General features: G+C 70.2%; 97 protein-coding genes, 1 tRNA gene, 3 pseudogenes and 1 riboswitch (1 of these 102 running past the window's edge). Of the genes and pseudogenes, 48 read left to right on the top strand and 53 right to left on the bottom strand.

From position 1 onward, the window contains the following. Positions 1 to 136: 136 nt before the first annotated feature. Positions 137 to 868, top strand: coding sequence for a GNAT family N-acetyltransferase (locus ACH34W_RS39640; RefSeq protein ID WP_395966337.1), 732 nt, complete (start codon positions 137 to 139; stop codon positions 866 to 868). Between the two features lie 15 nt (positions 869 to 883). Here the strand turns inward: ACH34W_RS39640 and ACH34W_RS39645 are convergent, their stop codons facing one another. Next, positions 884 to 1,204 (bottom strand): hypothetical protein, encoded by a 321-nt coding sequence (locus tag ACH34W_RS39645; protein ID WP_395966338.1) that lies wholly within the window; start codon positions 1,202 to 1,204, stop codon positions 884 to 886. A gap of 227 nt (positions 1,205 to 1,431) precedes the next feature. Between ACH34W_RS39645 and ACH34W_RS39650 the strand changes: the two genes are divergently transcribed. Continuing rightward, positions 1,432 to 3,216 (top strand): Crp/Fnr family transcriptional regulator, encoded by a 1,785-nt coding sequence (locus tag ACH34W_RS39650; protein ID WP_395966339.1) that lies wholly within the window; start codon positions 1,432 to 1,434, stop codon positions 3,214 to 3,216. Between the two features lie 82 nt (positions 3,217 to 3,298). Then, entirely contained in the window at positions 3,299 to 3,652 is a 354-nt protein-coding gene (locus ACH34W_RS39655; protein ID WP_395966340.1) for an antibiotic biosynthesis monooxygenase family protein, read from the top strand. A 3-nt stretch (positions 3,653 to 3,655) separates the two neighbouring features. Here ACH34W_RS39655 and ACH34W_RS39660 read toward each other — a convergent pair whose 3' ends face one another. The 6 genes from ACH34W_RS39660 to ACH34W_RS39685 all read right to left on the bottom strand — a co-directional run bounded on the left by ACH34W_RS39660 (position 3,656) and on the right by ACH34W_RS39685 (position 10,936). Beyond that, a complete protein-coding gene (locus tag ACH34W_RS39660; RefSeq protein ID WP_395966341.1) occupies positions 3,656 to 3,937 on the bottom strand; it encodes a GNAT family N-acetyltransferase in 282 nt (93 codons plus the stop codon). A 39-nt stretch (positions 3,938 to 3,976) separates the two neighbouring features. Then, positions 3,977 to 5,554 (bottom strand): citramalate synthase, encoded by a 1,578-nt coding sequence (gene cimA / locus ACH34W_RS39665; RefSeq protein ID WP_395966342.1) that lies wholly within the window; start codon positions 5,552 to 5,554, stop codon positions 3,977 to 3,979. 358 nt (positions 5,555 to 5,912) lie between these two features. Continuing rightward, the gene (locus ACH34W_RS39670) at positions 5,913 to 7,016 is read right to left on the bottom strand and encodes a branched-chain amino acid aminotransferase (protein WP_395966343.1); all 1,104 of its coding nucleotides are present in this window, start codon (positions 7,014 to 7,016) and stop codon (positions 5,913 to 5,915) included. A gap of 174 nt (positions 7,017 to 7,190) precedes the next feature. Next, on the bottom strand, positions 7,191 to 8,261 hold the full coding sequence (locus ACH34W_RS39675) for a 3-isopropylmalate dehydrogenase (protein WP_395966344.1): 1,071 nt from the start codon (positions 8,259 to 8,261) through the stop codon (positions 7,191 to 7,193). 42 nt (positions 8,262 to 8,303) lie between these two features. After that, entirely contained in the window at positions 8,304 to 8,960 is a 657-nt protein-coding gene (locus ACH34W_RS39680; RefSeq protein WP_395966345.1) for a response regulator, read from the bottom strand. Further along, positions 8,957 to 10,936, bottom strand: a complete 1,980-nt coding sequence (locus ACH34W_RS39685) for a histidine kinase (protein WP_395966346.1) — start codon at positions 10,934 to 10,936, stop codon at positions 8,957 to 8,959. The genes ACH34W_RS39680 and ACH34W_RS39685 overlap by 4 nt, the downstream gene beginning before the upstream one ends. Positions 10,937 to 11,090: 154 nt before the next feature. Between ACH34W_RS39685 and ACH34W_RS39690 the strand changes: the two genes are divergently transcribed. The 3 genes from ACH34W_RS39690 to ACH34W_RS39700 all read left to right on the top strand — a co-directional run bounded on the left by ACH34W_RS39690 (position 11,091) and on the right by ACH34W_RS39700 (position 12,710). Beyond that, positions 11,091 to 11,447, top strand: coding sequence for a hypothetical protein (locus ACH34W_RS39690; protein ID WP_395966347.1), 357 nt, complete (start codon positions 11,091 to 11,093; stop codon positions 11,445 to 11,447). Between the two features lie 112 nt (positions 11,448 to 11,559). Then, positions 11,560 to 11,701, top strand: a riboswitch (cobalamin riboswitch). Between the two features lie 29 nt (positions 11,702 to 11,730). Next, a complete protein-coding gene (locus tag ACH34W_RS39695) occupies positions 11,731 to 11,955 on the top strand; it encodes a CbtB domain-containing protein (protein WP_395966348.1) in 225 nt (74 codons plus the stop codon). Further along, positions 11,955 to 12,710, top strand: coding sequence for a CbtA family protein (locus tag ACH34W_RS39700; protein WP_395966349.1), 756 nt, complete (start codon positions 11,955 to 11,957; stop codon positions 12,708 to 12,710). Before ACH34W_RS39695 ends, ACH34W_RS39700 begins: the two co-directional genes overlap by 1 nt. Here the strand turns inward: ACH34W_RS39700 and ACH34W_RS39705 are convergent. Next, positions 12,653 to 13,324, bottom strand: coding sequence for a (2Fe-2S)-binding protein (locus tag ACH34W_RS39705; RefSeq protein ID WP_395966350.1), 672 nt, complete (start codon positions 13,322 to 13,324; stop codon positions 12,653 to 12,655). The genes ACH34W_RS39700 and ACH34W_RS39705 overlap by 58 nt on opposite strands. Beyond that, on the bottom strand, positions 13,324 to 14,553 hold the full coding sequence (locus tag ACH34W_RS39710) for an ROK family protein (RefSeq protein WP_395966351.1): 1,230 nt from the start codon (positions 14,551 to 14,553) through the stop codon (positions 13,324 to 13,326). Before ACH34W_RS39710 ends, ACH34W_RS39705 begins: the two co-directional genes overlap by 1 nt. A 145-nt stretch (positions 14,554 to 14,698) precedes the next feature. On the opposite strand from ACH34W_RS39710, the gene ACH34W_RS39715 reads away from it, so the two are divergent. The 4 genes from ACH34W_RS39715 to ACH34W_RS39730 are packed head-to-tail and all read left to right on the top strand — an operon-like array spanning position 14,699 to position 18,643. After that, positions 14,699 to 15,787 carry a sugar ABC transporter substrate-binding protein gene (locus tag ACH34W_RS39715; RefSeq protein WP_395966352.1) on the top strand — a complete coding sequence of 363 codons (1,089 nt, stop codon included), beginning with the start codon at positions 14,699 to 14,701 and terminating at the stop codon, positions 15,785 to 15,787. A 44-nt stretch (positions 15,788 to 15,831) separates the two neighbouring features. Continuing rightward, entirely contained in the window at positions 15,832 to 16,557 is a 726-nt protein-coding gene (locus ACH34W_RS39720) for an ATP-binding cassette domain-containing protein (RefSeq protein ID WP_395966353.1), read from the top strand. Then, positions 16,554 to 17,753, top strand: coding sequence for a sugar ABC transporter permease (locus ACH34W_RS39725; protein WP_395966354.1), 1,200 nt, complete (start codon positions 16,554 to 16,556; stop codon positions 17,751 to 17,753). Before ACH34W_RS39720 ends, ACH34W_RS39725 begins: the two co-directional genes overlap by 4 nt. Further along, the gene (locus ACH34W_RS39730) at positions 17,750 to 18,643 is read left to right on the top strand and encodes an ROK family protein (RefSeq protein WP_395966355.1); all 894 of its coding nucleotides are present in this window, start codon (positions 17,750 to 17,752) and stop codon (positions 18,641 to 18,643) included. The genes ACH34W_RS39725 and ACH34W_RS39730 overlap by 4 nt, the downstream gene beginning before the upstream one ends. Positions 18,644 to 19,136: 493 nt before the next feature. Here the strand turns inward: ACH34W_RS39730 and serA are convergent, their stop codons facing one another. The 6 genes from serA to ACH34W_RS39760 form a co-directional block, all read right to left on the bottom strand. Next, positions 19,137 to 20,726 (bottom strand): phosphoglycerate dehydrogenase, encoded by a 1,590-nt coding sequence (gene serA / locus ACH34W_RS39735; protein ID WP_395966356.1) that lies wholly within the window; start codon positions 20,724 to 20,726, stop codon positions 19,137 to 19,139. Between the two features lie 313 nt (positions 20,727 to 21,039). Continuing rightward, a complete protein-coding gene (locus ACH34W_RS39740) occupies positions 21,040 to 21,678 on the bottom strand; it encodes a hypothetical protein (protein WP_395966357.1) in 639 nt (212 codons plus the stop codon). 322 nt (positions 21,679 to 22,000) lie between these two features. Then, complete coding sequence (locus ACH34W_RS39745; RefSeq protein WP_395966358.1) at positions 22,001 to 23,572, bottom strand: DUF2079 domain-containing protein; 1,572 nt, start codon at positions 23,570 to 23,572, stop codon at positions 22,001 to 22,003. Positions 23,573 to 23,744: 172 nt separating this feature from the next. Next, positions 23,745 to 26,429 (bottom strand): FtsX-like permease family protein, encoded by a 2,685-nt coding sequence (locus ACH34W_RS39750; RefSeq protein ID WP_395966359.1) that lies wholly within the window; start codon positions 26,427 to 26,429, stop codon positions 23,745 to 23,747. Further along, the gene (locus tag ACH34W_RS39755) at positions 26,426 to 27,196 is read right to left on the bottom strand and encodes an ABC transporter ATP-binding protein (RefSeq protein WP_395966360.1); all 771 of its coding nucleotides are present in this window, start codon (positions 27,194 to 27,196) and stop codon (positions 26,426 to 26,428) included. The genes ACH34W_RS39750 and ACH34W_RS39755 overlap by 4 nt, the downstream gene beginning before the upstream one ends. After that, on the bottom strand, positions 27,193 to 27,801 hold the full coding sequence (locus ACH34W_RS39760; RefSeq protein ID WP_395966361.1) for a PadR family transcriptional regulator: 609 nt from the start codon (positions 27,799 to 27,801) through the stop codon (positions 27,193 to 27,195). Before ACH34W_RS39760 ends, ACH34W_RS39755 begins: the two co-directional genes overlap by 4 nt. 146 nt (positions 27,802 to 27,947) lie before the next feature. Between ACH34W_RS39760 and ACH34W_RS39765 the strand changes: the two genes are divergently transcribed. Beyond that, entirely contained in the window at positions 27,948 to 28,778 is an 831-nt protein-coding gene (locus ACH34W_RS39765; protein ID WP_395966362.1) for a hypothetical protein, read from the top strand. 139 nt (positions 28,779 to 28,917) lie between these two features. Here the strand turns inward: ACH34W_RS39765 and ilvC are convergent, their stop codons facing one another. The 4 genes and pseudogenes from ilvC to ACH34W_RS39785 form a co-directional block, all read right to left on the bottom strand. After that, a complete protein-coding gene (gene ilvC, locus ACH34W_RS39770; protein ID WP_395966363.1) occupies positions 28,918 to 29,901 on the bottom strand; it encodes a ketol-acid reductoisomerase in 984 nt (327 codons plus the stop codon). Between the two features lie 60 nt (positions 29,902 to 29,961). After that, complete coding sequence (gene ilvN, locus ACH34W_RS39775; protein WP_395966364.1) at positions 29,962 to 30,486, bottom strand: acetolactate synthase small subunit; 525 nt, start codon at positions 30,484 to 30,486, stop codon at positions 29,962 to 29,964. Positions 30,487 to 30,491: 5 nt separating this feature from the next. Next, positions 30,492 to 32,258: pseudogene (locus tag ACH34W_RS39780) on the bottom strand (acetolactate synthase large subunit); the annotation flags it as partial. A gap of 271 nt (positions 32,259 to 32,529) precedes the next feature. After that, complete coding sequence (locus ACH34W_RS39785) at positions 32,530 to 35,580, bottom strand: putative bifunctional diguanylate cyclase/phosphodiesterase (RefSeq protein WP_395966365.1); 3,051 nt, start codon at positions 35,578 to 35,580, stop codon at positions 32,530 to 32,532. Between the two features lie 588 nt (positions 35,581 to 36,168). Between ACH34W_RS39785 and ACH34W_RS39790 the strand changes: the two genes are divergently transcribed. Both ACH34W_RS39790 and ACH34W_RS39795 read left to right on the top strand, forming a co-directional pair. Beyond that, positions 36,169 to 37,146, top strand: a complete 978-nt coding sequence (locus ACH34W_RS39790; protein ID WP_395966366.1) for a PQQ-dependent sugar dehydrogenase — start codon at positions 36,169 to 36,171, stop codon at positions 37,144 to 37,146. A 53-nt stretch (positions 37,147 to 37,199) separates the two neighbouring features. Then, positions 37,200 to 38,273, top strand: coding sequence for a PQQ-dependent sugar dehydrogenase (locus tag ACH34W_RS39795; protein WP_395966367.1), 1,074 nt, complete (start codon positions 37,200 to 37,202; stop codon positions 38,271 to 38,273). A gap of 148 nt (positions 38,274 to 38,421) precedes the next feature. Here the strand turns inward: ACH34W_RS39795 and gatB are convergent, their stop codons facing one another. Genes gatB through gatC form a run of 3 tightly spaced genes read right to left on the bottom strand, consistent with a single transcriptional unit; the run spans position 38,422 to position 41,725 of the window. Beyond that, on the bottom strand, positions 38,422 to 39,924 hold the full coding sequence (gatB, locus tag ACH34W_RS39800) for an Asp-tRNA(Asn)/Glu-tRNA(Gln) amidotransferase subunit GatB (protein WP_395966368.1): 1,503 nt from the start codon (positions 39,922 to 39,924) through the stop codon (positions 38,422 to 38,424). Next, positions 39,921 to 41,426, bottom strand: coding sequence for an Asp-tRNA(Asn)/Glu-tRNA(Gln) amidotransferase subunit GatA (gene gatA / locus ACH34W_RS39805; protein WP_395966369.1), 1,506 nt, complete (start codon positions 41,424 to 41,426; stop codon positions 39,921 to 39,923). The genes gatB and gatA overlap by 4 nt, the downstream gene beginning before the upstream one ends. Beyond that, on the bottom strand, positions 41,426 to 41,725 hold the full coding sequence (gatC, locus tag ACH34W_RS39810; protein ID WP_395966370.1) for an Asp-tRNA(Asn)/Glu-tRNA(Gln) amidotransferase subunit GatC: 300 nt from the start codon (positions 41,723 to 41,725) through the stop codon (positions 41,426 to 41,428). Before gatC ends, gatA begins: the two co-directional genes overlap by 1 nt. A gap of 158 nt (positions 41,726 to 41,883) precedes the next feature. Here gatC and ACH34W_RS39815 point away from each other — a divergent pair, with 158 nt between their 5' ends. After that, positions 41,884 to 42,144, top strand: coding sequence for a DUF6458 family protein (locus ACH34W_RS39815; RefSeq protein ID WP_395966371.1), 261 nt, complete (start codon positions 41,884 to 41,886; stop codon positions 42,142 to 42,144). A 164-nt stretch (positions 42,145 to 42,308) separates the two neighbouring features. Here the strand turns inward: ACH34W_RS39815 and ACH34W_RS39820 are convergent, their stop codons facing one another. The 4 genes from ACH34W_RS39820 to mnmA form a co-directional block, all read right to left on the bottom strand. Then, complete coding sequence (locus ACH34W_RS39820) at positions 42,309 to 44,498, bottom strand: putative bifunctional diguanylate cyclase/phosphodiesterase (RefSeq protein WP_395966372.1); 2,190 nt, start codon at positions 44,496 to 44,498, stop codon at positions 42,309 to 42,311. Positions 44,499 to 44,987: 489 nt separating this feature from the next. Next, positions 44,988 to 47,159, bottom strand: coding sequence for an NAD-dependent DNA ligase LigA (ligA, locus tag ACH34W_RS39825; RefSeq protein WP_395966373.1), 2,172 nt, complete (start codon positions 47,157 to 47,159; stop codon positions 44,988 to 44,990). An 83-nt stretch (positions 47,160 to 47,242) separates the two neighbouring features. Then, positions 47,243 to 48,244 (bottom strand): methionine synthase, encoded by a 1,002-nt coding sequence (locus ACH34W_RS39830; protein WP_395966374.1) that lies wholly within the window; start codon positions 48,242 to 48,244, stop codon positions 47,243 to 47,245. Positions 48,245 to 48,286: 42 nt separating this feature from the next. After that, on the bottom strand, positions 48,287 to 49,363 hold the full coding sequence (mnmA, locus tag ACH34W_RS39835) for a tRNA 2-thiouridine(34) synthase MnmA (RefSeq protein ID WP_395966375.1): 1,077 nt from the start codon (positions 49,361 to 49,363) through the stop codon (positions 48,287 to 48,289). Between the two features lie 63 nt (positions 49,364 to 49,426). Between mnmA and ACH34W_RS39840 the strand changes: the two genes are divergently transcribed. After that, a complete protein-coding gene (locus tag ACH34W_RS39840; protein ID WP_395966376.1) occupies positions 49,427 to 50,461 on the top strand; it encodes a DUF695 domain-containing protein in 1,035 nt (344 codons plus the stop codon). A 60-nt stretch (positions 50,462 to 50,521) separates the two neighbouring features. On the opposite strand, the gene ACH34W_RS39845 is transcribed toward ACH34W_RS39840, so the two are convergent. Then, complete coding sequence (locus ACH34W_RS39845; RefSeq protein WP_395966377.1) at positions 50,522 to 50,803, bottom strand: ATP-binding protein; 282 nt, start codon at positions 50,801 to 50,803, stop codon at positions 50,522 to 50,524. 72 nt (positions 50,804 to 50,875) lie between these two features. Here ACH34W_RS39845 and ACH34W_RS39850 point away from each other — a divergent pair, with 72 nt between their 5' ends. Then, entirely contained in the window at positions 50,876 to 52,318 is a 1,443-nt protein-coding gene (locus ACH34W_RS39850) for an RNA-guided endonuclease InsQ/TnpB family protein (RefSeq protein ID WP_395966378.1), read from the top strand. Positions 52,319 to 52,558: 240 nt separating this feature from the next. On the opposite strand, the gene ACH34W_RS39855 is transcribed toward ACH34W_RS39850, so the two are convergent. Further along, positions 52,559 to 53,722, bottom strand: a complete 1,164-nt coding sequence (locus tag ACH34W_RS39855; protein ID WP_395966515.1) for a cysteine desulfurase family protein — start codon at positions 53,720 to 53,722, stop codon at positions 52,559 to 52,561. Between the two features lie 109 nt (positions 53,723 to 53,831). Here ACH34W_RS39855 and ACH34W_RS39860 point away from each other — a divergent pair, with 109 nt between their 5' ends. From ACH34W_RS39860 to ACH34W_RS39870, 3 genes are all read left to right on the top strand, one after another. Continuing rightward, positions 53,832 to 54,353, top strand: coding sequence for a TetR/AcrR family transcriptional regulator (locus ACH34W_RS39860; protein WP_395966379.1), 522 nt, complete (start codon positions 53,832 to 53,834; stop codon positions 54,351 to 54,353). Between the two features lie 195 nt (positions 54,354 to 54,548). Continuing rightward, positions 54,549 to 55,793: an MFS transporter gene (locus ACH34W_RS39865; protein ID WP_395966380.1), complete on the top strand. Its 1,245-nt coding sequence runs from the start codon at positions 54,549 to 54,551 to the stop codon at positions 55,791 to 55,793. Between the two features lie 59 nt (positions 55,794 to 55,852). Next, entirely contained in the window at positions 55,853 to 57,667 is a 1,815-nt protein-coding gene (locus ACH34W_RS39870; RefSeq protein ID WP_395966381.1) for a serine/threonine-protein kinase, read from the top strand. A 78-nt stretch (positions 57,668 to 57,745) separates the two neighbouring features. Here the strand turns inward: ACH34W_RS39870 and ACH34W_RS39875 are convergent, their stop codons facing one another. The 7 genes from ACH34W_RS39875 to ACH34W_RS39905 all read right to left on the bottom strand — a co-directional run bounded on the left by ACH34W_RS39875 (position 57,746) and on the right by ACH34W_RS39905 (position 65,893). Next, on the bottom strand, positions 57,746 to 58,696 hold the full coding sequence (locus ACH34W_RS39875; protein WP_395966382.1) for an electron transfer flavoprotein subunit alpha/FixB family protein: 951 nt from the start codon (positions 58,694 to 58,696) through the stop codon (positions 57,746 to 57,748). Between the two features lie 23 nt (positions 58,697 to 58,719). Beyond that, on the bottom strand, positions 58,720 to 59,499 hold the full coding sequence (locus ACH34W_RS39880) for an electron transfer flavoprotein subunit beta/FixA family protein (RefSeq protein ID WP_395966383.1): 780 nt from the start codon (positions 59,497 to 59,499) through the stop codon (positions 58,720 to 58,722). Positions 59,500 to 59,717: 218 nt separating this feature from the next. Continuing rightward, positions 59,718 to 61,040 (bottom strand): protein kinase, encoded by a 1,323-nt coding sequence (locus tag ACH34W_RS39885; protein ID WP_395966384.1) that lies wholly within the window; start codon positions 61,038 to 61,040, stop codon positions 59,718 to 59,720. Positions 61,041 to 61,061: 21 nt separating this feature from the next. Then, positions 61,062 to 62,939, bottom strand: coding sequence for a serine/threonine-protein kinase (locus tag ACH34W_RS39890; protein ID WP_395966385.1), 1,878 nt, complete (start codon positions 62,937 to 62,939; stop codon positions 61,062 to 61,064). Positions 62,940 to 62,990: 51 nt separating this feature from the next. Next, complete coding sequence (locus tag ACH34W_RS39895) at positions 62,991 to 63,833, bottom strand: serine/threonine-protein kinase (protein WP_395966386.1); 843 nt, start codon at positions 63,831 to 63,833, stop codon at positions 62,991 to 62,993. Between the two features lie 86 nt (positions 63,834 to 63,919). Continuing rightward, positions 63,920 to 64,879 carry an acyl-ACP desaturase gene (locus ACH34W_RS39900; RefSeq protein ID WP_395966387.1) on the bottom strand — a complete coding sequence of 320 codons (960 nt, stop codon included), beginning with the start codon at positions 64,877 to 64,879 and terminating at the stop codon, positions 63,920 to 63,922. Between the two features lie 246 nt (positions 64,880 to 65,125). Beyond that, the gene (locus tag ACH34W_RS39905) at positions 65,126 to 65,893 is read right to left on the bottom strand and encodes an SDR family NAD(P)-dependent oxidoreductase (protein ID WP_395966388.1); all 768 of its coding nucleotides are present in this window, start codon (positions 65,891 to 65,893) and stop codon (positions 65,126 to 65,128) included. 92 nt (positions 65,894 to 65,985) lie between these two features. Here ACH34W_RS39905 and ACH34W_RS39910 point away from each other — a divergent pair, with 92 nt between their 5' ends. After that, positions 65,986 to 67,380: a sugar porter family MFS transporter gene (locus tag ACH34W_RS39910; protein WP_395966389.1), complete on the top strand. Its 1,395-nt coding sequence runs from the start codon at positions 65,986 to 65,988 to the stop codon at positions 67,378 to 67,380. On the opposite strand, the gene ACH34W_RS39915 is transcribed toward ACH34W_RS39910, so the two are convergent. Continuing rightward, positions 67,377 to 68,024, bottom strand: a complete 648-nt coding sequence (locus ACH34W_RS39915; protein WP_395966390.1) for an NADPH-dependent F420 reductase — start codon at positions 68,022 to 68,024, stop codon at positions 67,377 to 67,379. The two genes, ACH34W_RS39910 and ACH34W_RS39915, sit on opposite strands and share 4 nt — an antisense overlap. 77 nt (positions 68,025 to 68,101) lie before the next feature. On the opposite strand from ACH34W_RS39915, the gene ACH34W_RS39920 reads away from it, so the two are divergent. Further along, complete coding sequence (locus ACH34W_RS39920) at positions 68,102 to 68,494, top strand: winged helix-turn-helix transcriptional regulator (RefSeq protein WP_395966391.1); 393 nt, start codon at positions 68,102 to 68,104, stop codon at positions 68,492 to 68,494. A gap of 4 nt (positions 68,495 to 68,498) precedes the next feature. On the opposite strand, the gene ACH34W_RS39925 is transcribed toward ACH34W_RS39920, so the two are convergent. Beyond that, entirely contained in the window at positions 68,499 to 69,281 is a 783-nt protein-coding gene (locus tag ACH34W_RS39925; protein ID WP_395966516.1) for an enoyl-CoA hydratase/isomerase family protein, read from the bottom strand. Positions 69,282 to 69,895: 614 nt separating this feature from the next. On the opposite strand from ACH34W_RS39925, the pseudogene ACH34W_RS39930 reads away from it, so the two are divergent. From ACH34W_RS39930 to ACH34W_RS39940, 3 genes and pseudogenes are all read left to right on the top strand, one after another. Further along, positions 69,896 to 70,852: pseudogene (locus ACH34W_RS39930) on the top strand (SNF2 helicase-associated domain-containing protein); the annotation flags it as partial. A 165-nt stretch (positions 70,853 to 71,017) separates the two neighbouring features. Next, positions 71,018 to 73,819: pseudogene (locus tag ACH34W_RS39935) on the top strand (SNF2-related protein); the annotation flags it as partial. Next, positions 73,819 to 74,631, top strand: a complete 813-nt coding sequence (locus ACH34W_RS39940; protein ID WP_395966392.1) for an SWIM zinc finger family protein — start codon at positions 73,819 to 73,821, stop codon at positions 74,629 to 74,631. The pseudogene ACH34W_RS39935 and the gene ACH34W_RS39940, both read left to right, overlap by 1 nt. Here the strand turns inward: ACH34W_RS39940 and ACH34W_RS39945 are convergent. From ACH34W_RS39945 to ACH34W_RS39970, 6 genes are all read right to left on the bottom strand, one after another. Further along, positions 74,622 to 75,464 carry a M55 family metallopeptidase gene (locus ACH34W_RS39945; RefSeq protein WP_395966393.1) on the bottom strand — a complete coding sequence of 281 codons (843 nt, stop codon included), beginning with the start codon at positions 75,462 to 75,464 and terminating at the stop codon, positions 74,622 to 74,624. The genes ACH34W_RS39940 and ACH34W_RS39945 overlap by 10 nt on opposite strands. Beyond that, positions 75,461 to 75,952 carry a signal peptidase I gene (lepB, locus tag ACH34W_RS39950; protein WP_395966394.1) on the bottom strand — a complete coding sequence of 164 codons (492 nt, stop codon included), beginning with the start codon at positions 75,950 to 75,952 and terminating at the stop codon, positions 75,461 to 75,463. Before lepB ends, ACH34W_RS39945 begins: the two co-directional genes overlap by 4 nt. A gap of 19 nt (positions 75,953 to 75,971) precedes the next feature. Then, positions 75,972 to 76,502: a TlpA family protein disulfide reductase gene (locus ACH34W_RS39955; protein WP_395966395.1), complete on the bottom strand. Its 531-nt coding sequence runs from the start codon at positions 76,500 to 76,502 to the stop codon at positions 75,972 to 75,974. 93 nt (positions 76,503 to 76,595) lie between these two features. After that, positions 76,596 to 76,769, bottom strand: a complete 174-nt coding sequence (locus ACH34W_RS39960; protein ID WP_395966396.1) for a hypothetical protein — start codon at positions 76,767 to 76,769, stop codon at positions 76,596 to 76,598. 123 nt (positions 76,770 to 76,892) lie between these two features. Next, positions 76,893 to 77,117 carry a DUF5957 family protein gene (locus tag ACH34W_RS39965; RefSeq protein ID WP_395966397.1) on the bottom strand — a complete coding sequence of 75 codons (225 nt, stop codon included), beginning with the start codon at positions 77,115 to 77,117 and terminating at the stop codon, positions 76,893 to 76,895. Positions 77,118 to 77,267: 150 nt separating this feature from the next. Continuing rightward, on the bottom strand, positions 77,268 to 78,416 hold the full coding sequence (locus ACH34W_RS39970) for a sensor histidine kinase (protein ID WP_395966398.1): 1,149 nt from the start codon (positions 78,414 to 78,416) through the stop codon (positions 77,268 to 77,270). 139 nt (positions 78,417 to 78,555) lie between these two features. On the opposite strand from ACH34W_RS39970, the gene ACH34W_RS39975 reads away from it, so the two are divergent. Beyond that, entirely contained in the window at positions 78,556 to 78,804 is a 249-nt protein-coding gene (locus tag ACH34W_RS39975; protein ID WP_395966399.1) for a helix-turn-helix transcriptional regulator, read from the top strand. Further along, on the top strand, positions 78,801 to 79,418 hold the full coding sequence (locus tag ACH34W_RS39980) for a hypothetical protein (protein ID WP_395966400.1): 618 nt from the start codon (positions 78,801 to 78,803) through the stop codon (positions 79,416 to 79,418). Before ACH34W_RS39975 ends, ACH34W_RS39980 begins: the two co-directional genes overlap by 4 nt. Before the next feature lie 19 nt (positions 79,419 to 79,437). On the opposite strand, the gene glgP is transcribed toward ACH34W_RS39980, so the two are convergent. Together glgP and ACH34W_RS39990 are read right to left on the bottom strand one after the other, a co-directional pair. After that, complete coding sequence (glgP, locus tag ACH34W_RS39985; RefSeq protein ID WP_395966401.1) at positions 79,438 to 82,032, bottom strand: alpha-glucan family phosphorylase; 2,595 nt, start codon at positions 82,030 to 82,032, stop codon at positions 79,438 to 79,440. Between the two features lie 69 nt (positions 82,033 to 82,101). Next, on the bottom strand, positions 82,102 to 82,740 hold the full coding sequence (locus tag ACH34W_RS39990) for a VanZ family protein (protein ID WP_395966402.1): 639 nt from the start codon (positions 82,738 to 82,740) through the stop codon (positions 82,102 to 82,104). Between the two features lie 91 nt (positions 82,741 to 82,831). Here ACH34W_RS39990 and ACH34W_RS39995 point away from each other — a divergent pair, with 91 nt between their 5' ends. The 10 genes from ACH34W_RS39995 to ACH34W_RS40040 all read left to right on the top strand — a co-directional run bounded on the left by ACH34W_RS39995 (position 82,832) and on the right by ACH34W_RS40040 (position 96,392). Beyond that, on the top strand, positions 82,832 to 84,856 hold the full coding sequence (locus tag ACH34W_RS39995; protein ID WP_395966403.1) for an alpha-1,4-glucan--maltose-1-phosphate maltosyltransferase: 2,025 nt from the start codon (positions 82,832 to 82,834) through the stop codon (positions 84,854 to 84,856). A 74-nt stretch (positions 84,857 to 84,930) separates the two neighbouring features. Continuing rightward, a complete protein-coding gene (gene treS / locus ACH34W_RS40000; RefSeq protein ID WP_395966404.1) occupies positions 84,931 to 86,670 on the top strand; it encodes a maltose alpha-D-glucosyltransferase in 1,740 nt (579 codons plus the stop codon). Positions 86,671 to 86,684: 14 nt separating this feature from the next. Beyond that, complete coding sequence (locus tag ACH34W_RS40005; protein WP_395966405.1) at positions 86,685 to 88,088, top strand: phosphotransferase; 1,404 nt, start codon at positions 86,685 to 86,687, stop codon at positions 88,086 to 88,088. A gap of 479 nt (positions 88,089 to 88,567) precedes the next feature. Beyond that, positions 88,568 to 89,452, top strand: coding sequence for a glycosyltransferase family 2 protein (locus ACH34W_RS40010; protein ID WP_395966406.1), 885 nt, complete (start codon positions 88,568 to 88,570; stop codon positions 89,450 to 89,452). Positions 89,453 to 89,466: 14 nt separating this feature from the next. Next, entirely contained in the window at positions 89,467 to 90,549 is a 1,083-nt protein-coding gene (locus tag ACH34W_RS40015; protein ID WP_395966407.1) for a GNAT family N-acetyltransferase, read from the top strand. After that, entirely contained in the window at positions 90,546 to 91,646 is a 1,101-nt protein-coding gene (locus ACH34W_RS40020) for a glycosyltransferase family 2 protein (protein WP_395966408.1), read from the top strand. Before ACH34W_RS40015 ends, ACH34W_RS40020 begins: the two co-directional genes overlap by 4 nt. Then, the gene (locus tag ACH34W_RS40025; protein ID WP_395966409.1) at positions 91,646 to 92,467 is read left to right on the top strand and encodes a polysaccharide deacetylase family protein; all 822 of its coding nucleotides are present in this window, start codon (positions 91,646 to 91,648) and stop codon (positions 92,465 to 92,467) included. Before ACH34W_RS40020 ends, ACH34W_RS40025 begins: the two co-directional genes overlap by 1 nt. Continuing rightward, a complete protein-coding gene (locus ACH34W_RS40030) occupies positions 92,460 to 93,818 on the top strand; it encodes a lipopolysaccharide biosynthesis protein (protein ID WP_395966410.1) in 1,359 nt (452 codons plus the stop codon). The genes ACH34W_RS40025 and ACH34W_RS40030 overlap by 8 nt, the downstream gene beginning before the upstream one ends. Before the next feature lie 7 nt (positions 93,819 to 93,825). Beyond that, positions 93,826 to 96,024: a hypothetical protein gene (locus ACH34W_RS40035; RefSeq protein ID WP_395966411.1), complete on the top strand. Its 2,199-nt coding sequence runs from the start codon at positions 93,826 to 93,828 to the stop codon at positions 96,022 to 96,024. Next, positions 96,021 to 96,392: a hypothetical protein gene (locus ACH34W_RS40040; RefSeq protein WP_395966412.1), complete on the top strand. Its 372-nt coding sequence runs from the start codon at positions 96,021 to 96,023 to the stop codon at positions 96,390 to 96,392. Before ACH34W_RS40035 ends, ACH34W_RS40040 begins: the two co-directional genes overlap by 4 nt. A 9-nt stretch (positions 96,393 to 96,401) precedes the next feature. On the opposite strand, the gene ACH34W_RS40045 is transcribed toward ACH34W_RS40040, so the two are convergent. After that, entirely contained in the window at positions 96,402 to 97,160 is a 759-nt protein-coding gene (locus ACH34W_RS40045; protein ID WP_395966413.1) for a GntR family transcriptional regulator, read from the bottom strand. A gap of 148 nt (positions 97,161 to 97,308) precedes the next feature. On the opposite strand from ACH34W_RS40045, the gene ACH34W_RS40050 reads away from it, so the two are divergent. The 4 genes from ACH34W_RS40050 (at position 97,309) to ACH34W_RS40065 (ending at position 101,926) form a co-directional block, all read left to right on the top strand. After that, entirely contained in the window at positions 97,309 to 97,527 is a 219-nt protein-coding gene (locus tag ACH34W_RS40050) for a hypothetical protein (RefSeq protein WP_395966414.1), read from the top strand. 498 nt (positions 97,528 to 98,025) lie between these two features. Beyond that, the gene (locus tag ACH34W_RS40055) at positions 98,026 to 99,453 is read left to right on the top strand and encodes a xylan 1,4-beta-xylosidase (protein WP_395966415.1); all 1,428 of its coding nucleotides are present in this window, start codon (positions 98,026 to 98,028) and stop codon (positions 99,451 to 99,453) included. Then, a complete protein-coding gene (locus ACH34W_RS40060; RefSeq protein ID WP_395966416.1) occupies positions 99,450 to 100,730 on the top strand; it encodes a cytochrome P450 in 1,281 nt (426 codons plus the stop codon). The genes ACH34W_RS40055 and ACH34W_RS40060 overlap by 4 nt, the downstream gene beginning before the upstream one ends. Positions 100,731 to 100,762: 32 nt before the next feature. Further along, positions 100,763 to 101,926, top strand: a complete 1,164-nt coding sequence (locus ACH34W_RS40065; protein ID WP_395966417.1) for a GNAT family N-acetyltransferase — start codon at positions 100,763 to 100,765, stop codon at positions 101,924 to 101,926. On the opposite strand, the gene ACH34W_RS40070 is transcribed toward ACH34W_RS40065, so the two are convergent. Next, on the bottom strand, positions 101,923 to 103,089 hold the full coding sequence (locus tag ACH34W_RS40070) for a hypothetical protein (protein ID WP_395966418.1): 1,167 nt from the start codon (positions 103,087 to 103,089) through the stop codon (positions 101,923 to 101,925). The genes ACH34W_RS40065 and ACH34W_RS40070 overlap by 4 nt on opposite strands. Next, the gene (locus ACH34W_RS40075) at positions 103,086 to 103,568 is read right to left on the bottom strand and encodes a SigE family RNA polymerase sigma factor (RefSeq protein WP_395966419.1); all 483 of its coding nucleotides are present in this window, start codon (positions 103,566 to 103,568) and stop codon (positions 103,086 to 103,088) included. The genes ACH34W_RS40070 and ACH34W_RS40075 overlap by 4 nt, the downstream gene beginning before the upstream one ends. Positions 103,569 to 103,734: 166 nt before the next feature. Here ACH34W_RS40075 and glgB point away from each other — a divergent pair, with 166 nt between their 5' ends. Together glgB and ACH34W_RS40085 are read left to right on the top strand one after the other, a co-directional pair. Beyond that, positions 103,735 to 106,260: a 1,4-alpha-glucan branching protein GlgB gene (gene glgB / locus ACH34W_RS40080; RefSeq protein ID WP_395966420.1), complete on the top strand. Its 2,526-nt coding sequence runs from the start codon at positions 103,735 to 103,737 to the stop codon at positions 106,258 to 106,260. Then, positions 106,257 to 106,637 (top strand): ACT domain-containing protein, encoded by a 381-nt coding sequence (locus ACH34W_RS40085; protein ID WP_395966421.1) that lies wholly within the window; start codon positions 106,257 to 106,259, stop codon positions 106,635 to 106,637. The genes glgB and ACH34W_RS40085 overlap by 4 nt, the downstream gene beginning before the upstream one ends. Here ACH34W_RS40085 and ACH34W_RS40090 read toward each other — a convergent pair. Further along, positions 106,618 to 107,493 carry an NUDIX domain-containing protein gene (locus tag ACH34W_RS40090; protein WP_395966422.1) on the bottom strand — a complete coding sequence of 292 codons (876 nt, stop codon included), beginning with the start codon at positions 107,491 to 107,493 and terminating at the stop codon, positions 106,618 to 106,620. The genes ACH34W_RS40085 and ACH34W_RS40090 overlap by 20 nt on opposite strands. An 86-nt stretch (positions 107,494 to 107,579) precedes the next feature. Between ACH34W_RS40090 and ACH34W_RS40095 the strand changes: the two genes are divergently transcribed. Genes ACH34W_RS40095 through ACH34W_RS40110 form a run of 4 tightly spaced genes read left to right on the top strand, consistent with a single transcriptional unit; the run spans position 107,580 to position 111,815 of the window. After that, positions 107,580 to 109,082, top strand: a complete 1,503-nt coding sequence (locus tag ACH34W_RS40095) for a serine/threonine protein kinase (RefSeq protein WP_395966423.1) — start codon at positions 107,580 to 107,582, stop codon at positions 109,080 to 109,082. 47 nt (positions 109,083 to 109,129) lie between these two features. Continuing rightward, positions 109,130 to 109,600, top strand: a complete 471-nt coding sequence (locus tag ACH34W_RS40100) for a PaaI family thioesterase (RefSeq protein ID WP_395966424.1) — start codon at positions 109,130 to 109,132, stop codon at positions 109,598 to 109,600. 17 nt (positions 109,601 to 109,617) lie between these two features. After that, on the top strand, positions 109,618 to 111,321 hold the full coding sequence (gene sppA, locus ACH34W_RS40105; RefSeq protein ID WP_395966425.1) for a signal peptide peptidase SppA: 1,704 nt from the start codon (positions 109,618 to 109,620) through the stop codon (positions 111,319 to 111,321). Positions 111,322 to 111,329: 8 nt separating this feature from the next. Then, complete coding sequence (locus tag ACH34W_RS40110; protein ID WP_395966517.1) at positions 111,330 to 111,815, top strand: flavin reductase family protein; 486 nt, start codon at positions 111,330 to 111,332, stop codon at positions 111,813 to 111,815. Here the strand turns inward: ACH34W_RS40110 and ACH34W_RS40115 are convergent. Together ACH34W_RS40115 and hutI are read right to left on the bottom strand one after the other, a co-directional pair. Beyond that, positions 111,797 to 112,357 (bottom strand): hypothetical protein, encoded by a 561-nt coding sequence (locus ACH34W_RS40115; RefSeq protein ID WP_395966426.1) that lies wholly within the window; start codon positions 112,355 to 112,357, stop codon positions 111,797 to 111,799. The two genes, ACH34W_RS40110 and ACH34W_RS40115, sit on opposite strands and share 19 nt — an antisense overlap. Positions 112,358 to 112,360: 3 nt before the next feature. Continuing rightward, the gene (gene hutI / locus ACH34W_RS40120; RefSeq protein WP_395966427.1) at positions 112,361 to 113,524 is read right to left on the bottom strand and encodes an imidazolonepropionase; all 1,164 of its coding nucleotides are present in this window, start codon (positions 113,522 to 113,524) and stop codon (positions 112,361 to 112,363) included. Between the two features lie 97 nt (positions 113,525 to 113,621). Here hutI and ACH34W_RS40125 point away from each other — a divergent pair. Both ACH34W_RS40125 and ACH34W_RS40130 read left to right on the top strand, forming a co-directional pair. Further along, positions 113,622 to 113,717, top strand: a tRNA-Sec gene (locus ACH34W_RS40125). Positions 113,718 to 113,738: 21 nt separating this feature from the next. Continuing rightward, on the top strand, positions 113,739 to 114,134 hold the full coding sequence (locus ACH34W_RS40130) for a DUF6247 family protein (protein ID WP_395966428.1): 396 nt from the start codon (positions 113,739 to 113,741) through the stop codon (positions 114,132 to 114,134). Here ACH34W_RS40130 and aztD read toward each other — a convergent pair. Both aztD and aztC read right to left on the bottom strand, forming a co-directional pair. Beyond that, positions 114,121 to 115,269, bottom strand: coding sequence for a zinc metallochaperone AztD (gene aztD, locus ACH34W_RS40135; RefSeq protein WP_395966429.1), 1,149 nt, complete (start codon positions 115,267 to 115,269; stop codon positions 114,121 to 114,123). The two genes, ACH34W_RS40130 and aztD, sit on opposite strands and share 14 nt — an antisense overlap. Next, on the bottom strand, positions 115,266 to 115,343 hold the 3' portion of the coding sequence (gene aztC, locus ACH34W_RS40140; RefSeq protein ID WP_395966430.1) for a zinc ABC transporter substrate-binding protein AztC. Its footprint extends 840 nt past the window's final position; only the last 78 of its 918 coding nucleotides appear in the window; the start codon falls outside the window, past its right edge; it ends in the stop codon at positions 115,266 to 115,268. The genes aztD and aztC overlap by 4 nt, the downstream gene beginning before the upstream one ends.

Genomic DNA, 115,343 nt, shown 5'->3' on the forward strand with positions numbered 1-115,343 from the left:
CTCCGCCCCCTGCACCCCCGGGAACGCCGATCCGGAGACACAGTCCCCGGGACGGGCCGCACAACACATGTCAGGTAACCCCCGCTTCTCCGGCCGGAGAGGTGGGGGATCTCACTTTCGGAGCACAGGAATCCACGTGAACGTCAACGCCGGGGTCCGCTGGTTTCGGATCCGCCAACGGGGGCCGCGCTTTGAGATCCGCCTCGCCGAGCTCGAGCACGTCCCGGTCGTCATCGGCCTTATCGAGCAGGCCGCCGACTGGCTGCGCGAGGAGAAGGACACCGAGCAGTGGAACAGGCCCTGGCCTGACCGGGAGGGGCGGGACAAGCGGGTCTACGAGGGGGTCGTCAACCGGCTGACGTGGATCCTGTGGGACGGCGACACACCGGCTGCCTCGGTCACGATCAACCCGTTCGGCAACGACCTCTGGACCGAGGACGAGCAGCGGGCGGAGGCGGTCTACATCCACCGGCTCGTGATCGACCGTGCGTACGCGGGCACCGGGCTCGGCGCCGAGCTGATCCGCTGGGCGGGCCGGCAGGGACGCCGCCGTACCCCCGGGGCGAAGCTGATCCGCATCGACGTCTGGACCGACAACAAGGAACTGCACGCCTACTACCGCCGCCAGGGATTCCGCGACGTGGATGTCCGTACCGTCGGGGACGACTGCCCGTCGGGTGCCCTCTTCCAGAGACGGATACGCCGTACACCGTGGTCCGGGACACCGCGAATCGGCCTCGCACCGTCACCGCGCGGAGCGAGGTGGCTGGGCGGGCGCGGGCCGGCCCAGTCCGCGCTCGGCGGTGTCGGGGTCACGGTGGGCACGCTGGCCACCATGATGATCTTTTTCGTGCTCAAGGTGCACTGATGCTCAAGGGTCGGTTCAGACGATCTTCCATTTCATGAGGTCGCCGTCGGGGCTCTCGCGGCAGTAGATCGACCCGCCGTTGCCGGCCATGCGCTCGATCTCGGCGTACACGACCAGGGCTCGGCTGATGCTGTCGGTCTTGTTGATGCCGGTGAGGGCCATGATCTCCTCGAGGGCATCGCGCGCCTTCAGGCTGAGGTTGACGGTGACCCGTTCCCCCACCGGTCCTGCGGGGGCGGCGTCCCGGTCGTCGACGTCACGCCGGCCGGGCGGGCGCGCGCTGTGCGTCTCGGAGGCTGCTCCGGAGTTCTTCATGAGCGGGTTCGCCTCCAACATCGAACGTCTGTTGTTCGCATGCTCTCAACTCAGGTGGTTCCCGCACTCTATGTCAGAGAAACCTGCCTGAACATCACATGTCGATCTCGAAACATCATGCTTCTGTGCAAGTTGCAACAGAATTTTATGCGCGGATTGCATGTACTTCGTATGCGCGACGTCATACGCTGGCCATATCCGAGCCCGAGCCAGGCCCCGGGCTCCCTCCCCCGGGGAAGGGAGGCGGAGTGAACAGAGTGCGAGACAGACGGCGGTGGAGCAAGGCCGGTGCCCTCAGGGTTCCGGGCACGCCGCCACGCCAGCCGATCAAGCCGAGCCTTTCGATGGCTCTCATCGGTCTCTCGATGCTGGTCATCGCAGGGGCAGTGCTGGTCGGCGGAGTACGGGGGATCATCGCGGCGCTGCTGGCGCTCGTCGCCGTGCCCATCGCGGGGTTCACCTACGACCAGATCGCCCTGACCAGGAAGGGCCGCTCGCTGGCCACCACGGTCGAGGAGATCCAGGCCCTCAAGTCGAGCGACCAGCTCGCGTTCACGCGACCGCTGACGGCCATCTTCCGCCCGGCGCGCGGGTCCTCCACCCGCGAGACGGCGCTGGAACCTACCAGGAACGCCCGTAACGAGACGGCTGCGGACGTGCAGCGCTGGACCGTGCTCACGTCCGCTCCGGGCATGTCCGGGACCAGCGTGTCCACTAGCGGCCCGTCCGGGCCCACGTCCACCGACGACCGCCCCACGGCGGAAAGGGGTGAGCCGAGCAGGAGCGGAGCACACTCGCCCGCCCGTCCCACCGTCCCTGCCGGACGGCCCGCCGGTGGCGACGGCACCACCGGCACCCCGGGCCCCGATGGGCGGCTGCCCATGGCCGGGCCCCGGCCGAACTTCTGGCAGGCGCTCACCATCGAGGAACGGCAGGCCCTGCGGGCACGGGCCCACGAGGCGACCTACCGGCCGGGCGACGTCCTGTGCCGCGAGGGGCGCCCCGCCGAACACGTCATCGTCATCATGTCCGGCTGGGCGAAGGTCTGGGTCCACGAGCCCGACGGGATCCGGGACATCGCCGTCCGGGGCCCCGGCGACCTGGTGGGCGAGCGGGCGGCGCTGCTCGTCCGGGCCCGGTCGGCGATGGTCACGGCCGAGACCGAGGTCGGCGCGTTCCAGATGCGCACCGAGAGCTTCCTGGACTTCATCGCCGAGTACCCGCGTGTGCAGGCGGTCCTGGAGCGGCAGGTGTACGACCGGCTCACCGAGGTGCCGCCACGGCAGGCGGCCTCCGAGCGTACGGACGTTCCCGTCTGGGCGGGTTCGCCGATCTGGGAAGGCACCCCGTTGTGGGCGGGCCCGCAGGGTTGGCCCGGCGAGCACAGATGGCCGGGCTCATTCGGCTGGCCGGGCCGGGTGGCGCAGCCGCAGGCACCCGCCTGGTCGGGCGGCAACTGCTCGATCCTGCTCACCGACATCGCCGGGTTCGGAGGGCACAGCCGCGACGACGACGACCGGATGATCGTCCGGGAGTCGATGTACGTGATGCTCCAGGACGCCTTCGCCGGTTCGGGCCTCGGGCAACCCGACTACTACCAGGAGGACCGCGGCGACGGGGCCCTCATCGTCGTCCCACCCGACACGCCGACCCGGTCGGTCGTCGACCCGACGCTGGCCCGGCTCGCGGCACTGCTCCGGCGCCACAACCGGCGGGCCAGCGAGGCGACCCGGCTCCAGCTCCGGGTCGCCCTGCACGTCGGCCCGGTGACCTGGGACCCGCGCGGGGTGTCGGGCACCGCCATCATCCAGACCGCCCGGCTCCTGGAGGCGCCCATCCTGAAGAGCAGGCTCGCCGAGACGGGTGCCGACCTGGGCTTCATCGCCTCGACCTTCGTGTACGAGACGGTCATCCAGCAGGGGCCCGGGTTCGTCGACCCGGCCTGCTACCTGCCGGTCGAGATCCAAGTGAAAGAGTCCGCGCTCACGGGCTGGATGTACCTCGCGGGCGGCTCCTCGCTGCGCGCGGTGTGATCCCCCGTCGATCATCCCTCCGGCGGTGCGCGTAACGTTTCTGCTGAACGCCGGGCACATGCCGATCCGAGGGAGACCCGTCTTGTCCGTCATCAAGATCAACGCGCTGACCGTTCCGGAGGAGATGCGCGAGGAGCTGGAACGGCGCTTCGCGGGCCGGGCGGGGCTGGTGGAGTCCGCCGAGGGCTTCGAGAGCTTCCGGCTCCTCCGCCCCGTCGAGGGCATCGACCGCTATCTGGTCGTCACGCAGTGGCGCAGCGAGGAGGACTTCCAGCGCTGGACGGAGAGCCAGGCGTTCAAGCAGGGCCACGCGCAGGCCGCCAAGGACGCCGAGGCCCGGGGACAAGGGCACGGGCACGGCCACGGCGGCCCAGCGGCCGCCGGTGCCGAGCTGTGGTCGTTCGAGGTGATCCAGAGCGCCGAGCCCAAGGGCTGACGTTCAGGCGACCAGGTCCTGGTAGTCAGGGTGCTTGCTGATCCAGCCCTTGATGAACGGGCAGTTCGGGACGACGGACAGACCGCCCTCGGCCCGGACATGGTCCAGTGCGCCGCGGGCCAGGGCGCTGCCGATGCCCTGGCCCTCGTAGGCGGAATCGACCTCGGTGTGCGTGAAGACGATCTGCCCCGGCTTGCGCTCGTACTCCGCGAAGCCCGCGAGGATCCCGTCCTCGTGCAGCTCGAAGCGGCCCTGCTGGGCGTTGTCGGAGATCTCTCTGCTCATGCCCTGGGTAATGCCCGCTCTGCGGCGGACATTCCCGGATCAGCCCGCCTCGTAGCCGGCGTGGAGCAGCGAGTACGTCACGGCCTCCTCAAGCGCCTGCCAGGACGCGGCGATCACGTTGTCCTCAACGCCGACCGTGCCCCACTCGCGGGTGCCGTCGCTGGACTCGATGAGCACGCGGGTCCGCGCGTTGGTGCCGTGCGACCCCTCCAGGATCCGGACCTTGTAGTCGATCAGCTCCAGCCGGGCCAGTTCGGGATAGAGCCGGCCCAGCGCGATCCGCAGCGCGTTGTCGAGCGCGTTGACCGGGCCGTTGCCCTCGCCGGTGGCGACGATCCGCTCACCCTTGGCGTGCAGCTTCACCGTGGCCTCGCTGACCATGGAGCCGTCGGGACGGCGCTCGACGATGGCGCGCCACGACTCGACCTCGAAGTGCCGCTGCCGGACGCCTGTCAACTCCTCGCGGAGCAGCAGCTCGAACGAGGCGTCAGCGGCCTCGAACGTGTAGCCGGTGGACTCCAGCTCCTTGACCCGGTCCACGACGAGCTTGGCCTTCTCGCCGGACAGGTCATACCCCAGCTCCCGGCCCTTGAGCTCCACCGACGCGCGACCGGCCATGCTGGAGACGAGCATCCGCATGTCGTTGCCGACCGCGGCCGGGTCGATGTGCTGGTACAGATTGGGGTCGACCTTCACGGCCGAGGCGTGCAGGCCCGCCTTGTGCGCGAACGCCGACAGCCCCACGTACGGCTGCTGCGAGCTCGGCGTGACGTTGGTGACCTCCGAGACCGCGTGGGCGATCCGGGTCATCTCGGCGAGCTGCTCATCGCTGACCAGCTGCATACCCCGCTTGAGCTGGAGGTTGCCGATGACCGTGAAGAGGTTGGCGTTGCCGCTGCGCTCGCCGTAGCCGTTGGCGCAGCCCTGGACGTGCGTCGCCCCGGCGCGTACGGCCGCGAGCGAGTTGGCCACCGCGCAGCCGGAGTCGTCGTGGCAGTGGATGCCCACACGAGCACCCACCGAGACCACCTCGTGGACGACGTCGGCGAGCTCATCGGGCAACATCCCGCCGTTGGTGTCGCAGAGCGCGATGACGTCGGCCCCCGCCTCAGCAGCGGTCCGTACGACCTCCAGCGCATAGGCGCGGTTGGCGTTGTAGCCGTCGAAGAAGTGCTCGGCGTCAAGAAAAACTCGTTGGCCCCCCGCACGCAGGTGGGAGACGGTATCGCGGATCATCGCGAGGTTCTCTTCCAGCGTCGTGCGGAGGGCCAGCTCGACGTGCCTGTCATGACTCTTGGCGACAAGGGTCACGACAGGAGCGCCGGAGTCGCGCAGGGCGGCCACCTGGGGGTCGTCGGCGGCCCGCACACCGGCCCGGCGGGTCGCGCCGAACGCGGTGAGCTGCGCGTGCTTCAGGTCGAGCTCGGTCTGAGCCCGCCGGAAGAACTCTGTGTCCTTGGGGTTGGCGCCCGGCCAGCCACCTTCGATGAAGCCGACCCCGAGCTCATCGAGGTGGCGCGCGACGACAAGCTTGTCGGCCACGGAGAGGTTGAGCCCCTCCTGCTGTGACCCGTCTCGCAGCGTGGTGTCGTAGACGTGGAAACCGTCGCCCTGCATCGAAAATCCCCCTTGGGGCCTGGCCCGCGCGTGAACTTGCCTCTGGAAAGCAAAAAACCCCTCACGGACGTGAGAGGTCTGCGCGCCGGCGATGTCCCGTTAGCTGCCGGCGCGCCAGCCGATAATTACGAGGCTGTAGCGCATGATGCGAGTAAGCATGCCACACCGTCCGAGCAGATAAGACATCCATCTCAGATACTGAGATGGATTTATGATCGAGTGGGTATTTCCGGGGGTGCAGGGGGCGGAGCCCCTTGCCGGGGTCGTAGGGGCGGAGCCCCTGCCCGGGGTGGCGGCCGCAGCGAAGCAAGGCCGCCGACCCGGCGCGGGGGGTGTGGGGGGTCGCCCCCCCACAAGGTCACGCGATTTTGTGGACCCAGCCATATGGGTCGGGCTTGGTGCCGTACTGGATGCCGATGAGCTCTTCGCGGAGCTTCATGGAGATCGGGCCGGGTTCGCCGGTGCCGATGTTCCACTCGCGGTCGGCGCCCTTGACGTGGCCGACCGGGCTGATGATCGCGGCGGTGCCGCAGCCGAAGACCTCGGTGATCTCGCCGGACTCGCAGCCGGCCTGCCACTCCTCGATGCTGATCTTGCCTTCCTCGACCGGGATGCCGAGGTCGGGGGCGAGCTTGAGCATGGAGTCGCGGGTGATTCCCGCGAGCAGCGCCCCGTTCAGCGCCGGGGTGAGCAGCCTCGCACCGGCGCCCGAGCCGTACACGAAGACCAGGTTCATCGACCCGACCTCCTCGACCCAGCGGTGCTCGATCGCGTCGAGCCAGACCACCTGGTCGCAGCCGTGCTCGACGGCCTGGGCCTGGCCGGCGAACGAGGCGGCGTAGTTGCCGCCGGTCTTGGCCTCGCCGGTGCCGCCGGGGGCCGCCCGCACGTAGTCCCGCGACAGCCAGACCGAGACGGGCTTGATGCCGCGGGGGTAGTACAGGCCGGACGGGGAGGCGATGACCACGAAGAGGAACTCGTTCGCGGGACGGTTGACGCCGAGGGCCCGGGTGGTGGCGAACATGAAGGGCCGCAGGTAGAGGCTCTGGCCCTCCTTGCCGGGGATCCAGTCCCGGTCCGTGCGGACCAGCAGTTCCAGGGAGTCCACGAACAACTGCTCGGGGATCTCCGGCATCGCCATCCGGCGGGCGGAGCGGTTCATCCGGGCGGCGTTGGAGTACGGGCGGAACGTGACGACCGAGCCGTCGGCCTGCTTGTAGGCCTTGAGCCCCTCGAACAGCTCCTGGGAGTAGTGCAGGACCTGGCTGGCCGGATCCATGGCGATCGGCCCGTAGGGCTCCAGGCGGGCGTCGTACCAGCCCTTGCCCTCCTGGTAGCGGATCGTGATCATGTGATCCGTGAAGTGCACACCCCACCCGGGGTCGGCCAGGACGCGCTCGCGCTCGGCCGCCGGGGTCGGCTGGTCCGTCAGGGTGATTTCGAAGTCCAGGGTGCTGCTCATCGTCTCGGTCCTCTCCCGGCGCCACCGCGGCTCCCTTGCCGCCCGGCATTCCTTATTCCCTATTGTCGTACTTCGTCCAGCCCCACTCCTCGATCACGGTGCGCGCACGGAAAAATCCGGGCGCGCCCGCGAGGCGCGCCCGGAGTTCGCTCTGTTGACCAGAGAGGCGCGCCCCTAGCCGGATACTCGCTTCGCGATCGCGTCGCCGATCTGCGACGTGGACCGGACGCCCAGCCCCGGGCGCTCCAGCAGATCGTCGGCGACGGCCTGCTCGACGCGCCGCGCGGACTCGGCGGCACCTGGCTCCAACTTCGACAGATGGTCGAGCAGCATGACGACGGAAAGGATCGTAGCGGTCGGATCGGCCTTGCCCTGACCGGCGATGTCGGGGGCACTGCCGTGCACCGGCTCGAACATCGACGGCGCGGCGCCGGTCGGGTTGATGTTGCCGGAGGCGGCCAGCCCGATGCCGCCCGCGACGGCGGCGCCGAGGTCGGTGATGATGTCGCCGAACAGGTTGTCGGTGACGATCACGTCGTACCGCTGCGGCTGGTTGACGAAGAACATGGTGGCCGCGTCGACGTGGCTGTAGTCGACCTCGACCTGCGGGAACTCGGCGGAGAGCGCCTTGAGGTAACGCTGGTAGAGCCCGGCGGCGAAGGTCAGCACGTTGTCCTTGTGGACGAGCGTCAGCTTCTTGCGCGGGCGCACGGCGGCCTGCTCGAACGCGTAGCGGATGATCCGCTCGACGCCGAGGGCGGTGTTGACGCTCTCCTGCGTGGCGACCTCGTGCGGGGTCCCCTTGCGGAGCACGCCGCCGACGCCCGCGTAGGGCCCCTCGGTGCCCTCGCGGACGACGACCATGTCGATGTCCTCGGGCCGGACGTTCGCCAGCGGGGTGGAGGCACCCGGGAGCAGCTTGACGGGCCGCAGGTTGACGTACTGGTCGAGCTCGAAGCGCATCCGCAGCAGCAGCCCGCGCTCCAGCGTCCCGCTGGGCACGGTCGGGTCGCCGATGGCGCCGAGCAGGATGGCGTCCTGGCTCCGCAGTTCGCCGAGCACCGAGTCGGGCAGGACCTCGCCGGTCCGGTGCCAGCGGGCGGCACCCAGGTCGTACGGGGTCTGCTCGAACGCCAGGCCGGACGAGGGGGCGGCGGCCTCAAGGACCTTCAGCCCCTCAGCGACGACCTCGGGGCCGATCCCGTCACCCGGGATGACGGCCAGACGAATGTTGCGGGAAGGCATGGGCGCACTCTACCGCAACGTCTCAGCTCGTGAGCAACGGTCTCACGATCCGAGATGCTCGTCTCGTCCCATGCCGGCCTCCCGGGCCCGGATGATCGCCTCCGCCCGGTCGGCCACGCGCAACTTGGCGAAGACGCTGGAGATGTGGTTGGCCACGGTCTTGGGCGCGATCGCGAGCCGCCGGGCGATCTCGCCGTTCGGGCGCCCGGCCGCGATCAGGTCGAGGACCTCCCGCTCCCGCTCGGTGAGCTCCGGGAACGGCTCGGCTGCGGCCGGCGCGGGCGCGGCGAAGAAGGCCCGTACCCGCCGTGCCACGCCCGGCCCGAAGATGGCCTCACCGGCCGCGACCGCCCGGATGGCCCGCGCGATCTCGTCCTGCTGGGCGCCCTTGAGCAGGTAGCCGGCGGCACCCGCCCGCATCGCCGCGAACACCGAGTCGTCGTCCTCGTACATGGTCAGCATCAGCACCGCCACGCCGGGCGCGGCCCGCGTCACCTCGCGCGTCGCCTCGATGCCGTCCAGGCCGGGCATCTGGATGTCCATGACCAGCACGTCCGGCCGGTGGGTCACGGCCTCGCGCACCGCCGCGTGCCCGTCCCCGGCCTCGCCGACCACGCTGAGCCCCTCGATCGACCCGAGCAGGGCACGCAGTCCGCCGCGCACCACCGGATGATCGTCCGCCAGCACGATTCTGATCATGATGTCCCCAGGGGAAGGACGGCGGTCACGCGGCCGCCGCCGGGACCCGGACCCGCAGTGCATGTGCCGCCCAGCTCGGCGGCCCGTTCCCGCATGGACGACAGTCCCACGCCCGGCCGCCACTCACCAGCGCCGTCACCGCCGTCGTCGGCCACCTCGACGTGCAGCCGCCCGTCGGCGTGGATGCGGACCTCGACGCGCCCGGCGCCGGAGTGCCGCACCGCGTTGGTCATGGCCTCGGCCGTGATCCGGTACGCGGCGGCCTCGACCGCCGCGGGCAGCTCCGGCAACGGTGGTATCTCGACACGGACGGCAAGGCCGGCGCGGTCGAGCTGGGCCGCGCGCTGCCGGACCGCGCCCGCCAGCCCGAGGTCGTCCAGCGCGGGCGGGCGCAGGTCGTACACCAGCCGCCGGATGTCCTCGATCGCGTGCGTGGTCTCGGCACGCAGCTCGGCGACCAGCCCGCGGGCGGCGCCCGGATCGGCGGCGAGCAGGTTGCCCGCCGCGTCCGCCTTGTAGACGACACCGGTGAGCACCGGCCCGAGCCCGTCGTGCAGGTCGCGGCGCAGCCGCCGCCGCTCCTCCTCACGGGCGACGACGAGGGCCTCGCGGGAACGTTGCAGCTCGTCCGACAGCCGGACGGCGTGCACCGCGACCGAGAGCGGGGCCGCGAGCAGCTCCAGCACCGCCCGGTCGGGAGCACCCAGCCGCCTCTCCCCCTGGCGGAGGCCGACGACCAGCTCCCCCACCCGTTCTCCGGCGTATGTGAGCGGGATCGTGTGCAAGAGCTCCGGCGCGGTGCCCGACGCGGCCATCTCGGTGTCGTGCGCGCGCAACGCCGCGAACGGCATGCGCAGCGCCTCCCGGACGGCCTCCAGCACGCCCGGCAGGCCGGTGTCGAGCCGCGCCCCCACCCGGGACACCGCCCGGACGGGATCGGCACGGTCTCCGTACAGCACCCGGTCCACGGCCCGCTGGAGCCGTACACGCACAGGATTGAACCCCACGGCGATCGCCACGGTGGCGAGGGCCGAGCTGCCGAGTCCCACCTCGCGGCGCATCACCGTGTCGAACATCGCGACCAGCCCGACGTACGCGGCGAGCACGCCGGCGGTCAGCAGCACGTACAAGACGGTCCGCGAGACGACGAGCCGGATGTCCAGCAGCCGGTGCCGGATGATCGCCACCGTCATGGCGGCCGGGACGAGCGGGATCGCCAGCAACACGTAGATCGGCGCGGCCTGGAACACCCCCCACGGCACCAGGACGATGACGACCAGCAGCACCGCCTGCGTCAGCCAGAGCAGCTGGCGGCGCAGGGTCTCGTCACCGCGCCGGTAGCGGACCGCCAGCGAGACCAGCCCGGTGAGCATCGCGGCGAGCTCGGTCAGCTCCGCCACCGTCCAGAGCGGCACCAGGTCGTCGTGGGCGGCGAGCGTCAGGTAGCCGGGGTGACCGGGAACGAGCCCCTCCGGATCAGAACCCATCGAGACGACGAACAGCGGAGCGGTCGCGACCGTGGCCCACATCAGCCGCCGGAACACCGGGCCTGCCGGGCGGCCGTCCGGAAAGAGCTGGAGGATCAGGGGCAGGCACAGCCCGATCGACCACGGCCACGCGTACATGGCGACGGTCAGCAGCGTGCGCACGAGCCACTCCGGCCAGCCCGCCTCCACGCCGTGCTCGGCCACCGGGGCCAGCCCGGCCGTGACGGCATGCCCGATTCCGTCCGCCAGGAGCAGCCAGCCGAGGGGGTTGCGCGGCCGGTGCCAGGCGATCAGGAGACCGCACAACGCGAACGACAGCCCGATCGCGGAATTCGACACGACGAAGGTGTCCAGGGCGTGCGTGTAGCCCCGGCCGCTTCCCGCGCTGACGGCGATCGCGGCGATCACACCGGCGGCGGCGAGGACGAACAAGCCGACTGCGAGCGGGCGGGTGGGGGCGGTGCGCGCGGCGCGCCAGGTGGCGTCCATGCGCTCATGATGCGGCCGGTCACCCCTCCCTGTCCTGGGTGTACGGCCCCAGACCGCCCGGGATCACCTCCTGGCCGCGCGGCACCGTGCCCCCTGCCGTCCGGGTGTCCGGGGGCCGCACGCTGAGGCCACCTCAGTACGGAAGGGATCTCCCATGAAGTCCACCGCGTTCACCATCGGCCTTGTGCTCGCCGCCCTGCTCGGGATCGGCGACCTCGCCACCGGCGCGCTCGACGGGCCTCCCCCCGAGGTCGTCGTGATCACCACCATCCTCGGCGTCGTCACCCTCGCCGGCGTGGTGCACGCCTGGCGAGGTGGCCGCGCCGGTCTGTGGGCCGTCGTGGTCACCCGAGCCCTCTCCGGCCTGGGCGCCGTGCCGGGCCTCCTGGTCGACGACACCACGGGGGCGGTGAAGGGCGTCATCGTCGTGGGGCTGGTCCTGACGTTCGTCACGCTGGCCTTGATCGTTCCCGGTCTGCGCCGGGCGCCGGCCAGTTCGGCCGCCGCGTGACGATACGCGCCATCAGATGGGAGCTCCGTCTTCACCGGCCGTACGGGGGCGCGGTGAAGGCGGCGCTCCGTCTTTGTCACCCTTTGCCCACTTGACGTGCACCTTGGCGAAGGAGACGCTCTCCAGGACAAGTTCACAAGCGAGGCGGCAGTGCGCAGGAACCTGGTGCGATTCCAGGACGGTCCCGCCACTGTGTCCGATAGGCCCTCCGGGGTCCCGGAAGTCAGGAACTGACCTGCCGTCCTCCCGTCACCGGGGCGAGTGCACCCCGTGAGGAGACCCCATGGCCCAGTCAGCCGTACCTGCGACGCAAGTCCAGACGCCGCCCGTTCCGCTGCGCGTCCCCGTCCGCGAGATCCTGCCGTGGGCGGTCTTCGCCGCCGTGCTGGGCCTCGTCCTCATCTACTTCATCGGTGCCGAACAGGGCGCCACCTCGCTGTTCAGCGGCACCTGGGTGCACGAGTTCACGCACGACGGCCGGCACCTTCTCGGGTTCCCCTGCCACTGATGATGCGCTCTCTTCTCATCCGCGGCATGCTCGCCGGGCTCGCCGCGGCGGCGCTCGCGCTCGTGATCGCCTGGATCTACGGTGAACCGCAGGTGGGGCACGCCATCTCGTTCGAGGAGGCGCAGGCCGCCGCGCACCACCACGGCGGCGAGGCCGAGGTGGTCAGCCGCACCGTCCAGAAGACCACCGGCCTGATCACGGCGATGGTGGTCTACGGCGTGGCTGTCGGCGGGCTCTTCGCCATCGCGTTCGCGTTCGCGTACGGCAGGATCGGTGCTCTCGGCGCCCGCGCGACGGCGGCGCTGGTCGCCCTCGGCGGCTTCGTGGCCGTCGTGGTCGTGCCGTTCCTGAAGTACCCGCCCACACCCCCGGCGGTCGGCAATCCGGACACGATCGGCGGCCGGACGGCGCTCTACTTCGGCGTGGTGGCGCTCGGCGTGCTGGCAACCGCCGCCGCGGTGATCGTCCAGCGCCGGCTGCTGCCGAGGCTCGGGATCTGGAACGCGACGATCGCGGCCACCGTGGGCTTCGCCGTCGTGGTCGGGGTCGTCTACCGGCTCACACCCAAGCCGGACGCGGTCGCCGACGGTTTCCCGGCCACCGTGTTGTGGGACTTCCGGATCGCCTCGCTGGGGATCCAGGTGGTGCTGTGGGCGACGTTGGGCCTGCTCTTCGGGGCCCTCACCGAGCGCGCCTTTCAACGAGTCAGGAGCACGCAGTCACCGCACATCTCGCCGCCGGGCGGGACGCGGTAGTAGAGGCAGCAGCTGCGTCGCACGAAGCCCCGGCCCTGTTCGAACGAGCCCGTGCCGGTGAGCGGGTCACGGGAGAACAGATCCCGGACGAGGGTGTTCAGCGGCGCGGCCAGGTCCGGCCGGAGCGTTCCAGCGCGGAGCGTTCCGGCCAGGGCCGACGCCGCGTTCCCCCAGAGAAGCCCGTCGGCCAGGCGTACGACCTGGAGCATCGTCTCGCGCAACGGCTGGAGCTGGCCGGTCACGACCGTCTCGTAGAGGCGGTCCGCCGACCGGGGCCACCCCGAGGGTTGGGCCAGCCAGAGCGCGATCGGCGCCCCTGGGGCCCATCGCCAGTGGAGACTCGACAGGTCGGGTACGGCGCCCAGCGCCGCGGCGGCCACCACGGGCGACCAGAGGCGGGATGCCAGGCCCTGGAAGAGGATCGAGGCCGCCACGCGGCGCTCGTCCGTGCCGAGCCGCTGGGCGTACGCGTCGATGAGCCCGAGCAGGCGGTCCGGATCCTTCTCGGGCAGCGGGCGCCAAGTCGGGTCGGCCTCCTCGGCCGGGTCGGTGACGATCTCGAAGTACGGGCCCAGTTCCGCGGCCGCACGGATCGCCGCGATCACGTCCGTCATCAGCCGACCGCCGGTTCGCCGACGGCGCGGTTGAAGACGATGTCGATGGCGGTGGACAGCCCGGTGGCGAGCGCGCCGAGCACGGTGGCCTCCTCGGCCAGCACCGACGGCTCGATCGGCGGCGGATCGAGCGGGGTCATGTCGGTCAGCCGCTCGCGTACGGCGTCCAGGAGCACATCCACCCCGTGCTGGCCCAGCCCGCCCCCGATGATCACCAGCTCGGGGTCGAGCAGCGCGATGACGCTGGCCAGCGCCCGGGCGATGTTGCCCGCCTCGTAGCGCACCGCCTCCAGCGCGATCGGGTCGCCCGCCCGCGCCGCGTCGTACACCTTCTTGACCGTCGGGCGCCCGGGCATGCCGAGCCTGCGTGCGGTGGCGACGAGCCCGGCGGCTGACAGCACGCTCTCGAGCATGCCGTGCCGCCGCGCACCCGGCGTGTGGGTAAGGGGATCGCTCTCACCGAACGGCAGGAACGCCACCTCGCCCGCTGCGCCCCGGGACCCGCGGAACAGCTTGCCCTCCAGGACGATGCCCATCCCTATGCCGGTGCCGACCGACAGGAACGCGAAGTCGGAGATGCCCTCGCCGAGGCCGTGGGCCTGCTCCCCGAGGGCGGCGAGGGCGATGTCGTTCTCGATGAGGAACGGGGCGGGCAGCCGCTCGGCCAGCCGCCCGGTCGTGCCAGGCCGGTCCCAGCCGGGCAGGTTGGGCGCCAGCCGCAGCCTCTCGTTCTCGACGTCGTGCACGCCGGGGGTACCGAGCACGATGTAGGTGACGTCGGCGGGCGCGATCCCCGCCTCGGCGGAGAGCTCGGTCACCAGGCCGGCCAGCTGCTCGATCAGCGTGTCCCCGTTCCGCGCCTGGGAGCGGACGTCGCGCCGGACGATCGGCTCGCCGTCCAGGCCGGACAGCGCGGCCCGCACCCACTCCCGGCCGACGTCGATGCCGATGACCCGGCCGGCGCCGGGATCGATCTCGTACAACATCGCCGCGCGGCCCGCGTTGCCGGTGCGGTGGCCCACGGTCCGCACCAGGCCGGTCCGTTCGAGATCGGCCAGCGCCAGCGAGACCGTGGGTTTGGACAGGCCGGTCAGCCGGGCCACCTCGGGCCTGGAGATCGGGCCTTCGCTGCGGATCCGCTCGTAGACGGCGCGCTCGTTCATCACCCGGAGCACGCTGGTGGTGCTCGCGATGGGCTTGCCGTTGCCGGGCCCGGTCCCGATCGTCACGCGTCTCCCCCTGTTTCGACGTCCCGACAGTGGCATACCACGACATGGCGATCAACGCTTCTGCGCGTTGGGGGCTTGTTTTGTTAGGAAGCCTCCCTTACTTTCACCTTACCCACCCCGTGAGATGGAAGGAAGGTGCAGGTCGATGCGTCGATGGTGGTGCGTGATCCCGCTGGCCGCGGCGGTGGTGGTGGCCGGCTGTGGCTCTGACGGCAAGGACGGCGATGGCGACAAGGGCAGCGGTAAGGGCGGGGCGGCGACCATCGCGCTGTTCCTGCCGGAGTCCAAGACGACGCGGTACGAGGCGTTCGACCGGCCGCTGTTCGAGGGACGGGTGAAGCAGCTCTGCCCCGACTGCAAGATCATCTACGGCAACGCCGACCAGGACGCGACCAAGCAGCAGTCACAGGTCGAGGGAGCCATCACGCAGGGCGCCGACGTCATCGTGCTGGACGCGGTCGACGCCAAGGCGGCCGCACCGCTGGTCAACCAGGCACGGCAACGCCGGATCCCGGTCATCGCCTATGACCGGCTCATCACCAACGTCGAGTATTCGTACTTCGTCTCGTTCGACAACGTGCGCGTCGGCCAGATGCAGGGCCAGGCGCTGCTGGACGCGCTGACGGCGCGCGGCACACTGGGCAAGGGCAAGATCGTCATGCTGAACGGGGCGCCCACCGATCCGAGTTCGGCCGACTACAAGAAGGGCGCGCACCAGATCCTGGACGGCAAGGTGCAGATCGGGCGCGAGTTCGACACCCCGGACTGGAGCCCGGACAAGGCCCAGCAGCAGATGGAGCAGTCCATCACCGCGCTCGGCCGCGACACCATTTCCGGTGTGCTCTCGGCCAACGACGGCATGGCGGGCGGTGCGATCGCTGCGATGAAGCGGGCCGGCTACAAGACTCTCCCGCCGATCACGGGCCAGGACGCCGAGCTCGCCGCCGTGCAGCGCATCCTCACCGGCGAGCAGAACATGACCGTCTACCTCAACATCCGTGCGCAGGCGGAACGGTCGGCCGACCTGGCCGTGGCGCTCGCGCGCGGCGAGAAGCCCGCCGCACCGCAGAAGATGAACAACGGCGCAGCCGAAATCCCGGCCTTCCTGCTGGCGCCGACCGCCGTGACAAAGGACAAGGTCAAGGACACCATCATCAAGGACGGCTTCTACACGGCCGCGAAGATCTGTACCGGCCAGGTCGCCGCCGCCTGCAAGACCGCGGGGCTCCAGTGACGGCGGGGGTTCCGGCGGCGGCACACGGGGGACCTGGTGAGGTCGTGCTCTCGGCCCGCGACATCACCAAGCGGTACGGGGCGGTGCATGCGCTCGACGGGGTGAACCTGCGCCTGGTCGCCGGCGAGGTGGTCGCGCTGGTGGGCGACAACGGCGCCGGGAAGTCGACACTGGTGAAGGTGATCTCCGGGGCGATCACACCCGACGCGGGCGAGATCTTCTTCGGCGGCCGGCCGGTCCGCATCGGGCGGCCGCACGACGCGCAGGCGCTGGGCATCTCCACCGTCTACCAGGACCTGGCCCTCTGCGAGAACCTCGACGTGGTCGCCAACCTCTTCCTGGGCGGCGAGACACACCGCTGGTCGTTGTTGCGGCAGCTCAAGATGGAACGTGCCACCCGCGATCTGCTCGCCTCCCTCGACGTGCGGATCCGCGACATCCGGGCGCCCGTCGCCGCACTCTCGGGCGGCCAGCGGCAGTCGGTGGCGATCAGCCGGGCATTGCTCGGCGAACCACGGGTGGTGTTGCTGGACGAGCCGACGGCGGCGCTGGGTGTGGAGCAGACCGCCCAGGTGCTCGACCTCGTCCGGCGCCTCCGCGACCGGGGGCTGGCTGTGCTGGTCATCTCCCACAACCTCGCGGACGTCCGGGCGGTCAGCGACCGGATCGTCGTCCTCCGGCTCGGCCGCGACGCCGGGGACTTCCGTACCGCCGACACCAGCCAGGAGGCCATCGTGGCGGCCATCACCGGGGCGGAGGCCGCGGCATGATCACCGAGACCTCGCGGCGGATCCTCGCGCCACGGCCGGCCGAGCTCGCCGGACGCCTGCGCGGCGGGGAGCCGGGCGCGCTGCCGGTGGTGGCGGCCCTCGTCGTCATCGCGGCGGTGTTCGGCTCCCTCAACGAGCATTTCCTGTCGGCCGAGAACCTCACCAATCTCGCGCTGCAGATGGCCGCGACCGGCACCATCGCCCTCGGCGTTCTCATCGTTCTCCTGCTCGGGGAGATCGACCTGTCGGTCGGCTCGGTGAGCGGGCTGTGCGGGGTGGTGATGACCCTGCTGTACGTGAAGCAGGGACTGCCCGCGGGCCTGGCGGTGCTCCTCGCGCTTGGGGCCGCCGCGCTTGTGGGCCTGCTGCACGGCCTGATGTTCACGCTGCTCGGCATGCCGTCGTTCGTGGTCACGCTCGCGGGGCTGATCGGCTGGCAGGGGCTGCTGCTCTATCTCCTGGGCGACGAGGGCACGATCAACCTGCCGTTCGACGGCTCCGTGGCCAAGGTCAGCGACACCTGGCTGCCGCCGTGGCTGAGCTGGCTCGCCGTCGTCGGCATCACGGCCGTCGTCCTGGGCTCGTCGCTGCTCGGCCGGAGAGCGAGAGCACGCGCCGACCTCCCCGTCCGGCCGGTCGGGTGGCTGGCCTTCCGTGCCGGGCTGCTCGTGGTGGTGCTGGCCGCCGTGGTCGCGGTGCTGAACGGCGACCGCGGCGTGCCGCTCACTCTGGTGATCTTCGGCTCGCTCGTCGTGCTGCTCGATCTCGGCCTGCGGCACACTCTGCCGGGGCGCTGGATCTACGCGGTCGGCGGCAACGCCGAGGCGGCCCGCCGCGCCGGGATCGGCGTGACCCGGATCCGGATCCTGGCCTTCGTCGCAGCGGCCACGCTGGCCGGGGCAGGCGGGATCCTCGCGGCCAGCCGGCTTTCCGCGGTCAACCAGAGCTCAGGCGGCAGCGACATCCTGCTCATCGCGATCGCGGCGGCGGTGATCGGCGGAACGAGCCTGTTCGGCGGGCGCGGGCGGCCCTACGCGGCGCTGCTCGGCATCCTCGTGCTCCAGTCGGTCACCAACGGCATGTTGTTGCTGAACGTGGACTCCTCGGTCCGGTTCATGGTGACCGCGGCCGTCCTCGCGCTCGCGGTGGCCATCGACTCGACCGCCCGCCGGGCCCGTCCGGGCGGCAGGCGGTGAGCGGCCCGACCGTCCTCGGCATCGACTTCGGTGGCACCAAGATCGCGCTTGCCACCGCGACCACCGCCGGACGGCTGCTCCGCCGCCGCACGCTGGAGACCCGCGCCGGCGACGGCGCCCGTGCCGCGATCGAACGCACCCTCACCGCCGCCCGCCGTCTCATCGAGGAGACCGGCGGCGGGCACCCGGTGGCGGTGGGGGTCTCGACCTTCGGCGTCGTCCAGGGGGCGCGGGTCGTGCTGGCGCCCAACGTTCCGGGATGGGAGGAGCAACCCCTCCCCCGCCTTCTCGAAGAGGGGCTCAAGGCGCCCGCGCTCCTGCTGGACAACGACGTGAACGCAGCGGCGGCCGCGGAGGTCCGCTGGGGGCGGCTCGCGGGGGTCGGCGTCGGCCTGTACGTCAACGCCGGCACCGGGCTCGGAGCGGGCATCGTGCTCGACGGGCGCGTGCTGCGCGGCGCCAACGGTGCGGCGGGTGAGATCGGCTACTCGCTCTCCTCCCCCGCACAGCCGGGCCACGCCGCCGGGCGCGCCCCTTTGGAGGAGTACGCGTCCGGGAGTGGTCTTGCTCTGCGCGGCGCCCGGCTGCTCGGGCGCGACGTGACCGCGGCGGAGTTGTTCGGGCTGCGCGACGATCCGCGTGTGGCCGGGCTCCTCGACGAGGCATTGGACAGGCTGGGGATGGCGGTGGCCAATCTCGCGATCGCCCTCGATGCCGGCCGGGTCGTCCTGGGCGGCGGCATGGCGGCCGAACCGTCGCTGGTCGCGCGGCTCGGAGCACTGCTGGCCGCGGCGGTGCCGTTCCCCCCGGAGGTCGGGCTCGCGCGCTTCACCGGCGACGCGTCGCTCATGGGAGCGCTGGCGCTGGCCCTGGACGCGAAACCGCCGTGACCGATGGTCCGGTCACGGCGGTCGCAAAGCTCAAGGCCACACTCAGCGGGCGGCCGGCTCAGCGGGTGTTACTTGCGGCTGGACTGGCCGCCGTTGTCGCGGCGGTCCAGGGCGGTCTGCAGCGCGCGCGACGCCTCGTCCTGGTCGTCGGCGGGCGCGGCGTTGAACGTCTCGTTCATGATCTGCTCCGTGGGTCTCTGGTGGCTGCTGTGCCGGGGTCGCCGGGTCGCCGTGGTTCGCACGGGCCGGCGCCGAACAGGGCTTACGGCCAGCACTTCCCTCCGCAGCGGGGTGCCGGCCTGCCGTTCAGGCCCCGCTGCGGCAGCGAAGGATTACTACGAAGCGCCGCATGACTCCCACCACGTTACCTTCGGATGCCGGGAAGTGTCCCGACCCGTGGCCAAAGTTCTCGCATAGTGAGACGATCAAGCTTCCACCTGCGGAAACCAAAAGGCCGTGATCCCGTGTGCGGGATCACGGCCTCGTGGAACGGTCAGGAGTCCAGATCGACCCGGCGGCCCATCTCGGCGCCGATCGCGGCCTTGATGCCGTCGACGAGCTGGGCCGGGATGGCCGAGTCGACGGTCAGCGCGATCAGTGCCTGGGCGCCCTTGGCGGCCCGGCCGACCTGCATGCTGGCGATGTTGACGCCGCTCTCGCCGAGCAGCTTGCCCACGACGCCGACGATGCCGGGACGGTCGGTGTAGGTGAAGAACGCCATGTGCTCGGTCGGCAGGAGCTCCATGTCGTAGCCGTTGATCTCGATGATCCGCTCGATGTGCTTGGGGCCGGTGAGGGTGCCGGAGACCGAGATCACCGTGCCGTCGGCCATCGTGCCGCGCACCTGGACCACGTTGCGCCAGTCGGGCGAGTCCTCGCTCGTGGTGAGCGTGACCTCGACACCGCGGTCACGGGCCAGCAGCGGGGCGTTGACGAACGTCACCGCCTCCTCGATCACGTCCACGAAGACGCCCTTGAGCGCGGCCAGCTCCAGCACCTTGACGTCATGGCCGGTGATCTCGCCGCGTACCACCACGTCCAGCCGGACCGGCACGCCGCCGGCCAGCGCGGTGAAGATGCGGCCGAGCTTCTCGGCGAGCGGGAGGCCGGGCTTGACGTCCTCGGCGACCGCGCCGCCCTGAACGTTGACCGCGTCGGGCACGAACTCGCCGGACAGCGCCAGCTTGACCGAGCGGGCGACCTGGGTGCCGGCCTTCTCCTGCGCCTCGTGGGTGCTGGCCCCCAGGTGCGGGGTGACCACGACGTTGTCGTGGTGGAACAGCGGGCTGTCGGTGCAGGGCTCGGTGCTGAACACGTCGATGCCGGCGCCGGCCACCCGGCCGTCCTTGATCGCGAGATCGAGGGCCGCCTCGTCGACGATCCCGCCGCGGGCGGCGTTGACGATGCGCACGCTCGGCTTGACCCGGTGAAGCTCCTTGTCGCCGATGAGCCCAAGGGTCTCCGGCGTCTTGGGCAGGTGCACGGTGATGAAGTCGCTGTCAGCCAGCAGCTCGTCGATGGAGACGAGCTTGACGCCGAGCTGGGCGGCGCGGGCGGCCTGCACGTACGGGTCGTACGCGATCACGTTCATGTCGAACGCGGCCAGCCGCTGGGCGACCAGCACGCCGATGCGGCCGAGGCCGAGCACGCCGACGGTCTTGCCCTGCAGCTCGACTCCGGTGTAGCGAGACCGCTTCCACTCGCCCTGCTTGAGTGCGGAGTGGCCCTGCGGCACGTTGCGGGCGGTCGCCAGCAGCAGCGCGATCGCGTGCTCGGCGGCGGTGACGATGTTGGAGGTCGGCGCGTTGACGACCATGACGCCGCCCTTGGTGGCGGCCTCGACGTCGACGTTGTCCAGGCCGACACCGGCCCGCGCCACGACGCGCAGCTTCTTGGCGTGCTGGAACACCTCGGCGGTGACCTTGGTCGCGCTGCGGACGATCAGCGCGTCGACGTCGGCGACGGCCGGGAGCAGCTGCTCGCGGTCGGCCCCGTCGACGGAACGGACCTCGAAGTCGGACTCCAGTACCGCGATTCCGGCCGGAGAGAGTTCTTCAGCGACGAGGACGACAGGCTTGCTCAAGGAACAGTCCTTAGGAAGGTAGATGTGCAGGTGATGTGCTGGATTGAAGTCGCGACTCACCTCGTCGTGCGCGCGCCCCGTTGCCCGAGTCTATCCCGCACCCGCCGCCCGCTCAGCGGGTAGCCGGACTGGCACCCGAACGCCCCTTTCGTCCGAGCCACCCGAACACCGCGCCCCATACCCGATGAATCACCGCAAGTGGAACGATCCACTATGTGATACGGATCACTCAAGATCGTCTGCGTGATCGGGGGCCGTCCCGTGGGCGGCCCCCGGGCACCCGGCATCGGGGCCTTGGCCCCACGCCTGGGTGTCAGGCTGCGTTCGGCTCCGGGATGGCCGTCAGGACGGTGGCCACGCCGTTGGCGTCGGCGACCTCGATGTGCGGGACGTCGATGAACACCCGCAGCGGACCCGCCGGCAGGCCGAGGTCGTCGGCGACCTCGAGCTGGATGCCGCGCAGCGGAACGTAGGCCAGGTAGCCCCGGTAGACGTTCTGCGAACGGAACATCGCGGTCATGATCAGTCTGTAGTCCCGGATGCGGAACGAGAGCGCGGCGAGGGTCGGCACCGCCTCGGCGTCCTCGCCCGGGACGGTCAACGAGATCCACGCACTGGTCGTCCAGGGCCGGGATCTCAGCAGGTCCGCCACCCAGTGCAGCTGGTGCACGCCGTTCAGGTCCCGCAGCCGCTCCCCGAGCTCGCTGTCCATGGTGCGCCGGGGCCGGTCCTGTGCCCAGCGGGACATCCGCGCGCCGTCACCGTACTCGCGGAGGATGGGATCCTCCCAGCTCAGCGAGGCTATTTCGAAGAGGATCGGCGGGCCCTCGATGATGGGGCCGTGGTCCTCCATGCCGGCCTCGCCGGCCGCCCATACGTGTCGCAACGCGGCAATCCAGGCCCGCCCGCAGGTCTCCCAGCGCCGAACGGCCCGGTCCCCTGCCCCCGCCACGTCACGACTCCCCGCCAATATTCACCCCCGAGCGAGGGCCGGTAATCAGGGAATTACCTGCCTCAGGCAATGCGCGCAAGGGAATAGATTCCGGCCCGCGCGCGAGGGTCTCTGCCCTTGTCTCCCGCTGATGATCGCCACTCATGACTCCGCCCCACCGCCACCACGGCTGCGGTCACATTGAGTGTTTACCCAGGTTCGGGGGGCTGGCCGCCCGCCGTCGCGACTTTCTCTAAGTATCGGGCAAAGAGCGGGAAAACGATAGTGCAAAAGCTGAGAGTTGCGACCTCAACTGGCTTTCTGACCAGAGTGATCCTTTTCCTTACCGAACACTCCGCCGTTCAGTAACGGTCACCTGCTTGCGGTCGCTCTGCGGGATGTTCGCCGGTTCGGGGCCCGGCCGGTGGAGCACGATGAAGCCCTCCCGCTGGAAGAGCCGACGGTAACCACCCGCGACCAGCACTTCCACCCGCCGTACCTGCTCGTCCCGTGAGCCGAACGGGAACTGCCGCCTGCGGGTGTCGGCGATCACCCAGGGCGCGTCGCGGGGCTCCCAGTCCCACAACAACACCCGGGTGCGCGTCGAGAGCGCCGGCCCGAGCGGGTTGACCGCTTCGACCAGGGCACCGTCGGGCACCAGCGCCGCCGCGGCCGCCGCCGCCCGCGCCCGCTCGTTCCGCTGGTAGAACGAGTCGTTGGCGAACTCCCCGAACGAGAAGTACGGCACCGTCACAACCGCAGCGACGAGGAGCCCCACGGCCGGGGCCAGCCTCAGGGCAGCTGACTTTGAGACACGCCCTAGACCGCGCGGCCACGAGCGACCGGCGAGCAGGCGGTGGAGCCGGACCGCCCCGTCCACGGAGGCGAGCAGCAGGACGGCGACCAGGAAGGCGTTGTAGTGGTAGCGGGCTTCCCACCAGTTGGGGATCCGGTCGGCAAGCATCCGTTCGGCCAGCAGCGGAACGGCCGTCAGCGTCAGTGGGGACGCCAGCGGCAGGAGCAACAAGGGCAGGACGAGCAGCGCCATCGTCTCGAGCTTCAGCGGCGGGGTACCGAGGGCCGCCACCGCGTCCCAGGGATGGGTCAGCAGGTGCAGTGCCGCGCTCGGCAGATCGGGCCCGAACGAGCCGTACGCCCAGTAGTAGTCGTCGTCACCGCCGAAAGCCGAGATCAAAATCCGCGAGCTCACCCACGTCGCGACCAGGCCCACAACGACATGGACCGCCCCGGCCCTTCGTTCTCCCCGCCTGGTGAGCAGGAACAGGCCGAACCCCGCCAGCAGCAGGCCCATGTCCTCCTTGACCAGCAGCAGCATCCCGGCCACGAACGCCGCCTGCCCGCGCCGGCCCGCGTCGTACCGCTCGACCAGCAACGCCGACAGCAGTGGCACGAACGCGACCTCATGGAAGTCGAACGCCAGAGCCTCCGCGATCGGCCACGCCACCACGTAAGCGCCGGAGACGCAGTACGCCGCGGCGCTTCCCAGCCTGCGTTCGGTGTAGCGCCAGATCGGCACGATGGCCAGCGCCAGCAGCACGGCCTGGGCGACCACCAGGGTCTCCGGTCCGTCGTGGATCCAGTAGAGCGGGGCGAGCACCGCCAGCATCGGCGAGAAATGGTCGCCAAGGATGGAGAAGTCGGGGCCGAAGCCGTTGTGCACACCCTTGACCATGGCCACCGGCGGCTCGAACCGGCTGTACGACCGGATCGCCTGATCGAAGATCACAAGGTCGTACGTACTCGCGCGGAACGTGTGGATCCGCAACAAGGAGTACGTCGCGTACAGCACAGCCGCCGCGGCGACCAGTCCGGCAAGGGGAACCCGAGGCCGCAGAACACGCGCCGGAGACTCGTCGCCGTCCGCCTTCTCAGTCACCGCAACCGCCTCAGTCACGCGCCAGGAGGCTACCAGCCCCGGCACACAACCAAGTCACCCAAAAGTGACTTACCGGCCACATCCCGTTGCGCGCGGCCGCCCCGGGCGGGCGGCCGCGCTATCCAGCGGGCTATCAGGCGCACTATCCGGCGCGCCATCTGTCGGGCTGTCCAGCGGGCTATCTGGCGCGCTAGGCGGCTGCTCGCCGGACCATCGGGAGCCTGGAGCGGGTGAAGAGGCCTGCGGCGAGCATGGCGATCAGCGGTACGACGACCCCGATGGCTCCCAGCAGTTCCCAGGGGATGGCGACGATCGTGCCGTGGGCCGTGGTGTCGATGGAGCCCGCGTCCGCACGCGTGTACTCCTGGCTGGTGAGCGGCCGGGCGACGGCGATGCCCGGTGCCAGCCCGGCCAGCATGCCGAGCCAGCACCCGAGGATCGCGATGAACCCGGCCTGTCCCATCATCAGCAGCCGGCGGGTCCGCGGCCGGGCGCCCACGGCGGCGAGCGTGGCCAGGTCGGGCCGGGAGTCCGCAGCCGAGAGCCCGGTGGCGATCAGCGAGCCGCCCAGGACCATCAGCGTCCCGGCCAGTCCGAGGAACAGCAGGACCTGGCTGAACGACTCGGTGAAGCCGCGCTCGACGTAGACCTGGGCCGGGCTGAAGCCACCCGTGAGCCCGTCGAACCGTTCCTGAAGGCGCTCCTGCTCGTCCTTGGTCACCCGGTGGTCGGCCCGGTCGATCCCGAACCCGGTGGAGTCGAGCGGCAGCCCGATCTTCGTCGCCACGGCGGGCGGCACCATCGCCCGTACCCCGGTCGCCTCGGGGACCGCGATCGCGGGCAGCCTGCCGAACGACCGGACGACCTTCTCCTTGTCCTCCACGTACTCCTTCAACTGGACGGGGACCGTGCCCCCGGCCGGCGGCTTCACGTGGAAGAGCACGATCTTCCCCGCGGTGAGGGCGGCGGACACGGCCGGATCGTCGCGGCCGAGCAGCAGCCGGGCTTCCCGCGGCCCGCCGACCAGGGTGTCGATCATGATCGACTCGGGCCCGCTGTAGGCCCTGCCGAACGTCGCGTACGGGCACTTGCCGGGCCCTTGCTCCACGCAGACCCGGTCCTGGCCGGGCAGGCTCCGCAGCGGTACCGCAGGCACGCCCGGCAACTCCCGCGCGACCGCCTGGCGCATCCGTTCGGCCAGCACGTTCTGGTTGCCCTCGTGCGCCGTCCCCTGGATCAGAGTGGTGCCCATCGGCAGCAGCGGCCGGTATTCCTGCCGGCTCTGGGCGAAGTCGCTCGCACCCCCGATGGCGAGCGCCGTGATCCCGGCGACGGCAGCCATGATCGCTGCGACGGCGGGGGCGGCGCGGCCCCGGTTGCGGGCGCCGTCGCGGACCGCCAGCCGCATGGGCAGCGGCAGCCGCCCCGCCGTGCGGCCGGCCAGGCCCACCACCCATGGCCCGATCATCACGCAGCCGATGATGATCGCGATCGCGCCGATGGCGGCCCCCATCTCGCGCCAGAGCCGCACGCCGACCAGGCAGAGGACGATGCCACCGATGATCAGCACGCCACCGGCGATCGGCCAGCCGCCCCGGGACCGGGCCTGGTCACGGCGCCCGCCGAGAGCGGCCACGACGTCCATCCGCGCGGCCTGCCGAGCCGGCATGTAGGCGGCCGCCAACCCGCTGAGGGCGCCGAGCACCATCGGCAACGGGACCAGTGTCCACGGGATCTCGAACGGGCCCATGGCGCTGCCGCTGTAGGCCTCGTACACCGGCCCGGCCGCAGCGGCGAGCCCGATGCCCGCGGCAGCGCCAAGCAGCGCGGCGGCACCGCCGATGACGATGCCCCCGGCCAGCACGACGGTCCGCAAATGCCGGGCGTCGCCGCCACTGGCCGCGACCAGCGCGAGCTGGCGGCGTTGCCGCCGGACCCCGACGGCGAACGCGGGACCTGCCAGCAGGACGACCTCCAGCACCACCATCGCAACGATCATGGCGGCGATCGCCGTGGTGGCGTTGTCGGTCCCGGTGTTCTGCCTGGCCTCGACCGGGATCTGGTCGTCCGGAGGCGGGTTCGTCACCACCTCGCGCGAGAGGACGGTGATACCGAGTTTGTTGAACTCACGCACGTCCGCCCATGTGACCGGCTTGCCACCGGTGCCGATCAGCCACCGAGTGCTGGAGTCCCCGTTGCCGGCACCGTCCGTCCCCTCTTGGTTGGGGAAGGCGCCGGGCAAGGCCACCGCAAGGGAGCGTCCCGATGACCGCGGGTCCGTGACGAAGCCGACCACGCGCTTCTGCGCGCCGGTGCGCTCGGTCTTCGCGGTGGCGCCGATCCGGAAGCCGCGTTCCCCGAACTTGGCGGGCAGCGCCACCTCGTCCGCCGTGGCGGGCAACCGCCCCTTGGAGACCCTGACGAGACCGGCGGTCAGCGGATCGCGCAGATCGACCTCGGTGACCTCCGCCTGCAGCACGCCGCGCTCGGTCCTGATCGGCAGTGCCTTGCCCTCGACGTACGGCAGGACCTTGGTGCCCGGACCGTACTTCGCCTGGACCTGGCGGGTGATCTCCTCGGCGGACCACGGCTTGGGCGAACTTTCGGTCAGCCTTCCGTAGGAGGTCTCGGTGGGGTCTTGCTCCACGGGTGAGTGCGCCGAGCCGGTGAGCCGCGCCTCGGCCCTGCCCAGGTCGTACTGCAATGACTCGCGGGCCGACCACTCACCCGTCTTGAACAGCACCGACAGGGCCACGATGGCCATGACGGGGAGCCCGATCATGCACAGCACGAGCACCGTCCGGCCCTTGGACCTCAAAGCGTCCCGCCGGGCGATGCGCAGCGCGACGCCGTAACCGGCGCCGCGACGGCTCACCGGGTCTCCTGCAGGAGGGACTCGGGACCGGGCCGCCCGCCGGTGGCGTCGACCATCCGGCCGTCCCGCAGGAAGATCACCCGATCCGCCCACGCCGCGTGCCGGGACTCGTGCGTGACCATGAGGCAGGCCGCTCCGGCGTCGCAGCGGGCGCGCAGGATGCGCATGACGTCCTCACCGGTCTGGCTGTCCAGCGCGCCGGTCGGCTCGTCGGCCAGGACCAGCCGGCGGTCGCCGACCAGGGCGCGGGCGATCGCCACCCGCTGCTGCTGGCCGCCGGACATCTCGTCGGGGAACCGGTCGGCGAGCTCGGGGATGCCCACCTCCTGGAGGGCGATGGCCGCCTCACGGCGAGCCTGCCGGGCCCGGAGACCGTCGAGCTCGCGCGGCAGCATCACGTTCTCGACCGCGGTGAGGCTCGGGATCAGGTTGAGGTCTTGGAAGACGTAGCCGATGCTGCGGCGGCGGAGCGCCGCGAGCCCGGCCTTGCCGAGCGCGCCCAGGTCGGCTCCCTCGACGACGACCTGGCCGGCGGTGGGCGCGTCGAGCCCGCCCGCGAGGGTGAGCAACGTGGACTTGCCGGACCCGGACGGGCCCATCACGGCGACGAACTCCCCCGCTGCCACGGCCAGGCTGATCTCCCTGAGGGCGTGCACGAGGTTGGCACCGGCGCCGTGGTCGCGGGAGAGGCCGTGCATCTCCAGGACGTTGTGCCGTCCGCCGGGAGGGGGAGGATCGGCATGGGGAGGAGTGGCAAGGACGCTCATCTGCGTCCCCCCTTCGTGGTCTGGGGAGTGCCGGGCTCGTCGGCCGGCACCGGAGCGGGCAGGCCCGGGTGGTCCGCGTGCTCGGCGCGGATGACGTAGGCCTCGCAGTGGTCCAGCCAGCGCACCTCGGCCTCGGCCTGGAAGATCATGGACTCGAGGACCAGGCGCCAGGCCCGGTCGCCGGAGTCGGCCGGGATCGCGGGGGCGTCGGCCTTGAGCCGGGTGAGGTCCTGGAGCGATCGCAGGGTCGCGGTGCGCTGGGACTGGACCACCTGGCGGACGTCGATCCCGGGGGTCGTCACCGCCATGGCGAGCTTGATGGCCAGCTCGTCGCGGGGGCGGTCGGCGCGGGCGATGGGGGTGACGAACCACTGCCGTACGTCCGCCTCGCCCTCCGGAGTGATCCGGTAGACGAAGCGCCCCTCGTCGTCGGCGCCCACCCGGGTGACGAGCTCGTCCCGTTCGAGCCGGGAGAGCGTGGAGTAGACCTGCCCGATGTTGAGGGGCCAGGTCGCCCCGGTGGACGACTCGAACTCGGCGCGCAGCTGGTAGCCATAGCGGGGCCCCTGGGCCAGAAGTGCCAGAAGACCGTGACGGATCGACATGCGTACCAAGTATGCATACGAGGTATCCAGTGCGCAATACCGAGTATGCATCCGCTGTGGCGGAGACGACACGCTGTGCGAATTTCACTGTAGGCGATCTGCCGGACCCTTACCGTAACGGGTGTCCCCGCCTTCAGGAGAGCCTTGTGTCCTCAGACTGCGCGATCAGTGTGCTCCACGACGTCCTCCGCGTGTACGACCACCGCTTCCTCGACATGGACGACGCGCAACGCGCCCGGCTGCTCCAGGGCACCCGGCAGGTCCTGGGCGAGGGCCTGAGCGACTCCGCCCGCGCCGCCTTGCCCCTTGGGTACCGGCTGCGCGCGTTCTGCATCCTGCACGGCCTGGAGGATGAGCTTGAGCGCCTGATCCGTGACGAGGTCGAGGGCGTCAAAGTGGGCGCCGTCGTGGTGGGCGGCCGCGTGTACGCCCTCCATCCGTACCTGCGCGGCGTTCCCCGGCAGGACGCCGACATCACCGGCGAGGTGGGCGTGGAACACCGGCTCGACGCCGTCTCGTGGCAGGGCAGGAGGCTCCGCGTCCGCGGCCACGCGTGCATCGAACGCATCGAGGCGCGCGAGACCAAGGTCGAGGTGCTCCTCCGCGAACGCCGAACCCGGGTCGAGCACCGTTTCCCGGCCGACCCGTGCGAGGACGGCGGCTTCGAGGTGCAGGTCGACCTCGGCGCTTCCGCCGTCGGCCCCGGGCGCTGGGACCTGCACGTGACCGTGTCCGCCCTCGGTGTCACCCGTTCGGCCCGCTTCGGAACGGTCCGCGGCGACAAGCTCAAGACCGAGCCGCAGCGGCGGGGACTCGACTCGACCACCACGGCGAAGATCTACTTCACCAAGGGCGGTCACCTCGCCGTCCTGATCCGCAGGGGCAAGAAGCACCCCAGGCTCCGCGCCGGACTCCGCCGCGTCACACCCCGCCCGCTGGCACGCGTGATCGACAAACACCGCCGCTCCCTTCGTTGAACGCGGCGTCACACGAACGCGGTGAACGCAACGACACACGACCGCGGTGAAGCGGCGGCACATGAAAGCGGTGAACGCGGCGGTACACGAAAGCGGGGGCGCCCTGGCTGGGCGTCCCCGCTTCGGGTGAGGCGCTGGGTCAGTCGTTCAGCCAGCTCATCATCGGGCGCAGGGTGGCGCCCGTCTTCTCGATGGGGTGCTCGGCCAGTTCCTCGCGGTACTTGCCGAACTGCACCTGGCCGCCCTCGAACTCGGCGACGAGCTCCTTGGCGAACTGGCCGGACTGGATCTCACCGAGGATCTTCTTCATCTCGGCCTTGGTGCCGGCGGTGACCACGCGCGGGCCCCGGGTGTAGCCGCCGTACTCGGCGGTGTCGGACACCGACCAGTACATCTTGGAGATGCCGCCCTCGTACATGAGGTCGACGATCAGCTTCACCTCGTGCAGGCACTCGAAGTAGGCCACCTCGGGCTGGTAGCCGGCCTCGATGAGGGTCTCGAACCCGGCCTTGATCAGCTCGGAGAGCCCGCCGCACAGCACGGCCTGCTCGCCGAAGAGGTCGGTCTCGGTCTCCTCGGTGAAGGTGGTCTTGATGCCGCCCGCGCGCAGGCCGCCGATGGCCTTGGCGTACGACAGCACCAGCGGCCAGCCGTTGCCGGACGGGTCCTGCTCCACGGCCACGATGACCGGCACGCCGCGGCCCGCGGTGTACTGGCGGCGTACCAGGTGACCCGGGCCCTTCGGGGCGACCATGCAGACGTCCACGCCCGCCGGCGGCTCGATGAGGCCGTAGCGGATGTTGAGGCCGTGGCCGAAGAAGAGCGCGTCGCCCTCGACGAGGTTCGGCTTGATGTGCTCCTCGTAGATGCCGCGCTGCAGGTGGTCCGGGGTGAGGATCATGACGAGGTCGGCCTCCTCGACCGCCTCGGCGACCGTGAGCACCCGCAGGCCCTCGGCCTCGGCCTTCTCCCGGCTCTTGGAGCCCTCGGCCAGGCCGACCCGGACGTCCACGCCGGAGTCCCGCAGGGAGAGCGCGTGCGCGTGCCCCTGGCTGCCGTACCCGATCACGGCGACGTGCCGGCCCTGGATGATGCTCAGGTCGGCATCGTTGTCGTAGAACATCTCAGCCACTGTGGTGCTGCCTTTCGCTTTCGGTGATGGGTCGTACTTCAGGGGTCGTGCTCACGCGCTGCGCTCGATGGCGCGCAGCGAGCGGTCGGTGATGGAACGGGCGCCGCGGCCGATGGCCACCATGCCCGACTGGACCAGTTCCTTGATGCCGAACGGCTCCAGCACCCGGATGAAGGCCTCCAGCTTGTCGCGGTTGCCGGTGGCCTCGATGGTGACGGCGTCGGGGGCCACATCGACGACCTTGGCGCGGAACAGCTGGACGGTCTCCAGGACCTGCGAGCGGGTTTCGGCGTCGGCGCGCACCTTGACCAGGATCAGCTCGCGCTGCACCGACTGGGACGTGTCCAGCTCGACGATCTTGAGCACGTTCACCAGCTTGTTGAGCTGCTTGGTGACCTGCTCCAGCGGCAGCTCCTCGACGTTCACCACGATCGTCATCCGGGAGATCTCCGGGTGCTCGGTGGTGCCGACGGCGAGCGACTCGATGTTGAACCCGCGGCGGGAGAACAGGGCCGCCACCCGCGCCAGGATGCCGGGCTTGTTCTCCACCAGGACGGAGAGAGTGTGCATGCTCATCTCGGTCAGTCTCCGTTCTCGAAGTCGGGGGCCAGGTCCCGGGCGATCTTGATGTCGTCGTTGGTGGTGCCGGCGGCGACCATCGGCCAGACCATGGCGTCCTGGTGGACCACGAAGTCGATCACGACGGGGGCGTCGTTGATCTCCATCGCCTTGGCGATGGTGGCGTCGACGTCCTCCACGCGGTCACAGCGCAACCCCACGCAACCGTACGCGTCGGCCAGCTTCACGAAGTCGGGGATCCGCTTCGCATGGACGGCCTGGTCCTGGAGGTTGGTGTTGGAGTAACGCTCGTTGTAGAAGAGCGTCTGCCACTGCCGGACCATGCCGAGGTTGCCGTTGTTGATGATGGCGATCTTGACCGGGATGCCCTCGATCGCGCAGGTGGCCAGCTCCTGGTTGGTCATCTGGAAGCAGCCGTCGCCGTCGATCGCCCAGACCTGCGTGTCCGGCGCGCCGACCTTGGCGCCCATCGCGGCGGGGACCGCGTAGCCCATGGTGCCCGCGCCGCCGGAGTTGAGGAACGCGCCGGGCCGCTCGTACTTGATGAACTGTGCGGCCCACATCTGGTGCTGGCCGACACCCGCCACGTAGTAGGCCTCCGGCCCGACCATCTTGCCGATGCGCTCGATGACGTGCTGCGGCGACAGGGAGCCGTCATCGGGCTTGTCGTAGCCCAGCGGGTAGGTGTCGCGCCAGGCGTTGAGCTGGCGCCACCAGTCCTCGTAGTCGCCCTTGCGGCCGTTCTCGTGCTCGTTCTGCACCGCGACGATCAGGTCCGCGATGACCTCGCGGGCGTCGCCGACGATCGGGACGTCGGCGTGCCGGTTCTTGGAGATCTCGGCCGGGTCGATGTCGGCGTGCACGACCTTGGCGAACGGGGCGAAGCCGTCGAGCTTGCCGGTGACGCGGTCGTCGAAGCGCGCGCCCAGGGTGACCAGCAGGTCGGCCTTCTGCAGGGCGCCGACCGCGCCGACGCTGCCGTGCATGCCCGGCATGCCCATGTGCAGCCGGTGGCTGTCGGGCAGCGCGCCCTTGGCCATCAGGGTCGTGACGACGGGCGCGCCGGTCAGCTCGGCGAGGACCTTGAGCTCGGCCGAGGCGCCGGCCTTGATGACGCCGCCGCCCACGTACAACACCGGGCGCTCCGCCTCAACGATCAGCCGTGCCGCCTCGCGCACCTGCTTGGAGTGCGGCCGGGTGACGGGCCGGTAGCCCGGGAGCTGCATCTGCACCGGCCACTGGAAGCCGAACGTGGACTGCAGCGCGTCCTTGGAGATGTCGACCAGGACCGGGCCGGGGCGGCCGGTGGAGGCGATGTGGAACGCCTCGACGATCGTGCGGCCGATGTCCTCCGGCCGCGTGATCAGGAAGTTGTGCTTGGTGATCGGCATCGTGATGCCGGCGATGTCCGCCTCCTGGAAGGCGTCCGTGCCGATCGACGCGCTCGGCACCTGGCCGGTGATCGCCACCATGGGGACCGAGTCCATGTACGCGTCGGAGATCGGCGTGACCAGGTTGGTCGCACCCGGGCCGCTGGTGGCCATGCACACGCCGACCTTGCCGGTGACCATCGCGTAGCCCTGCGCGGCGTGCCCGGCGCCCTGCTCGTGCCGGACCAGGATGTGGCGCAGCTTCTTCGAGTCGAAGAGCGGGTCGTACGCCGGGAGGATCGCCCCTCCGGGGATGCCGAACACCGTATCGACGCCGACGTTCTCCAGGGCGCGGACCAGCGCCTGGGCTCCCGTCATCTGTTCGGTCGTCATGTTCCTGTTTCCTTGGGGAGAGTCGGGCGGAAGGGCTTTGCGGCCAACAAAAAACCCCCGCCGCCGGTTGGCGGTCGAGGGGCGCGCGCAGGTCGAAGTGCTTGATCAGCCTGCGCGCCGACCAAGTACTACGAGGATGATGGAACTGCTCTGCACGGAAGCCACTTTCGCCGACTTCCCGGCGTGGGTCAAATCCTTGGACATATTGTCTCGACATGTGAGACGCCGGGAAGTGCTGGGGACACTGAGGGGTGCTGGGGGGTGCTGGGAGGCCGGATCAGCCTGGTGAGAGCGCTGTTCCCTCCAGCGGCAGGGTGGTCCCTCCGGCCAGGTCCGGCGCGCCGAGATTGGTGCGGACCAGGGACTCGACGCGTCCGGCGGCCATGGGCCGTGCCACCAGGAAGCCTTGCCCCCTCGGGCAGTCCATTTCGCGCAGCAGCTCCAGTTGCTCGGGCCGTTCGATGCCCTCGGCGACCACGGTCAACCCGAGGTCGCGCCCGAGCCGCACGATCGTCCTGGTGAGCAGCGTGAGCGTCTCGTCGGAGCCCAGCCCGGCGACGAACGAAGGGTCGATCTTGATGATGTCGACCGGGAGCTGGCCGAGGTAGGCCAGCGAGGCATAGCCGGTGCCGAAGTCGTCGATCGCGAGGCGGACGCCCAGATCGCGCAACGCCGACAGCCGTTCCACGCTCTGCCCGGCGTCCTCGACCAGGACCTCCTCCTTCACCTCGACGGTGAGGGCCTGCGGCGGCAGCCCGGTCTCCTCCAGCGCGGCCGCCACCGACTCCACGAACCGCGGTGCGGCGATCTGGCGGGCGGTGAAGTTGACCGACAGCCCGACCTCCCAGGACTCGCGCCGCCAGCGCGCCACTTCGCGGCAGGCCTCGCGCAGCACCCAGTCCCCCAACGGGATCATCAGGCCGGACACCTCGGCGGGGCCGATGAACTCCTCCGGCGGTACGGCGTCGTTCCCCCGCCACCAGCGCACCAGGGCCTCCACGCCGGTGACCCTGGACGTGGCGAGCTCGACCACCGGCTGGAACTCGACGGTGAACTCCTCCTCGGCCAGCGCGCGCTGCAGGTCGCTGCCGAGCTCCAGGCGCCGTACGACGTCGGCGTGCATGTGAGGGGCGAAGACCTCGACCCGGCCGCCGCCCAGCTCCTTGGCGCGGGCCATCGCCAGGTCGCCATTGCGGATCAGCTCCGCGGCGCTCCGGCGCAGCCGTCGTCCCGCGTTCAGGGCCCGGTCCGCGTCGGCCGTGTCCGCCCCGTCCCGTTCGGCGGCCAGCTCTGTAACGGACCCACTGCCGGGCCCGCTGCCTGGCCCGCTGCCTGGCTCCTGGTCGACCACGAAGGCGATCCCGACGCTGGCGGTGAGCACGATGCCCTTGCTGCCAACGCGGTACGGCTCGACCGAGAGCACGCGCAGCAGCCGCTCGGCGAGCTCGACCGCTGTCTGTGTCTCGGCGGGGTCCTCCACGAGGACGGCGAACTCATCGCCACCCCAGCGGGCCACGGTGTCGTCGGCCTGGACCGTGGACCGCAGCCTGCGGGCCGCCTGCGCGAGCACCTGGTCGCCCGCCGCGTGCCCCGCGGAGTCGTTGACCGCGGTGAAGCCGTCCAGGTCGGCGAAGACCACGGCGACCGTGCCGCCGCACTCCTTCCGGGACAGCACCTCACGGGTGCGCTCCTCGAAGTAGGAGCGGTTGGGCAGACCCGTCAGGCCGTCGTGGAACGTCAGGTGGGTGACCTGGCGCTGCAGGGCTGCCTGCTCGCTCAGGTCGCGCGTGGTGACCAGCATCCGGCCCGGCGCCTCCCCCGTACCGCTGTAGCGGGAGATCGTCGACTCGGTCGGCAGCCAGGTCCCGTCCGCCGCGCGTACCCGGCAGGCCACCCGCAGCGTGTCGGGCACGGGGTCGTCGTCGGCCGCGGTCGTGCCCTCCTCGGCTTTGAGGAACTCGTCGAAGACATCCTGGACGTGCGGCAGGTCCTCGGGATGGATGATCTCGTGCAGCGGGCGGCCGAGCAGCTCGTCCGGGGCGTAGCGGTAGGTACGGAGCGCGCCGGCGCTGGCGTACTGCACGACGGCGTCGAGGTCACAGATCAGCACCGCGTCGTTGATGCTCTCCGAGAGGGCCCGGAAATGTTCCTCGCCGGTGTCCACGGCGCGGCGCAGGCCCTCGTTCTCGCGTACGAGCCCGGCCAGCCGGACGAGCAGCACAATGGTCGCCGACCCCGCGACCACCGAGACGACGGGCTCCAGCCCGTCCGTCCCGGCGAGGCCGCGGCCCGCGACGAAGAGGGTGGCCGCGGCCGCCACGGCGGCCGGCGCGATTCCAGGGCCGATCATCCGGCCGGGCTCGTCGGCCGGCTCGCGCGCCCTGCCCTCTTCTGGCCCGTTCCAGGGCACGAGGATGAGCAGCAGCAGGCCGCCCAGGCGGAGGATGTCGGCGGGATCATCGGCCACGGCGCCGCCCCGCAACCGGACGGTCAGGCTGACCACGTCCGCGGCGGCGAACGCGGCGAGCGCCACGTACCCCATCCAGGCCGAACGGCGGTGCCCGCGCGCGGCGCCGAGGACGAAGGACAACGCGCCGCACACCAGGACGACGTCGACCAGCGGGTAGAGCAGTTCGAGCAGGAACTCGGTAGGCGTCTCGCCGGACCGCCGGTAGAGGTCGCTGAAGAGCGTCACCCAGCCCAGCACGAAGAGAGCGCAGACGCACACGTACGTGTCGCCCGCGTACCGCAGCCAGATCCGGGCGTCGCGGGGCAGCCTGGTCGGCACGACCATGCCGATCACCAGGGCGATCACGGCGGCCAGGTAGAAGAGGTCGAAGACCGACGCCGACATCGCGCTACGGCCGGACGACGGCGAGATGGCCGAGCCGATCGAGCCGACGAGCCAGCAGGCCGCGGCGATCCCGTACCACCGCCAGGATGCGCGCCACTGGGTCTCCCCCTGGCCGCGTACCGGGGAGTCAGTGCCGTCCACCAGCGAATCCGCGGCGGCGGAGTCCGGCAGGAGCGCGCCGGGCAGGAAGTCCTCCGGCCCGGAGTCCTCCAGCGGATCGCCGTCCGGCTGGGCCGTGTTCAGCCGGCGGGCCGCGATCAGCAGCGAGCCCGTCGCCGCGGCGGCGGCCCCCACCTCGGCCCAGGCCGTGAAGGCCGATCCGCCCCACCCCAGCAGGGAGCCTATGGCGTAGAGCACGCCGATGATCGCGACAATGCCGATGGGCACCGCCGAGGAAGGCACGCGCCGGGACGTCCGCCGTGCTTCGCGGTCACGACCCCGCCCCACCGCCCTCCGAGCGTTCTCGCCGCTCATCGCGCCGTGTCCCTTCCTGCCTTGTGGGAGCGTTCTGCCCCCGCAGCCACTCCGCTGCTCCTATGGAATGTCTCGTTTCCGAGGTACCGCCCGGGAGCGAACCCCAGACACCCGAATAGCTCGCCCGGCCGCTCGGACAACGTTCCGTACGTAGTGGATCGTGCCCCACGCAGGTTGTGCGCCGGGGGAGCTTGGCGGGCACATCCGCTGCGCCGGTCATCGGTCAGCGACGTTGCTGCAGTGCGGGATCACCGTGATGCTCAATGTACGTTCCGTAGGTCACGGAGCGATTGAGGCTCAGCGTCCACCCGGCGACAAACATCGGCGCCGGCCCTCCGTACTGCGAAGTCTCGCCATGGATCGCCGCCTACGGGGTGACTTGTTCCTCGTCACATTCCGTAGGGCACGGTGCCGTCACGTCAAGGGAAGGTCGTTGTGCCGCGGGCGCCACTGTGCCTTGATTGCCCTATGCGCCGTACTTCCACTCTCGCGACCGTTGTGACCGTACTGCTCGTTCTGGGCGCTTGTAGTGGGGACAACGATGGTTCAGACACGTCCGGTGATGACTCGCCGACCGCCGCGGATTCGGTGCAGCCGTCGTCTTCGCCCACCGGCACAGCGCGCCCCGGCGAGCCGCGGGCCATCGTCAAGAACCGGGAGGTCACCTGGGGGCTGGCCTTCCTGCCCGGCGGAGACGCGCTGGTGACCGAACGGGAGTCCGCGAAGCTGCTCCGTGTCACCCCGAAGGGCCGGGTCACGGAGATCGGGAAGATCCCGGGCGTGGCGGCGGCCGGCGAGGGAGGGCTGATGGGAGTCGCGGTGTCCCCCGACTACGAGACCGACAAGTTCGTGTACGTCTACTTCACCGCGCGGTCCGACAACCGGATCGCGCGTTTCCCGCACGAGGACGGCATCGGCAAGCTGCAGATGCTCGTCACCGGCATCCCCAAGGGCGACAACCACAACGGCGGCCGCCTCGCCTTCGGACCGGACCAGATGTTGTACGCGTCGACCGGCGAGACCGGCCGGGAGAGGCTCTCCCAGGACAAGAAGTCCCTCGGCGGCAAGATCCTCCGCATGACGCCCACCGGCGACCCGGCCCCGGGCAACCCGTTCGGCACCCTCGTCTGGACCTACGGGCACCGCAACGTCCAGGGCCTCGCGTGGGATCCGCAGGGCCGCATGTTCGCCACCGAGTTCGGCCAGGACCGGTTCGACGAGATCAACCAGATCGTGAAGGGGCGCAACTACGGCTGGCCCGAGGTCGAGGGCATGGGCGGCGACGAGGTGCGTTTCAAGCGGCCGGTGCTGACATGGACACCGTCTGAGGCCTCCCCGTCCGGCCTCACCTACGCGCAGGGCTCCCTCTGGGCCGCCGCCCTCCGCGGCGAACGCCTCTGGCAGGTCCCGCTCTCCCGCAACGGCACCGCCGGACGCCCCATGGCCCACTTCAAGGAACGATTCGGCCGCATCCGCGAGGTCGTGCCGGCCCCGGACGGCAAGTCGCTGTGGCTGACCACCGACAACGGCGACGAGGATGGTGTGATCGTCGTACCCCTGACATGACGGAACGGGAACGCGCTCGCATCCGTATTACAGACAAAACGGAGGGCGGCCCCATGCGCAAACTTGCACTGATCCTGCTCCTACCCCTGGCAGCCTGCTCGTCCGGCAGCGAGGGCGGCGAGGGCACGGCGAGCACCCCGGCACCCCTGCCGAGTTCGCCCGGCTCCCTCGGCCAGCCCCGTGACCTGGCGACCGGCCTCACCGTGCCGTGGGCCGTCGCGTTCCTCCCGTCCGGCGACGCGCTGGTGACCGAACGCAACAGCGCCCGCGTCCTCCGGGTCACGCCCCAAGGCCAGAAGACTCCCATCGGCACGGTGCCCGGCGTCGAGGCACAGGGTGAGGGCGGTCTCATGGGCGTGGCCGTGTCGCCCACGTTCAACCAGGACCGCCTCGTCTACCTGCACTTCACCGCGTCGGATGACAACCGCGTGGTCCGCTTCCGCTACGACGGCAGGATGGGCCCGATCCAGCCCATCGTCACCGGCATCCCCAAGGGCGGCAACCACAACGGCGGCCGCATCGCGTTCGGCCCGGACAAGTTCCTCTACATCGCCACCGGCGAGGTCAACGAAACACAACTCGCCCAGGACAAGGACTCCCTGGGCGGCAAGATCCTCCGCGTCACCCCCGAGGGCAAGCCGGCCCCGGGCAACCCGTTCAACTCCCGCGTCTGGACCTACGGCCACCGCAACGTGCAGGGCCTCGCCTGGGACGACAAGGGCCGCATGTACGCCACCGAGTTCGGCCAGAACACCTACGACGAGATCAACCGCATCGAGAAGGGCAAGAACTACGGCTGGCCCGAAGTCGAGGGCGTCGGCGGAAAGCCCGAGTACACCGATCCCCTCCTGACCTGGACCACCGACGAGTCCTCCCCCTCCGGCCTGGCCTACGCGAAGGGCTCCCTCTGGGCCGCCGCCCTCCGCGGCGCCCGTCTGTGGCAGGTCCCCCTCACCGCCGACGGCAAGGCGGCCCGCCCGGTCCCCCACTTCGAGGACCGCTACGGCCGCATCCGCGCCGCCGTCCAAGCCCCCGACGGCGCCCTCTGGATCACCACCAGCAACAAGGACGGCCGAGGCGACCCTGACCAGGGCGACGACCGCATCCTCACCATCCCCCTGAACTGAGGCTCAGTCCCACCAGAAGCGCCAGTGCCCGGCGCCGACCAGCCCGGCCGCGTAGCGCTCGAAATAGGACGCGGCCAATTCCCGCGCGGTGAGGTCAGGATCCATGATCACCGGGACTCGGCGGTGTAGGGCCGAGTCCCGGTAGGGATCACGAGACGCCGAGTTTTTCGAGGATGAGCTCGCGGGCGCGGCCCGCGTCGGCCTGGCCCCGGCTCGCCTTCATGACGGCGCCGACGAGGGCGCCGGCGGCGGCGACCTTGCCGCCGCGGACCTTGTCGGCCACGGCGGCGTTGTCGGCGATGACCTGATCGATGATCGCGGCGAGGGCGCCGTCGTCGGAGACGACCTTGAGGCCGCGGGCGGCGACGACCTCGTCCGGCGTGCCCTCGCCCGCCAGGACGCCCTCGAAGACCTTGCGGGCCAGCTTGTCGTTGAGCTCGCCCGCGACGACCATGGCCTGGATGCGGGCGACCTGGTCAGGAGTGATCGGCAGGGCGGTCAGCTCGACGCCCTGCTCGGTGGCGCGGCGGGACAGCTCGTTCATCCACCACTTGCGGGCGGAGGCCGCGTCGGCGCCCGCCGCGATGGTGGCCTCGATCAGGTCGAGGGCACCGGCGTTGATGACGTCGCGCAGCTCCAGGTCGGAGAGGCCCCACTCCTGCTGGACCCGCTTGCGGCGGGCGGCGGGGAGCTCGGGCAGGGTCGCTCGGAGCTCCTCGACCCACTCGCGAGTCGGGGCCATGGGGACGAGGTCGGGCTCCGGGAAGTAGCGGTAGTCCTGCGCCTCTTCCTTGCTGCGGCCGCTGGTGGTGACGCCGGTGTCCTCGTGGAAGTGCCGGGTCTCCTGGATGACGCGCCGGCCGGCGTCGAGCACGGCGGCCTGGCGTTCGATCTCGGAGCGGACGGCGCGTTCGACGGAACGGAGCGAGTTGACGTTCTTGGTCTCGCTGCGGGTGCCCCACTCGGAGGCGCCGCGTGGCATCAGGGAGACGTTGACGTCGCAGCGCATGGAGCCCTCTTCCATGCGGACGTCGGAGACGCCGATGGAGCGGACCAGCTCGCGCAGCTCGGTGGCGTAGGCGCGGGCCACGAGCGGGGCCTTGTCGCCGGTGGCCGTGATGGGCTTGGTGACGATCTCCACGAGGGGGATGCCCGCGCGGTTGTAGTCGACCAGCGAGAAATCGGCGCCATGGATGCGGCCGGTGGCGCCGCCGACGTGCAGCGACTTGCCGGTGTCCTCCTCCATGTGGACGCGCTCGATCTCGATCCGGTACGTCTCGCCTTCGACCTCGACGTCCAGATGGCCGTCGATGCAGAGGGGCTCGTCGTACTGCGAGATCTGATAGTTCTTCGGCATGTCCGGATAGAAGTAGTTCTTCCGGGCGAACCGGCACCACTCGACGATCTCACAGTTGAACGCCAGGCCGATCTTGATGATGCCCTCGATGGCGGCGTGGTTGGTCACCGGCAGCGAGCCCGGCAGGCCAAGGCAGACCGGGCAGACCTGGGTGTTGGGCTCCGCGCCGAACGCGGTCGGGCAGCCGCAGAACATCTTCGAGGCGGTGCCCAGCTCGATGTGGGTCTCGATGCCCAGCACCGGCTCGTACCGGGTCAGCGCCTCTTCGTACTTGACGATGGTCGGCGTGGTCACTTGGCAGCCTCCGCGAGCTCGGGGGCCTTGGCCAGCAGCGGGCCACCCCAGCGGTCTTCCAGGGCCTTCTCGACGGCGGCGCCGACGCGGTAGACGCGGTCGTCGCCGAGGACGGGGGCCATGATCTGCAGGCCGACCGGCAGCCCGTCCTCGTCGGCCAGGCCGCACGGCACCGAGATGGCCGCGTTGCCAGAGAGGTTGGACGGGATCGTGCACAGGTCGGCGAGGTACATCGCCATCGGGTCGTCGGCGCGTTCACCGATCGGGAACGCGGTCGTCGGCGTGGTCGGCGAGACCAGCACGTCGACCTGCTCGAAGGCGTTGTCGAAGTCGCGCGCGATGAGCGTGCGGACCTGCTGCGCCTTGCCGTAGTACGCGTCGTAGTAGCCCGATGAGAGCGCGTAGGTGCCGAGCATGATGCGCCGTTTGACCTCGGGGCCGAAGCCCTGCGCCCGGGTCAGCGCCATGATCTCTTCGGCGCTGCGGGTGCCGTCGTCGGCGACGCGCAGGCCGTACCGCATCGCGTCGAAGCGCGCCAGGTTGGACGACGCCTCGGACGGGGCGATCAGGTAGTAGGCGGGCAGCGCGTAGGCGAACGACGGGCAGGACACCTCGACGACCTTGGCCCCCAGCGACTCCAGCAACTCGACCGTCTCGTTGAAACGGTTGAGCACACCCGCCTGGTAGCCCTCGCCGGCGAACTCCTTGACCACGCCGACGCGCAGGCCGTTGACATCGGCGCGCTTGGCGGCCTCGACGACCGGCGGGACGGGCCGGTCGATCGAGGTGGAGTCCATCACGTCGTGGCCGCTGAACGTCTCGTGCAGCAGCGCCGCGTCGAGCACGTTCCTGGCGAACGGGCCGGGCGTGTCGAGCGAGGAGGCGAACGCGATGATCCCGTAGCGGGAGGAACCGCCGTAGGTCGGCTTGGCCCCCACGATGCCGGTGACGGCCGCGGGCTGCCGGATCGAGCCGCCGGTGTCGGTGCCGGTGGACAGCGGCGCCTGGTACGCGGCGACCGCGGCCGACGAGCCGCCGGACGAACCGCCCGGCACACGGCTCAGGTCCCACGGGTTGCGGGTCACGCCGTACGCGCTGTTCTCCGTGGAGGAGCCCATCGCGAACTCGTCCATGTTGGTCTTGCCGAGGATCACCAGCCCGGCCTTGCGCAGCCGCGCGGTGAGGGTCGCGTCGTACGGAGGCCGCCAGCCTTCGAGGATCTTGGACCCCGCGGTGGTCGGCATGTCCGTCGTCGTGAAGACGTCCTTGTGCGCGATCGGGACACCCGCCAACGGGCCGAGCTCCTCGCCGCCCGCACGCCGCTCGTCCACCTGCCGCGCCTGCGTGAGCACGGTCTCCTCATCGACGTGCAGGAACGCGTGCAGCTCGCCGTCCACGGCGCGTACCCGGTCGAGGTGTGCCTGGGCGACCTCGACAGCGGAGGTCTCGCCGGAGGCGATCAGCGCGCCCAGCTCCGCGGCCGACTTCTTGATCAGACTCATCACGCCTCCTCGTCCAGAATCCGCGGGACCCGGAAGCGCTGCTCCTCAGCGGCCGGTGCGCCCGACAGGGCCTGCTCCGGCGTGAGGGACGGCCGGACCTCGTCGGCCCGGTAGACGTTGGTCAGCGGCAGGGCGTGCGAGGTCGGCGGGATCTCCTCCGCGGTTACCTCCTGCACCCGCGCGACCGCGGAAATGATCTGATCGAGCTGGGCCGCGAGGTGATCGAGCTCGTCCTCGCCGAGCGCCAGCCGGGACAGCCGGGCGAGGTGAGCCACCTCGTCACGGGTGATGGCCGACATGTGCAAACACCGTTTCTGGCGATCGATTGGATTGACGCCCATCCTATGGGCCGCACTGACCTCCGGCCGACCGCTTTACGAGGGGGACGATCTGTTTCATACCGGCACATGGGGAACGGAACTCCCGTACGTCCGAGGACGAACGAGAGGAGAGCGCCGTGACCATCGGTGGCAGCATCGCCCTGATCATCATTGGTGCGATCTTGACTTATGCCGTGAACTACGAGTTCAGCGGTGTCGACATCCGCGTGGTCGGCATCATCCTGATGCTCGGCGGTCTGATCGGCCTGATCATCGGCATAGCCCGCATCGCCTCCGCCCGCCGCCGGACCGTCGTACCCCCGCCGGCGATCCGCGAAGAGCGCTACTACGAAGACCCCGCCTACGAGGAGCCGCCCGCCCGCCGCCGCCGCTACTGACCCCCGAAGCCCCACCGCTACCGCCACGTCCAAGCCACCGGTGTCGGCTACGCCAAGCGCGCATCGCCTGCATGCACACCCGCTAAGCGCGCGATTTGAGTCGACCACCTGCATGCGCACCGCGAACGCGCTACCTGAGCCTGGAACGAGCCGAAGGCGAAGTTTCAGAGCGAAGATCGCGAAGCGATGTCGCGTTCGTCGCTTTCATGGTTCGGTCCCGAGCCGCCAGGCGAGGGTCTGAGGCCATGAGAGCCAGGAATACTGCCAGGAAAGCCATTGATACCGCGCAGCCATTCGGTGGCTTTGGCGGCGTCCATCGGACGGCCGAAGTGCCAGCCTTGGGCGGCGTCGCAGCCCATTTCGCGCAGGAGGCGGGCGGTGTGGGCGTCCTCGACCCCCTCGGCGACCGAACGGAGGCCGAGGGTGCGGACGAGGTCCACGATGGAGCGGACGATCACCGCGTCCTCGGCCGTGGCGGACAGGCGCTGCACGAACGAGGAGTCGATCTTGAGCTCCTCGACGGGAAGGCGCTTGAGCCGGACCAGTGACGAGTAGCCGGTGCCGAAGTCGTCCAGGCTGAGCGGGATGCCGAGCTCGGCGAGGGCGCCCACGGTCTCGGAGGCGTACGCGGTCTCGTTCATCAGGATCCGCTCGGTGATCTCCAGCTGGAGGGCGGCGGCGGGGAGGCCGTGTTCGAGCAGGCCCTCCTCGATGGTCTCGGCGAGGCCGGTGTCGAGCAGGTCGCGGCCGGAGGCGTTGACCGAGACCTGGACGGCCAGGTCTTCCTTCCACCAGGAGGCCGCCTGGGCGAGGGCGGCGTTCACGACGTAGTGGGTGATCGCCCGCATGAGGTACGTCTGCTCGGCGATCGGCAGGAAGTCGTCGGGTTCGAGCAGGCCCTGCTCGGGGTGACGCCAGCGGATCAGCGCCTCCATGCCGACCAGCTGGCCGTCGTGCAGGGAGATCTTGGGCTGGTAGTAGAGCTCCAGTTCGCCGCGGTCGATGGCCCCGCGCAGGTCGCCGAGCATGCCGAGGCGGGCGGGCGAGTTGCGGTCCTTGTCGGGCGAGTAGACCTCGACGCCGGTGCGGTTTTCCTTCGCGTTGTACATCGCGACGTCGGCGCGCTGGAGGAGCAGCTCGAAGTCGGGCGCGTGGTCGGGGAAGAGCGCGATCCCGACGCTGGCCTCCAGGTCGAACGAGAGCCCGTCGAGCCGGACGGGCTCGCTGAGGGCGGCGCGGAGGCGGGCCGCCACCTCGCGCGCGGCGGCCGCGTCACGGACGGTGGGCAGCAGCACGGCGAACTCGTCGCCGCCGAGTCTGGCCACCAGGTCACCGGGGCGCACGCTGTGGGTGAGGCGGTGCGCGACGAGCTGGAGCAGCCGGTCGCCGGTCGGGTGCCCCAGCGTGTCGTTGACCTCCTTGAACCTGTCGAGGTCGAGGAGGAAGAGGCCGGCCCGGCCGCCGACGGGATCGGCCTGCTGGCGGCGGCCCGCGCCGACCATCCCGCCGAGTCTGCGGGCCGTGGCGCCGCGTACTTCGCCGAGCGCCTCCTCCGTCCGTACGATCAGCATCTTGCGGTTGGGCAGCCCGGTGAGCCCGTCGTGCAGGGCCTGGTGCTCCCGGCGGACCGAGACCGACGCGTTCAGGTAGACCGCGATGAACGGCAGCACGATGAGCAGCAGGAACCAGGCCGACCGGTCCATCGCCACGACCATCAGCGGCGCTAGGCCGAGCAGCGCCAGGTGCACCAGGACCTGGTAGCCGAGGTCCCAGCGCAGCGCCTTGATCAGCGAGACCCGTTCGTGCAGGGCGACGGCCGCGCCGACGAGTGCGTCGTTGCACATGAAGTAGACCGCGCCTGCCAGCGCGATGGCGGGCAGGTCGGCGCCCTCGGGCACCCACGGGCCGGTGGGCACGCCGTGGATGCCGCAGGCAAGGAGGGCGAGCTGGGCGGCGGCCAGGCTGAGCGTGTACTGCGCCACGTTGAACGCGATGCGGTGGGGCGTGCGGCCGCGGAAGACCCCGCAGGTGATGACCGCGACCGCCTGCAGCACCGCCGCGATCGGCAGCCCGGCGTAGAGCAGCGCGGCGAACGAGAACGTGGTGGACGTGGTCGCCCCGTTGTTCTCGGTGGAGCCGGGCGTGATGATCGGCCGAAGCTCGCCGAACACGATGAAGGCGCCGAGGATCAGGATGACCGGCATGTGGACGAGGGCGTCCAGCTCGGTCGCGGTCAGCCGGGTGAGCGTGACGACGAACGCGCCCACGCCCAGCGAGATGACCGCGACGAAGAAGATCCACAGCGGTGAGCCCCTGCGCGGCATCGTGTTCCGCGTGTTGTTCGGGTCCTTCATCACATCCTCGGGGGGTACGGAGAGGTCACCCCTGGCCGGGGCCGGGGGTACGGAGTGGGCCCCGGCGGCCGGCCTCGGCCTCGGGGTCGTACTCCCGGCTGACACGGCCGGTGGGTCCGGAGGTCGGTCCGCGATGGGCGCCGGGGGCGCATTCGAGAACCGGGCGTCCCCTCGGCCGGCGCGGCCGGGGGGCAGGATTGTGCGTCCTCCTGGCCGCTGTGGCCCGGAGTCCGGGTCGGGCCCCGGGCCGCGTGGCCCGGGCATCCCCGGCTGATGTCACCGGGGTGTTGCCGCCGCTTTCCCGCCTGTTCACACCGCCGGAGGATCGGAGTGTGTGACCAGAGGGAGAGTACGACGTTTGCTCAACTTCGCGAAACCGATTGCGTACGTTCCGTTATGCCCAATCCGCACCCTAACGCCACCAGTGGGTAGTGGGACAGTACCCTTGAGTAACTTTCAGCTGGTCATCTGTGCAACGAACACGCGCCGTCATTCCTCCCCGCTCAGGGTTACGGCTTTGGCCGCATCTGGCCCGTCCGCCAGCAGAACGCGGAATCCGTCCTCATCCAGGACCGGAACGCCCAGCTTGATCGCTTTGTCGTATTTGGACCCGGGACTGTCGCCGACGACCACGAAGCCCGTCTTCTTGGAGACCGAGCCGGTGACCTTGCCGCCGAGATCCTGGATCGCCTCGGTCGCGGAGTCGCGGCTGAAGCTCTCCAGCGACCCGGTGACCACCACCGAGACGCCCTCCAGCGGCCTCGGGCCCGCGTCGGCGCCCTCGTCCTCCATCCGGACGCCGGCCCTGCGCCACTTGTCGACGATCTCGCGGTGCCAGTCGACCTCGAACCACGCCTTGATCGAGGCGGCGACGGCCGGGCCGATCCCGTCGACGGCGGCGAGCTCCTCCTCCGTCGCGTTCGCGATCCGGTCCATGGAGCGCATCTCGCGGGCCAGGTCCTGGGCGGCGGTGGGGCCGACGTGCCGGATCGACAGCGACACCAGCACCCGCGACAGCGGCTGCTGTTTGGCCTTTTCCAGCTCTTCGAAGAGCTTGTCGACGGTCTTCTTCGGCTCGCCGTCCTTGTTGGCGAAGAACGTGATGACCTTCTGCTCACCGGTCTTCGGGTCGATCTTGGGCAGGCCGGTGCGCATCTCGCGGACCACCGTCCGGATCGGCAGCAGTTGCTCGACGGTCAAATGGAAGAGGTCGCCCTCGTTCTTGACCGGCGGGTCGCTGGGCTCCAGGGGCTGGGTCAGCGCCGTCGCGGCGACGTAGCCCAGTGCCTCGATGTCGAGGGCCTTTCGGCCGGCAAGGAAGTAGAGCCGTTCACGGAGTTGTGCCGGGCAGAACTGCGCGTTGGGGCAGCGGATGTCGGCGTCGCCCTCCTTCTCGTACGCGAGCTCGGTGTCGCACGCGGGGCACCGCGTGGGCATCTGGAACTCGCGCTCGCTCCCGTCACGCAGCCCGGTCACCGGCGCGACGATCTCGGGGATCACGTCACCGGCCTTGCGGAGCACGACGGTGTCGCCGATCAGCACGCCCTTGCGCTTGACCTCGCTCGCGTTGTGGAGAGTGGCGTAGGCGACCGTGGAACGCGCGACCGTGACCGGCTCCATCACGCCGTAGGGAGTGACCCTGCCGGTGCGGCCCACTCCTACCTTGATGTCGAGGAGCTTGGTGTTGACCTCTTCCGGCGGGTATTTCCAGGCGATCGCCCAGCGCGGCGCCCGCGAGGTCGAACCCAGCCTCCGCTGCAGCGCGAACTGGTCGACCTTGACGACCACGCCGTCGATCTCGTAACCGGGCTCGTGCCGGTGCTCGCCGTAGTAGCCGATGTATTCGCGAACCGCGTCGAGACCGCCGACGACCTTGTAAAAGTCGCTGACGGGCAGCCCCCAGCCGCGCATCAGCTCGTACGCCTCGGACTGGCTCTCGGGCCGGTCACCGCCCCCCGTCCACGCGCCGAAGCCGTGCACGAGCATGCGCAGCGGGCGCTGGGCCGTGACCCGCGGGTCCTTTTGCCGCAGCGATCCCGCCGCCGCGTTGCGCGGGTTGGCGAACGGCTCCTTGCCCGCCTCCGCCTGGACGGCGTTGACCTGCTCGAAGCCCTCCTCAGGCAGGTAGACCTCGCCGCGCACCTCCAGCGTCTCCGGCCAGCCCGAGCCCACCAGCTGCGTCGGGATGTCGTCGATGGTGCGCACGTTGTTGGTGACGTCCTCACCCGTGCGCCCGTCGCCGCGGGTGATGCCGCGCACCAGCCGCCCATGCTCGTAGACGAGCGCGATGGCCAGACCGTCGATCTTGAGCTCGCACAGGTAACCGGCGACCTCGCCGACCTCCTTGACCACCCGCTCGTCCCACGCGAGGAGCTCGTCGGCGGACATCGCGTTGTCGAGGCTCTGCATGCGCTCCAGATGCGCGACGGTCGCGAAGTCGGTGACGATGGGCGCGCCGACCCGCTGCGTCGGGGAGTCGGGCGTGACCAGCTCCGGGTGGGCGGCCTCGAGCTCCTGCAGCTCGCGCAACCGCCGGTCGTACTCGGCGTCGGTCCACGTGGGGTTGTCGAGCACGTAGTAGCGGTAGTTGGCCTCGTCGATCTCCTGGCTCAGCCGCGCGTGCCGCTGCGCCGCCTCGGTCGGAACACCCTCGATGCTCATGACCTCATTCTGTCGTGCGGGACTGACATTCCAACCGGCACGGCACGCACATTCTGACCAGCGAGAAAGACCCGTCAGCCGAGTCAGGCGTCGGGCGCCTCGTGCAACGTGCGGGCGGTCTCCTGGCAACGCTTGAGGGCGGCCCGCACGTACGAGGGCGACGCACCCGCCAGGCCGCAGGACGGCGTGATGACCACCTGCTCGCCCAGCTGCGCGATCGGGAAGCCAAACCGCCGCCACAGCTCCCGTACGGGAGTGGCAGTCGCCTGGAGACGCGGCAGCGCGACGTCCGTGCCCGGCAGCACACCGAGCAGCAGGCCGACCCCTGCGTCGATCGTCTCCCCCACCGCGTCGTCGTCCCGCTTCGGTATCAGGACGAGGTCAGTCGAGATCGCCTTGGCTCCGGCGCCGCGCAGCAGCCCGTACGGCACGTTCGGCGCGCAGCAATGCACGATCGGGAACGCCCCCGAGGCCTCGATGACCTGCCGGAGCCCCACCTCGGCGATCGGCACCTCGATCGCCCGCAGCCGCGAGAACCCGCTCGCGCTCGGCACGGTCCCGGCCAGCGCCGCCGGAAGCCCCGGCTCGTCGATCTGCAGCAGGATCTCGGCGTGCGGCAGCCGTCGCCGCACGTCCGCGACATGCCCGGCCACGCCCTCGGCGAGAGACTCGGTCAGATCGCGCACCGCACCCGGGTCCTTGAGCGCCCGGTCGCCGCTCCTGAGCTCGATCCCGGCGGCGAGCGTCCACGGCCCGCACACCTGGATCTTGAACGGCCCGTCGTGACCGCCCGCCAGCTCCTCCACCACGTCCAGGTCCCGGACGAGATGGTCGTGGGAACGGCGGGTGTCAAGCCCCGGCCGGTCGGAGAACCGCCAGCCGGACGGCTCCACGTGCACGGCGAGATCGACCAGCAGTCCCGCCGTACGGCCGATCATGTCGGCGCCGGGCCCGCGTTCGGGAAGCTCCGGCAGGTGCGGCAGCCCGGGCAGCTCACCCAGCACGACCCGCAATGCCTCGGCAGAATCGGTGCCGGGGTACGACCCGACACCGGTAGCGGTGCCCGCCTCCCAGGGAAAGTCCACGTGACAACCCTATGGGCTGGCCGGGGCCGCGGACCCCATGGGCTAGGCCGGGACGCGGACGGTTTCTGCGATGGTGGCCGAGCCTAGGACGCGGTCGTCCTCGTACAGGACCGCTGCCTGACCGGCCGCCACGCCACGGGCGGGCCGGGCAAGGCGGATGATCAGCCGGTCGCCGTCCGGCTCCGCCACGCAGTCGTAGACCTCGCCGTGCGCACGCAACTGGACCTGGCAGCCGAACGGGCCCGCCGGGACCTCCGCAAGCCACACCGGACGCTCAGTAGTGATGTCGGTCACATCGAGGGCCTCGCGCGGGCCGACCGTGACGGTGTTGGTGACCGGCGAGATGTCCAGGACGTACCGCGGCTTGCCGTCGGCGGCCGGGGTGCCCAGCCGCAGACCCTTGCGCTGGCCGACGGTGTAACCGTAGGAGCCCTCGTGCTCGCCCACCTGGTTGCCGTCGACGTCCACGATCGGGCCGGGGGCGGCACCGAGGCGTTCAGCCAGGAAACCCTTGGTGTCGCCATCGGCAATGAAGCAGATGTCGTGGCTGTCGGGCTTGTCGGCGACCTGCAGCCCGCGCCGTTCCGCCTCGGCCCGGATGTCGGCCTTCGTGGTGTCGCCGAGCGGGAACATCGCGTGGGCGAGCTGCTCAGTCGTACAGACGGCCAGCACGTACGACTGGTCCTTGCCGTCGTCCACCCCGCGCCGCAGAACACCGTCCGCCAAGCGCGCGTAATGCCCGGTGCAGACCGCGTCGAAGCCGAGCGCCAGCGCCTTGTCCAGCAGCGCCTCGAACTTGATCTTCTCGTTGCAGCGCAGGCAGGGATTGGGCGTCCGGCCCGCCGCGTACTCGGACACGAAGTCCTCGACCACGTCGTGGTGGAACCGTTCGGCCAGATCCCAGACATAGAACGGGATGCCGATCACATCGGCGGCGCGGCGGGCATCCCGGGAGTCCTCCAGGGTGCAGCACCCGCGGGCGCCGGTGCGGTACGACTGGGGGTTGCTGGACAGGGCCATGTGCACGCCGGTGACGTCGTGGCCGGCCTCGGCGGCCCGGGCGGCGGCCACTGCTGAGTCAACGCCGCCCGACATGGCGGCAAGTACGCGGAGAGTCATAACTTCTCCAGGGTAAGCGGCGTGGGCGGGAGGACATGAATTCCGCGTACGATGATGCCCGCCATGGGAATCTTTCGCCGTCCCCGCGACACGTCAGCCGCGACACCGCTTCCCGCGATCATCGACTTCTGGGAGTGGTGGGCGCAGGCCCGTCCCTCGATCGAGGACGCCCTCGGTGACGGGCTGTCGACCGAGCTGGTCGAGGAGCTCTCCCGCCGGGTGAGCAAGATCCATCCGGAGTTGCAGTGGGAGATCGGGGGGTCCGAGGAGGACGGCCCGTCCCTCACGGTGACGAGCGGTGGTGATCCGGAGCTGCGCGGGCTGTCCGAACGCTGGTACCGCGCCGCGCCCGTGGGCACCAGCTGGCGGTTCCACCCGGCGCGCCAGGCCGATCACGAGATGCTCAACCAGCAGCTCCTGCTCGGCGACCACGAGTTCGATCTCGAGTATGTGCGGTTCGGGATGCGCGCCGACCAGCTCCGCGGCCGGGTCGACATCGTCGCCTACCACCCCGACTTCCTGTTCGTCGCCGAGGAGCAGCAGGTCCAGGTCGCGCTGCACGTCCTGGACTGGTCGCTCGGCGAGGACGACGTGGCCCGCTGGATCGGCGAGGTCCGCATCGCCACCGAGGCGCCGATGGACGCGCTGCCGCCCGCGATGTTGCCCGTCGTCGTCGAGCAGGTCACCGAGGACTTCCGCGAGCCGGCCTGGCTCACCGGCGAGGGCCGCACTCCGCGCGGGCACCCCTCCCAGCTGCGGGCCAAGTTCCCGCTGCACCGCCAGGACTACCCGCTGTGCGACCAGCATGTGGCGATCTCGGTGCCGTACGCCAACAGCAACCCGGACCGGCTGCCGGTCGACCCCTCGGCGGGGGCGCTGCGCAAGTTCGAGAAGAAGCTGGCCGGCCTCGGCGACCGCGCGGTGCTGGCCGTCCGGGAGACCGGCGACGGCCTGCGGGTGTTCCACCTATACGCCGACCCGGACTCGGGCGTGATCGCCGAGCTCGACCAGCTCGCCGCGAGCTGGGCCGAGGGCAAGGCCAAGGTCGCCTCCACCCCCGATCCCGGCTGGCGAAGCCTGGGCCCGTTCCAGCCCTGACCACGCGCGAAGGGGCACCACCGAACCCGGCCCGGCCTCAGCGGCTCTTCGGCGGCGGCCTCAGCGGCTCTCTGGCGGCGGCATCGGCGGCAGCTGGACGGTGAACGTCGAACCCGCGCCCGTGGTGCTCTCGGCACTGAGAGTGCCGCCATGGGCCGCGACGATGCCCTTGGCGATCGAGAGGCCGAGGCCGCGCCCGCCGGTCCTGCGGCCACGCGCGGCGTCCGCCCGCCAGAACCGGTCGAACACGTTGCGCAAGTCCTCGGCTTCGATGCCGTGCCCCGTGTCGGCGACCGAGATCAGCACGCCGTCGTCGTCCGCCGGCCAGGCCCGTGCGGACATCGGGGTTCGTGGCCATCGCGATGCCATGAACCAATGGCAATCATGTGGTAACTCTGTGGCATGGTCCCGGTCATGAGCGGCGAATCCTCCCTGGTCGAGCGGCAGTTCGGGCATCGTGCCCGGCTGGCGTTGACGCCCGCTCAGATCGAGATCCTGGACGGTCAGGGGCATGCGGCGCGGGCGTTGTGGAATCTGCTGCATAACTGGTGGCTAATGACCCCCAAGTGCCGCCGGTCGTTGGCGGCGGCCGACGCAACGATCCGGGAGGCCCGCAAAGAGATCGATTGGCTGGGTGTGCTGCCCGCCCAGGCCGCGCAGGCGGTGTTGAAGACCTATCACCGGGCATGGGTGAGCTGCTGGGAGGGCCGGGCCGAGGCCCCAGTGTTCAAGCGCCGGTTCCGCACGGTCATGAGCGTGGACATCCCACAGGGCCGGGACCTGCATGTGGTGCGGGTGCATCGTCGTTGGGGCATGGTGAACATCCCCAAACTCGGGCGGGTCCGGTTCCGGTGGACCCGGGACCTGCCGGTCGGCAAGCACACCAAGCACAACCGGATCACCGGGGCACGGGTGGTCAAGGACACGCTGGGGTGGCATATCGCGTTCCGGGTCGAGACCATGGCACCGGCGCCGGCCCCGCACACGGGGCCGCAGGTCGGGATCGACGCCGGGGTGAACATCCCTCTGGCCCTGTCGGACGGCAACCATCAAGACCACGGCCGTCCGCCGCGTCTTGCGGACGGGACAGCCGATCGGGACAAGTGGCTCAACCCGAAAGAGAAAGCGCGGCTGCTGGCCCTGGAGCATCGGGCCGCGCACCGCAAGAGTTTCCGCGGATCCGGCGAGCGCACGTCGCGCCGGTTGCAGCGGACGTACGACCAGATCGCCCGGCTCCGCGCGACAGCCAAGCGCCGCGCCATCGACTGGCAGCACAAGACCACCACGACCCTCGCCCGCCAATACGGCACGATCGTGGTGGAGAAGCTCGACATCTGCAGCATGGTCACATCCGCACGCGGCACGATCGACAACCCTGGGACCAACGTGGCGCAGAAGGCCGGCCTGAACCGGTCCATCAGCCAGGAGGCATGGGGCCGCACGGTCACGATGCTGGCCTACAAAACGGCCCGGTACGGCGGCGCCTTGCACAAGGTCCCCGCACGGGGCACGTCCCAGGCCTGCCATGTGTGCCACACCACCACCCCGAAGTCCCGGGAGGATCAGGCCAGGTTCGTGTGCAAGAACACCCGGTGCGGGTGGTCGGGCAACGCAGACCGCAACGCAGCATGCAACGTGCTGTGGCTGTATCGGACGGACCACGGCTCGTCCCGGTTGCTGGAAGAGCAGTCGTCAGACGCGCACCACGTGGCGTCAAACCTGCCACCGCAAGGTAGGCAGGAATCTCCCCCTTCAGGGGGAGAGAGCTTCAAGTCCACCACAGCCACATTCCCGCCCGTCCTGGACCCGCCCGCGCCCGGCTGGCCGTGGCACCAGGGCGGCAAGCGGCAGGGCTGAGCCCGCTGCGCCGCCAGCTCCTGGGCGACGGGGACGGCCACCTACTTCGGGATCTCGCGGGAACAGGGCGGCGTGTGGGACGAGGAGATCCCGCTGCGCTCCGAGCTCAAGTCCCGCGGGCTGCTCGACCAGAGCCGCCATTTCCTGCGTCAGACCAGCCGCGCAGGCCCCTCCGTCCACCGGGCCCGCGGCTCCACCCTTATGAGCCCCATCGGTACTGCACGGGCCTTTACGGGGCGTTCAGGTGAGGCCGGCGCGGCGGGCTCGTTCGACGGCGGGGCCGATCGCCTCGGCCAGGGCGGTGACGTCGGCGTCGGTCGAGGTGTGGCCGAGCGTGAAGCGGAGTGACCCGCGGGCACGGGCTGGGTCTGCGCCCATGGCGAGCAGCACGTGGCTCGGCTGGGCGACCCCGGCCGAGCAGGCCGAGCCGGTGGAGCACCCGATGCCGCGTGCGTCCAGCAGCATGAGGAGCGCGTCGCCCTCGCAGCCGGGGAACGAGAAGTGCGCGTTGCCGGGCAGCCGTTCATCGGGATCGCCGTTCAGGATGGCGTCGGGCACCGCCGTGCGGACCTCGCGGATCAGGCGGTCGCGCAGGGCGGCCATGCGCTGGGCCTGCCCGTCCAGCTGGGCGGCCGTGACCTGAACCGCGGCCGCGAGCCCGGCGATGGCGGGGGTGTCGAGCGTTCCGGAGCGTACGTCGCGTTCCTGGCCGCCGCCGTGCAGGACGGGGACCGGGTCCACGCCCTTGGCCAGCAGCAGAGCACCGACGCCGAGCGGGCCGCCGAGCTTGTGGCCGCTGAGGGTGAGGGCATGTACGCCACTGCCCGCGAAGCCGACCGGCAGCTGGGCGGCGGCCTGCACAGCGTCGGTGTGGAAGGGGATGTCGTGCTCGCGGGCGATCGCCGCCAGCTCGGAGACGGGCTGGATGGTGCCGACCTCGTTGTTGGCCCACATGACCGTGACGAGCGCCACATCGTCGGGATTCGTGCGGATCGCCTCGCGCAGCGTCTCCGGTTGGACCCGGCCGAGCTCGTCGCAGGACAGCCAGTCGATCTTGGCACCCTCGTGGTCGGCCAGCCACTGGACGGCGTCCAGCACCGCGTGGTGCTCGATGGCTGCGGCCAGCACGCGGGTGCGGGAGGGATCGGCGGCGCGGCGGGCCCAGAAGATGCCCTTGACCGCGAGATTGTCGGCCTCGGTGCCGCCGGAGGTGAAGATCACCTCGCTCGGCCGGGCGTCGAAGGCCTCGCCGATGATCTCGCGGGACTCCTCCACCACCCGGCGGGCCCGGCGGCCCACCGCGTGCAGTGAGGACGGGTTGCCCAGCTCACCCAGCTCCACCGTCATCGCGGCGATGGCCTCGGGACGCATGGGTGTCGTCGCCGCATGGTCGAGGTAGGTCACCACACGCCCAACACTATCCGCGCCGGGGCCTGTTGCTTGCGCCCCGGTGCCGGGCGTCACATTACGGTCGGTTGTAACTGTACCGTCCGGTCGGTACAGTAGAGGGGCCATGAAGAAAGACGCCCTCCTCGACGCCGCCGAGGCCGTGCTCAGCGAGCACGGCACGCAGGCCCTCACGCTCACCGCGGTCGCGGACCGCGCGGGCGTGAGCAAGGGTGGGCTGCTCTATCACTTCTCCAGCAAGGAAGCCCTGGTCAAGGCACTGGTGACACGGGTCATCGAGGAGTTCGACGACCTGATCGCCGAGCTGGACGACGGCTCGCCGGGTTCGTACAGCCGGGCCTACGTCGAGGCGACGTTCACGGTGTTCACGGGCGGCGCCCGGACCTACCGACGATGGTCGGCCATCACGGCCGCCGCCACCGACCCGGAGCTGGCCGAGCCGCTCAATGAGGCGATGGCGCGCTGGCACGGCCGCGATCCCGCAGAGGATCGCGACCCCGTCGCCGGCATGATCGTCCGGCTGGCGGCCGAGGGCCTCTGGGAAGTGATGAGCCACAGTCCCGAGGTGTACGGCGAGGCCGAGCTCGCAGCGTTGAGAGAGCGGCTGCTGGCCCTGCTCGAACGCTGACCCGGGACCGGGCGGGTCGTCCCCCGTGTGGGTCGCCCGCCCGCCCCGTTCATGACGCCCCATCCTGATCGACCCTCTCTGATCGACCCTGCCGTGCACGGCCGTCCTCGCGGCCCCTGCGCACGGCTTCCTTCACTGCGTTCGGGGCCGCGCTGTGCGCGCACGCGCCCCACCGAGAAATGAAAGAGGTGAACCATGCTGTTCCGCGCTCGCCTTGGAACGTTCCTGACGTTCGCGCTGGCGGGGCTGCTCACCGGTGTGTGGGTGGCCCGGATGCCCGCTCTGGCAGCCAAGTTCGGCACCAGCGAGAGCGAGATCGGCATAGTGGTCCTCATCTGGGGGCTCGGCGCCATCGTGGCGATGCAGGGACTGCGCGCTGTCATCGCGCGGGCGGGCAGTCGTTCCGTGCTGCGGGTCGCCCTCCCGCTGACCGCCGCCTCGTACGTCTTCGTCGCGCTCGCGCCCACCTACTGGGCGCTGCTGATGGCCGTCGCGCTGTTCGGCATGACGTTCGGCATCACCGACATCGCGATGAACGCGCAGGGCACCGTCGTCGAGCAGGCCCACCGCCGTCCGATCATGAGCGGCATGCACGCCGGCTGGTGTGTCGGCGCCATGAGCGGCGGGCTCTTCGGCGTCGCGACCGCCGCCGCCGGGCTCGGCTTCACGGCGACCGTCCTTGTCGCCGCGATCGTCGCGCTGCCGGTCGCGCTCGCGCTGGGCCACACCTACCTGGCCGACCCGCCCGCGGCCGTCGCCGCCGACGGCCGCCGTCGCACCCGGATGCCCGGCGCGGTCTACCTGATCGGTGTGCTCGCGTTCATCGCGTTCATGGCCGAGGGCTCGATCGCCGACTGGAGCGGCCTGCTGCTGCACGACGAGCTCGGCGCCACCCAGGCGGTGGCGGCGCTCGGCTACCCGATCTTCGAGTTCGCCATGCTGATCGGCAGGCTGACCGGCGACCGGCTGCGCACCCAGCTCGGCACCCGGCGGCTGCTGATCGCCTCCGGAATCGGCACCGCGCTCGGCATGACCGTCGTCGTGCTGGCCCCGTCCGCGCCGTTCGCCCTCGCCGGGTTCTTCCTCACCGGGCTGGTGGTCTGCACGGTCGTCCCGACCACGATCTCGCTGGCCGGCACCGCCGCGCCCGGGCAGTCCGCCGCCGCGGTCGCCCAGGTCGGGGCGATGGGGTACGGCGGCCTGCTGCTCGGCCCGGTCGTGGTCGGCTTCCTCGCGGACGCCACCTCGCTCCGGCTCGGCGTCGGCATCGTGGTCGTGCTCGCCCTGTTGATCGCATTCGGGGCGCGCTTCGTCCCGCTCGGACCGGGCGACGTCGCGGTCGCCGGTGGCACCACCGGGCACGCCGCCGACGCGCTCGACGCCGTGGGCGAGACCGCCGCCGCCCGTGTCGGCAGCGACCGCGAACCCGTCGCGGCCTGACCCGAATACCGGTCCCTCCGGTATAAACCCCTTGGGGCTTTGGCGGCGAGGGGTGTCGGATGGGCGCGTGGCAGGTTCCGGGGTACAGCGAGGTTCGGGTCCTCGGGGAGGGCGCGCAGGGGCGCGTCGTGCTCGCACGGCACGACGCGTCCGGCGCGCCCGCCGCGATCAAATACCTGTCAGAACGGCTGTGCGAGGACGCGCGGTTCCGGGAGCGGTTCCGGGGTGAGGCCGACCTGCTGCGCCGCGTACGGAACCCGTACATCGCCCAGATGTGGGGCCTGGTGGAGGCACCCGAAGGCGCGGCCATCGTCATGGAGGCCGTGGACGGCGCGTCGCTCAAGGAGGTCCTCGCACGGCAGGGAGCCCTGGCCCCCGAGGCGTCCCTGACCGTCCTCAAGGGATCGCTGCTGGGCTTGGCGGCCGCGCACGAGGTGGGCGTCGTGCACCGCGACTACAAGCCGGCGAACGTGATCGTACGCGGGGACGGGCTGAGCAAGCTCATCGACTTCGGCATCGCGGTGGATGCAGGCGAGGCCGGCCGTTCGGGCACCCCGGTCTACATGGCGCCCGAACAGTGGCGTGCCGAGCCCGCCTCCCCCGCCACGGACGTCTACGCGGCGACGTGCGTCTTCTTCGAGTGCGTGACCGGCCGGCGGCCGTTCACCGCTGAGCACCAGCGGGCGCTCATGAACCTGCACCTGACCGGGGAGATCCCGGTGGAGGCGGTGCCGGAGCCGCTGCGCCCGCTGGTCGCCCGCGGCCTGGCCAAGGACCCGTGGGGACGGCCCGCGGGAGCCGCCGCGTTCGTGTCCGAGCTGGAGAGCGCCGCGTCCGCCAGGTACGGGCCGGACTGGGAGGGACGCGGCGTGCGCGCCCTCGCCGGAGCCGCCGCCGCGCTCGCCATGATCTTCCCGCTCGCCGCCCTCGGGATGGCCCCCGCCGGATCGGGCGCGGCCGGGGCTGCCGGGGCTGCCGGGGCAAGCGGAGCCGCCGGGACCGCCGGAGCCGGCACGGCCGGCAGCGGCACGGTCGGTGCCGCCGGAGCCGCGGGCGGCAAGGGCGTCCTGGGCGTCGTCGGGGCCAAAGGCGCGACCGCCATCGCCGGAGCGCTCGTCGTCACCGGTGTGGCAGGTGGAGCGGGGTACTACGCGGCCACCGGGGACGACAAGCCACGCCCGGCTCCCACGCCGTCGCTGAGCTTCGCGCTCGCGGCCCACCAGACGTCCCTCGGCAACCCGCCCCTCCAGGGCACCGGCCAGATCGTCCAGGTCAAGGGCGGCTCGAACGCGGCGCTCGTCAAACGGATCAACGACGCGCTGCTGGCGCCGGTGAACACCCGGGAGGCCGAGTACCGCAGGGCCATGACCACGTTCAAGTCCACCGCGTCGACCGCGTCCGTCAAGGCGGCCGTCCGGCTGGGCGGCCCCCGCTACGTCTCGGTCCGCTACGACGTCGAGCTCCGTTCCAAGGAGATCACGCACGCCAGCTGGAACCGGGCCCGCACCGTCACCGTGGATCTCAAGACCGGCGTCGCGTTCAAGAACGCGGCGGAGATGGTCACGCCGGCGGGCCTCACCAAGACCGGCATCGACGGCTTCTCTGACCTGGTGCAGAGGGCCGGCCGGGGCCCGACCTGCCTGCCGGCCATGCGTTACGCCGCAGCCGACCTCAAGAACGAAGCAGTGATCTTCGCGCTGTGGCCGAAGGAACTCGAGGTCATCGTGGACGCCCCCATCACCACCGCTTCCCGGGAGATGGCCTGCGGCCAGAACTCGGTCAAGATCCCGTACGACCGGCTCACCACGTTCCTCAAGCCCGAGGTGCTGGCCGCCATCCCGTACAAGCCGGCCCCCGCCCCCACCCGCTCCTGACGCGCCGGGCCCCGGAAGCGAGACGCCCCGCCGCCCGCGGGTGCGGGTGGCGGGGCGTCCGGAGTCGATCGGCGGCGCCTACTTGCGCTTGTTGATCTCCTCGGTGAGCTGCGGGGCGACCTGGAAGAGGTCGCCCACGACGCCGTAGTCCACGAGCTCGAAGATCGGAGCCTCGGAGTCCTTGTTGATCGCGATGATCGTCTTCGAGGTCTGCATGCCGGCCCGGTGCTGGATGGCCCCGGAGATGCCGACCGCGATGTAGAGCTGCGGCGACACCGTCTTGCCGGTCTGGCCGACCTGGAAGGAGTGCGGGTACCAGCCGGCGTCGGTCGCGGCGCGGGACGCACCCACCGCCGCGCCGAGCGAGTCGGCCAGACCCTCGATGATCTTGAAGTTCTCCGCACCGCCGACACCGCGGCCACCGGAGACGACGATCGCCGCCTCGGTGAGGTCGGGGCGCTCGCCCTTCTCCTGGACGACCCTCTCGGTGATCTTGGCGGCCTTGTCGGCGTCCGACAGGGTCACCGACACCGCCTCCTCCGCACCGGCGGCCGGGGCGGCCTCGGGCGCGATGGAGTTGGGGCGGACGGCCACGATCGGCGTACCGGTCTTGACCTTGGCGTGCGCGATGATGCCGCCACCGAAGATCGAGTGCTCGGCGACGGCACCCTCGGCGATGTCCACCACGTCGGTCAGCACACCGGAACCGGTCTTCACCGCGAGGCGCCCGGCCACCTCCTTGCCCTCGGCCGTCGCGGAGACGAGCACCGCGGCCGGGGACTTGTCGGCGACCAGCTGGGCCAGCAGGGCGGCCTTCGGGGCCACCACGTACGAGGTCAGCTCCTCGTCGGCGGCCACATAGATCTTGGCGGCGCCGTACTCGGCCAGCTTGTCCTTGGCGCCCTCGGCACCCGGGCCGATCCATACCGCGGCGGGCTCGCCCAGCCGGCGCGCGGCCGTGAGCAGCTCGAGCGCGACCTTCTTGACTTCGCCGTCGACGTGGTCGACGAGGACGAGAATCTCAGCCATTTGTTCCTAATCCCCTTCCTCGCTCAGACGAACTTCTTCGACGCGAGGAACTCGGCGATCTTCGCGCCGCCGTCGCCCTCGTCGGTGACGATCTGGCCCTGGGCCCGGGGCGGGGCCTCGGCGAAGTCGACGACCTCGGTGGCGGCGTTCGCCAAGCCGACCTGCGCGGCGTCGATCCCCGCGTCGGCGATGCCGAGCGTGTCGACCTGCTTCTTCTTGGCCGCCATGATCCCCTTGAACGAGGGGTAGCGCGGCTCGTTGATCTTCTCCACCACGCTGACGACCGCGGGCAGGCTCGCCTCGACCCGGTCGAAGCCGTAGTCGGTCTGCCGCTGGATCTTGATGGCGGAGCCGTCGATCTCGACCTTGTTGGCCAGCGACAGCTGCGGGACGCCCAGCCGCTCGGCGAGCATCGCGGCGAGCACGCCGGTCCGCGCGTCGGTCGACTCGGAGCCCAGCACGACCAGGTCGAAACCGGTACGTCCCAGCGCCTGCTGGATGGCGTACGAGGTCTGCAGAGCGTCGGAGCCCGCCAGCGCCTCGTCGAGCAGGTGCACGGCCTTGTCGGCACCCATGGCCAGCGCCTTGCGGATCGAGTCGGTCGCCTTGTCGGGGCCCATGGTGAGGACGGTCACCTCGCCACCCTGGGCCTCCTTGATACGCAGCGCCTCTTCGATGGCGTACTCATCAAGTTCGTTGATCACACCGTCCGCGGCGGCACGGTCGAGCGTGCTGTCATCGGACTTCAGCTTGCGCGGGCTCTCCGTATCGGGAACCTGCTTCACCAGGACGACGATGTTCATGGCCGGTGGCCGACCTCCCTGCTATCAGTTGGCCGCTGGGGCAGCGGACAGAAGGGCGCCGCCCAGGGCGGGTCGACGCGGCTGATGCTCACAGCCTGCCAAACACCCGAATGCGCTTCGGCTCCGGGTCCCTGATTAAGCCGTGCACCCCTATATTACCGGGCGGTAACCTGCTGGCAAATCCCAGCTCCTGAGACATTCCGCACGCGTGATGTACATCACGACAACCTGGTCTGCAACTGGCTGACCGCGCTCTCCAGCGAACTCTGCAACCCGTACATGGGCGCAAAGCTCGGCGTCATCGAGATCGCCCCCACCACCGCGAGGAACGCCACGACGCCCAGCAAGACACCACTAGCCGCGATGGCCCGCGGCGTCCCGGCGATCCCGCCCACCAGGCGCTCCAGCCCCCGCCGCGGTCCAGAGACCCCCGGCGCCGCCCACAGACCCGCCACCCCGGCCCCCACTCCCAAGGCACAGGCCCCGAGCGGGTTGATCTCAACCCCCACAGTCGAAACCGACGCCAAGCCCAACGTCACCGCCAGCGCGAACGCCCCGGCATAAGGCAGCGTGACAGCAGTTCTCCCCACCGCCATGGCCCACCCCCGCCCGGCAACCCCCCGCAAGAGCACGACCGCAACGATCGACGCCACAGCCCCCACCACCGGCAGCATCACAGCAATCCCCGCCGCAGCAACGACCACCAAAGCCGCCAACAACCGAGCCCAAGCCTGAACAACCCCCGCCGTCAAGCCCCCCGACGCACCACCTGGCATGGGCACACCACCCGGCGGGGCTGTAGCCCAGGGCGTGGCCGTACTGCCCGGCGTGGCTGCACCGCCGCTCGTGGCCGGGCCGTCTGGCGTGGGCGTGGCGGCGCGGACTGGCTGGGGACCAGCAGGTGTGCCCGCGCGGTTCGGCGTGGACGCACTATCCGCCGTTGTCGCACCGTTCGGCGTGGGGGGTGCGTTGGTTAGGGCTTTTATTAGGGCGGTTGGGTGGGTTGATTTGTTGGTGGCGGCTTCTAGGAGGGGTCGGAGCGGGGGTGGGATCGTGCCGGCTGCGGCGTGGGTTACCAGGGCGGCCCAAGCTTGGATGTCGCTGGTAGGGGTGGCGGCCAGGGCGAAGTCGATGATTACTGGGGAGCCGTCCACCACCAGGACGTCTTGGGGGCGGAGGGATCGGTGGGTCAGGCCTGACTCGTGGATGGCGGCCAGGGCTTTGGCCAGGTCCAAAGCCAGGCGGTTGAGGGCTTGGCCGGTCAGGGGGCCTTCTTCGGCTATGAACCTGTCCAGGGGGCGGCCCGGGACGAAGCGGGAGACCACGTAGGGGCGGGCGGCTTCTGGGTCGCCGTCCAGGACGTCCACCACGTAGGGGCTGCGGACGGCGCGCATGCGGTCCAGGTCGGACCGGAGCCGGTCGCGGGACTCGTCCGGGAGCAGGCGGATCGCCACGTCGTTGCCGGTGGGGCCTGTGGCGCGGTGAAGGTCGGTGCCCAGGCGTGACAGGAGGCGGTAGGGGCCGATGGTTTGCTCACTCATCGGCTCGCCACCCTATCGGCGTCAGACGAACGGCATACCGCTGAGAAGGTCCCGCACATCGGCGCGGAGGTCTTCGAGGTTCTGGCTCATGCCGTTGAGCGGCGTGGTGTCGGGCGACTGCTGCGGCGACAGGATCACCAGCATCGCAGCGAAGAGCCCGAGCACGAGGGCACCGACGACGGCGGCCTCCGTGCGGGGCAGAAGGGCGCCCCAGAGGCGCGCCATCTGGCGCCGCGGCGCACCGCTGCCAGGCGCGAGGCAGAGCAGGACGATGACGACCATGGCCGTGTAGGCGATGGCCTGTGAGGCCTTCATGGTGTCGTTCGCGAAGATCAGGACACCGAGAACGATCAGCCCCGCGAGGACCGCCAGCCCCGCGAGGAGGGCGGTGACCATCAAGGCCCCTGGCAGGTGCAGCGGCGACTTGAGTGTTGCTGCGAGCGCGTCGCCCGAACGCGGGCCGCGCCGGGTGCGCTTGCCCTCCATGCCCTTGGCGGCCTTGTCGCCCGCGCGGAGGACGAGGACGCCGACGGCTGTGACGGCGACGGCCAGGAGCGGCGCGATGTTGGCGAAGCCCAGCAGGGCCGCCAGGACGATGAGGCTGAGCAGGCGGTACCAGCCGTACGGCTTGCGTTGCTCTGCGGCGGGCGGTCGTTCGGGCGGCCGTTCAGGCCGTCGTTCGGGCGGCCGTTCGGGCGCCCGCTCAGCGGGACGTGGTTGGGTGCCGCCGTTGTACGGGGCGGGCGGTGGGTCTTGGCGTGGCTGCAGGCCGCCGCGGCGTGGGCGGGTCGGCGGGCTTTGCTCGTAGCCGCCGGTGTAGGCGTTCGGCTGCTCGTACGGGCCCGGGGCGGGCGGCGGTACGGGCGGAGGCGCCGCCGGAGGCAGCTGGCCTACGAAATCCTTGGGCTGCTGTGCCGAGACCGGCGCGGGCATCGGCGCGGGGGCCGGTGGCGGCGGCGGCGCGGGTTCCGGGGTGGGGCCGGTCGTGGGCATGGCGAACTGCCGCGCGTGGTCGGTCGGCTGCTCGACCGGCTTCGAGGCGGTGTCCGGGCGCGTGTAGTGCTCGTCCACCCGGGTCTGGTCGGTGATCGTCGCCTCGAGGTGGATGCGCCGGGTCAGCTGGACCAGGTTGACCGCGGTGGGGCGTTCGGCCGGGTGGCGGGCCATCGCCGACCGGACGACCGGGTAGAGCGCCTCGGGCATGCCGTCCAGGTCCGGCGTGCCCTGCATGATCTTGTAGAAGATCGACTCGAACGTGCCGGAGCCGAACGGGGGGCGGCCGGTCGCGGCGTAGGCCAGCGTGCCCGCCCAGGCGTGCACGTCGGAGGCGGGCCCGGCGTCCTCACCCTCGATGATCTCCGGCGCGAGGTAGCCGGGGGTGCCGATGACCATGCCGGTGGCGGTCAGCCGGGTGGCGTCCGCGCCCTGCGCGATGCCGAAGTCGATCACGACCGGCTCGCTGTCGACCAGCATGACGTTGCCGGGCTTGAGGTCGCGGTGCACGATGCCGGCGCCGTGGATGGCCGACAGGGCCGCGGCCAGGCCCGTCGCCAGGCGCTGGAGCGCCTGGCCGAAGATCGGGCCGTTCTCCTCGACGATCTCTTCGAGGGTCTGCCCCGGCACGTACTGGGTCACGATGTAGGGCCGGTCGGCCGTGACGTCGGCGTCGAGGATCTCCGCGACGTGCGGGCTGTGCACCCGCCGCATGGAGTCGACCTCGCGGGCCAGCCGCCGGCGGGCCGTGGCGTCACCGGCGACCTGCGGTCGCAGCACCTTGATGGCCACGTTGCGGCCCTCGGGATCGGCGCCGAGGTACACGACGCCCATGCCGCCTTCCCCCAAGGTCTGGAGCACGCGATAGTGGCCGATCCTGTCCCCGGACGTGACAACCCCCTTCATCGTTTCCGAAACCCTACCGCCGCCCATGGCACCGAGTGGATCTGACGGGCATCACGCCGCCGCCCCGGCGAAGACCCGCGCCGGGCGGCGTTCGAAGGTGCCCGTGCTCCATTGGGCGAGGCTGCCCGCGAACCAGCGGGCCGTCGGGCGCTCAGCCGGGTCACGCCGCAGCGCGAGGCGCAGCAGCGACGCGATCGGCTCGGGCGCGCCGTCGAGGTCGACCTTGCCGCGCAGGATGCGGAAGCAGACGCCGTGCAGCGTGCCGCGGCCGAACGGGGGACGCCCGGTCGCCGCGTACGCCACCGTCGCCGCCCACGAGAAGACGTCGGAGGCCGTCGAGGCGCGCTGGCCCTCGATCAGCTCGGGCGCGAGGTAGGCGGGCGTGCCGATGACCATCCCGGGCTGGGTGATCTGGCTCGCCCCCGCCTCCTGCGCGATCCCGAAGTCGATCAGCGTGGGCCGGTCGCCCATCACGATGACGTTCCCCGGCGAGACGTCCCGGTGCAGGACCCCCGCGTCGTGCACCGCCGCCACGCCGAGCGCCAGGGTCCGCGCGAACCTCACCAGCCGTCCGCCGTGCAGCGGGTCGTACGCCTCGATGAGATCCCCGAGCGACAATCCCGGCACGTACTGCATCACGACGTACGGCCGGTCGTCAGCGATGCCCGCGTCCAGCAGGCGCGCCACGTACGGGCTGTCGACCCTGCCCTGCGCCGCGATCTCGCGGGCCAGCCGGTGGCGTGCCTCCGGTTCGCCCGCGAAGTCGTCGGTCAGTTCCTTGATCGCCACCTCGCGGCCCGCCTGGTCGATGCCCAGATGAACGACGGCCGTGCTCCCCCGGCCGATCTCATCCAGCAACCGATACCCGCCCAGCCGCCGCCGATGTGTCCCCATACACCCTATGACGCCAAGAACCGGGCACTCGTTCCGAACGAGACCAGCCCGTTACGGATCTTTGCCAACGGGGCACGTCCGTTCGATCAGGTGCCGGCTGCCTTCTTGGCCGCCTGGCGGGCGCGGCGCTCCTCGCGGCGGGTCTCGAACTTGGTCGCCGCGGCGTCGAGATCGTCCAGGAACTCGCCGAGCTCCTCGCGGGCCTTCTCGCCCTCGTCGGTCAGCCCCTCCAGCTCGAAGACGCCGAGCTTGCGCAGCACCGGCCGCAGCACGTCGTCGTGGTGGAGCCGCAGGTCGTAGATGCCCGCGTTCGCGATGATCACGGACTTGCGCAGGAAGCCCTCGATGCCGGCCCCGGGCATCTGGAACGCCTTGACGACCTCGGTGATCGCCTTCATGGTCTCGTTCGGCGCGATCTCCAGCGCGCCGCCGAGCAGGTTCCGGTAGAAGATCATGTGGAGGTTCTCGTCGGCCGCCACCCGGGTGAGCATCTGCTCGCAGATGGGGTCGCCGGAGGCCTTGCCGGTGTTGCGGTGCGCGACACGGGTGGCCAGCTCCTGGAACGAGACGTAGGCCACGCCGTGCAGGAACGCGTCGCCGTGCGTCGCCTCGTACCCCTCCTCCATGTGCTTCATCCGGGCCCGCTCCAGCGCGATCGGGTCGACCGCGCGCGTCACCGTGAGGTAGTCGCGGATGACGATGCCGTGCCGGTTCTCCTCGGCGGTCCAGCGGTTGACCCAGTAGCCCCACGCGCCCTCGCGGCCGAACACGTCGGCGATCGCGCGGTGGTAACCGGGGAGGTTGTCCTCGGTGAGCAGATTGACGATCAGTGACTCGCGGGCCTCGGTGCTCAGCGTGGAGTCCTCGGGCGTCCATCCCGTACCGCCGAGAGGCCCGTCGAAGTCCGTGCCCTGGCCCCATGGCACGTACTGGTGCGGGAACCACTCCTTGGCCATGGACAGGTGACGGTCGACCTCCTTCTCGACCAGACCCTCGAGTTCGAGCATCAGGCCGGTCTGGAACTTCTCCTCGGGTGATGCGGGCATGCCTGCTTCCTTCGCTGGACGACGTGGTGGATGTGCCGTGCGACGCGCCGTGTCAGAGGCACGGTGGAGCCCAGCAGGGGCGCACAACTTACTAAACCGTAGGTTCGATGTTCGCCTTCGGAGATGACCGGCGTCAAGTCACCCTCGTCACAACCAACCCATATGAATTGTTGTAGGTATGCGGACATGCCGCTTGTCACGCGGCGACAAGAAACGCGCTGGACAGCGCGCAAAAGCCAAACTTCGTTACTGGGTGTCAGCTGCCTGTTGCCACATGCGGTTGGCAGCGACTCTCAGCAGTGGTCTCGGTACGAGCTTCAACGCGGGCAGCACCGCCTTGTACTGAAGCCCTGGGACGCACATGGCCCGGCCCGCCGAAACCGCGTCAAGCCCTGCCCGCGCCACGTCTTCCCGGCGCAGCCAAAGCAGGTTCGAGTCGGCCTCTTCGGTCGTGCGCGTGAACCCCGGGCAGAGCGCCGTCACGTGCACGCCCTTGGACGCCACTTCGGCGTGCAGGCTTTCGGAGAACGAGGCGACGTACGCCTTGGTCGCGCCGTACACCGCGCTCCCCGGGGACGGCGCGAACCCCGCCATCGACGCCACGTTCAGCACCCCGCCCCGGCGCCGCCCGATCATGCCGGGGAGCGCCGCGTGCGTGAGCCGCATCAACGCCACCACGTTCAGCTCGACCTCGGCGGTCTGGTCGTCCATCGGCAGCTCGGCGAACGGCCCGAACGCGCCGTAGCCCGCGTTGTTGATCAGCAGCTCGACCGGATCGGCGCGCAGGCGTTCCTCGACCTCGCCGCGCTGGGCGGGGTCGGTCAGGTCGGCGGCCAGCACCTCCACGGCCACCCGGTACCGCTCGACCAGATCGCGGGCCAGCCCGTCCAGCAGCTCCGCCCGGCGCGCCACGATCACCAGGTCGGTGCCGCGACCGGCGAGAAGACGCGCGAAACTCTCGCCGATGCCGCTGGACGCGCCGGTGACCAGCGCCGTTCGGTATGCCTGCCGCATGGCGCGAGATCGTATCGACCCGGGCCGCCGTTTGACCGGATAAGCCACGGGTAGCCCGGCACTTATCTCGAGGAGGGCTCGAGGAGGAGAAAGTGCCTGGCTACGTACGAGAGGCATCTCGTAACCCGTTCGTACTCAAGATCTCGATGCTCGCGGCGCTCGGCGGGCTGCTGTTCGGATACGACACCGGGGTCATCTCCGGGGCGCTCCTCTACATCAAGGAGGACCTCCACGCGGGCTCCCTCGCCCAGTCGTGGATCGTCGCCGGGCTGCTCGCCGGGGCCGTCGCCGGCGCGCTGGCGGGCGGGCGGCTGGCCGACCTGATCAGCCGCCGCTGGACACTGCTGATCTCAGGGATCATCTACGTCGTGGGCGCGCTCGCCGCGGCGCTCGCCCAGACCTCGGGCCAGCTGGTCACCGCCCGCGTCGTGCTGGGCCTGGCGGTCGGCGCCGCCTCCGCCGTGGTGCCGCTCTACATCGCCGAGCACACACCGCCCCGGATCCGCGGCGGGACGGTCTCGTACAACCAGCTGATGATCACCATCGGCATCCTCGTCGCGTACCTGGTCAACTTCGCGCTGCGGAACGTGGACGGCGGCTGGCGCTGGATGGTCGGCCTCGGCGCGACGCCCGGCGTGGTGCTGGTGTTCAGCATGGTGTTCGTGCCCTACAGCCCGCGCTGGCTCATGCAACGCGGCCGGCGTCCCGAAGCGCGCCGCGTCCTGGCCCGCACCCGCCGCGGTGAGGACGTCGACGCCGAACTCGACGAGATCGAGAGCGTCGTCGCGCAGGAACACCGCACGGGCTTCCGCGACCTGGTCCGGCCGGCCGTGAGGCCGATGCTGGTGGTTGGCATCGGCCTCGCGGTCATCCAGCAGGCCGTCGGCGTCAACACCGTCGTCTACTTCTCGCCGACGATCCTGACCTACACCGGCCTGGAGGCGTCCGACGCCATCGCGCAGGCCCTGACCGTCGGGATCACGAACGTGGTCTTCACAGTGGTGGCGGTCCTCCTGCTCGACCGCGTGGGCCGCCGGACCCTGCTGATCACCGGCACGGCCGGGCTCACCGTCGCGCTCGCCCTGCTCGCCGCCTTCTTCGGCCTCGGCTGGCAGGACAGCGCGCCCTGGGTGGCGCTGGTGGCCCTGCTGATCTACATCGCCGCGTTCGCCATCGGGCTGGGCCCGGTGTTCTGGCTGATGATCTCCGAGATCTTCCCGCTGGCCGTACGCGGGCGCGCGATCGCCGTCTGCAGCCTCTTCAACTGGGCGGCCAACTTCCTGGTGTCGTACTACTTCCTCCAGCTCATCGACGCCATCGGGCGGGCCTCGACCTTCTGGCTGTACGCGGGCCTCTCTGTCATCGGGATCGTGTTCTTCATCGCCAAGGTCCCCGAGACCCGCAACCGCACGCTGGAGGAGATCGAACGCGACCTGGCTCCGTCCGCCCCGCGCCCGGCCGCCCCTAACAAGCCACGTCCCGCCTAGCCGTTCAGGGGTTCGGGCTCGCCGCCGGCGTGGGCGAGCGGCGGGATCATCGTGGCGGGATCCGCACCCACCGCGTACAGGCCGACGACGAACGCCGCCGTGGCCTCCAGCTGTCCCGCACGGCTGAGGCCGCCGCCCGGCAGCGGCTCGCAGCCCAGATCGCGGACGAGCCCCTCGACGGCCTCAAGGGCCTCGTCGTCGTCGCCGCAGATCGGCACGCCTAGCGGATGGCCGTCGAAGGCCGGCGGCGTCATGCGCCAGACGCTCTCGTGGCACAGGTTGAACGCCTTGACCACGCGCGCGCCCGTCGCCCCGGCGATGAGCTGCGCTCCCGATGGCCCGTCGCCCGTCATCAACGCGAACGTCGAGTCGCCCCAGACGTTGGTGCAGTCGATGAGCACCCGTCCGCCGAGATCGACCTGGCGCACCACGTCGAGCGCTCCCGCGTACCAGACGGCCAGGAGCACGACCTCACCGAACCCGGCCGCCTCCCGCAACGTTCCGCTCCGCGCACCGATCCGCTCCGCCAGCGCGGCGGCCTTCTCCGGTGAACGCGCCCCGATCATGACCTCGTGCCCCGCCCGTACCCACTGGCCGCCGAGCGCACCCGCCATGGCGCCCGCGCCCAGAATCCCGATCCGCATGGTCGCTCCCAGTCCATTACCTTCGATCCGGCGTACCGTTCGATCTGGACGTTAGGCGTTCCGTTAGGCACCGTCCGGTGCGCATCGGAAGGGGCATCCTGATGGCCGAGGCCATGCGGAGCACAGAAGATCACTACCTCGCCGACTGCCAGGCGCGGCTCGGGTTCGACCTGCTCTCCGGAGCGTGGACGAGCGTGGTGCTGTACGCGTTGCGCGAGGGCCCGCGCCGCCCCGGTGAGCTGCGCGACGAGATCGGCGGGATCAGCCAGAAGGTCCTCACCGAGACCCTCCGCCGGCTGGAGGCCAACGGCCTGGTCGTACGGCACCGCTATGCCGAGGCCCCGCCACGGGTGGAGTACGAGCTGACCGCCCCGGGCCAGGGCCTGCTGGAGCCGATCAGTGCCCTCGGACGCTGGACGGCCCGCTACGCCGACGAGGTCCTGGCCGCACAGGAACGCGACGTCGGCTGACCTCTCAGCGGCCGGTGAACTTGGCCTTGCCGGGGCCCTCCTCGACGAAGCTCTTCATGCCGTCGCGCTGGTCGTCTGTGGCCCACAGCGCCGAGAACTGGACCCGCTCGATCTCCAGGCCCGTCTGCAAGTCGACCTCCAGCCCGGCGTCGATGGCCTGCTTGGCGGCACGCAGGGCCAGCGCCGGGCCGCCGACGAACGTGGCCGCCCACGTCCTGGCCGCCGCGTAGACGTCCTCATCCGGCACGACCCGGTCGACCAGGCCGATCGCCAGCGCCTCGTCCGCCTTCACATGCCGGCCGGAGAAGATCAGGTCCTTCGCCTTGGCCGGGCCGACCAGCCGGGTGAGCCGCTGCGTTCCGCCCGCGCCGGGGATGATGCCGAGCTGGATCTCGGGCTGGCCGAGCCTGGCGCCCTCACCCGCCACCCGGAAGTCGGCGGTCAGCGCGACCTCCAGGCCGCCGCCCAGCGCGTATCCCGTGATCGCCGCGATCACCGGCTTGGGGATGGCCGCGAGCTCCTTGGTGAACTCCTGCAGCAGCCGCGACGGGGCACCCGACATCCCGGCGAACGAGAGCTCGGCCATCTCCTTGATGTCCGCCCCCGCCGCGAACACCCGCTCCCCGCCGTAAAGGATCACCGCGGCCACGGTCTCGTCCGCCGTCACCTGCCGGGCCGCCTCGATCAGCTCTCGCTGCACCTGCGCGTTGAGGGCGTTCATCTTCGGCCGGTCCAGCCGGATCGTCCCGATCCCGTCCTCGACCTCGACCCGTACGAACTCGCCCACAACGACCTCCTGCATCGCACCAGCTAGACCGCCCCGAGCCTAACGTGGGACGGAACGTCGGACCGCGCTGGTAACTTCGGTGCCCGGTCATCTCAGCTCTATCAGGGATCACGTCCATGCTCGTCGCGCACGCCACCTGGCACGGTGGGGCCTTGTGCCTGTGGGCCGAACGCACCGGCCCGTACGAGCCGCACGCCGACGTGCATCCGTTCGCCACCCGCGATTTCACCGGCACCTCGTACGAGCCGCTCGTCAAGGGCGCGTCCCGCGTCGAGCTGCGGATGGCGCTCCCCACCCACGGCGATCACCCGCTGCCCTCCGCCGAGCTCGGTCCCGAGCCGTTCGAAGGCGAGCCTGAGCTGCGCGTGTGGCGGGTGCCGGCCCTCGTCCTGGAGCCGTTCCCCGCGATGGCGCTGCTCCAGGCGGCCGAGCACGCCGGAGACGTCGTCCCCGGCACCGATCTGCGTTTCCTGTGCCTGCTCGCCGACGAGGCGACGCACCTGACCGGGCGCGGCCTCGTCCTGCCCGCGCTGCTCCGTGAGGACGGCGACCTGGTGGCCCGCTGGCGCCCGGTCATCGACGATCCCGCGCGCTTCCGCGACCTGGCCCGCGCGATGCCCGCCGCCTGCCGCGCCGCCGATGGCGGGCGACCCGCCGCCCAGGTGCTGCGCGAGGCGCTGTCAGGCCTCGTCGACACCACGGTCCGCGGGCTGGTCCCCCATCCCCTCCTGCCGCCGCGCAAGGGCAAGATCCCCGACCGCATCCCCCTCGCCGAACGCTGGTTCCAGGCCCTGACCGGCCCCAACCCCACCGTTCCCCGCGAGCCCCGCGACAACGCCGACGAGCTGATCGCCGAGCTGGAGGCCTGGGCGGCCGCCGCACGCCGCCCGTCCGGCCCCCTCCGCGTCTGCTTCCGCCTGGCCGAGCCCGGCGCCGAAGAGTTCGAGCAACCCGAAGACAGCGAAGAGCCCGAAAACACCGAAGAGCCCGAAGAGCCGGACGCCTGGCGGGTGGAGTTCGCGCTCCAGGGCACGGACGATCCGAGCCTTTACGTGCCCGCCTCGCTGATCTGGGCAGGCGAGGCCGGCCTGATCGAAGACGCCGACGAGACATTGCTCGCCGGTCTCGGCCGGGCTCTGCGCCTCTTCCCCGATTTGGCACCGGCACTCGACTCGCCGGTGCCCGCCGAGCTGGTCCTCGACACCGCAGGCGCGTTCCGCTTCCTGCGCACCGCCGCCCCGCTGCTCGCCGCCGCGGGCTTCGGCGTCCTGCTCCCCCAATGGGCGGGCAAGGCCAAGCTCGGGATGAAGCTCACCACCCGCGCCGAAGAGGGCGAGGGCTCCGGCGCCGCCGCCTCCTCCGGCTTCGACCTCCGGGGCATGGTCAGCTTCCGCTGGGATCTGGCCATCGGCGACGCGAGCATCGACGAGGACGAGCTGGCCGAGCTCGCCCGCCTCAAGACCCCCCTCGTCCGCCTGCGCGGCCAATGGGTCGAGCTGGACGAGGAGCAGCTCGAGGCCGCCCTCGACTTCCTCCGCCACCCCCGCCAGGGCCGCATGACGGCCGCCCAGGCAATGCAGGCCGTCATCCACGCGGGCGAGGAGCATCTCCCCCTGGTCGAGGTGGACGCCGACGGCACCTTCGGCGACCTCCTCTCAGGCGAAGCCGACCGCCGCCTGACCCCCCTCACCACCCCAGAAGGATTCAACGGCCGACTACGCCCGTTCCAAGAACGCGGGCTCGCCTGGCTCAACTTCCTCGACGACCTCGGCCTGGGCGGGATCCTGGCCGACTCGATGGGGCTCGGTAAGTGCCTGGAGAAAGACGAGCTCGTTCTGGTCAACGGTGCGCTCATCAAGGCGAAGGACGTCTGGGCTCGCTTCGCCGGCCATGCCGAGTCCGATGGTGAGGGAGAGTGGGCCACACCGACCTCCCCACTCACGGTGAACTCGATGGACAAGTCGGGCCAGATCGTTCCGGCCGAGGTGGTGCGCCTCTATCGCCAGCACGTACGCGAGAAATTGCGCCGAATTCGCCTTGACGACGGAAGCTCGGTCACCGTCACCCGGCGGCACCGCCTGCTCGGCAAAGACGACTGGACCAACGTCTTCTCACCTGGAGACCGGGTCTGCGTTCCGGCACGCCTACGGCATGAGGGTGCGCCCGTCGATCCAGACCTGACGGTTCTGCTCGCCTGGCAGATCAGCGAAGGCCATGAGGAGCACCCCGGCAACCTGGTCATCTCCCAAAAGGACGCCCGGCGTCTGGAAGATCTCAAGGATCGGGTGCTGCGCGTCAGCGAACGATTCCGTCTGGACGTCAACCGACCGGGCATCATCACGCCTGGCATCCCGCGTGTCCCATTCCTGAGGATCGCGAGCAAGGAATACTGCGAGTTCGTCGAGAACCTCGGATATCGCTGGGGCCGGGTCTCGGCTCACAAGAGGATTCCGGACGTCCTGGTCGCGGCCGATGATGCCACCCTGGCGCTTTTCTTGCGTCACTTCTTCGCGGCCGAGTGTTCGGTGAACACCAAACTGAGGTTGGTGGAGATCTCATCGGCGTCGCTCTTCATGATGGAGCAACTGTCGGTGATGCTCCGCCGCCTCGGGATCTGGCTCCGCTTCTCGACCAGATGGAAGAGCGCGACTAACGGCAAGGGAATCAAGCGTCCCTACCAGGTGGGTCTCATCGGCGGCCCCAGCCTTCGCCTCTTTCACGAATTGGTCGGCATCGCCGACCCTGTCAAGCAGGCCAAGCTCGACGCCATATGTGAGCGGCGCCCGAACACCAACGTAGAGGGAATCCCGGGCAGCGACCTGCTCGTTCTGGCACGGATGCTGACCGGGCTGCCCATGCGCCACTTCGGCGTCAAACCCGTGTACTTCGATGGAACACAGGAGCTTTCGAGGGAAAGCGCCACGAAGGCCCTGCGAGCATTGGACGAGATCCTTTCGGGTGAGGCCGCCACGCGGTATGCAGATCAGCCGCAGAGCCGTTGGACGGCGCAGACGACCAGCGCTTATGAGCGGCTCGACCACGCGAGGCTTCGGAGCATCCGCGACCGCCTGGACGAACGCGCCTCCCGGGAGGTCTTCTACGCCAAGATCGTTTCAGTCGAGGACGTCGACTACGAGGGATACGTCTACGACCTCGAGGTGGCGGAGCACCACAACTACGTGGCAGAGGGCGTGCTCTGCCACAACACGGCCCAGACCTTGGCTCTGCTCGCCAAGGAACGGGTGGACAAGGCCAAGCCCGCGCCGACCTTGCTCGTCGGGCCGATGTCGTTGGTGGGCAACTGGCAGCGGGAGGCGGCCAAGTTCACGCCCAAGCTGAAGGTGTACGTGCATCACGGCACCGGGCGGCATCGGGATGAGGAGCTCGTCGAGGCCGTGCGGCGGGCCGATCTGGTGCTGACCACGTACGGGACAGCGGCGCGGGACGCGGAGATGCTCGCCGGGATCGAGTGGGGGCGCCTCGTCTGCGACGAGGCGCAGGCGCTCAAGAACAGCGCGACCCGGCAGGCCCGGGCGGTGCGGAGCATCCCGGCGCGGAGCAGGATCGCGCTGACCGGGACGCCGGTGGAAAACCATCTGACCGAGCTGTGGTCGATCATGGAGTTCGCCAACCCCGGTCTGCTCGGGCCGCGGACGGTCTTCCGGCAGCGGTTCGCGGTGCCGGTCGAAAAGGATGGGGACGAGCAGGCGGCGCTGGCCCTCAAGCGCGCCACGCAGCCGTTCATCCTGCGCAGGCTCAAGACCGACAAGTCGATCATCTCGGATCTGCCGGACAAGCAGGAGATCAAGCTCTACTGCAACCTGACGACCGAGCAGGCCTCGCTCTACCAGGCGACGGTCGACGACATGCTCGCGCAGATCGCCGAGGCGGACGACAAGCAGCGGCGCGGGCTGGTGCTGGCGACGATGGCCAAGCTCAAGCAGGTCTGCAACCATCCGGCGCACCTGCTCAAGGACGGCTCGCGGCTGCAGGGGCGGTCGGGCAAGCTGGAGCGGCTCGAAGAGATCTGCGAAGAGGTCCTGGAGCAGGGCGAAAAGGCACTGGTCTTCACGCAGTACGCGGAGTTCGGGTCGATGTTGCAGCCCTATCTGGCGGCAAGGCTGGAGCGGCCGGTGTTGTGGCTCCATGGTGGAACGTCCAAGCAGCGGCGCGACGAGCTCGTGCAGGAGTTCCAGGATGATCCGGAGCCCTCGATCTTCCTGCTGTCGCTCAAGGCCGCCGGGACGGGGTTGACGCTGACCGCCGCCAACCATGTCGTCCACGTCGACCGCTGGTGGAATCCCGCGGTCGAGGATCAGGCGACCGACCGCGCGTTCCGGATCGGGCAGACCAAGAACGTGCAGGTCCGCAAGTTCATCTGCGTCGGCACGATGGAGGAGCGCATCGACGAGATGATCGAGCGCAAGAAGGCGCTCGCCGAGTCGATCGTGGGCACCGGCGAAGACTGGCTGACCGAACTGTCGGTCGCCGAGCTGCGCGACGTGCTGCGGCTGTCCCCGGAGGCGGTGAGCGACTGATGGACTTCTCCGAATACGGCCCTCCGATCCCGGTCGAGGACGGCATCAAGGCCAGGTCCCGGCGCGGGTCGATCGGCGCCGAGTGGTGGTCGCGGCGGTTCATCGATCTGGTCGAGTCGTTCGCCGACACCGGCCGGTTGCAGCGTGGGCGCGCGTATGCCCGGAAAGGCCAGGTCATCGATCTGAAGGTGCTGCCGTACGAGGTGACCGCGCGGGTGCAGGGCTCTCGCGACGAGCCGTACGAGGTGGCGCTGGGCATCGACGCCATCGACGAACCGGACTGGCGGGCCATCGAGGCGGAGCTGGCATCGCGGGCGGTCTTCCGGGCCCGGTTGCTGGCCGGTGAGATGCCACCGGAGATCGAGTGGGTGTTCGCCGAGTTCGGGCTCTGCCTCTTCCCGGAGTCCGCGGACGATCTGCACCTGATGTGCAGCTGCCCGGACTGGGGCGATCCGTGCAAACACGCCGCCGCCGTTCTCTACCTGCTGGCCGAGGCGTTCGACGACGATCCGTTCCTCATCCTGGCGTGGAACGGGCGCACCAAAGACCAGCTGCTCGCCGCCCTGCGCCGGAGCAACGCGACCGAGCCCGACCCGTTCGAGGCCGAGGAGGACGAGCCTCTGACGGCCGCGGGTTTCTGGACGCCGCCGTCCGGTCTGGCCCGCCTCCGCGAACGCCGGCCCGCTCCCCCGGTGCCGCCAGGCTTCATCCTCCAGGTGGCGACGCCGCCACCGGTACGGATCCGCCGCCGTGACCTGGTCGACGTCCTCGCCCCCGCCTATGACGCGCTGGCGCCCGACGATCAGCCGTAGTGGAGGCCGGTGCAGCCGACCTCACCGGCGATGGTGGCCCAGACGCCGAGAAGGCCGACGACCTCCTCGTAGTCGCCCGTCGTGAACTCGGTCATCCGCGGCCCGGCCAGCTTGACGCCGGGGACGACGGAGCACGACTGGGCGATCGAGGTGGAGATCCAGTCGACGCCGAGCGTGTACGGCGCGGGCACCGTGTAGGGGCGTGCGCGGTCCAGCCCGGCCAGCGCCCGGCACGTCGCGTCGTAGATCATCTGCTGGGCGCGGGCCGGCGGGATCAGCTCCGCCGCGTAGCGGCCGCAGCCCTTCTTCACCGCGACTGTCGTGACGTCGCCGAGGACCTCGCGCGCCTCGGCGCAGGCGGCGTCGTCGCCCGCGACCAGGGCCACCGGGACGCCCAGCGAGCCCGCGTACGCGGCCATCAGGCGGATCTCCCCGGCGACCTCGCCGTTCAGGTAGAGATCGCGGATCTCCGATCCCATCCACGTGTGGTTGAGCACGCCCTCCGGCGTCCCGGCCCGCGCGTGGTAGCCGACGTACAGCGCGGCGTCGAACGTCGAGTCGAGGCCCTCCCCCATGCGCATCGGCTTGTACGGACCGCGGATCAGCGAGCAGCGCTCGTCGATCAGGTCGGCGCGGAGGTTCTTGCCCGAGCTGTGCGAGTCGGTGACGACGACCGTGGTGGCGCCGCTGTCGAACGCGGCGCGGATCGCGGCGTTCGCGTCGCCCGTCATCAGCTCGCAGCCGCGCTCGTAGCCGCGGCCCCCGGCGCGCATCTCCTCGGGATCGGTCAGCCCCGAGATCCCCTCCATGTCGACCGAAACGAAGACCTTCATGGTGCGATGCTCGCACGATCGCCGGCCTGCGAGAGCTTGCGGACCACCACGCCCAGGATTCGGTCGACGGGGACGTAACCCCAGACCCGCGAGTCCTCGCTGACCGGCCCGTCGCCGAGCACCACGAGATGCCCGGCGGGGACCACCGTTCCCGGAGCCGCGCCCACACGTTCCGCCACGGCGGCGGGCACCGGGTCGCCGGACAGGGCCACGACCCGTTTGAGGAACCACATGGCCGCTTCAGGCTCGGGCAGCGGGGTGGTGCGCCAGACCCCGCCGGGCAACGCGGTCTGCAGGACCACCACCTGCCCGCGTCCGGCCCGTTCGCCAGAACGGCGCCGTACGAGGACACGGTCGCCCGGCTGGTACGCGGGTTCCATGCTCGTCCCCACGACCCGTACGACGACGAACCGGCGCCGGGCCAGGGTCAACGCCGCGAGCACAGCCACGACGGCGACGAGCAGACCCACGGCGTACTGCGTCCCCACCCCCTGCACCCCCACGCCCTCAGGGGCGGGCGACGATCGGGAGCCGGCCCGGGTCGGTCTCGGCGGCGACGATCACGGCGTCGCCGTCGATCAGATAGAAGCTGGGGAACTGCGAGATCTGCAGGGCCTTGCCCATCGGGCCGCCCATCGACTCCACGACGACCGTGGCGACCGGTTCGAGCTGATCCGCGAACGTCCTGACCTGCTCGGGGTCGCCGGTCACGAGGGCGAACGCCTGCGCGGGCGTGGTCTCCTTCAGATACGCGGCGAACTCGGGGACACGTTCGTGGCAGGACGCGCAGTCGGTGGAGAAGACCCCGACCAGGGTCTGGCCGGTGAAGGAGTCCCGGGAGACCGGGGCGCCGCCGAGGGCGGTCGCCTCGAACTCGGCGAGCGGCGTGCCGGGCGCGACCATCCGCGACTGTGGTGGGCCGAGTTCGGCGAGACGGAGCGAGTGCGCGCCCAGGCGCCGGACCACGGCCATGGTCAGCACCAGATTGGCCACACCAAGCGCGCCCACGAGAACGACTGCTACGACGAGGACGGACATGACGTGCTCCTTAGGGGCATGGCGTTCTCAAGACAGTGAGGCCCTCAAGACGGACGCCCGCCGACCGGTGACCGGCGGGCACCGCGTCTGCGATCAGCAGTAGTTGAACGAAGTGCAGGTGGTCGTGTTGTTATGGTCGTGGTAGCAGCAGGTCCGGCAGAACTTCCCTTGGCAACACCAGTCGGTCCAGCACACGGCGGCGGCCTTGGTCGACGGCAGGAACGTTTCGAGCACGCGGTCACCCAGCTTGTTCAGGGCGCGGATCACTGGGACCTCCCAGATCGGGGAAACGTACGCCCTCACAATGAGCTTGCCGCGATAGTGCGAGAACAGACACGCTCGCCTACGATCGGCGGCCTCGTTCGACAGTTTGTGATCTTGACATGCGGCTCAGCGGTCCTCCTGGATCCTGCGGTCCTCCTGGATCCGGCGGTCGATGAAGGGGCCCGCGACGGCTCCGGCGACGGCCAGGACGGGTGGGAAGATCGCGACCACCTTGAGCCAGTCGGGGCCGTCCAGGAGGAAGTGACCGGCGGCGCCGATAAGGACTTCCAGGGCGAATCCGGCGAAGAGGCCTGCGATCAGGCCCAAGAGGACCGCTGCGACCGTTCTCATCGTTCGTACTCCGTGGGCTTGCGGACGTGCGGAATGGACGAACCGATTGTGTGCGGACGGTGGCGGGCCGGGGATCCTGCGTGAGAGGGCAATCCGCGTACACATCTGGCGCAGGGCGCTCCGCCTCCCTACATCGCGAGATGTAAGGGATCAGTCGGGGAGGGGGATCCTGGCCTCGACCCGGAAGCCGCCGCCGGGCCGCGGGTCGGCGGTCAGCGTCCCGCCGAGTGCCTCGGCGCGTTCGGTCATGCCGCGGATGCCGTTGCCCGGCCTGGAGCCGGGCCTGACACGGCCGTCGTCGTCGACCTGGACGTGCACGGCGGCGGCCGCGTACCGGATCCGCACGGTCACGGCGGTGGCGTCGGAGTGCTTGGTCACGTTGGTGAGGGCCTCCTGGATGATGCGGAACGCGGCCAGGTCGGCCTCGGGCGGGAGGGGGCGCGGGTCGCCTTCGATCTCGGTGCGGACGGCCGGGCCGACCGGACGGGAGGTCAGCTCCTCAAGCCGGTCCAGCCCGGGCGGCGGGACGACGGGGGCCGCCTCGTCCACCTGGCGCAGCACGCCCAGGGTGGTGCGCAGCTCGCGGAGCGTCTCCTTGCTGGTCTCCTTGATCGCGGTGAGGGCCTCGTCGGCGCGGGCGGGATCCTTGCCGTGCAGCGCGGCGTTGGCCTGCACGTTGATCAGTGAGATGTTGTGGCCGAGCACGTCGTGCAGTTCTCGGGCGATCCGCAGCCGTTCCTCGGTGGTCCGCCGGAGCGCCTCCTCCTCGCGGCCCCGCTCGGCCTCCACGGCGCGCAGCTCGGCCTCGCGCAGGTAGGCGTGGCGGTTGTGCACCACGGCGCCGACCGCGATGACCGCGACGAACCAGCCCGCGAGGAGGTAGAGCCCGGCGTCGGCGAGGTGGTTGACACCGCTGCTGATCTCGCCGTACACGACCGCCGTCATCGCGGCCGAGCCGATGATCGAGGCGACCACCAGATGGCCCTGGGCGGCGACCGTGTAGAGCGCGACGACGAACACGATCATCATCGGCCCGTCGGGCTCGGTCAGCGGGTAGTAGACCGCGCTCGTCGCCGCCGCGACGATCACCACCACGATGGGGTGGCTCCGCCGCCAGACCAGCGCGCCACACCCGACGATCATGAGCGGCCAGCCGATCCCCGGTATCAGTGCGGGTTCGTTGTCCTCCGCGATCCGGGCCGCCGTCGCGGTGGCGATGACGGTGAACAGCACCAGCGCCAGCACGACGTCGGCTGTGCGGCCCCGCAGCGGCCCGTTCCGTGGCCTTCTCCTGCTCACAGCCCAATCCTGCCAGGGATACGCGATCAACAACCTGTTGTAGATCTGCGAGTAGATGTAGTACAACTACTATCAACCAATACAGACATACTGAGCTATGTCGTGATGACAGTACGGAGAAAGGAGGGCTGCCCGGCCGATGTCCCCGACCAAGGACGACAAAGAGAACGTCTACAACCGGATCCCGATGCTCCGCGCCGAACGCGGTGTCTCACGCCGCGACCTGGCCGCCGCGCTCGGCGTCCACTACCAGACCATCGGTTATCTCGAACGCGGCGAATACAGCCCCAGCCTTCACCTGGCGCTGCGCATCGCCGCCTACTTCGAGGTGCCCGTCGAGGTCGTCTTCTCCCTCACCCCGTTCCCCCGGATTGGAAGCACAGCATGATGAACGCCAAGGCGCACGAAGGCTCCGGCAGGTGGAGCGAGCAGCGCAGGAAGTCGCAGGCCAAGCGAGCCGAGCGCCTTCAGAAGATGGACGCCGAGCTGGAGCGGCGCCTGCCCGCCCGCTATGCCAGGCAGCGCAACCGCCGCATCGTGGCGAGCATGGGCGCGGGCCTGCTGGGCCTGCTCTGGGTGGACGCCGCCATCTCGTGGGCGCTGGCCCCCTCCGACACCGCGATGATCGCCAACTTCGTGATCCTCGGCGCCCTCGTGGTGCTCGGGTTCCCGGTGGCCGGCCAGCTCATCGCGATCACCCGGGGCATGATCTTCAAGCGCGAGCACGAGCTCGACGAACGCCAGCAGCTCGCGCGGCTCCGCGCGTTCTCCACCGCGCACAAGGGCACGACGACGTTGATCATCCTGGCCACCGCCGCGACGATGTTCGCAGACGGCGACGACGACCTGCACGTCCCGTCCGCCGCCCTCTTCCTGATCCTCTTCGCCCTCCTCGTCACCCACGCACTGTTGCCGCAGGTCGTGGCGACCTGGCAGATGCCCGACCCGCCCGCCGAGGACGACGAGGACCTGGCGGACGCGAACGCCGGCCACACCGCCTAGCGGCGGCACTCCGGTGCTCCTAGCGCAGGTCTCCGTTGGTCATGCCGTGCGGGGCGGGCGGCAGGGCGACCAGGCCCATCTCCGCACGGCCGGCCAACATCGGATGGCTGGGCACGACGCGCACGCTGTAGCCGAACGCGCCGCTCCTGCCCAGCGGGACCTCGCCGACATAGCGCAGCAGGCCGTTCTCCACGGGCTCGCCGCCGGTGAGCTCCAGGTAGTCCGGATCGATGAGGGCGTCGGAGTCGTCGACCGGGCCGTACGCGATCTCGACGGCGACGTCGCCCTGGTCGAGCCCGCCCAGCTCGGCCACGACCCGCACCGGCAGGTTCGTGCCGACGTGCGGGCTCTCCTCCCCGCTCGTCTCGACGTGCTCGACCGCGACACCCGGCCAGGCCTTGATGATCTTCTGCTTCCACGTCGACAGCGCCCGGGCGCCCGCGTACCCGTCCGCGGCCATCGCCCGCCCCGACGTGGCCGCCGGAGCGTAGAGATCGAGCACGTAGTCGCGGACCATCCGCGACGCCAGCACCTTCGGCCCCAGCGTGACGATGGTGTGCTTGACCATCTCCAGCCAGCGGCGCGGCAGCCCGGCCGGGTCACGGTCGTAGAACATCACCGAGACGTGGTCCTCGATCAGCTCGTACAGCGCCCCGGCCTCGATCGCGTCGCGGCGGTCGGGGGCTGCCAGCCCGTCGGCGGACGGGATCGCCCAGCCGTTCTGGCCGTCGAACCACTCGTCCCACCAGCCGTCGCGGATCGACAGGTTCAACCCGCCGTTGAGCGCCGCCTTCATGCCGGACGTGCCACACGCCTCCAGCGGCCGGAGCGGATTGTTCATCCACACGTCACAGCCCTGAGTGAGGGACCGCCCGAGGTCCATGTCGTAGTCGGGCAGGAAGACGATCCTGTGCCGCACGTCCTCCTGGTCGGCGAAGCGCACGATGTCCTGGATCAGGCGCTTGCCGCCCTCGTCGGCGGGGTGCGACTTGCCCGCGATCACGATCTGGACGGGCCGCTCGGGGTGCAGCAGCAACGCGCGGAGCCGCTCGGGGTCGCGCATCATCAGGGTGAGCCTCTTGTACGAGGGGACGCGGCGCGCGAACCCGATCGTCAGCACGTCGGGGTCGAGGACCTCGGCGACCCACGACAGTTCGGCGCCGCTCGCGCCGCGCTGCCGCCACGACTCGCGCAGCCGCCGCCGCGCATCCCGGACGAGGCGTTCGCGCAGCGTCCGGCGTACCCGCCACATCTCGTTCTCAGGAACGTTCCGGACACGCTCCCAGCCGCGCGAGGACTCCACCACGTCCGGCACCTCACGCGCGGCCAGGTCGAGGACCTCGCGGGCCACCCACGTGCCGGCGTGCACGCCGTTGGTGATCGACCCGACCGGCACCTCGGCGGTGTCGAAGCCGCCCCACAGGCCGCCGAACATCTCGCGGCTGACCGCGCCGTGCAGCTGGCTGACCCCGTTGACGCGCTGGGCCAGCCGCATGCCCATCACGGCCATGTTGAACACGGTGCGGTCGCCGTCGTCGTAGTCCTCCGCGCCCAGCGCGAGCACGCGGTCCACGGGCACGTCGGGTTCCTCGTTCACCCCGCCGAAGTACTTGTGGATCAGCTCCCGCGGGAACCGGTCGATACCCGCCGGCACCGGCGTGTGCGTGGTGAACACGGTGCCCGCGCGCACCGCTTCGAGGGCCTCGTCGAAGCTCAGCCCGGACTCCGACACCAGCTCGCGGATGCGCTCCAGGCCGAGGAAGCCGGCGTGGCCCTCGTTGGTGTGGAACACCTCGGGCGCCGGATGCCCGCTGATGCGGCAGTACGCGCGGATGGCGCGGACCCCGCCGATGCCCAGCAACATCTCCTGGAGGAGCCGGTGATCGCCGCCGCCGCCGTACAGCCGGTCGGTGACGTCCCGCGCGGCCTGGTCGTTGTCCTCGACGTCGGAGTCGAGCAGGAGCTGCGGGACCCGCCCGACCTGGGCCAGCCACACCTGGGCGTGCAGATCGCGCCCCTGAGGGAGGCCGATGGTGACGCGTACCGGCACCCCGGCGGCGTCGCGCAGCAGGGTGAGCGGGAGCCCGTTCGGGTCGAACGTGGGATAGCGCTCCAGCTGCCATCCGTCCGGCGACAGGGACTGCGAAAAGTAACCATGCCGGTAGAGGAGCCCGACCCCGATGATGGGCACGCCGAGATCGCTGGCGGTCTTGAGGTGGTCCCCGGCCAGGATGCCGAGGCCGCCCGAGTATTGCGGCAGCGCGGCGGTGATCCCGTACTCCGGCGAGAAGTACGCGATGGCCTCGGGCGCGTCGTCGAGGTCCTGGTACCAGTGCGGAGCGGTCAGGTATTCGTTCAGGTCTTCGGCCGTGTCCTGCAGGCGGCGCAGGAACCGCCGGTCTACCGCGAGAAGGGACAACCGCTCCGGCGAGACCTCGCCGAGCAGCCGGACCGGATCATGACCGACGGTCTCCCACAAATCGGGATCCACCGACCGGAACAGGTCAAGCGTCTCGTGGTGCCACGACCAGCGCAGATTCAGCACGAGCTGCTCAAGCTGGCGTAGCGGAGCAGGAAGGACAGAACGTACGGTGAATCGTCGGATTGCCTTCACGTACGGCAACGCTATGTGCTGAGCCCACCAAAATGCGACCCCGCAGGACGACAACGTCACCAGATGGATCTATGTGAGACCGCTTTGTCCGCGTCCGGATCCACGGCTGGACCCATGTGACACCTGCGCCAGGTGCAGCACACCGGCGGCTGCAGCGCCGCCGGCGACGGTGCCGAACGAGTTGTAGGCCCAGTCGCCGGGGTCGCACTCGCGGCCCGGGTCAAGAACCTGCAAAAACTCCACGACGACGAACGAACCCGCCATGATCGCGGGCGCGGCGACGACCCGGCGCGTCGCGAGGACCGCCAGGAAACCGCACGGCACCCACAACGCGACGTTCATGACATCCTCGATCCCCCGCGTCCCGAAGATCCGCACCGACCAGGCCGCCTCCCCGGCGGGATCGCTCAGGCACTGCGCCACCCGCGACGCCGTGTCCGGGCCGATGCTCATCGGCAGCGTCATCGACAACACGAGCCCCGTCCACAGGAGGAGCGCCAGCGTCGGAACCGGCGCCCAGCCGGCCCGGCGGGCGAAGGGCCGCCAGATCACGACCAGCAGCACGGCGGCCATCAGCGCCCAGAGCGACAGCGCGCGAAGGGCCTCCACCGGCACGTGATCCCACACAACCGGACAGACGATCCACCAAGCCCAAGGGTTCGCGTCCCACTGGCCAAAGACGGTCACGTTACGGTCGGCTTTCGGCAAGTTGCGCAAAGTTATCGAAAGCTACAGGACGGTAAGGGGCCGATCGCGGGCATGGACGGTTTTGGAAATCGCTAACGGGTAGAGGTGGCGCATGCGTGTCGAGTCCAGAATGTCCGGCAAGTCTGATTTGCCGATCGCGGCGCCGCAGATCGGCCGCATCCCCATCCTGGACATCGAACCCGCTCGCAGTTGTGGTGACTGGCCCGCCAAGGCCGTGGTCGGCGAGACCTTCACCGTCTCGGCCACCGTGTTCCGCGAAGGCCACGAGATGTTCGGCGCCGCCGTGGTGCTGCGGACACCGGACGGCGACGTGCTCCCGCCGACCCGGCTGACCGGGCACGACGACGGCACCGACCGGCTGCACACCGAGGTGACGCCGACCGCGCCCGGCACCTGGCACTACCGCATCGAGGCGTGGGGCGACCCGATCGCCCACTGGCGGCACGACGCGCTCATCAAGATCCCGCGCGGCCAGGACGTCGAGCTCATGCTCGCCGAGGGGGCGCTCGTCTTCGAGCGCGCGGCGCAGGTCGTGCCCGCCAAGGACCGGCCGCGCCTCCTCCGGCTGGCCAAGCTGCTCGGCGATGTGACCACCGACGCCGCCGAACGGCTCGACGCGGCGTGCGGCCCCGACGTGATCGACCTGCTGGAGCGCCACCCGCTGCGCGAGCTGGTGACCGACTCGGCCTGGTTCCCCCTCATCGTGCACCGCGAGCGCGCGCTGATCGGCTCGTGGTACGAGTTCTTCCCGCGGTCGGAGGGCGCGTCGTTCGACCCGCTCGGCCGCCGCGGCCCCATGTCCGGCACGTTCCGCACGGCGGCCAAGCGCCTGCCCGCGATCGCCGACCTTGGCTTCGACGTCGTCTACCTCCCGCCGATCCACCCGATCGGCAGCACCTTCCGCAAGGGGCCCAACAACACCCTCGAAGCGGGGCCGTACGACCCCGGCTCGCCGTGGGCGATCGGCTCGGCGGAGGGCGGCCACGACGCGATCCACCCCGACCTCGGCACGCTCGACGACTTCAAGGCCTTCGTCGAGGCCGCGGCGGACCTCGGCCTTGAGGTCGCGCTCGACCTCGCCCTGCAGTGCTCCCCCGACCATCCGTGGGTCACCGAGCATCCCGAGTGGTTCACCAAGCGGGCGGACGGCTCGATCGCCTACGCCGAGAACCCGCCCAAGAAGTACCAGGACATCTATCCGCTCAACTTCGACAACGACCCCGAAGGCATCTACCGCGAGGTGCTGCGGGTGGTGCGGCACTGGATGGACCACGGTGTGCGGATCTTCCGTGTGGACAACCCGCACACCAAGCCGGTGCCGTTCTGGGAACGGCTGCTGGCGGAGATCGCCGGGACCGATCCCGACGTGATCTTCCTGGCCGAGGCGTTCACCCGGCCGGCCATGATGCACACCCTCGCCAAGGTCGGATTCCACCAGTCGTACACTTACTTCACCTGGAAGAACTCCCAGTGGGAGCTGGAGCAGTATTTCACCGAACTGGCCGGCCCGGCCGCCGCCTACATGCGGCCCAACCTCTTCGTCAACACTCCCGACATCCTCAACGAGTACCTCGTGCACGGCGGCCGCCCGGCGTTCGAGATCCGGGCGATCCTCGCCACCCTGCTGTCCCCCACCTGGGGTGTCTACTCCGGCTACGAGCTGATCGAGAACGTCCCTGTCCGTCCCGGCAGTGAGGAGTACCGCGACTCGGAGAAATACCAGTACCGCCCGCGCGACTGGGAGCGGGCCGAACGCGAGGGCGCGAGCATCGCGCCGCTCATCGGCCGGCTCAACGGTTTCCGGCGCGCACATCCGGCCCTGCGGAGGCTGCGCAATCTGCGCTTCCATTCCGTCGACCAGCACGAGCTCATCTGCTTCTCCAAGAAGCTCCTCGACGACGTGGTGCTGGCCGTGGTCAACCTCAATCCCCATCAGGTCCGCGAGGCGACCGTCCATCTCGACCTGCACGCACTGGGGCTCGCCCCCGACGCGGAGTTCGCCGTCACCGACGAACTCTCCGGCGAGACCTATACCTGGCAGCAGGCGAACTATGTGCGCCTCGACCCCCACGTCCAGCCGGCCCACATTCTCACGCTCCGGAGTAACGAGAGTTGAGCAGTCCGCAGTTTTCACCAGGGCCAATTCCCCGCGACGAACCGATCCACGAGCTGCCGCCCGAATCCATCCCTGTGACTTCCGAGCCCGTTCCCGACTCGTTCAGCCCGCAGACGCCACGCGATCCGCACTGGTACAAGACCGCCGTCTTCTACGAGGTGGCGGTGCGCAGCTTCCACGACTCCGACGGCAACGGGGTCGGTGATCTGCGCGGCCTGATCCAGCGGCTCGACTACATCGAGTGGCTCGGTATTGACTGCCTGTGGCTGCTGCCGCTGTACCAGTCGCCGCTGCGCGACGGCGGGTACGACATCAGCGACTTCACCAAGATCCTTCCGGAGTTCGGCGAGCTCGGCGACTTCGTGGAGCTGATCGAGGAGGCGCACGCGCGCGGCATCCGCGTGATCGCCGACCTCGTCATGAACCACACCTCGGACCAGCATCCGTGGTTTCAGGCGTCCCGGTCCGATCCGGACGGCCCGTTCGGCGACTTCTACGTCTGGTCCGACAACGACGAGGCCTACTCCGACGCCCGGATCATCTTCGTCGACACCGAGACGTCCAACTGGAGCTACGACCCGGTGCGCGGCCAGAACTACTGGCACCGGTTCTTCTCGCACCAGCCCGACCTCAACTACGACAACCCGGCCGTGCGGGACGCGATGCTGGAGGTCCTGCGCTTCTGGCTCGACCTGGGCATCGACGGCTTCCGGCTGGACGCGGTGCCGTATCTGTACGAACGGGAGGGCACCAACTGCGAGAACCTCCCGGAGACCCACTCCTACCTCAAGCGGGTCCGCGCCGAGGTGGACCGCCTCTATCCCGACCGGGTGCTGCTGGCCGAGGCCAACCAGTGGCCGGAGGACGTGGTGGCGTACTTCGGCGATCCCGGGGTCGGCGGCGACGAATGCCACATGGCCTTCCATTTCCCGGTGATGCCGCGCATCTTCATGGCGGTACGGCGCGAGCAGCGCTACCCGATCTCCGAGATCATGGCGTCCACTCCCAAGATCCCTGAGAACTGCCAGTGGGGCATCTTCCTGCGCAACCACGACGAGCTCACGCTCGAGATGGTCACCGACGAAGAGCGCGACTACATGTACACCGAGTACGCCAAGGATCCCCGGATGAAGGCCAACATCGGGATCCGGCGGCGGCTCGCCCCGCTGCTCGACAACGACCGCAACCAGCTGGAGCTGTTCACCGCACTGCTGCTGTCGCTGCCCGGCTCGCCCGTCATGTACTACGGCGACGAGATCGGCATGGGCGACAACATCTGGCTCGGCGACCGTGACGCCGTCCGTACCCCCATGCAGTGGGAACCCGACCGCAACGCGGGCTTCTCCAAGTGCGATCCCGCCCGGCTGTACCTGCCGGTGATCATGGACCCGATCTACGGCTACCAGGCCGTCAACGTCGAGGCCCAGCGCAACAACCCCGGCTCGCTGCTGCACTGGACCCGGAAGATGATCGAGATCCGGCAGCGGCATCCGGTGTTCGGGGTCGGCTCGTACGTGGAGCTGTCCGCCTCCAACCCGAGCGTGCTGGCGTTCGTCCGGGAGATCAACGGCGGCGAGAGCAACCGCTGGGGCGGCATGGACACCGTTCTCTGCGTCAACAACCTGTCGCGGTTCCCCCAGCCGGTGGAGCTGGATCTGCGTCGGTTCGAGGGGTCCACCCCGATCGAGTGCATGGGCGGGGTCCAGTTCCCGGCGATCGGGGAGCTGCCGTACCTGCTGACGCTGCCGGGCCACGGCTTCTACTGGTTCCTGCTTCCGCCGGCGCCCGACTCTCATGGAGATGAGGCGATGTAGACATGGAGCCCGTCATGGAGCCCGTCACCGAACTGCTCGCCGGCTGGCTGCCACGGCAGCGGTGGTTCGCCGGCAAGGGCCGTGAGATCGATGAGATCTCCATCGCGACGGCGACCGAGCTGCGGCCCGCGGATCCGGCGCTGCACCATCTCGTCCTCGCCGTGCGGCAGGGCGAGACAGTGGACCGTTACCAGTTGCTTCTCGGCACACGGGACGGGCTGCCGGAACGGCTGCGGCCGGGTGAGATCGGCCTCCTGCCAGGTACGCACACGACGTGGCTCTACGACGCCGCGTACGACCCGCAGGCGACCCGCATCCTGCTGGAACACATGGCGGAGGGAGCGGTGGTGGGCCCGCTCCGGTTCCGCCACGCGCCCGGAGTGGAGATCGACACAGGCCTGGACGGCGTGGTCAGCACCGCCGAGCAGAGCAACACCTCGGTGATATTCGGCGACTCCTACATCGGCAAGCTCTTCCGGCGGCTCTCGCCCGGCGTCAACCCCGACCTCGAGGTGAATCTCGCCCTGACCAACCTGGGCTGCGCCCACATCCCCGCCGTGTACGGCTGGATCGAGCTCGAACCGTCCCGTGGACCGGGTCTCGCCGACGACGAGGGTGCCACGCTCGCCCTGCTGTCGGAGTTCCTCCGGACGGCCACCGACGGCTGGCAGCTCGCCATCACCAGCGTGCGCGACTGGTTCGCGCAGTCGCTGCCACCGGGCTCCGAACCGGACCCGGGCATCGCCGGGGGCGACTTCGCCTCCGAGTCGGAACGGCTCGGTGCCGCGACGGCGGCGGTGCACCGCGACCTGGCGGCGGCGTTCGGGGTGACGGCGCAGCCGGTCACCGCGATGCGGGCAGCCGCTGAGGGCATGCGGGACCAGCTCGCCGAGGCGTGCCGGGACGTGCCCGAGCTGGTGCCGTACGCCAAGGCGATCGGGGCCGCCTTCGACGAGTTCGCCGGGCTGGCCGGGGCTCCGCCGTTCCAGCGGATCCACGGCGACTTCCACCTCGGCCAGGCCATGCGCACCGGCACCGGCTGGGTGCTGCTCGACTTCGAGGGCGAGCCCGCACGGTCACCGGGCGAACGGCGCGCCGTCTCGCATCCGCTGCGGGACGTGGCGGGAATGTTGCGCTCCTTCGAATACGCGGCGAGATTCCTGCTCGCCGATGAGGAGGCCACGTCGCCCGAGGGTGCACGCGAACTGGAAATGCGGGCGCATGCCTGGGCAAAACGGAACCGTTCGGCATTCTGCCGTGGCTATGCGGCAGCCGGTGGCGTCGACCCGGCGCTGAATTCGATCATCGTCCGCGCATTCGAGCTCGACAAGGCGGTCTACGAGGTCCGCTATGAGGCGCGGAACCGGCCGTCCTGGCTCCATGTACCGCTGCGTTCACTCGCACATCTCAACGGCTGAACGGGAAAACGGATCGCCGGGGCCGCGCGGCGATCCGTTTTCACGTAAGTCCCATCTGTGTACTGGTTTCACATGCCTTCACCTGGCCAGTCAGGGATCGGCGTGCGCATCCGCGTCTCAAGAAGATCGATTTACCCCCTTAAGCGACCGTGGGGTATGCCGACACGCTCCGTCGGCATAGGGTGATCTAACAGAGTGTCAGGAATGCCTCATATGTGGGCAGGCAGCCATTCACATGGGCAGAACCGCAGTGTTTCCATGGCTTGGCCACATCCGGACAATAAATGATCATTCCGTTCATCCGATTTCGGCTGTTTGACCGGTAGAGCGGTGCGTGACGACGCCCTTACCAGTTGGAGCCGTACCAGGTGCGTAGTGGATCCTGCGCAACTTACGGGAGTCCCCGGGGAAGCCGCCTGAACATGATGAGCGGACCCGCCATCTAACCATTCAAGACGCCAACACTTACGGGGACTCCGATGCACACTCCTGACTCGGTACGCGCCACGGGACGCGGCTCGGGGCATGTCGACGCCGCGCCGAGGGCAGCCTCCCTCAACCACGCGCGTTCCGCCAACATCCTGTCCGTCTCGGGCCAAACGCGGCGCTGGCCGACCGTCACCGCGGTCATCCCGACGCTGAATGAGGCCGCCAATCTCCGATGGCTCATGCCGCGGCTGACCGCGGTCGACGAGATCGTGATCGTCGACGGCGAGTCCACCGACGGGACCGTCGAGTACGTGCTGTCCGTCAGGCCGGACGCGCGCATCATCGTCGAGCCTCCCACCGGTAAGGGCACCGCCATGCGGACGGGGATGGCCGCGGCGACCTCCGAAATGATCATCATGCTGGACGCCGACGGCAGCATGGACCCGGCCGAGTTCGACTCGTTCCTGGCCCTGCTCTGCCGCGGCTACGACTTCGTCAAGGGCACGCGTTACAGCTGCGGGGGCGGCTCGGACGACCTGACGGGGCTGCGCCGGCTCGGGAACTCCGTGCTCACCGGGCTGGCCAACCGGCTCTACCGGCAGAACTGGTCCGACCTCTGCTACGGCTACGTGGCGATGCGCCGCGACGCCGTCGAGCGGCTCCAGCTGGAGTCGACCGGCTTCGAGATCGAGACCGAGATGTGCGTCAACGCGGTCCGCGCCGGCCTGCGGATCGCCGAGGTCGCCAGCCACGAGACCGAGCGCCGCCACGGCGAGTCCAACCTCAACACCTGGCGGGACGGCTGGCGCGTGCTCAAGACGATGGTCCGGCTGCGCTTCCAGCGCCGCCTGGACACCCGGCCCGAGCATCTCCCCCTCGAGCCCCTTCCGTTGCATTTCCAGACGGCGGCGTTCAGCCGAACCGGGACCGAGTAAGGGACACCCCCGCGGTGAAGATCTCCATAGTCCGCCCGCGCGACCTCGGCGAGGCCGAAGTCAAGCGATGGCGCGACCTCCAGCTGACCGACCCTGACCTGTCGAGCCCGTTCCTCGCACCTGAGTTCACCATCGGCGTCGACCGGTTCCGCGACGACGCGCGCGGCAGAGTCCGGGTCGCGGTCGTGGAGGACGACGCCGGGATCGTCGCGTTCTTCCCGTACGAACGCGGCCCATTGGGCATCGGCCACCCGGTCGGGTTCGGCCTGACCGACCTGCAGGGCATCATCGCCGCGCCCGGCCTGCGGCTGAACGCGCGCGCCCTGCTGCGGGCCTGCGGCCTCGGCGTCTGGGACTTCGACCACCTGCTGGCCCGCCAGCAGGCGTTCGCGCCGTTCCACACCGTCCGGCGGGTGGAGCCGGTGATGGACCTGAGCGGCGGCTTCGACGCGTTCATCGACAAGGCCCGGCAGGCCGCGCCCAAGACCCACAAGACCATCCGGTACAAGGAGCGCAAGCTCAGCCGTGACGTGGGCGAGGTGCGCTACGTCTTTTCCTCGGACGATCCCGCCGACCTGCGCCGGCTGATGGCGTGGAAGTCCGACCAGTACACCCGTACGGGCCGCACCGACCGGTTCGCGAGGCCGTGGATCGTCAGGCTCGTCCAGCACTTCCACGAGACCGGGTTCGGCGTGCTCAGCGTGCTGTACGCGGGCGACGAGCCGGTCTCGTCCCACTTCGGGCTGCGCAACGGGCATGTGATGGCGGGCTGGTTCCCGGCGTACGACACCCGGTTCGGCAAATACTCCCCAGGCATGATCGGCCACATTCACCTGGCTCAGGGGTGCGCCGAGAACGGCATCACCGAGATCGCGATGGGCCGCGGCGGCAAGGAGTTCAAGGAGGGCTTCACGAGCCGCGAGATCCCGATCGCCGAGGGCCGGGTCGCCCGGCTCACCCCCGGCGCCGGGCTGCACTGGGTCCGCACGACCCCGCTCAACAAGGCGCGCGGCGCCGTTCTCGACAACCCCGCGCTCTACAAGCGCGCCGACCGGGTGCTCAAGACCTACGCGCGGCTGAGGGGGCGGACCCAGTGAACGACCAAGCGAGCAACCGGGTGAGCAGTGACCAGATGAACAGCGACCAGATCAACAAGGTCGCGTTCTCCGTGGTGATCTGCGCCTACACCGAGAAGCGCTGGGACGACGTGCACGCGGCGGTGGCCTCGGTCCGCGCCCAGCGGCACGCACCCAAAGAGATCATCGTGGTCGTCGATCACAACCCGGCGCTGTACGCCCGGCTCCAGCGGTCACTCACCGGCGTCACGGTGGTGGAGAACCGCGAGGGCCGCGGCCTGTCCGGCGGCAAGAACACCGGCGTCGCGGTCGCCAGCGGTGACGTGGTGGCCTTTCTCGACGACGACGCGGTCGCCGCGCCCGGCTGGCTGGAGGCGTTCGCGCGCCACTACGACGACCCGGCGGTGGCCGGGGTCGGCGGGCTGACCCTGCCGATGTGGCCGGGCTCCACCCCGTCCAGCGAGCTCATCTCGGCTCCCGTGCCCGAGACGACCGGGACGCGGCCGGGCTGGTTCCCCGAGGAGTTCGACTGGACCGTCGGATGCACCTACCGCGGCATGCTCCCCGGCCTGATCCGCAACCTCATGGGCGGCAACGCCTCGTTCCGCCGGGAGATGTTCCCGGTCGCGGGCGGCTTCAGCACCGGGATCGGCCGCAGCTTCCACAAGCGGCCGCTTGGCTGCGAGGAGACCGAGTTCTGCATCCGGTTGCGGCAGCGCAGCCCGAAGTCGGAGCTGGTCTACGACGACCAGGCGGTGATCTGGCACCGCGTGCCGACCGAGCGTGCCCGCTTCTCCTACTTCCGCGAGCGCTGCTACGCCGAGGGCCTGTCCAAGGCCCTGGTCACGCAGAGCGTCGGCAGCCAGGACGGCCTCGCCAGCGAACGTGCCCACGCGCTCAAGACCCTGCCGCGCGGCGCGGTGAAGGGCCTCGGCGACGCCTTCCGCGGCGAGCCGGCCGGGATCGGCCGCGCGGCCGCCATCACGGTCGGGCTCGCGTGGACCGCATGGGGGTACGGGGTGGGGCTCGGCGCCGCACGCCTCCAGGCTCGCCGCGACCGGCGGGCCGTGACACGAGGACGGACCCGAGGGCGACCGGGCGGCGAAGGGGTCGCCTGATGAGCGATCAAGGCGCGGCGAGCGGCGTACCCGTTCTGATGTACCACTCGATCAACGAGCGGCCGTCGCGCGATACGGCGGGGCTCGCGGTGCTGCCCGGCGCGTTCGCCGACCAGATGGCGCTGCTGGAGGACCGCGGCTTCACGCCCGTGCCGTTCTCGGCGGTGGCGGCGCCGCCGGAGGGCGGGCTGCCGGACAAGCCGGTGGCCATCACGTTCGACGACGGGTACGCCGACTTCCACGAGCACGCGCTGCCCGTCCTCGACGACCACGGCTTCACCGCGACGGTCTTCGTCACGACCGGCTGGCTGGCCGACGCCGGGGACGAGGCGGCCGGGCGCCCGCTCGACCGCATGTTGTCGTGGGAACAGGTCCGCGAGGCCGCCGCGCACGGCATCGAGATCGGCGGGCACAGCCACAGCCATCCCCAGCTCGACCAGCTCGGCGACGCCGAGCTGCGTTCGGAGCTGACCCGCAACCGGGGACTGCTCGAAGATCGGCTCGGCCGGGCGGTGACCACGATGGCCTATCCGTACGGATACTCCAGCGTGCGGGTCCGGCGTGCCGTCCGGGCGGCGGGGTATGACGCTGCGTGTTCGGTCGAGAACAAGCTCGGCCGTGTCCCTCAGGGTAGCGATACGGACACGCTGGCGATCCCCCGTCTCACCGTCCGCATGTCCACCTCGCTCGACACGTTCGAACGGGTCGCGGACGGAAGGGGCATCCCCCTGATCTACCTCAAGGACCGCGTCCTGACACGGGGATACGCCGTGGTGCGCCGGACGCGGTACGCGGTACGGCGGGTGACACGCCGTGTCTGATCCCAGCCTCCTCGCACCGCAACCGCCGGGAGAGCCCGGCTGGCTGCGCCGTGAGCTGTCCAATCCGCTGTTCCGCAACGCCTACGCCCTGGTCGCCAACGGCGGGCTCACCGGGCTCCTGGGGCTGGCCTACTGGGCGCTGGGCGCCAAGTTCTACGCCCCCGACGACGTCGGCCGGAACTGGGCCGTCATCCAGGCGATCATGTTCGTCGGCAGCGTGACGATGCTCAACTTCCTGCTGATCCGGTTCATCCCGCAGACCGCGCGGAACACCCGCGCGCTGGTGCTCGTCTGCTACGGCACCGGGACGGCCGCCGCGGCCCTGCTCGCGCTCGGCTTCATCGCGACGCTGGACATCTGGGGCCCCTCCTTCCAGCATCTGGCCAACTGGAAGGCGGCCGCGTGGTTCCTCGCGATGGCCGTCGCCTGGAACCTGTGGAACCAGCAGGAGGGCGTCTTCACCGGCCTGCGGCATGCCGGCTGGGTGCCCGTCGTCAATGTCATCTTCGGCGCGGCCAAACTGATCATGCTGGTGGCCCTGGCGGCGGCGTTCCCCGACGACGGCGTGACGCTGTCCTGGTTCGTGCCGGTCATGATCGCGCTGATCCCGGTCAGTTTCCTGATCTTCGGCCGCATGATCCCCGCGCACAGCCGGGAGAACTTCGGCCGCGGTCCGCGCCCCACGTACGGCGAGATCGGCCGGTACGTCGGCGGCGCGTACGTGGGCGGCGCGTTCCAGTACGCCTCCATCAGCCTCATCCCGGTCGTGGTCGCCGCGCACATCAGCGAGACGGCCAACGCCTACTTCCAGATGGCCTGGGCGCTCGGCATGATGCTCGACCTGCTGGCGCTCACCCTGTCGCTGTCGCTGACGGTCGAAGGTTCGTTCGAGCGCGACAAGCTCGTCGAGTCGACCAGGGCGGCCCTGCGGCGCACGCTGATGCTGATGACGCCGATCGTGGTCATCGTGATCGTCGCGGCGCCGTTCGCGCTGGAGTTCTTCGGCCACGAGTACAGCGAGAAGGGCGCGCCGCTGTTGCAGATCCTTGCCCTCGCGGTGTTGCCCAAGGCACTGATCGAGCTCTACATCGGCGTGCTGCGCGTGGAGAACCGCACCCGCCTGATCGCGCTCCTGCAGGCGGTCCGATTCGCGGGGGTGCTGGCACTGATCCTGATGCTCTTCGATTCCGAGCATCTGGCCACCATCGGCCTGATCATCGTCGGTGTGAACGTCGTGGTGGCCGCGGCGATTTTGCCTGGATTGCTGAAGGCGGCCAAGGCAAAGCCTTCCCACGGCCATGAAGGGCGGGATATCTCTGAAGGAGGTGGGGGCCGTAGCCATGGGGGGTGAAGCGCGTGTGACGGTTCGCCAGGCCTCGCAGAGCGGTGGGGATGCTCCTCACCAGAAGCAGGCCGTTCAGCCGCCGGCGCCGCAGACTCCGCGGCCGGTGCTGATCGCCTTGGGCGGGATGTTGACGCTCGGGCTCATGTTGTTCTGGTTGCCGCTGCGCGGCGTCGACCTCGAAGCCATGGACGGGTACGGGCTCATCGGCGTGATGCCGATCGCGAGCCTGCTCGGGGCGGCGCTGCTCGTGCTCACGTTCATGGCGACACTGGCGCTGGCCCGGCCGCACCGGTTGTTGCTGGCCGGCCAGATCCTTTTGCTGATCCTCACCCTGCACGGCGTGACGCTGGCGCTGGAGCCCATCGCGCGCTTCCCCACCGCGTGGCAGACCGCCGGCTTCATCGAGTACGTCACACGCAACCACACGGTCAGCTGGGATCTGGACGCCCGCTTCTCGACCCCCGGGTTCTTCGCGTTCATCGCGTTCGTCATGAAGGCGGTCGGCCAGAACGACATCGAGCCGCTGCTGCGCTGGGCGCCCACCGTCACCAACCTGCTCTATCTGATCCCCTACATCCTGATCCTCCGGGTGCTGCGCGCGACCTGGCGGGCCAAGTGGTTCGCGGCGTGGTTGTTCATCGCCGCCAACTGGGTCGGCCAGGACTACCTGTCACCCCAGGCGTTCGCCTACCTGCTCTATCTCTTCTTCGTGGCGATCCTGGTCAACTGGTTCCGGCACCACGACGAGAGGACGACAGGCTCGGGACGCCGCCGGAGTGGTGACACGCGCGAACGGAAGGGTGGGTTCTGGCGGGTCTACAACTGGCTGTTCGGAGCCAAGGACCCCGGTGAGCTGCCCGCCAAGCCGGTGGGCGTGCGCGAGCAGTCGATCCTCCTCGTCCTGCTGTTCATCCTGATCCTGGTGGGCACCGCCGCACACCAGCTCACCCCGTTCCTGATGACGGCGTCCTGCGCCGGGTTGGTGCTCGTGCGCCGCTGCAACCTGCGCGGCCTGCCGTTCATCGCCGGGGTGGTGTACGCGGCGTGGATCAGCTTCATGACCGTGGGCTACTGGTCCGGCAGAAAGGGCGAGCTCTTCGGCGGCCTGGGCAAGGTGTTCACCAACGTCCAGCAGAGCACGGGCGGCCGGCTGGGCACCGTCTCGGGCGCCACCCAGGACATCCAGATGCTCCGCATCGTCATCGCCATCACCGTCGTGGGCCTCGCCGTGGCCGGCCTCCTGCGTCGGCGGTCCCGCGGCATCGACGACCGCGTGGCGCTCGTCCTCCTGCTGGTCCCGTTCTCCTCGTTCGGCCTGCAGAACTACGGCGGCGAGCTGGCGCTCCGCATCTACTTCTTCATGCTGCCGGCCGCCTGCCTGCTGATCGCCTATCTCTTCTTCCCGGCGCCCTTCGACGCCCCGCGGGTGCGGGATCCCAAGGTCAAGATCTGGCTGGGCCACTTGCGTACGGGCTCCCGGCGGCACTGGCCTGCAGTCGCGGCCGCCTCCGTCTTCGCCGTGCTCCTCACCGGCGGCTTCCTGTCGGTCCGCTACGGCAACGAGAAGTACGAGCAGGTGCGCAGGAGCGACGTGAAGGCGTTCGACGTCATCCTGCGCTCGACCGACGGCGCGGTGGGGGTCGTGTGGCTGAGCGCCGAAAACCCCGAGCTCGTCGGCGGCGAGCCCGTCATGCCCTGGTCGTACCGGAGCTGGGAGCGGTTCACCCGCACGCCCGTGATCGCCAACCGCAACAACCCGGCCGACACCTCGCAGATCATCCAGCGCCTCAGGGCGCAAGGGCCCGGCGGCTTCTTCGTCACCACCCGCAGCCATGAGGACTACCAGGTCCTGTCCGGCGGCCTGGCCCCCGACTACGCGATCAAGATGCGCCGCGCGATGGCCGCCTCGCCCGAGATCACGACGGTCTTCGCCGACAACGACGCCGCCGTCTACCGCCTTAAGAACCCGCCTGCCGAGCCGCGGCCCACGGTGCCCGTGCCCGCGGGGCTCGGCATGCGCAACTCGCCCTGGACACCGGCGGGCCTCATCTACCTGCCCGTCCTGCTCGGCGTCCTCCTGACGCGCGAGCTCCGCCGCCTGCGGCTGCCTCCGAACGAGCTGCGGCGCCTCCGCCCGCTCACCGTCCTCGCGATCCCCCTGCTGATCAGCGTGGTCGCGGTCATCATCGAGAGGTTCGTGATCATCTCATGACGATCGTGCTGGCACTGCTGCTCTTCTCCGTCCCGGGCGCGGCGTTCTGGTCCCTCATGCGCGGCTTCGACCCGCTCGGCCGGCTGGTCGTCTCCATCGCGGCGAGCATCGTCACGGTCGCGGGAGCCGCCCAGATCCTCCTCATGGCGGGTTTCTGGTCGCCCGGCTCGGGTCTGGTCGCCGTCCTCCTCCTGAGCGGCCTGGTGGCCGGTCTGGCCCGCCTGCACCGCCCCCGGCGCCTCGCCCATCTGCACATCCCCCGGCCGCCGGCGCGGCCGGCGGCCGCGCCGGGTGCCAATGTCACCCGGCAAGACATCCCCGTCCGCCGCCGGGCCCAGGACGAGGAGGACTGGCTCTACCGGGACTGACCACACCCGTCAGAGATCGATCGAGTAGTCGAGCACGACGCGGTCGGCGGGGATGACGATCTCCCGGCAGACCTCCAGGACGCGGGCACGGGAGATCATCCGGCGGGTGATGGCGAGCACGGGGACGCCGGACGAGATGTGCAGGGTGTCGGCTTCCTCGGGGGTCGGCATGCGGGATCGGACGGCCTCCTCGACGCGGGTCGGCGGATGCCCCAGGTATTCGAGCTGGGCGAGGGTGCCGCCGGGCCAGGGCTCGCGTTCGGGATCGGCGACGGGGGTGTCGCCGACGATGTCCCAAGGCAGGTAGTTGACCGAGATCTGCTGGGGCTCGCCGCGGGCGAAGAAGACGAACCGGCGGCGGAGGAGTTCGACGCCGGTGGGGAGCTCGAAAAGGGACGCCAGCTCGGCGTCGGCGTTCGCACGGGTGTAGCTGCGGTCGAGGCGGTAATCGCTCCAGCCGATCCGCTGGTCGTGGGTGAAGGTCGTGGCGGGCACCGCGAGCGGCCGGGAGACCGCGCGGTACCGGTCCATCGCCACCCTGCGCGCGGGCGGCGAGACCTTGACTATGGTGCCGCCGCCGCGGCGGGTCTCGATGAGCCCCTCCCCGCGCAGGAGCGCGATCGCCTGCCTGACCACGATCTCTGAGACACCGTGGCTCGCACACAGTTCTGTCATGGTCGGCAACCGTGAGCCCTGCGGGTAGGTACCGGCCCGGATCTGGTCGCGCAGCGTGTCGGCGATCCGGAGATAGGCCGGACGGTCGGACACAGGCGCCACCTCCCCTCGTCGCGCCGCCGGGACCGCATCTCCCCGCTATCCCGAGGGGGACGGTCCGCTTACGGATAGCTTGACACCACTTATAACCGAGTAAGACTTGTGTATACGAAACATCCAGCTCGGGGAAAGGACGACCTTGATGGGCGACTTCGACGAGTTGAAGGCGGCCATCGAGTCGGACCATCCCGGGTGGCTGGTCTGGCGCAGTGACGCCGGTCGCTGGTACGCCACCCGCAGCGGAGACCTCACGGACGCCCAACTCCAGGCGGGATACGCGATGACGGTCGCGGCCGACGACTCCGAGGGGCTGCGCGAGCTCCTTGTCGAACAGACGCGCAAGGACCACAAGGGGAACTGATGCGGGGAGCGGGAGGTCGGGCGGCCCGGTCCGCTAACGGGGGCGGACCGGGCCGGGGCCGTTTCCGGTACGGAAGGGACCTGTGTCGCTGAGGTGACACAGGAGTGGAGGCCTGGTCGGTGGGGTTGATGTCACCGATCTGGCGAGCAGGACGTGACCGCACGGACGGCACTTGGCGCGGCCCCCGACACAGTGTCGTGCCGCCCGTGCGGTCGCTGACCGCGGCACGGGCTCCCGGCCGTCACATTTCCTTTTAAGGGCACAAGCCCGGGGAAGCGCGCGGTCCGAAACCCCCTATGTGGCGCTTGTCCCCTTCCGGCCACTCTCTGTGAGAGATCTTTATGCTTCGGCGGTTGTTCGCACCGAACTCCAGAGGTAAAGCAGATATCACGGAAACTTCGACATGCACGTGAACTCTCAACCTCTTTCTGGCGTTCTAACAGTTGTGCCGGATTGCTACCTGGCGCACCCCAGGCCGCCCCTTTCCAGGAGGGCCCTTTGGATGTCCACCCGCAGGCGAGACTGAGCCGCGCCTCAGATCGTCCGGCGCTGCTCCGCAATCGCCACGGCCGCCACGGCAGCAACGGCGGCCGGCGACGCCTGATCCTCATCGCACTCGCCGCCGCGCTGGCCGGTCTGCTGATCTCGACGATCTTTCTCGTGGTGACCGGATGGCGACCAGGCGGAGACGAGCCCGGAGTGAGCGCGCCCGCCGCACCGGCGACCAGGGTCGGCGCCGGGGCCTCCAGAGGATGGCCCTCCTGGGGGTTCACCCACACGCAGAACACGGTGGACTACCAGCAGGGCCCGCAGCAGGCGCTCACCGACCTGACGGCGCAGCCAATGGCGCAGGTCACGCCCATCATGGGTTGGGGGGTCGACAATCCGCTGCCGCGTCCAGGCGAGTTCAACTGGGCCTCGCTCGACCGGCGCATGGCGACCATCCGGCAGACGAAGGGCACTCCGGTCATCACGCTCTGCTGCGCCCCCGACTGGATGAAGGGCGGCCCGGCGGGCAAGACCGACTGGAGCCGGCTCGAACTGGCCGTGGAGAGCAAGCGTTTCGACGACTTCGCCAAGCTTTCAGCGGCGGTCGCCAAGCGTTATCCGGACGTGCGCTACTACGCGGTCTGGAACGAGTTCAAGGGATTTTGGAACCCGTCCCGCAATCGGTGGGACTACGAGGGTTACACCAAGCTCTACAACAAGGTCTATGCCGCTCTAAAAAAGGTTAATAGAGATATCAAGGTGGGCGGCCCGTACATGGTCCTTAACAGCAACGCCCCCGGCCACCAAACCGGTCCCTCAGAGCTGACCGGCTCCTGGGGGAGCATGGATCAGCGCGATCTCAATGCGATCAAATACTGGATGAAGCACAAGAAGGGCGCCGACTTCCTCGTGGTCGACGGGCACAGCATGCCCGTCCAGAAGGAGATCCGCCTGAACGAGTTCCAGGTGCTGTCGAAGTTCTCCGAGGTGACCAGGTGGTTGCGCGCCCTCGGCAAGGGCCTCCCCGTCTGGTGGTCCGAGTGGTACGTCGAGCCGGTGCCCTCCGACTGGACCGAAGAGCGCCGCGGCGCGGTGCACACCGTGGCCATGATGGAGTTCGTCCGCGGAGGCGCGGCCAGCGCCTACTACTGGAACCCGCAGACACCGACCACCGCCACGTGCGCCGGCTGCCTGTGGACGGGCACCGCGCAGGGCGGCGCTGCGACCCCGACCCTCGGGATGTTGCAGAACTTCACCCGCTGGTTCCCGCCGGGCACCGCGCTCACCGACGTCAAGTCGTCCAACCCCGCGGTACGGGTCCTGGCGCAGCAGCGGCAGATCGTCGCGGTCAACACCACCGCCCAGCCCGCGCAGACCCAGCTTGAGGGCAACCCGCTCGCCCTCGGCCCGTACGAGGTGAAGTGGATCAGCAGATGACCGTCCAGCCCCCTTCGACCGCCAAGGCGCGCGAACTCGGCATCGACCTGGTGGACATCGCGTTCTGGGACCGGCCGCACGAGGCGCGGCTGGCCGACTTCGCCCGGCTCCGGGCACTCGGGGCGCCGGTCTACTTCGCCGAGCCGCGGGTCCCGTTCGTCCGGGCCGGCAAGGGCTTCTACGCCCTGGTCAGGCATGCCGACGTCGTCGAAGCCAGCCGGAACGCCAAGATCTTCTCCAGTGAGCCGGCGGCCACCTCGCCCGAGCCGCCGCCCTGGCTGGCCAAGCTGTTCGGCACACCGATGATCAACATGGACGACCCGGCGCACGCCCGGCTGAGGCGGATCGTCTTCCGCGCGTTCACCCCCAAGACGCTGGCCAAGATCGAGGACGAGGTCCAGGCGATTGCGACCCGCATCGTCGACCGGGTGGTCGAGGAGGGCCCGCGGGACTTCGTCGGCCAGGTCTCCGCGCCGTTCCAGCTCGCCGTCATCTGCGCGATGATGGGCATCCCCGAGAAGACCCGGCCCTATGTGCTGTCGCGCGTCGACGCCATGACCGAGTATTCCGGCGTCCGCGGCTCGCTGGCCAGCCCCCGCACGCTCCGGCTGCTCTACGGCAATCTCAAGGCCATCGTCGACCTCCACCGGCTGGTCGCCAGGCTCGGCCGGATCCGGCGTGAGCATCCCGCCGACGATCTGGTGTCGGCGCTGGTCAACGCCAATCCCGACGGCGAACGGCTGTCGATCCGCGAGCTCGGCTCGTTCTTCGACCTGCTGCTGGTGGCGGGCAACGAGACGACCCGCAACACGCTCACGCACGGCCTGAAGCTCTTCACTGACCATCCGGACCAGCGCGACCTGCTGCTGTCCGACTACGACGCGCGCATCGGCGCCGCGATCGAAGAACTCGTCCGGTACGTGTCACCGATCATGCAGTTCCGGCGGACGGTGACCACGGACCACGAGCTCGGTGGTCACCGGTTCCGGGCCGGTGACAAGGTCGTGCTGTTCTATCCGGCCGCCAACCGCGACCCGGCCGTGTTCAAAGACCCCGATGTCTTCGACATCACCCGCGAGCCCACCAAGCACGTCGCGTTCGGCGGCCCGGGCCCGCATCTGTGCCTGGGCGCGAACCTCGCCCGCATGGAGCTCAAGATCATGTTCCGGGAGCTGTTCACGCGGCTGCCCGGCCTGCGCGCCTCCGGAGAGCCCGACTACCTGCTGTCGAACTTCGACAACGGCATCACGCGCCTGCCCTTCACCTTTTCCCGATAACGGTTCTCTTCGCGCCACTAACAGGAGATCCAATGCACGTATCCGTCATCCGCCCGCGGGAGCTCGGCGACACCGAGCTCACCGCCTGGCGCAAGATGCAGATGGACCTGCCTCACCTGGCCAATCCCTTCCTGTCGGCGGGCTATTCGACCGCGGTCGACCACGTCGTCGACGGCGCCCGCGTGGCCGTGCTCAGCGAAGGCTCCGACATCGTCGGCTTCTTCCCGTTCGAAAAGCACGGCCGCTCCACCGCGGGCGCGATCGGCGGCTGGCTGTCGCTCGGCCAGGGCCTGGTGCACGTTCCGGGCCTGGACCTGGACGCGCGGCGGCTGCTGCAGGACTGCGGCCTCGCCGCATGGGAGTTCGGCACCGTCGTCGGTGACCAGCCGTGGTTCGCCCCGTACGTCACCAAGCGGCTCGACTCGGCCGTGATGGACCTCAGCGGCGGCTTCGACGGCTTCACCGATGATCTGAAGGCGAAGGGTTCCAAGGTCGTCAAGCAGACGCGGTACAAGGAGCGCAAGCTCGGCCGTGACGTCGGCGAGGTCTCGTTCGCCTTCGACGTGCGCGACGAGGCGTCGCTGGCGCTCGTCCGCTCGTGGAAGTCCGACCAGTACCGCGCGATGGGCCGCGCCGACCGTTTCGCCAAGCCGTGGGTCACCGAGCTCGTCGAACGCCTGCACAACACCCATGACGAGCATTTCGCCGGATCACTCTCCATGTTGTACGCCGACGGACGTCCCGTCGCGGGGCACTTCGGGCTGCGCAGCGATCACACGCTCGTCACGTGGTTCCCGGTGTACGACCCGGAGTTCGCCAAGTACTCCCCGGGTCTGATCCTCCACCTGCACATGGCCGAGGAGGCCGCCGCCCGCGGTGTCCAGCAGATCGACATGGGCCCCTCCATCGGCTGGCGCTACAAGCAGGAGCTGCAGACCCGTTCGCACGAGGTCTCCGAGGGCGTCGTCCGCCGCCCGTCGGCCGCCGGCGCGGTCCACTGGCTCCGCCACGAGCCGGTCGCCCGCGCCCGCGACATGATCCTCAACAACAAGACGTTGTACGGGCTGGCCGACCGCGCCATGCGGCGCTATGGCGAACTGCGATCGCGGAAACGACGCGGCATGCTCGGTGTCGCCGCCCTGCCGGCCGGTGGCTCGTTCTCCGAGACCGCCGCCACGTTCTCCTTCCTCGGCTAGCCCCCGGCCAGGCACGCGTCCGTGCCTGACGTGATCGTGATCGTGCCGCCACTCGCGTACGCGAACGTGCCCTCGTCGCCGGCGACCGGCAACTTCCCGGCGTTCGCAGGCATCGCGTAAGAGGCCAGCCTGCGGCCGGTCGCCCCGTCGTAACAGGTCAGCCTGCCCTGATCCGGCGACCGGAGCCACAGCCTGCCGCCGACGCCGGTCAGCAGGCTGGACGGCGTGAGTCGAAGAGCCCCGAGGTCTCCCCCAGGCCGCTGCCGCATCGTGGCGACGTCCATCTGGTGGATCCGCAGATGCGTGAGCTCATCGGTCAGATACCAGGCCATGCCTCCCGCCCCCGGGGTCAGGCTGTAGACGCCGCCCTGTACCCGGTGCTGGGCACGCGGGCCGCCGGTCTTCAGGTCGAGGGTCACGATCACCGGCCCGTTCGGCTCCTGGCACGAAAGCAGTGCCGTTCCGGCCTTGAGGTCGACGTCAGCGATCTCGGCGTGGTTTCCGCAGTTCCACGGAGGGCGGAGGGTACCCAGGACCTGGCCGGTGCGGGGGTCGCGCCGGGTGAACGTCCACCGCCCCGAGCGTTCGGCGCCTCGCGACCAGAGGGTCCCCGCAACGGCCGTGGTCCTGGCCATTGCACCGGGGACGGGGATGGTCCCCCCTTCGGGTTGAAGGGTCCGGGCGTCGACCCGGTTGAGGAAGCTGAAGGTGTCCTTTCGCGCTCTCTCCCCCGTCATCTGGCGCTCGCTGAACCACAGGTTCCCCTCCACCATGACCAAGTCCAGTGCGGCTACCGACACTTTCGGCGAGGTCGCCACGACGCGGCGGGTGGACCGGTCGATGCGATAGATGTGGGACTTGCCCAGTACGTAGAGCGAGTCGCGGGTGAGGACCAGTTCCCTCGCAACGCCCCCAGGCACCGGCAGCGTGATGGATGTCACTGGGCGCGGCGGGCGCGGCTCCCTCTCCGTGGCCCTGGCCATTGTGAAGGCGAGGACGACCGCGGTAGCGGCGGCCAGTGTGCCCAGCACGGCTCCGGCCGCCCTGCGCCGGCGGACTCGGCGGGCGCCTGCTTCGGCACCGTCCAGCAGGGCCAGGTCGGCGGGGAGGGCCCAGCGCTCGTCCTCAAGGGCCGCGCGTAGCCTCTCGTCGAAGTCAGTCACCGTGTCACCTCAGTCACGTTCGGGTGGACGCGCAGTTTGGCCAGCGCCTTGCTGGCCTGGCTCTTGACCGTGCCCGGTGAACATCCGAGCGCCTCCGCGATCTGAACCTCCGACATGTCCTCGTAGTAGCGCAGCACCAGCACGGCTCGCTGCCGCGGCGGCAACGTCGCCAGCGCCGCCCGCATCGCCCAGCGTTCCTCCGGCTCGGCCGGCCGCGGCGGCGGAGGCTCCGGCGGCGACGCGGTGAGGTGCTCCCGCCAGGAGCGGCGCTGGTCGTTGATCACCAGCCGGAGGATCGTCCGGCGCACGTAGCCCTCGGGGTCGTCCTTGCGGTGCACGCGCGACCAGGCGAGCAACGTTCTGGTAAGGGCGGTCTGGACGACGTCCTCAGCCCGGTGTGGATCACCGGTCAGCAGATGCGCGTACCGCAGCAGGGCAGGCAGCCGCGCACCCGCCCAGTCCCGGAATTCCGCGTCCACTCAGCACCTCGATCAACTCAGTTCATCGCTCTGTCCTCTAAGGACACATGAGGAGGAACGGAGGTTGCCTCCCGAAACCAGACCGGTCAGGGAGGTGAGAGACGTCGATCTCGGGGCAGTCCTACCCTCGAAAGTCCGATCCCTGCGGTGAGGAGGCCATGAATCCATGGCACGGGTGACGCGCGCTGAGATCGACCGGCTCGTCGGCGGAGACCACCACGACCCCCACGGCATCCTGGGTGCTCATCCGGGGCGTGACGGCGTGACGGTCCGGGCGCTGCGCCCGATGGCGGAGAGCGTTGAGGTGATCTTGCCGGACGGCGACCGGCATGCGATGCGCCACTTCCATGAGGGTGTGTTCATCGTCACACTCCCACCGGAGGCGTCGCTGGCCGGATCCGGACGGGACGATCCGCCGCTCGCCGTCCCCGACTACCGGCTCGCGGTCCGGTACGCGAGCGGGCCCGAGGTCGTCCAGGACGACCCGTACCGCCACGCGCCCACCCTCGGCGAGCTGGACCTTCACCTGATCAGCGAGGGGCGGCACGAGGAGCTGTGGCGGGCGCTGGGCGCGCGCGTCCGTACGTACGCCTCCGCGTTCGGGGCCGTGACGGGCACCGGGTTCTCGGTCTGGGCCCCCACGGCGCGGGGCATCCGGGTGGTGGGCGACTTCAACCACTGGGACGGGCGGGCCCATCCGATGCGGTCGCTGGGGTCGACCGGGGTCTGGGAGCTCTTCGTGCCCGACGTCGCCGACGGCACCGTCTACAAGTACGAGGTCCTCGGCGCGGACGGGGTGTGGCGGGCCAAGGCCGACCCGATGGCGCAGGCCACCGAGACGCCTCCGGCCACCGGGTCGCGCGTCTTCACCTCGTCGTACGAGTGGGGCGACGGCGACTGGATGGACCGGCGCAAGGAGCGGTCCTGGGTCGCCGAGCCGACGAGCGCGTACGAGGTGCATCTCGGCTCATGGCGTCCCGGTCTCGGCTACCGGGAGCTCGCCGACGAGCTCACCGAATACGTACGCGACATGGGCTTCACACACATTGAGTTCCTGCCCGTCGCCGAGCACCCGTACGGCCCGTCCTGGGGTTACCAGGTCACCTCCTACTACGCGCCCACCTCGCGCTTCGGCGATCCGGACGACTTCCGGCACCTGGTCGACCGGCTGCACCAGGCGGGCATCGGCGTCATCGTCGACTGGGTGCCCGCGCACTTCCCCAAGGACGAGTGGGCGCTGGCGCGCTTCGACGGGACGGCGTTGTACGAGCACGCCGACCCGGGCCGCGGCGAGCACCCTGACTGGGGGACTCTGGTCTTCAACTTCGGCCGTGCCGAGGTGCGCAACTTCCTGGTGGCCAACGCCTGCTACTGGCTGGAGGAGTTCCACATCGACGGGCTGCGGGTGGACGCCGTGGCCTCGATGCTCTACCTCGACTACTCGCGCGAGGAGGGCCAGTGGACACCCAACATCTACGGCGGCCGCGAGAACCTGGAGGCCATCTCGTTCCTCCAGGAGATGAACGCGACGGCCTACAAGCGCAACCCGGGGATCATGACGATCGCCGAGGAGTCGACCGCCTGGCCCGGCGTCACCCGGCCCACCCACCTCGGCGGCCTCGGCTTCGGGTTCAAGTGGAACATGGGCTGGATGCACGACACCCTGGAGTACCTGCGGCACGAGCCGGTCTTCCGGCACTACCACCACGGCGAGATCACCTTCTCGATGGTGTACGCGTTCTCCGAGAACTACGTGCTCCCGCTGTCCCATGACGAGGTCGTCCATCTGAAGGGTTCGCTGCTGGGCAAGATGCCCGGCGACAGCTGGCAGAAGTTCGCCGGGCTGCGGGTGCTGCTGGCCTACATGTGGTCGCATCCCGGCAAGCAGCTGCTCTTCATGGGCGGCGAGTTCGGCCAGGGTGCCGAGTGGGCCGAGGAGCGCCCGCTCGACTGGTGGCTGCTGGACAACGCCGCCGAGGGCGCCGCCCATATCGGCGTGCAGCGGCTCGTCCGCGACCTCAACCGCAACTACCGGGCCCATCCCGCGTTCTGGACCAGGGACAACGAGCCGGAGGGCTTCCACTGGATCGACGCCAACGACGCCGCCGGCAACGTGCTGTCGTTCCTGCGCCAGGGGACGGCGGCCGGAGCTGAACGCGCACCGGTCGTGGCTTGCGTGATCAACTTCTCCGGCAGCCCCCACGAGAACTACCGGCTGGGCCTGCCGCAGGCCGGTCCGTGGCGCGAGGTGCTCAACACCGACGCCTTCGACTACGGAGGCAGCGGCGTGGGCAACATGGGCCGGGTCGAGGCCGTCGAGGAACCCTGGCACGCCCAGCCTGCCTCGGCCGTCCTCCGCATTCCCCCGATGGGTGCCGTCTGGCTCGTCCCGGACGAGCCCCTCGAGGACATCATCGACGTCGCCCCGGCCGAGATCGAGGCGGCCGTCGAAAACGATGTCCAGCCCGGGCCGTCCGGCGTACGGTCCGGCGCCCCCGTCGAGCCTGCCGGAGCCCCTGCCGACTCTCCGGAGGACGAAAAACCGGCGAGCGTCCCGGCAGGGGGCACGGCGGGCGGGCCGGTCGACATGCCGGCCGGTGCCACCGCAGGCGATCTGGCGGGTGGCGCGGCGGAGGCCTCGAAGACCGGCGACGAGGCAGACGACGAGGCTCCGCCTAGACTGCCGGAGTGACCTCTCCCACCGCCCAGAAACTAGCCGTCGTGCCCTCCCAGTTCCTGGTGGAGCACGTGCCGAACGCGACGTTCCCCGAGGACGACGAGTGGATCGCCCTGGTGCGGGCGCCCGAGGGCCTGACGGTGATCCGGGAGGCGCCGCCGTACGTGGACGCCGAACGCTGGGTCGGCCTCTACGGCGGCGCGACCGCGCACGGCCTGGACGTGCCCGGGATGCTGGCCGCGATCGTGGGGCCGCTGGGCGCCGCGGGGATCTCGGTCTTCGTGGCCTCCACCTACCATGCCGACCTCGTGCTGGTGCCCGAACACCGGCTCGCGGCGGCGACCGCCGCCCTCAAGGAAGCCGGCCACGAGGTCAGTTCCGCGACGGCTTGATCCGGTCGAGCAGCCAGCTGGGACCGGTGACGGCCGCGCCCTGCTCGGCGACGCGGGATCGCAGCTCCCGGTCGGCGGTCACCACCAGGTAGGCGGTGTCCGGCGCGGGATCGCGCACCAGCTCGACGATCTGGTCGTCGCCGCTGCGCGGCGCGGCCACGACCCGGACGCCCTCGACGCTCTCGACACCCCTGGCGGCGCCCTCGACCACCAGGACCACCTCGGGGAAGACGCGGTCGAGCGGCAGGAGATCGGCCAGGCCGCCGGGCAGTCCCGAGACGCCCTCGTTCAGCACCACCAGCTCGTCGCGCAGCCGGCTGTTGGCGCCGGCCCGGTCCTTCCACCATCCGTCGGCCCGTGAGCCCACGACGTTCGCGGCGTCCACGACCAGCACGAGCCGGCTCATGGCGTACCGCAGCCGGGGCCAGGAGCGGGCGAACGGCTCGAACAGACGCTTGCCGGTGACCTCCTCCACCGGCACCCAGGCAGCCTTGCGGGTCTCCATCGAGGCGGGCCTGACGGCCACCATGCGCGGGACGGAACCGACCACGGACACGAAGTCCCAGCCACCGTGATCTTCGGTGCTGACGCCATGCACCCGTACTACCCGGGTGTCGAGGGTGCACTCCTCGGACGTCTCGCGCAGCGCGGCGGTCACCGCGTCCTCATGGCTGTGCCGGGCGCCGCCGAACATGCCCCACGTACCGCCGCCCAGACCCCACCACGCCCGCTGCTGGAGCAGCACCCGGACCACGCCGTCGCTGCCGCGGTGGAACGGCAGCAGCCCCGCCGCCCCGTACCGTCCCCAGTGCGTATGCCCCAGCTCGCAGCGGCCCCAGCCGTCGCCGTCTCCCATACAGCGACGATATCCGGCGGCCGATCCCAGTACGGTGGACTTGCTACTCGGGGGGTGGCCCGCTTGGCATGCCCTGGAGGAATTCGATGGCGGTTCTGCCCCTCGAACCCGACGATCCTCGCGAGACCGGCCGCTACCGCCTGACGGGACGGCTCGGTGAGGGCGGCCAGGGCGTGGTCTACCTCGGCGAAGGCCCGTCGGGTGAACGTGTCGCGGTGAAGATGCTCAAGACCACCGACGCGGCTGCGCGGGCCCGGTTCGCACGGGAGATGGAAGCGGCCCGGCGGGTCGCGCCGTTCTGCACGGCCGCGGTGCTGGATTCCTCGGCCGACGGGGCGCATCCGTACGCGGTGAGCGAGTACGTCAACGGGCCCTCGCTCCAGCAGCGGGTCGCGCAGAGCGGGCCGCTGCTCCACGGCGACCTGCAGCGGTTGGCGGTCAACACCGCCAGCGCGCTCGCCGCCATCCACGGCGCCGGGATCGTCCACCGCGACCTGAAGCCCGCCAACGTGCTGCTGGGCCCGGACGGGCCGCGCGTCGTGGACTTCGGCATCGCCCGCGCCATCGACGCCGAGACGCACACCCAGCTCGTCGGCACGCCCGCGTACTTCGCGCCCGAATGGCTGGCCGGGCACGCACCGACGCCCGCCTCCGACGTCTTCGCGTGGGCGGGCACGATGGTCTTCGCCGCGACGGGACGCCCGCCGTTCGGGAAGACCACCAGCATCCCCGCGGTGATGCACCGCATCGCGAACGGCGAGCCCGACCTGACAGGGGTTCCGCAGGCTCTGTCCGGCCTGCTGGCGGAGTGTTTCCGCAAGGATCCAGCCGCGCGCCCGTCGGCACGCGACCTGATGGTCCGCCTGGTCGACCCAGCAGGGCATTCCGTTCCGCAGCAACAGGCAGTTCCGCCGCAGCAGGCAGCTCCACCGCAACAAGCAGCGCCGACGCCGATGCCCGTGCCCAGCGGCTACTCCCCCGGCATGCCGACGTCACCCGCCGGGCAGGGCCCGCGCCGATCGCGGCGAGCCGGGCTCGCGGCTGCGGCGGCAGGGACGGTCATCGTCGTGCTCGTCGGCGTCATCGCGTTTCTCCTTCTCGGCAACGGCGACGACGGCCGTCCCGGCGCCGGAAGCACGACATCCGCGAGCGGGACACCGAAGAGCGAGTCCCCTGACAGCGAGTCCCCGCCTGCGTCGACATCCGGGAGCCCTGCGCAGACAGGCGGGCAGACAGGCGGCGAGACCGTTCCGGCTGCGTTCGCGGGGACGTGGAAGGGCACCATCACCCAGTCCGGCGGGATCACTCTCGACGAGAATGTCAGCACGGACGTCACGGTGCGGCTGACGGCGGGCAAGAGCGAGGGCACCGCGGACTACACGGCCTGGGGTTGCCACGACACCCTGAAGGTCACCAAGGCGTCCGCGAGCAAGCTGGAGATCATGGAGACGCCCAAGAACAGCCAGGGCACGACCGGCTTCTGCATCGGCGGTCCCCTGACGCTCACGCTCGAATCCGGGTCGCTCAAGTACAGCTCCGGCGGCGGCATGACCGGCACGAGCACCGGGACGCTCACCAAGTCCGGCTAACCCTTACTCTTGCGTACGAGAGGTAACTGATCATCTGGAGCGATCTGGTGAGCATCGAGGAAGCCGGCGCCGATCTGTGGAACTCCCTGTCCGGGGCGGAGCTGATCCAGGCCATGGGCGAGGGCCGGTTCCCTGAGCTGAGCGATGTCAGCGCGCACATCGGCCAGCGCGTCGTCGCCGCCGAGCCCGGCCGCGTCGAGCTCGCCTGGACGCCCGGGGAGCACCTCTGCAACCCGGCGGGCAGCGTGCACGGCGGCTATATCGCGATGATCCTCGACAACGCCGTCTGCTTCGCCGGCGCGAGCACCGGCACGCACTTCGTCCCGCAGCTCACGCTCAACCTCACCATCGACTACCTGCGCGGCGTCCAGGCAGGCGAGACCTACACCGTCGTCAGCACCTGCCTGAAGCCGGGCCGGACACGCATGGTCTCGACCGCGCTGATCAGCGATCCCCAGGGGCGTCCGATGGCGCAGGCGAGCGGCAGCACCGTGCCCAACCAGGCCTTCGCGCGCTGACCGCATAGGCTTGGCCCATGGTGGATCCCGGTTCAGTCGTCAGCGCAATCAAGCAGGCCCGGGAACGGCGTACGGCGCCGCTGGTCCTGGAGCTCGACCTCACCGACGGCATCGTGGAGACGCCGCCGGCCGACCCGGTCGCGGCCATCCTCTCCATGCGGCGCACGCACCTGCGGGACGTGCTCGACGGGCTGCGCCGCGCCCGCTCCGACTCCCGGGTGCGCGCCCTCGTGGTCAAGATCACCGGTGGGATCGGGCTGGCCATGGTGCAGGAGCTGCGCGAGGCGGTGACGGCCGTGCGCGAGGCGGGCAAGCTCACCGTCGCGTGGGCCGAGACGTTCGGCGAGGGCGGCCGCGGCACCGTGCCCTACTACCTCGCCAGTGCGTTCGACAAGGTCTACCTGCAGCCGACGGGCGAGGTCGGCCTCACCGGCGTCGCGCTGGAGGAGCCGTTCTTCGCGGGCTCTCTGGAGAAGCTCGGGGTCCAGCCACGGTTCGCCAAGCGCTACGAGTACAAGACCATGGCCAACACCTTCATGGAGAAGGCCTACACGCCCGAGCACGAGGAGTCCTCCCAACGCCTGGTCGCCTCCCTCGGCGAGCAGATCACCGCCGGGATCGCGGCGGCCCGCGACCTGCCGGTGGACCGGGTCCGCGAGCTGACCGACCGGGGTCCGCTGCTGGCCTCGGAGGCCCTGGACGCGGGGCTCGTCGACCGGCTCGGCTACCGCGACGAGGTCTACGGCGACCTGCGTGAGGAGTTCGGCGAGCACGCGCTGCTGCGGTACGTGGCGCGCTACAACCGCACACACTCGCTCTCCCGGCGGCTGCCCCAGCCGGGCAAGCAGGAGGTCGTCGCCCTGATCAACGGGCACGGCCAGATCCGGCTCGGCCGCAGCGGCCGGGGCGGCCCGCTGCCCACCCAGGGCACGGCGATGGGCTCGGACACCATCGGCGCCGCGCTGCGCGCCGCCGTGAAGGACGACCGGGTCAAGGCGATCGTGTTCCGCGTCGACAGCCCCGGCGGCTCGGCGGTGGCCTCCGACGCGATCTGGCGCGAGGTCATCCTGGCCCGCAAGGCGGGCAAACCGGTCATCGTCTCGATGGGCAACGTGGCGGCGTCCGGCGGCTACTACGTCGCGATGGCCGCCGACACGATCGTGGCGCAGCCCGGGACCATCACCGGCTCGATCGGCGTGGTCGTCGGCAAGGCCGTCGTCAACGGCCTGCTCGACCGGATCGGCGTGGGCGTCGGGACCGTCGCCGACGGCGAGCACGCCCGCATGTTCAGTTCGACCAAGGACTTCAGCGACTCCGAGTGGGAACGCGTCAACGCCTCACTCGACCAGATCTACGACGACTTCACCCGCAAGGTGGCCGAGGGCCGCGATCTGTCCCGCGAGCGCGTGCACGAGCTGGCGCGCGGCCGGGTCTGGACCGGCGCCGACGCCAAGGAGCACGGCCTGGTGGACGAGCTGGGCGGCCTCGATCTGGCGCTCGACCTGGCCCGCAAGAAGGGCGGCCTGGCCGCCGACGCCCCGGTCCGCCCGTACCCCCACACCTCGCCGTTCGATCGGCTGCGGCCGCCGGAGTCCAGCGAGGACCGCACCGCGGCCAACGCCCGCTTCGACGGCTGGGGCTCGCTCGGCGGCGTGGCCGCCCGCCTCGGCCTGCCCGCCGCGGGCCCGCTCACCCTGCCCGGCGCCTGGGAGATCCGCTGAACTTGGAGATGAACACCGCGGACTACACCGAGGCGATCGCAGGGTTCGCCACCGGCGTGGTCGTGCTGACCGTGCGGGACGGCCGCGACGACCTCGGCACCACCGTCACCTCGTTCATGTCGGTGTCCATGGAGCCGCCGATGGTCCTGGCCGGAGTGGCCTCCACCTCGTACCTCAGCGAGGTACTGGGCCGTCAGGACCGCTGGGCCGCGACCGTCCTCAGCACGGGCCAGCGCGCCCTGGCCGGCCGCTTCGCGGCCGAAGGAAGGCCGAGCGCCCGCCTTCTCCTCGCCAGCGAGCCGCACCACCGCGGCCCGCTGTCCGACGCCCTGATCCTCGACGACGGCCTGGCCGCCCTCGAATGCGAGACCCGCCAGCGCATCGAGGCAGGCGACCACCACCTCTTCGTCGCCGAAGTCCTCTCCGCCGACTACATAGCCCGCCGCGAAAAACCCCTAATCCGCGTAAACCGCCGTTACCTCGGCTCGGGCTGAACGAGCTGCAACAAGCCGTGGATGAATCGCGCACGATAGTCGCGGCCCTCGATCGAGAACGCGACGCCCCAGTGCCCTGGCGCGTCCCCTTCCATGTGCCTGGCGCCCTCGAAGCGGTCACCGATGTCGGAGATGACGCACGACCAGGGCTTCAGGTCGTTCAGGCCGTTCAGATTGGGGACGGGTGATCCCTCCGCGCGGACCAGCCAGTGGTGCCAGGTGGACCCGTCCGGCGCACCCAGCACCTCGAAGCGCAGGTCCGGCCAGAAGGGCAGTTCCCACAGGCTGTATGTGCAGTCCAGGTCGCCGAACTTGCGCGGGCCTGTCTCGCCGGGCGGTCCCAGCACCATGCGATAGCGAGCGAGTCCCTTCGGCGCCGTCTTCGAGTAGGGCATCGACACCCACCGCCGATGCGCCTCACGCATCTGTGCCCTGGTGGCCCCGAGCTCTTTGAGTGCGTCCTCGACCCGGCCGGGCGCCAGATCCAGCATGCGCCACATGAGCACGAGCTGGAACTCGAACCTCGCAAACCCGATCGCCACGGCTCAGACCCGGTGACCTGCCTTGAAGACCGCTGCGACCTGCGGGACCCCTGGGCGGTAGGCCAGGTGGATGTACGAGGGGGCGTCGAGCACAACCACGTCCCCGCGAGCGCCCACTCCCAAGTGGCCGACGTCGGTGCGCCGCAGCGCCTTGGCCCCTCCGGCTGTGGCGCTCCAGACCGCCTCGGCGGGGGTCAGGTGCATGTCTCGTACGCCCACTGCGATGCAGAACGCCATGCTGGAGCTGTAGCAGGAGCCCGGATTGCAGTCCGTCGCCAGCGCGACCGTGGCCCCAGCGTCAATCAGCCGCCGGGCGTCCGGGTAGGGCTGCCTCGTAGAGAACTCCACGCCCGGCAGGAGCGTCGCCACCGTCTCCGAACCCGCCAGCGCCGCCACGTCCTCATCTGTCAGGAAGGTGCAGTGGTCGGCCGCCGCGGCACCCAGCTCCACCGCCAACTGGACACCGGGCCCGTGCCCCAGCTGGTTGGCGTGCAGCCGCGGCGTGAGCCCAGCCTTGATCCCCGCCTCCAGCACCTCCCGGGTCTGGTCGGCATCGAACGCGCCCCGCTCGCAGAAGACGTCGACCCAGCGCGCGTGAGGCGCGCAGGCGGCCATCATCTCGCCCGACACCAGCCGCACGTACCCCTGCGTGTCGTCGCCGTACTCCGACGGCACAACGTGGGCGCCGAGGAAGGTCACCTCGTCGGCGAACTCCCCCGCGATCTGGAGGGCCCGCTGCTCGTGCTCAACGGTCAGCCCATAGCCGGACTTGCACTCCACGGTGGTGGTCCCCTGGCGTACCATCTCGTCCACCAGCCGCCGCACGTTCGCCCGCAACTCGTCGTCCGAGGCCGCCCGCGTCCGCGCCACCGTCGTCCGGATGCCGCCCGCCTTGTACGGCTGCCCGCTCATCCGAGCGGCGAACTCCTCCGCGCGTTCCCCCGCGAACACCAGGTGAGCGTGCGAGTCCACGAACCCCGGCAGCACCGCCCGGCCACCCGCGTCGAAGACCTCGTCGGCGGCGGGAGCCCCGGAGCCAGGACCCACCCACGCGACGCGGCCGTCCTCGACGACCAGCGCCGCGTCGTGGAGCAGGCCGAGCGGCCCCTCACCGATTCCCGGCTCGTTGGTGACCAGTTCCCCGATGTTGCTGATCAGAGTGCTCACCCGGCCAGGATCGCATCCACACTCCCCGCTCCGGGCGCCGCCCCGGCCTGATCTGTCTCGGATCCGAGACAGATCAGGACCGTGTAGGGTCCGCCTCGGAGGCGATTGGGTGCCTGGTGGCCCTCCCGGTCTTCAAAACCGTAGGGATCCGAGCATCTCGGGTCGGCGGGTTCGATTCCCGTTCGCCTCCGCACGGACTTCTTAAGCTGTGACCATGACCGCCCATCGAAGCCTTGGCCGCGCGACGCAGCCGGAAAAGAGTCTGCGCGGCATCCGGGCCGCGCTGGTCGTGCGGCAGGACCGCGAAGCGTTCGACTCGGGGCTGCAGGCCGTGCTCACCGAAGTCCGGGTGAGCCTCGATCTCGCTCCGCTGAACGAGTTCGTACACCGGTGGTGGATCACCGCTTGCGACTCGGCCGCAGACCCTGCCGGCCGCGAGCGGATGCATGCACAGGCTGAGCAACTTCGAGCCGGTGAGCCAGTATCACGAGGTCGGCCATGGCGCGAGATCCTGGCCGAGCGAAAGGGGCTGGTCGCCGCCGAGGGGGTTGGCGGCGACCAGGGCGACACGCTGGCGCCGTTCCGCTTCGAACGGCTCAGGCTCCCGTGATCTCGTTGGGGGTGTGGGGCAGGTCGGCGGTCATCTCGACCTTGCCGGACTCGACGTTCACCGCGTGGAGCTTCTTGGCGGCCGGGTCGGTGACGTAGGCGGTCTCACCGTTGACGTAGAGGGCCGGGCGGGCCTCCTGCCACTCGATGGGCTCCTTCCAGGGAGCGAGGATTTTGATCTTCTTGGTGACCTTGGCGGATTCGGGGTCGATGACGCGCAGCGCGCCGTCGGTGCCGAGGACGAGTCCCTCACCGTGCGGGCCGCGGCCCAGAGAGCGGAACGTGTAGCTGGCGCCGAGGTCGACCAGCTTCAATGTGCCGGTGGTGGTGTTGATGAGTGAGATCCGTTCGGGCCGCTCGAGTTCGGCGTCGGCATCGACCTTGTAGTCACCGAGCACGATCGGGGACTCCTCGTGTCCCGCCTGGTTGCCGATGCGGCCGTACTCGTCCGGGGCCTTGACCTTCGTGATCTTCCCTCCGGCGTAGATGAGCACGCCGTTCTCGCAGCCGATGACCACGGCCTCGCCCTTGGCCGTGGCCTCGCCGTGGACGCCGGGGCACTGCTCGTTGCGGGTGATCTCCTTGCCGCTCGCGTTCAGCACGCGGATGCCGGTGCGCTTGTCCTCGGTGCCCAGCGTGGCGACCAGTTCGCCGTTCGCGAGCTGGATGGCGACGCCGTGGTGGGCATGCTCGCTGGTGTGGGTGGTGACCTTCGGCAGGGCGGTGCCGAGCTGTCGCGGGTCGAACGTCATGATCTTGCCGGTGCCGTCGGAGAACAGCACGGTCCTGCCCGCGTGCCGGACCACGTGGCCGGGCTTGGGAGCGGCGAACTCCTCGGCGCGCAGCGTCGTGCCGGCTGCGTCGAGGACCCGGAAGCCGGTGGCGGTCGAGACCAGCACGTGGCGGCCGTCACCGGCGGCGTTGACCCGGTTGAAGCCGGGCAGCGGGATGTTCTGGACGACCTTGAGCGTCGTACGGTCCAGGATCTGGAGGCCGCCGTCGTAGGTCGTCACGAGCGGGTCGGCGACCTTGACCTGTGCCTGCGCGGCAGCGGCCGTGGAGGTCTTGGTGTCGGAACCGCCGCAGGCGGTGAGGGCAAGCGCCGTGACCGGGAGGGCTAGGAGCAGGTTCTTCATCGTTCTCTTTCTTGTGTGAGGCCGGCGACGATGGCGTCGGTGTTGGCGCGCATCATCCGCAGGTAGGTGGGAGC

The organism is Actinomadura sp. 6N118, from assembly GCF_044326415.1.
GTDB lineage: Bacteria > Actinomycetota > Actinomycetes > Streptosporangiales > Streptosporangiaceae > Spirillospora.

Bases quoted from the DNA above. Each gene is read 5' to 3' on its own strand.
- ACH34W_RS39940 (WP_395966392.1), top strand. From the start codon at position 73,819: ATGGACTTCTCCGAATACGGCCCTCCGATCCCGGTCGAGGACGGCATC.
- ACH34W_RS39695 (WP_395966348.1), top strand. From the start codon at position 11,731: ATGGCCCAGTCAGCCGTACCTGCGACGCAAGTCCAGACGCCGCCCGTT.
- ACH34W_RS39885 (WP_395966384.1), bottom strand. From the start codon at position 61,040: ATGAGTGAGCAAACCATCGGCCCCTACCGCCTCCTGTCACGCCTGGGC.
- ACH34W_RS39850 (WP_395966378.1), top strand. From the start codon at position 50,876: ATGAGCGGCGAATCCTCCCTGGTCGAGCGGCAGTTCGGGCATCGTGCC.
- ACH34W_RS40010 (WP_395966406.1), top strand. From the start codon at position 88,568: ATGCACACTCCTGACTCGGTACGCGCCACGGGACGCGGCTCGGGGCAT.
- ACH34W_RS39685 (WP_395966346.1), bottom strand. From the start codon at position 10,936: ATGGACGCCACCTGGCGCGCCGCGCGCACCGCCCCCACCCGCCCGCTC.
- ACH34W_RS39845 (WP_395966377.1), bottom strand. From the start codon at position 50,803: ATGTCCGCACGGGCCTGGCCGGCGGACGACGACGGCGTGCTGATCTCG.
- ACH34W_RS40040 (WP_395966412.1), top strand. From the start codon at position 96,021: ATGACGATCGTGCTGGCACTGCTGCTCTTCTCCGTCCCGGGCGCGGCG.
- ilvC (WP_395966363.1), bottom strand. From the start codon at position 29,901: ATGTTCTACGACAACGATGCCGACCTGAGCATCATCCAGGGCCGGCAC.
- ACH34W_RS40005 (WP_395966405.1), top strand. From the start codon at position 86,685: ATGGAGCCCGTCACCGAACTGCTCGCCGGCTGGCTGCCACGGCAGCGG.
- ACH34W_RS39880 (WP_395966383.1), bottom strand. From the start codon at position 59,499: ATGAACATCGTCGTCCTGGTGAAGCAGGTTCCCGATACGGAGAGCCCG.
- ACH34W_RS39995 (WP_395966403.1), top strand. From the start codon at position 82,832: ATGCGTGTCGAGTCCAGAATGTCCGGCAAGTCTGATTTGCCGATCGCG.
- ACH34W_RS39840 (WP_395966376.1), top strand. From the start codon at position 49,427: ATGGGAATCTTTCGCCGTCCCCGCGACACGTCAGCCGCGACACCGCTT.
- ACH34W_RS39945 (WP_395966393.1), bottom strand. From the start codon at position 75,464: ATGAAGGTCTTCGTTTCGGTCGACATGGAGGGGATCTCGGGGCTGACC.
- ACH34W_RS39900 (WP_395966387.1), bottom strand. From the start codon at position 64,879: ATGCCCGCATCACCCGAGGAGAAGTTCCAGACCGGCCTGATGCTCGAA.
- ACH34W_RS39820 (WP_395966372.1), bottom strand. From the start codon at position 44,498: ATGAAGGACCCGAACAACACGCGGAACACGATGCCGCGCAGGGGCTCA.
- ACH34W_RS40025 (WP_395966409.1), top strand. From the start codon at position 91,646: ATGAGCGATCAAGGCGCGGCGAGCGGCGTACCCGTTCTGATGTACCAC.
- ACH34W_RS39965 (WP_395966397.1), bottom strand. From the start codon at position 77,117: ATGAGAACGGTCGCAGCGGTCCTCTTGGGCCTGATCGCAGGCCTCTTC.
- ACH34W_RS39645 (WP_395966338.1), bottom strand. From the start codon at position 1,204: ATGTTGGAGGCGAACCCGCTCATGAAGAACTCCGGAGCAGCCTCCGAG.
- mnmA (WP_395966375.1), bottom strand. From the start codon at position 49,363: ATGACTCTCCGCGTACTTGCCGCCATGTCGGGCGGCGTTGACTCAGCA.
- ACH34W_RS39890 (WP_395966385.1), bottom strand. From the start codon at position 62,939: ATGAAGGGGGTTGTCACGTCCGGGGACAGGATCGGCCACTATCGCGTG.
- ilvN (WP_395966364.1), bottom strand. From the start codon at position 30,486: ATGAGCATGCACACTCTCTCCGTCCTGGTGGAGAACAAGCCCGGCATC.
- ACH34W_RS39895 (WP_395966386.1), bottom strand. From the start codon at position 63,833: ATGGGGACACATCGGCGGCGGCTGGGCGGGTATCGGTTGCTGGATGAG.
- ACH34W_RS40095 (WP_395966423.1), top strand. From the start codon at position 107,580: ATGGCGGTTCTGCCCCTCGAACCCGACGATCCTCGCGAGACCGGCCGC.
- sppA (WP_395966425.1), top strand. From the start codon at position 109,618: ATGGTGGATCCCGGTTCAGTCGTCAGCGCAATCAAGCAGGCCCGGGAA.
- glgB (WP_395966420.1), top strand. From the start codon at position 103,735: ATGGCACGGGTGACGCGCGCTGAGATCGACCGGCTCGTCGGCGGAGAC.
- ACH34W_RS40090 (WP_395966422.1), bottom strand. From the start codon at position 107,493: ATGGGAGACGGCGACGGCTGGGGCCGCTGCGAGCTGGGGCATACGCAC.
- ACH34W_RS39860 (WP_395966379.1), top strand. From the start codon at position 53,832: ATGAAGAAAGACGCCCTCCTCGACGCCGCCGAGGCCGTGCTCAGCGAG.
- ACH34W_RS39680 (WP_395966345.1), bottom strand. From the start codon at position 8,960: ATGATCAGAATCGTGCTGGCGGACGATCATCCGGTGGTGCGCGGCGGA.
- ACH34W_RS40050 (WP_395966414.1), top strand. From the start codon at position 97,309: ATGGGCGACTTCGACGAGTTGAAGGCGGCCATCGAGTCGGACCATCCC.
- ACH34W_RS40060 (WP_395966416.1), top strand. From the start codon at position 99,450: ATGACCGTCCAGCCCCCTTCGACCGCCAAGGCGCGCGAACTCGGCATC.
- ACH34W_RS40065 (WP_395966417.1), top strand. From the start codon at position 100,763: ATGCACGTATCCGTCATCCGCCCGCGGGAGCTCGGCGACACCGAGCTC.
- ACH34W_RS39705 (WP_395966350.1), bottom strand. From the start codon at position 13,324: ATGACGGACGTGATCGCGGCGATCCGTGCGGCCGCGGAACTGGGCCCG.
- ACH34W_RS40110 (WP_395966517.1), top strand. From the start codon at position 111,330: ATGAACACCGCGGACTACACCGAGGCGATCGCAGGGTTCGCCACCGGC.
- ACH34W_RS39955 (WP_395966395.1), bottom strand. From the start codon at position 76,502: ATGTCCGTCCTCGTCGTAGCAGTCGTTCTCGTGGGCGCGCTTGGTGTG.
- ACH34W_RS39700 (WP_395966349.1), top strand. From the start codon at position 11,955: ATGATGCGCTCTCTTCTCATCCGCGGCATGCTCGCCGGGCTCGCCGCG.
- ACH34W_RS39760 (WP_395966361.1), bottom strand. From the start codon at position 27,801: ATGTCGATCCGTCACGGTCTTCTGGCACTTCTGGCCCAGGGGCCCCGC.
- ACH34W_RS39915 (WP_395966390.1), bottom strand. From the start codon at position 68,024: ATGCGGATCGGGATTCTGGGCGCGGGCGCCATGGCGGGTGCGCTCGGC.
- ACH34W_RS39875 (WP_395966382.1), bottom strand. From the start codon at position 58,696: ATGGCTGAGATTCTCGTCCTCGTCGACCACGTCGACGGCGAAGTCAAG.
- ACH34W_RS39660 (WP_395966341.1), bottom strand. From the start codon at position 3,937: ATGAGCAGAGAGATCTCCGACAACGCCCAGCAGGGCCGCTTCGAGCTG.
- gatC (WP_395966370.1), bottom strand. From the start codon at position 41,725: ATGTCGGCCATCACCCGTGACGAGGTGGCTCACCTCGCCCGGCTGTCC.
- ACH34W_RS39975 (WP_395966399.1), top strand. From the start codon at position 78,556: ATGTCCCCGACCAAGGACGACAAAGAGAACGTCTACAACCGGATCCCG.
- ACH34W_RS39785 (WP_395966365.1), bottom strand. From the start codon at position 35,580: ATGAGCGGCGAGAACGCTCGGAGGGCGGTGGGGCGGGGTCGTGACCGC.
- cimA (WP_395966342.1), bottom strand. From the start codon at position 5,554: ATGCAGGGCGACGGTTTCCACGTCTACGACACCACGCTGCGAGACGGG.
- gatA (WP_395966369.1), bottom strand. From the start codon at position 41,426: ATGAGTCTGATCAAGAAGTCGGCCGCGGAGCTGGGCGCGCTGATCGCC.
- ACH34W_RS39670 (WP_395966343.1), bottom strand. From the start codon at position 7,016: ATGAGCAGCACCCTGGACTTCGAAATCACCCTGACGGACCAGCCGACC.
- ACH34W_RS39755 (WP_395966360.1), bottom strand. From the start codon at position 27,196: ATGAGCGTCCTTGCCACTCCTCCCCATGCCGATCCTCCCCCTCCCGGC.
- ACH34W_RS39690 (WP_395966347.1), top strand. From the start codon at position 11,091: ATGAAGTCCACCGCGTTCACCATCGGCCTTGTGCTCGCCGCCCTGCTC.
- ACH34W_RS39795 (WP_395966367.1), top strand. From the start codon at position 37,200: ATGCGCAAACTTGCACTGATCCTGCTCCTACCCCTGGCAGCCTGCTCG.
- ACH34W_RS39725 (WP_395966354.1), top strand. From the start codon at position 16,554: ATGATCACCGAGACCTCGCGGCGGATCCTCGCGCCACGGCCGGCCGAG.
- aztD (WP_395966429.1), bottom strand. From the start codon at position 115,269: ATGAAGAACCTGCTCCTAGCCCTCCCGGTCACGGCGCTTGCCCTCACC.
- ligA (WP_395966373.1), bottom strand. From the start codon at position 47,159: ATGAGCATCGAGGGTGTTCCGACCGAGGCGGCGCAGCGGCACGCGCGG.
- ACH34W_RS39905 (WP_395966388.1), bottom strand. From the start codon at position 65,893: ATGCGGCAGGCATACCGAACGGCGCTGGTCACCGGCGCGTCCAGCGGC.
- ACH34W_RS40130 (WP_395966428.1), top strand. From the start codon at position 113,739: ATGACCGCCCATCGAAGCCTTGGCCGCGCGACGCAGCCGGAAAAGAGT.
- ACH34W_RS39715 (WP_395966352.1), top strand. From the start codon at position 14,699: ATGCGTCGATGGTGGTGCGTGATCCCGCTGGCCGCGGCGGTGGTGGTG.
- ACH34W_RS39980 (WP_395966400.1), top strand. From the start codon at position 78,801: ATGATGAACGCCAAGGCGCACGAAGGCTCCGGCAGGTGGAGCGAGCAG.
- ACH34W_RS39865 (WP_395966380.1), top strand. From the start codon at position 54,549: ATGCTGTTCCGCGCTCGCCTTGGAACGTTCCTGACGTTCGCGCTGGCG.
- ACH34W_RS39870 (WP_395966381.1), top strand. From the start codon at position 55,853: ATGGGCGCGTGGCAGGTTCCGGGGTACAGCGAGGTTCGGGTCCTCGGG.
- ACH34W_RS39675 (WP_395966344.1), bottom strand. From the start codon at position 8,261: ATGCCTTCCCGCAACATTCGTCTGGCCGTCATCCCGGGTGACGGGATC.